Here is a 115,343-nt window from a genome sequence, read left to right as displayed (position 1 = left end):
GTGTACAACGCCGTCAGTGCAATACCGGCAACCGCCGTGGGCAATGCGAACGGCAGGTCGATCATGGCATCGATCACTTTTCGTCCAGGGAAGGTATAGCGCACTAATACCCAGGCCAGCAGCGTGCCGATGATGCCGTTGATGATCGCGGCACACAGGGCGGTGCCGAAACTGAGCTTCAATGCGGCCAGCACCCGTGGCGCCGAGATGATTGCCCAGAACTGATCCCAGGTGAGTTGAGCGGCATGCACGAACATCGCCGCCAGTGGTATGAGCACAATCAGGCTGAGGTACACCAAGGTGTAGCCCAGCGTCAGCCCGAAGCCGGGTATGACGGGGGAGATACGACGCGACATAAAAGTCCTTGGTTAAAAAGCGTTCCGCTAAAACCATCCCTGTGGGAGCGAGCCTGCTCGCGAAAGGGGAGTACCCGTCAACATCCCTGTCGACTGAAACACCGCCTTCGCGAGCAGGCTCGCTCCCACAGGTTAAGCACCCATGCATGGGTGCTCGTTGATGGCTATTTAAGATTACTGCGCCTGGTAGATCTGGTCGAACACGCCCCCGTCATTGAAGAATTTCGGCTGTGCGGTTTTCCAGCCGCCGAAGTCCTTGTCGATGCTCACCAGTTCCAGTTTTGGGAACTGCTGGGCGTACTTGGCGGCCACATCCTTGTCACGTGGACGATAGAAGTTCTTCGCCGCGATTTCCTGGCCGGCCGGGCTGTACAGGTGCTTGAGGTAGGCTTCGGCGATCTGCTCGTTGCCCTTTTTCTCGGCGTTCTTGTCGACCACCGCCACCGGTGGCTCGGCGAGAATCGACAGCGAAGGCACGACGATGTCGAACTTGTCGGCGCCGCCCTCTTCCTTCAGGGCCAGGAAGGCTTCGTTTTCCCAGGCCAGCAATACGTCGCCCTGACCGTTGTTGACGAAGGTAATGGTCGAGCCGCGAGCGCCGGTGTCCAGCACTGGCACGTGCTTGAACAGGGTCTGTACGTATTCCTTGGCCTTGGCTTCGTCGCCGCCATTGGCTTTCAGGCCATAGGCCCACGCCGCGAGGAAGTTCCAGCGCGCACCGCCGGAGGTTTTCGGGTTCGGCGTGATCACCGAGACGTCATTCTTGACCAGGTCGCCCCAGTCCTTGATGCCTTTAGGGTTGCCCTTGCGCACCAGGAACACGATGGTCGAGGTGTAAGGCGTGCTGGCGTCCGGCAGGCGTTTTTGCCAGTCGGCCGGCAGGGATTTGCCGAGCTTGGCGATTTCGTCGATATCACCGGCCAGGGCCAGGGTCACGACGTCGGCACGCAGGCCATCGATCACCGCCCGGCCTTGCTTGCCCGAACCGCCGTGGGATTGCTGGATTTTCACGGAGTCACCAGCGTGGTCCTTTTGCCAGAACTTGATGAACTCGGCGTTGTAGTCCTGATACAGCTCGCGGGTCGGGTCGTACGACACGTTGAGCAGCTCGTAGTCCTTGGCAACGGCGGAACCGGCAAAAAGGGCGCTGGCCAGGGCGGCCAAAGCAAAATGACGAATCGACGACATGGTGAAAGCTCCTGGAATTCTTGGTTTGTTGGCTTTTTCTTATGGGATATCGCGTTGCCTGATTCGCCTCAGCCCGGCTTGTTGCCCGGCTGCTGCAAACGGAATTTTTCCTTGCGTTCGATCTGCACCACCTGGGCGTTGTGCACGGTGATTTCCACGGCACCAAAGCGCAGATCGCGCAGGGCACTCTGGATTTCACGCAGGATGGTGGCTTCGTCTTGACCGTCGACGCTACGCAGGGATGCGCTCATATTGCTGCTCCTTCAACTGAGAGGTTGCCTCGCAGTGTCGGCACTGCTTGCGGCTTGAGAGCAATACTAGAGAGACACAGATATTCTTAAAAAGACTATTTAAGAATGTTTATATAACCATAAGAGATTAACTGGAGGGACAAGGGTTTGAGGTGAATCACCCTTTTTCAGACACACAAAAAAACCTGTGGGAGCGGGCTTGCTCGCGAAGAGGGAGTGTCAGTCACCAGAAATGTCGACTGATATTCCGCTATCGCGAGCAAGCTCGCTCCCACAGGGTTTGCGCCTATCCAATCACCGGCGCATGCATCCAATCGAGCTGCACCGCCGGCACCGGCCGTCCGAACCAATAGCCCTGCCCCAGATCACACCCCTGCCCGAGGAGGAAAGCAGCCTGTTCGACCTGCTCGATCCCCTCGGCATGCACCTGCATGCCCATGCTCTGGGCCAGAGCGATGATCACCCGTGAAATCGCCGCATCGTCCTCATCCCACGGTAATCCGGCGACGAAGCCCTGGTCGATTTTCAACTTTTGCACCGGCAGGCGCTTGAGCCGCAGCAGCGATGAATAACCCGTGCCGAAGTCGTCGATGGCCAGGCGCACACCCAGCTCGCGCAGGCGATGCATTTGTTCCAGTGCGACTTCCGGGTCCTCCATCACCGCGCTTTCGGTGACTTCCAGCTCCAGAAACGCCGACTCCAGCCCGGTTTCGCGCAGGATTTGCGCCACCTGCTGATACAGCTCTCGACGGGCGAACAGACGCGAAGACACGTTGACCGCGACGAACGACAGCACCACCCCGCCCTGCTGCCACTGGCACATCTGCCGACATGCCTGCGTCATGACCCAGGCATCGATTTCAGCAATCAGACCGGTTCGTTCGGCGACCGGAATGAATTCCGCTGGCGACACCAGCCCCCGCTGCGGGTGCTGCCAACGCACCAGCGCCTCGACGCCAATCAGGCGGCTGGTCTTGAGGTCGTGAACCGGCTGGTAATGGACCCGCAGCTCTTGCCGGTCCAGGGCACGGCGCAATTCGAAGGCGATCTCCACCCGTTGCTGGGCGTGGGCCGTCAGCTCTTCGGTGTACAGGGCATAATCATTGCGCCCCGTGCTCTTGGCCTTGAACAGTGCAGAGTCGGCATTGCGCAGCAGTTGCTCGACGCTCAACGCATCGCTGGGGAACAGGCTGATGCCGATGCTGGTGTTGATGGGCAGCTGGTGCCCATCAATAAGGAACGGCTCTTTAAGACCATCGATGATTCGCTGGGCCAACGCAGCGGCCTGAACCAGTTGCGGACAGCTTTCGGCGAGTATGGCGAACTCATCCCCGCCCAACCGCGCCAGGGTGATGCCCGGACCGAACATGGCGCCCAGGCGCCCGGCCACAGCCTTGAGCAACTGATCACCGATGGTATGCCCGAGGCTGTCGTTGATCATCTTGAAGTGATCGAGATCGATCATCAGCAGCGCACAGCCACGTTTGTGCACCTGTGCCGAGGCCAGGGCCTGTTCGGCGCGGTCGGTGAACAGCAGGCGGTTCGGCAGGTCGGTCAGCGGATCGTGGTGCGCCAGGTGCTTCAGTTCGTGTTCGGAGTTCTTGATTGCACTGATGTCGGAAAACACCGCCACATATTGGCTCGGCCGGCCGTAGTCGTCATGGATCAGGCGGATCGTTTGCCATTGCGGGTAAATCTCGCCGCTTTTGCGCCGGTTCCAGATTTCCCCACTCCATTCCCCGACACTGGCGAGCGTGGCAAACATCACCTGATAGAACTCAGGAGAATGTCGCCCGGACTTGAACAGATTGGGCCGCTGCCCCAGCACGTCCCCACACCCGTAACCGGTAATTTCCATGAATGCCCGGTTTACATGGACGATCACGCCTTCCCGGTTGGTGACAAGCACGCCTTCGCGGGTGCAGTCGAACACGGCCGCCGCCTGGCGCAAGCGCATGCGGTCGGCATCGCGCTCACGCAGTTGGGCGCCGATACCCAGACACCGCAGCAACCGCGCCCGGGCAATGAAGATCAACCCGGCGCTGAACAGCACCCAAACATAACCGTTGATCAGTTGCCATCGCAGTCGCTCGGCAGAGCTATCGAAGAAACTGTTTAATAAATAGCCACTGATCTGCATCCAAACCACAGAAAGCAACAGATAGAGCAGCGCTGCGCGCAAGGCATCGCGATAGGTGGCAGACATCCGGCGATCCATGTCCCTACAAAAAGGTTGGAATGATGGTTTAAAGACACATCCAGCCACTCTTATCTGAAAGGGCGACTGGTTTTCTGTGTGGGCTTAGTGATAATGCAACGGCTGTTTTTTTCTTTATCGAGGGCCCTACAGCCTATGTGGTACGAAGGTTTTCTTGGCTTGTCGCCCTGGTCGCTGGTAGCAGTCACCCTGCTGATGACCCACGTCACGATCATCGCCGTCACGGTCTATCTGCATCGTTACTCGGCCCATCGCTCCCTGGAGCTGAATGGGGGCCTTAAGCATTTCTTCCGTTTCTGGCTGTGGCTGACCACGGCGCAGAACACCCGCGAGTGGACCGCCATCCACCGCAAGCATCACGCCAAATGCGAAACCGTCGATGACCCGCACAGCCCGGTCATCAAGGGGTTGTCCACGGTGCTGCGCAAAGGCGCCGAGCTGTACCGCGCCGAAGCGGAAAACCCCGAGACGCTGCGCATCTACGGCAAGAACTGCCCCGAAGACTGGATCGAGCGCAATCTCTACAGCCGCTTCCCGCTGCTGGGCATTGCGATCATGGGCGTTATCGACCTGCTGCTGTTCGGCACCATCGGCATCACCATCTGGGCCATCCAGATGATGTGGATCCCGGTGTGGGCCGCCGGCGTGGTCAATGGCCTGGGCCATGCCATCGGCTACCGCAATTTCGAATGCCGCGATGCGGCGACCAACCTGGTGCCTTGGGGCATCCTGATTGGCGGCGAAGAACTGCATAACAACCATCACACCTACCCTAACTCGGCAAAACTGTCGGTGAAGAAGTGGGAATTCGACCTGGGCTGGGCGTGGATTCAAGTCTTCAGCTTCCTGCGCCTGGCCAAGGTCCAGCGGGTTGCGCCGATTGCCCATCGCGTCGAAGGCAAGGGCAACCTGGACATGGATACCGCCATGGCGATCCTCAACAACCGCTTCCAGATCATGGCCCAGTACCGCAAATTGGTGATCGGCCCGCTGGTCAAACAAGAGCTGGAAAAGGTCGATCACTCGGTACGTCACCAGTTCCACCGGGCCAAACGCCTGCTTTCGCGAGAAACCAGTCTGCTGGATGACAAACACCATGTACGCATCCAGAACATGCTCGAGCATAGTCAGGCACTGAAGGTAATTTACGAGAAACGCCTGGCCTTGCAGCAGATCTGGGTCAAGACCAGCTCAAATGGTCACGACATGCTGGCGGCCATCAAGGATTGGGTACACGAAGCCGAAGCCAGCGGGATTCAGTCCCTGCGCGACTTCGCCGGTCAGTTGAAGACCTACTCCCTGCGTCCTGCCGCCGTCTGACCTGTGGGAGCGAGCCTGCTCGCGAAGGCGGCGTGTCAGTCAATATTGATTTGACTGGCACCCCCCTTTCGCGAGCAGGCTCGCTCCCACATTGATTTGTGGCCGCAAAAAGGCATCGCCAGTACCGCCCGGCGGGAGCCAGTTCCCTCGCCGCAAAAGGCGGGAACTTCATCTGAAAAGCCCTATCTCAAAGACACTTCGCCATCCCCGGCGGGCTTGATGTTGGCCGCGATCGCGCGCGGCATGCCCTTTGAGATTTGTGTCGATGGCCGAAAAAAACCTGCAAGACTCATCTCCGTCCCATTGGCCCGAGGCCGCGCAGACCCTGATGGCGCTGATGCACGCCCAAAGTGAAGTCGCACGCCTGAGCGAACGCGAACAGTTGCTCAACACCTTGCTGATGAGCGTCAACGCGGTGCTGTGGGCATTCGATTGGGAAACCCGCCAGGTGCTTTACGTCAGCCCCGCCTACGAACGGATCTTTGACCGTTCGGCCGATCTACTGCTGGCCGACTGCAACCAATGGCGCGACAGCATTTACCCTGACGACCTGGACTACGCCGAACGCAGTCTGGCCGAAGTGCTGGACAAAGGCGCCGTCGAAGACCGCGAGTATCGAATCATTGCCGCCGATGGCCAGGTGCGCTGGCTCAGCGACAAATGCTACGTCAACCGCCAGGCCGAGCCGGGGCAACCGGTGATCATCGTCGGCATCGCCGAAGACATCACCGACAAGAAGCAGATGGAAACCGAGCTGCACCGCTTGGCCACCACCGACGCGCTGACCCAGAGCAGCAATCGCCGGCATTTCTTCGAATGCGCCCACCGCGAGTTCGCACACGCCCGGCAACAGGGCGAGCCATTGTCGTTCCTGATGCTGGACATCGATGACTTCAAAATCATCAACGACACCTATGGTCACCAGGAAGGCGACAACGTGTTGCAACGCATCGCCGATAGCGGCCGCGCAGCGTTGCGCCGTGGCGACCTGTTCGGGCGCATTGGCGGTGAGGAGTTCGCAGCGGTGTTTCCCGGCTGTACGCCACAGATGGCCCTGCAAGTGGCTGAACGCTTGCAACAGCAGATTCAGCGATTGCGTTTCACCCATGCAGGCCAGACGTTCGGCATCACCGTCAGCCAGGGCCTGACCAGCCTGAGCGCCGCGGACGAAAACGTGGAGAACCTGTTTTCCCGGGCGGATACCGCGATGTATCAGGCCAAGCGCGAGGGCAAGAACCGGATTGTTACTGCCTGACAGGAACACCATAGAACCCTGTGGGAGCGAGCTTGCTCGCGATGGCGGCGGCTCATTCAACATCAATGTTGGCAGACAGTCCGCTATCGCGAGCAAGCTCGCTCCCACAGGGTTGAGTGGTGGCTTTACTTCCTGCGCAAACGCATCAACTCCGGCAAGCCAATCTTGAGCAACCGCGCCGTCCGGCTCTTCGCCAGCGCCTCGATGCCCTCATGCTCGGTCAGGCGCGCCATCTGCGCCGCCATGTTCATCACCAGCGCTTCGCGGGAATAAACCCCGCCACCGAGCTGGTAGGCGGCTGCAATCAGCTCCCGCAACTCCAGTGGCAGGCGCCAGCGCGTGCGCAGGGCCGAACCATAGGCCGCGCCAAATTCAACCAGCGCTTCGCCCACGTCCTCCTGCTCGTCCAGTTCACCACCGGCCTGTTTCCACTCCTGCAAACAGCGCAGCAGCGCCAGATCGCCGAGACGATGCAACATACCGGCGCAATAGCAGCGCTCCTGATCCAGATCGAGCAGGCGCGCCAGGGTTCGCGCGTATTCGGCGGTGTGCAGCGACAGATCCCAGAAGCGCTCGGCATAGTCGGCCAATTGCGGATCGCTGAGCCGTGCGCTGCGCTTGAGTGCCAGCCCGAGAATCAGGTTCATGCTCTGCCCGGTGCCCAGGCGATGCAGTGCCTGTGACAGGGTTTGCACAGCGGCGCCGTGGTGCTGGGCCGCGCTGTTGGCAGCGGCGATCAGCACGGCCGTGACCTGCGGATCGGTGCGGATTTCGCCTTCCAGAACCGTCAGGTCGAGGCCATTGGGATTGAGGCTGCGCTTGACCGCCACTTGCACGTCGGTCATCAGCGGCGCGCCGTCGGCCAATTCCCGGCGACGCTCCAGAAACACCGACAACGTCATGCCCTGTGCCAGCGCCGGCACTTCGCACGAAACTTCTTCGCCAGCGTTCAGCAGCAACCCCTGCAACCTATGGGTGAGGCTTTGCATATTCAGGGGCTTGGTCAGGTAGGCGGCCGGCACCAGCGACAAGGCCTCGCGCACGCTGGCACTGTCGTTACGACTGCTCATCAGAATGAACGGCATGGGCGGATTGCGTTTGCGCTGACGGACGTTGCGCAGGACATTCAGGCCATCGACGCCCGGCAACTCCCAGTCGGCGATGACCAGGTCATAGGGGTTGGCAGCCAATAGCTCCAGCGCTTGCTGACCATCGGCGCACAAATCCAGCCGCGCATCGCAGCGTACGTTCAACAACACTTCCTTGAGCAAATCCCGGGACCAGGGGTCGGCCTCGGCAATCAGGACTCTTGGAACCGCGGGTAAAATGACGGTTGTCATACAGCTCTCCCTGGCAATGCGGAAACCTTAGCCAATGCTGGCCATTCGATACAGCGCTAATGCGCGGGATGTGTTTCCAGGGGCATGAAAAAACCCGCCGAAGCGGGTTTTTTGTGGATCAGGTCACACTGGGTGATCAGAGCTCGGAGAAGCACTCTTCGATGATCGCCAGGCCTTTGTCCAGTTGCTCGTCCGGCGAGGTCAGCGGTACCAGGACGCGCAGAACGTTGCCGTAGGTGCCGCAGGACAGCAGGATCAGACCCTTGTCGCGAGCCTTGGCCACAACGGACGCCACGGCTGCAGCGTTCGGCTTGTGGCTGTCGCCGTTTTCGAACAGCTCGACAGCGATCATCGCGCCCAGGGCACGGACTTCACCGATCACCGGGTACTTGGCCTGGATGGCCTTCAGGCCGGTTACCAGACGCTCGCCAACAGCCTTGCAACGATCCAGCAGGTGTTCTTCTTCGAACACTTCCATCACGGCCAGGGCCGCGGCGCAAGCGATCGGGCTGCCGGCGTAGGTGCCGCCCAGGCCGCCTGGAGCGATGGCGTCCATGTATTCGGCCTTGCCGCACACACCGGCCAGCGGGAAGCCGCCAGCGATGGATTTGGCGAAGGTGGTCAGGTCGGCAGCGACGCCCATCTGTTCCATGGCGAAGAAGGTGCCGGTACGGCCAGCGCCAGTCTGTACTTCGTCAGCGATCAGCAGGATGCCGTGCTGGTCGCACAAGGCACGCAGACGCTTCATGAACTCTTTAGGCGCGACGTAGAAACCGCCTTCGCCCTGAACCGGTTCGATGATGATCGCGGCGATGTCTTTCGGCTCGGCGTCGTTCTTGAAGATGCGTTCGATGGAAGCGATCGAGTCGTCGATGCTCACACCGTGCAGTTCATTCGGGTACAGCGCACGGAAGATGCCGCCTGGCATCAGGCCCATGCCGGCCGAGTAAGGCACGACTTTACCGGTCAGGCCCAGGGTCATCATGGTGCGACCGTGGTAAGCGCCGGTGAAGGCGATCACGCCGGCACGGCCAGTGGCAGCACGGGCGATCTTGATCGAGTTTTCCACGGCTTCGGAGCCGGTGGTCACCAGCAGGGTTTTCTTGTCGAAATCACCTGGGACCTTGGCGTTGATTTTTTCGCACACTTCCACGTACGGCTCGTAGGCCAGTACCTGGAAGCAGGTGTGGGTCAGCTTGTTCAGCTGCTCGGTCACGGCGGCGATGACTTTCGGGTGCAGGTGGCCGGTGTTCAGTACGGCGATACCGCCGGCGAAGTCGATGAATTCACGACCTTCAACGTCGGTTACCGTCGCGTTCTTCGCGGAATCGGCGAAGATCGGGTGAATCTGGCCAACACCACGTGGAACAGCAGCGGTACGGCGGGCCATCAAAGAAGCGTTAGTCTTGCTCATACATTCCTCATTCACCGCTCATCGGGCGGCGTGGTTCAAGGATAAAGCGACGGGGAGCAACGGCGGCAGCATGCGATGATCGACTGCCACGGTGTTCCCGGCCACCGAGAAAATTCCGGTTTGAAGCGGCGCAAAAGGACAGCGCTCTCGTGCCCTTTGCGCTTGAAGCAATGCTCTTACTGGCTTAGATGCCCAGGCAGAGGTATTTGATTTCCAGGTAATCTTCGATGCCGTACTTGGAGCCTTCACGGCCCAGGCCCGAGGCCTTGATGCCGCCGAACGGCGCGACTTCGTTGGAGATCAACCCGGTGTTGACGCCGACCATGCCGTATTCCAGGGCTTCAGCCACACGGAACACGCGACCCAGGTCGCGAGCATAGAAGTACGAGGCCAGACCGAACTCGGTGTCGTTGGACATCGCGATCACATCGGCTTCGTCTTTGAAGCGGAACAGCGGAGCCAGTGGACCGAAGGTTTCTTCCTTGGCCACGGCAGCGTTGTTCGGCACGTTGGTCAGGATGGTCGGTTCGAAGAAGTTACCTTCCATCGGCTTGCCGCCGGACAACACGGTGGCGCCTTTGGAAATGGCGTCAGCGATGTGCTCTTGCACCTTGGCCACGGCTTTTTCGTCGATCAGCGGGCCAGTGGTGGTGCCGTCTTCCAGACCGTTACCGATCTTGAGCTTGGCCACAGCCACTTTCAGCTTCTCGGCGAACGCGTCGTAGACCGAATCCTGAATGTACAGGCGGTTGGCGCAGACGCAGGTCTGACCGTTGTTGCGATACTTGGAAATGATCGCGCCTTCGACGGCCTTATCCAGATCCGCGTCGTCGAACACGATGAACGGAGCGTTGCCGCCCAGTTCCAGGGACACTTTCTTGATGTCCTTGGCGCATTCCGACATCAGTTGACGACCGATCTCGGTCGAACCGGTGAAGGATAGCTTGCGCACGATCGGGTTGCTGGTCAGCTCGCTGCCGATGTCGCCGGCGCTGCCGGAAACCACGCTGAACACGCCAGCCGGGATGCCCGCACGCTGGGCTAGTTCGGCCAGGGCGAAGGCGGAAAATGGAGTTTGCGAAGCAGGCTTGAGCACCATGGTGCAACCGGCGGCCAGGGCCGGGCCGGCTTTACGGGTGATCATTGCAGCCGGGAAGTTCCACGGGGTGATTGCAGCGGTCACGCCGATTGGCTGCTTGATCACGATCAGGCGCTTGTCTGGCTGGTGGCCCGGAATCACGTCACCGTAGATGCGCTTGGCTTCTTCGGCGAACCATTCGATGAAGGAAGCGGCGTAAACGATTTCGCCCTTGGCTTCAGCCAATGGCTTGCCTTGCTCCAGGGTCATCAGGCGAGCCAGGTCGTCCTGGTTCTCGATGATCAGCTCGAACCAGCGACGCAGTTTGGTCGCACGTTCTTTGGCGGTCAGTGCACGCCAGGCCGGCAGCGCTTTGTCAGCGGCTTCGATCGCACGGCGGGTTTCGGCAGCGCCCATTTTCGGCACGGTGCCCAGAATTTCGCCCGTTGCCGGGTTGTTGACCTTGATCGTCTGACCATTGTCCGCATCAACCCACGCGCCATCGATGAAGGCTTGCTGGCGGAACAACTGGGTGTCTTTAAGCTGCATGTCGGCTTTCCTTAACAGCACCGCAACGAATGCGGAGCAAATTATGATTGTAGAAAGGCGCCTCGATAGGCTGCCGTCAGGGAAATCATTCACCGGGCTGAAGCACATAAATAGCGCACTGATTCAAATCGTGCGGTTCAGCACCCAGACAAGAGCGTTTGAAATCTCAAACGAATCCTAGGATCAAAGGGGGTAAAGGACAATAGCCTGTTCGAAAAAAAGAACGAAAACGACGCTTTTGCCTATTTTTTCTGATCAACGTAGCAAACGCGCGTTACAGCTTTAAAAAAACGCAGGCGATTCAGCAGCATGGACGCCCGCAGTGCATATGAGTATCATGGCGCCCGCTGCACCAGTAGCTCAGCTGGATAGAGTACTGCCCTCCGAAGGCAGGGGTCGTGGGTTCGAATCCCGCCTGGTGCACCATACGTTGTAGCGAGAAAGCCTCAGGCCTTATGGGTCTGGGGCTTTTTTGTGGGTGTTTGAAGGCTTGGCGCCTAATGGTCAATGCTGTTTTTTTCAAACAGCCGGGCGATGTCTCTCGCACTGTGCAGTATGCGTTCGACCTTGATCTCGTCATCCACCCAACAGTAGAAAATCAGATATCGGCCATGGGCAAGCATTCGCAATCCCTTGGCGCAATCGTCTCTTGAAACACCCAGGTTCGGTTGATCGATCAATCGTGTGCACTGCATGCGTAGTTCGCGCACAAACGTCCGGGCCCGTTCAGGATTGTCTCGAGCGATAAAACGAGCGACTTGCAGCAGATCGTCCCGTGCCAATGCAGAGAAAAGCAATTGCCTCATGGACGGCTTTGCTCGGCTGCTACTTCATCAATCAGCGCATCAAGCTCGGCGAACACGGTATCGGCAGCAATGGCCGGGCGCGGATCGTTGCGGCTGGCCGCAATGGCTTCACGAAGTTCGGCAGCCTGTAGCCGATCCAGCAGCTGTTTATAGGCCGCGTGCGGTAGAAGATAGGCGGCAGGACGATTGTGGTTGAGCACGGCAACAGGCTCGGAACCCGCTTGCTCGATCACCGTGCTCGGGCTGCGCTTGAGCTCGGTGATGCTGACCGAACGGCTTGCAAGTAGCTGCTCCATGACGGCTCCAAAGGCACGAAAAAAAGTACCTTATAGTGTTCCATTCTCTGCATGTGGGTCAACGAATCTCCGACCGGTGCTGCCCTGACCCACAAAAAAACCGCCGAAGCGGTTTTTTTTTTATTCTGTCGTCCAGTCGAACTCGTCGTACTCATCATCGTCCTCGTCGTCCTCGAAAAACTCCTCTTCAAGGTCGTCGTCTTCAACAACGTCTTCTTCCGGCTGATTCAGCAGAAAATCCTTGCGACTCTCGGTAATCGCTCGCCGCAGTTCCTCGCCCTTTTGCGGGCAGTTGAGCATTTGGGCGATGCGGTCGATTTTTTTTGCCACGGCATCCTCCAACGCATCGGCTATGGCCTGATAGTGCGCGCTTTCGGGTCGGGATGCCAAATTCCCCGAGCGCTGCGCACTTCAGTTTATTCCTGAAGATGGTTAGCGATGATAGCGCCGCACCACGCTGCTGTTTTTCAGGACGTGGCCTTTGACTTTTTCCAGCAACTGCGCACGGGTCAGGCCGGCGGGCAAGGCGTCCGGGGGCAGGTCCAGGGCATAGATCTGGATGATGTAGTGGTGCGAGCTGTCGCCAACGGGCGGGCAAGGGCCGATGTAGCCGGTGGTTGTCTTGCTGTTGGTACCGCCGACACCCTCGAGGCCGGGTTTGCTCCCGGCACCGGCCGGGATCTGGTGGGTGCCGGCCTTGATGCCGTAATGCACCCACTGATCGATGCCCTGGCCCTTCTGGCCGTCTGGGTCGTGCATGACGATGGCGTAGCTTTGGGTCGCTTCCGGGCCGGCGTTCCAGTTCAATGCCGGGGAAATGTTATGCCCGCCACAACCCGCGGAATCGCTCGCTGCGGCCGACGTGAACAGACGGTCATCGGAGACACCGGGAATGTTCAGGGTGAAGCGCTCCTGGGCCTGCGCCGGGAACTGCACGCAAAGGGCGACTGCCAAGGCCGCGAGCCAAGGGTTCATTGAGGTCAATCGGGGCATACCGGAGTACCTTGTGCGTGTTGGGCCGTCGTCGGCGCGCAAACTATAGCCGGACCGTTCACGCCGTGGCAGGGGCAATTGGCTGAACCTCGCGATAAGTACCAGACTCATAATTGAAACGTCTGTCTGGAGAGCGATCATGACTCTGCATCGCGTTGCGCGTGTCGCCAATGTGCCCGAAGACCGGGGTCTGGAAGTGCAGGTCCAGGACAGCAAGGTTCTGCTGTTGCGGGCCGGCGAACAACTGCGCGCTTATCAGGCCGAATGCCCGCACGCCGGAGCCCCGCTGGCTGACGGTGCGGTATGCAATGGGCGCCTGACCTGTCCGTGGCACAAGGCGCAGTTTCGGATCGAGGATGGCGGGCTGTGTGAGCCGCCAGCCCTGGACAGCCTCAAGCGCTATCCCCTTGAAGTGCGTGACGGCGACATCTGGGTCGGCGACCAGCCGATGCCGGGTGCCCACACGCCACCGGCCGACGATCCACGCACCTTCATCATTGTCGGCGCTGGCGCGGCAGGCACGGCGGCGGCAGCGTGTTTGCGCGAGAAGGGTTTCGGCGGCCGGTTACTGTTGATCGACCGCGAAACCGATGCCGGATACGACCGCACCGCGCTGAGCAAATACGTGATCGCCGGAGAGATGCCGCTGGACGAAGTCCCGCCGCTGCGCGACGAGGATTTTTACCGCGAGCAGCGGATCGAGCGCCTGCGAGGCGAAGTGGCAAGCCTGGATGCGCCAAACCGGACGCTGCGGCTGACTGACGGCCAATTACTGACATACGACGCCGCGCTGCTGGCCACCGGCGGTGTACCCAATCCGCTGACGCTGCCCGGTGCCGAGCTGCCGCAAGTGTTCGTCTTGCGCTCCAAAGCCCATGCGCAGCAGATTCTGGACAGCGCCAGCGCCGGCCAGCGGGTGGTGATCATCGGTGACAGTTTCATTGCCATGGAGTCCGCCTCGTCCCTGCGCCAGCTTGGCCTGCACGTGACCGTGCTGGCCCGCCACGAAGTGCCGTTTGCCAAACAGTTCGGCGACACGGTCGGCAAGGCCATTCGCGCACGACATGAAGCCCATGGCGTCGTGTTTCATACCCAGGGCAATGCGGTACAGATCGAAGGGACGGACAAGGTCGAAGCCGTGCGCCTGGACAACGGCCAACGCTTGGCGGCCGATCTGGTGCTGGTCGGCATCGGCGTCACGCCAGCCACTGCTGCCTTTACCGGGTTGCCGAAGGAGCAGGACCACTCGCTGCGTGTCGATGGCGCAATGCGCGTGGCCGACGGCCTCTGGGCGGCTGGCGATATCGCCACGTTCCCGCTGAACAACCAACACCTGCGCATCGAACACTGGCGACTGGCCCAACAGCAGGCGCGGATCGCCGCGGCCAATATGCTGGGCGGTGACGAGCATTACCTCGACGTGCCGTATTTCTGGACCTGGCATTTCGGTAAAACCTACGACTACCTCGGCCACGCCGAGGCCTGGGACGAAGTCGAGTTCAAGGGCGATCCCTACGATCCGCCGTTCATCGGCCTGTTCGGCAAAAACGGTGTGGTGTCGGCGGCGGTAGCCTGCGAGATGGACCGGACAATGGCGATGCTCGCCGAGCGGATGAAACAACCGCTGCCATGGGAAGAGGCATGGCGCCTGATCCGTGACGTCCCCTAGGGGGCGGACAGCAAAACGCCCGGCGCCTGCGCGATGCAGAGGCCGGGCGTTGCAGAGTTAACAGCCGCCGTTACTCGGTGGCACCAGCATCTGCGAACTTGCTCATCACAAAACTGGCAAACTCTTCGACGGTCATTTTCTGGCCGTTGAAGTCCACCTGATTGTTGGCGTAACGCAAGTTGGTGACGATGTTATTGCCGTCCAGTTTTGCCAGTTGGCTGCCGACCGCCATGCTGCTGAACATGTCTGCGGTGGCAGTGGCCTGGTCGGCAATCAGTTTGGCGTCGGTCTGACCATCGATTTGCGATTGCACGGTGAGCACATCGACCAGCATGGCTTTGGACACTTGCAGTTTGAAGTCCAGCAGCGCGATCAGCTGTCTGACCAACTGATCGGTCGGCAGATCGATGGCTTGTGGCTTGGTCAGGTCGAGCACCATGTTGGCGCGGCTCTCACCGTTGGCGGTGTTGAACGACAAGTTTTCCAGGGCCACTTGTGGTCCGGCCGCCAGCAGTTTTTCCAGACTGGACTTGAGCAGCGCCTCTTCGGCTTCGGTCAGTTTCAGCTCTGGCGCCGGCAGGCCGGCCGCCGCTGCTTCGGCCGCAGCCCTTTCATACGGCTGCAGTTTGCTCTGGTAAACCTGCATCAATGACAGGGTGGCCGGAATGTCGAGGTTCTTCAGGCTCATGGCCAGCGCCCCGGAACCGATGGTCTTGCCGTTCAGGGACACGTCGCCGACCTTGTAGTCGGCACGCCCGGAGACGTTGCTACCCTTTTCTTCAGTCAGGTTTTTCATTTCGAATTTCTTGAAGTCCAGTACCGACTGCTTGACGCCAAAAGTCGACTTGCCGCTGGCCAGTTCAACAACGTTCTCACCGGTGTAGAAACCGTAGGTACTTTTTGTCAGGTTGCTGGCCAGGGTCAGGCCGTTCAATTCAACCTGCACCGGTGCCTGATCCTCGGACACTGTGGTCACCTTCAGGCTGTCCATGTAGCCGCTGGCCTTGACCTTCTGCGCCTTGGCGCTGGCGTCGACGTCCATGCTCAGGCCGGAGAACTTCAAGCTCGACTTGTCATCCAGGGCCATTTCCAGCGGCTGCAACTCGAGGGTGCCATTGGTAGAGTTGTCATAACCGATGTTGACCACACCGGTCAGCGGGGATTTGTCCTTGGCGGCGGCAAACCACTTCTCGGTGGACGGGGTCTTTTCCAGTTCGTAGTGACTGGTCGCCAGGACCGGCAGCCACTTCAGCGACATCAGGCGCGAGAACGGCAACGGGCCGTGTTCGATGTGATCGACAAACAGCAACTCGACCGGCGCTTCGCCGAACATTTCGCCTTCGCCCTTGAGACGGTAGTGCGCGGTGCTGCTGAATACATGACGCTCCAGCGACACCAGTTCCAGCGACGCCGTGCCGTTTGAACCGACCATCGCCGCCTGCAATTCCTTGTTGGTATCGGCAATCGAGGTGTTCAACACACCTTCGATTTTGGTGCCGGTGAACCAGGCTCCGCCTGCGCTGATGGCACCGATTGCGACAACAATTCCCAGTAGCACGCCTGCTGATTTATTCATGTATGCCCCGTTCATGTCCGTTGTAGAAAGTGAGGTCGTCTTCCCTGAACCCATGACGGGTTGCGGCTCGACTGTGCTGAAAGTGAATTGCAGATTAGCACCGGGCGCGACGAACGGCTCAATGATTAAAGGTGAAAGAGTGTCTTGGGGGTGTTCACTGGGCTGGAGATATTCGCAGTCAATGCAATCGCCATCGCGAGCAGGCTCGCTCCTACAGGGGGAATGCATTCCAATGTAGGAGCGAGCCTGCTCGCGATGGCGATCGAATAGCCAATATCAACTCAAGAGTATTGGACCTCGATCTCATCCAGCTGATGATCAAAACTTTTGAGCCGCGCAGTCCAGGTGTACACCAGCACTTCGAAGTCCCGGTTGATCACCGCCCCGCCCGTCACTTCCTCGCGCGGGTCGCAGAAGTCCAGTTGATAGCGTTCGCGGGCCATGGCCGTGGCGACATCGGCCAGTTCCCGGGCATTGCTGAGCCAGTGCCGACCGTCGTCAGCCACTTGCCGGTCCAGCGCCAGGCATTGTTTTTTCAGGGTCTCGAGGCTTTTTTCCAGCGGCGTGCCGGTCAATTCGCCCATGACTTCCTGAAAGGTGCGCCCCGGTTGCCAGTAACTGCCCCAGAAATAGCGGTCGAACACGGTTTCGACACGACGCAACGCCACCTTGGTGTCCCAGATCAGGACCAGGGTCTTGCCTTGTTCGAGTTGTCTTTTCTTGATGCGTTGATTCTGGACCGAGGCCCAGGCCACCACCGCAATGGACATCACGGCAATCAGCGCGGCGGCACTGTCGAGGAACACCAGAGCCTTGTCGATCTGGTGGGCCAGCATGATGCCGTAGAAATAGGTGGCCGACAGCAGCACCAACGCCACGATGGCGCACCAGAAGCCGAGAGCGTAAGGGTTTTTCATTATTGGTTTCCCCCTGACCTGCGCGAGCCTTGTGTGAAGAAAGGGCGCTTTGCACGAGGCGCCCCTCCAACACTTCAAAGCATAGCAACGGCCTCAGGGTTTGCCGGAGTTCGACGCTTGCGTTCGTCCGCTTTCCCATCCGCCGCCCAAGGCGAGGAACAAATCGATCTGACTGGCGGCAACCTGGGTGTTCGCGGCCGCCAGTTGCGCCGTGACGTCGATGTAGGTGCGGGTGGCTTGCAGGTCCGCCAGGAACGAGGCGCGGCCGGCCTGGAAGAAGCGATGGGTCTGGTCGGCCGCCAGTTTTGCCGATTGCTCGGCATCGGCCAGTGCATCGCGGCGTTGCAGCAATGCCGTGTACTGGGCCAGGCCGGTCTGGGTCTCGCGAATGGCGTTGAGCACCACCCCATCGAAATGCGCCAAGGTCGCCTGGGTCACCGCTTCGGCTTCGCGGATGCGCGCCCGGGCGCCGTTGGTCGGCACGTTCCAGGTCAGCGACGGACCGAAGCCCCAGCGGTTGGTAGACGGATCGCCCAGATCGTCGAGGATACCGACGGTACCGATGGTCGCGCCGATGCTGATATTCGGGTACAGCTCGCCCGTGGCGACGCCAATACCGGCCGTCGCGGCCGCCAGTCGCCGCTCGGCCTGCCGTACATCGGGACGACGCTTGAGCAATGCGGCGCCATCGCCCACCGGGATCAATTGCGCGATTTTTGGCAGCTCGTCGCAGGTGGCGGTGCCGGCCGGCAGTTGGTCCACCGGCTTGGCCAGCAACATCGACAAGCGATACAGCCCGGCCTGACGAGCGGCTTCATAGCGCGGCATGTCGGCGCGCAGGGATTTGAATTGGGTCTGCGAGCGGGTGACCTGGGTTTCGTCGCCACGCCCAGCATCGCGCAAGCGCTGGATCAGCGTGGTGCTCTGGGCTTGCAGATCGAGGGAATGCTGGGCGATTTCCCGCTCTTCATTGGCCGCACACACTTGGGTGTAGGCGCGAACCACGTCGGCCACCACGGTAATGCGTGCAGTATCGGCGGCGGCCTGCGTCGCATCGGCATTGGCCTTGGCCGCTTCGATGCCGCGTTGCAAGGTGCCGAACAGGTCGAACTGGTACGACGCGCTGATGCCGATATCGCCGATGTTGGCCACCGGCACTTTTTCCGGCAGCAGGAAGGCCTGGCCGGACTCCTGCAAGCGCTGGGCGCCCATCTGCACGCCGCCGCTCCAGCCGCCCGCCGCTTGCGCCTCATCGACCTGAGCGCGAGACCGCGACAGACTGGCCGCCGCCACACGCAAATCGGTGTTGGAAGCCATGGCCTGTTGTACCAACTGGTCGAGTCGCGGGTCCTTGTACAGGCGCCACCAATCGGCCGGCACCGGCGCGGACACCACGGTTTTACCGTCGACCGCCAGATCACCCTGGAAGTCTTGACGATGGACGGCCGCTTCTTCGGGCAAGTGATAATCCGGCCCGACCATCTGACACGCCGACAGCAGCAAGCTTAACCCGGCGACCGCCAAACCCGAGGCCTTGCTCATTGCGCCGGCTCCCGCTTCTGATCGTCGATGATCGATACCGTGGCGGTACGCCCGGCGATCATGCGGAAATCTTCCGGCACGTCATCGAAGGCAATCCGCACCGGAATCCGCTGGGCCAGCCGCACCCAGCTGAACGCCGGGTTGACGTTGGGCAGCAGGTTGTTGCCGCTGGTGCGGTCGCGGTCTTCGATACCGGCGACGATGCTCTCCACATGCCCGCGCAGGCGCGCATTGTCGCCGATCACCCGGATGTCGACGCTTTGCCCGATATGAATGCCGTTCAGTTTGGTTTCTTCGAAATAGCCATCGATGTGGAACGAGTTGCTGTCGACCACCGACAACACCGGACGCCCGGCGCTGACGAACTCCTGGGCCCGTGGCGCGCGATCGTTGACGTAGCCGTCCACCGGGCTGCGGATCACCGAGCGGTCGAGGTTGAGCTGCGCGCTGTCCACCGCCACCTGGGCTTCCATCAAGGCCACTTGGGCGCGGGCCACTTTCGACTGGCTTTCTTCCAGCTGCTCACCCGGCACCAGGTTGCCAAGACCCTTGTTCCGCTTGGCCTCGCGCTGGGCCTGGGCCAGGGTTTCTTCGCGGTCGGCGACGGCCGCTTTCGCCTGGCGCAGGGCCAGCCTGAAGCGGTCAGGATCGATGCTGAACAACACCTGGCCGCGCTTGACCAGCTGGTTGTCGCGCACCTCCACTTGCTGGATCAGCCCGGACACGTCCGGCGCGATTTGCACGATGTCGGCACGGATGTGCCCGTCGCGGGTCCAGGGCGCGAACATGTAATACATCACCATGCGCCAGACCACGACAACGGCGAAGCTCACGATCAGCAGGGTCAGCACCACGCGACCGAGGGTTAGAAACGGTTTTTTCATGTCATCAGGTATCGACTGAGTGAGTCCACGGCGCCAAGCAGCAAGGCGTAGAGGGCCACGTTGAACAATGCCCGGTGCCAGACCAGACGGTAAAAGTGCAGGCGCGTCAGCACCCCGTGCACCAACAGGTACAACACATACGTAATGCCCATCAGCACCAGCAGCGTGGGCAGGAACACCCCGCTCAGATCCAGGTCACCGATCATAAAGGCGCTCCATCAATGCCATGGGGAAGCGGCTCTTCGGCCTCGGCGGAACCGACGAACTCGACGCCGGGCAACAGTGCCAGGCGCAGGCCGCTCAGGGCGTGCAGCAGATGCCGACGGGTTTCATCGTCGCCGGCACCGCTGAGGGCGCGACGCGTGCGGTCGAGGGTCATCAGCAACGGGCTCGGTGCCTGCAAGCGTTCACCGGCCTTGAGACAGGCCTTGAAGTACTCGCCCACCTCGGCCACCACCTGACGCAGCAACACCTGCGGCACACCAAGGACCCGCGGCGTATAAGCGAGCAGGTCCAACAGATTCAGCGCCACCCGTACCTCCCGCAGCGCCACGCCGGAGTCCTGGCCGGTCATGGCCAGGCGCGGCAGATGCTGCATCAGCCGATCGAGCATCCGTATGCCCAGAAGCCGATGCTCAGACAACGCGGCCGGCTCGGAGAGGCTGACGATGTCACGCCAGCTGAAACGGGTCAGGCGCTTGGCCGCCAGCTCGGCACCGAACGGCCGGGCAATCAGGGTCCAGATGAACGCGAACAGCAACCCCATGGGACCGGCCAGGTTGGAGTTGGCGAAACTGAGGAAGTCCGCGTCGTAAGCGCCCTGAATGCTGATGAAGGACGAGGTGTTGACCAGGGTCAGCAACATGCCCAGGTAAAACTGCGGCTTGACCGTCAGGGTGCCGACGCAAATGAACGGCACGGCAAACGCCAGCACCAGCATCGGAAAGTCATGCAGGTTGGGCAGCACCAGAAACAGATAAAGGCTGGCGAACACCACCGACATCGCTGTCCAGAAAAAGAACCGGTAAATCTGCGGCGCCGGGTCGTCCATCGAGGCAAAGAAACTGCACGCCACCGCCGCCAGGATCACGGCGCTGCCGCCATCGGTCCAGCCGAGCAGAATCCACAGCACCGAAGCGACGATAATCGCGGTGACGGTGGACGCCGCGGAATAAAACATCAGGCCTCGATCCAGGAACGGGGATAACCGTCCCAGCCGCCAGTGCCGATACACCGCGCGCCAGCTGTCCTGGCTTTCGCACTGGATGGCGTATTGCAGGCTGCGGCAGTCCTGCCACAAATCAATCCACTCGCCGAGACGGTAAATGGCGTTGGAGAACAGCAGTTGCTTGCGGTCATCCAGCGCTTCGGGAGCCGGTTGCAGGGCCTCAAGTTGATCCTTCAGGGCTTGCCAACGGTCGAGATCGGCATCCTTGTGCTCGAGCCACTCGGTGGTGGCGGCCAGCAAGGGTGCGAACTTGTCCACAAGCTCAGGGGTGCGCCGTTCCAGGGCGTAAAGCGCATCGTCGAGGGCATCGATCACTGGCAGCAGATGAATCATCCGTCCGCGCAATTCCTTGGTGTTGCGCACCGTCTGCGGACGCGAGCCTTCGTGGGGCAACTGGCCGATCATCAATTCCAGTGAGTTGAACGTGGCGACCATCGATGCCCGCAACGCGCTGACTTCTTCAGGCTGCACGTTGCGGCTGATGAAGCGCAGGCTGTAGGTCGATGCATCGGTAAACCATTTGCTCACCGAATCATTGAACACCGGCGCCAGGCGCCGGGGCCAGAACATGGCACCGACCACCGCCGCCACGGCAATGCCGAGAAAGATTTCTTCGGTCCGCGCTTCGGCCACGTCCCACACCCCCAGCGGGTTGTTCACCACCGGCAGGGCGATCAACGGCAAGGTGTAGCCGGCGAGCATCAGGGCGTAGTTGTTCGCGGTGCGCAAATGCAGGGACAGAAACAGCAGCGTCCCGGTCCACAGCGCAATCACCACCACCAGCACGTAGGGGCTCTGCACGAACATCGGCACGAACAGAACCGCCGCCGCAGCGCCGATAAAGGTGCCGACCGCCCGGTACAGCGCCTTGGAACTGGTAGGGCCGAGAAACGGACTGGAAACGATGTACACCGTAGCCATCGCCCAGTACGGACGCGGCATTTGCATGAGCAGAGCGATGTACAGCGCGATCATCGATGCGGCGAAGGTGCGGACTCCGTAGAACCAGTCCCGCGCCGGGGGCATGCCAGAGAAAAATCCGTTCAAGAGTTGGCCACCGATGGTGGCGTGGCCGCTTCAAAAGCTCTCAGTACCCGCAGCGTAGCCTCCAGATCACTCTGGTCAATGCCTTCAAGGACTTCGTGGCGCAAGCGCACCAGTTCAACTTCGACCGCCTGCACCAGCTCCCGACCGGTTTCGGTCAGGCTCAGGCATTTGGCGCGGCGGTCCTGTGCATCTTCTGTGCGGCAGACGTAGCCGCCATGGCACAACTGATCGAGCAAGCGCACCAGCGACGGGCTCTCCATCCCGGCTGCCTGGGCCACCGTCACCTGCCGCACACCCTCGCCCAGACGCCCGATCATCAACAGCGGAACGGCGCAGGCTTCGGAGATTCCATAGTTGGCCAGCGTGGTCTGGCAGATTTTGCGCCAATGCCTGGCGGCCACCACCATGGCACTGCTGATGTTCATCTGGAGAACGTCGAGGTTATTCGGCACGAAGGAAAATACACACTGTTAGTTTGCTAACTATCAATATTGCATTGGAGGGGATTTTCCGTCAAGTTTTGAAACAAATACGTAACAGCGACCTGCCGAGAGCCCTCAACGTTTCCTTGCACGCTCATACACTTCACTGCGTTCGCGCTTTCCTACTGCAACGACAGAAACGACGACACGCTCATCTATCACCTCATAGACGAGTCGATATCCCGATGACTTCAACTTGATTTTGTAGCAGTCGGGCATGCCATGGAGTGAGTCGGAAGGGATTCGAGGCATTTCGAGCCGCTCTGCCAACTTCTTTTTGAATTGTTCACGCAGCGTGTGCCCCAGCTTGTCCCATTCTTTGCGTGCAGACGGCAGAAATTCGAGCTTATAAGTCATCCAGCGTTACCGAAATCGGCGTTTCATGACGACGAGAACGCACAATTTCCGCCAACTCCAGATCATCCAGGCGTTCCATCATGGCTTCGAACACATCGGCAGGGACCATGTAACCCATGACGCGATTGTGATTGAGCACTGCGACGGGCCCTCCATGGGCGCCATTCAAAACGGCAGAGGGGTTTTTCTTTAGTTCAGACACGCTGACAGCCATATCAGCCAATACACTTTGCATAATTAAGACCTCAAATAAGGTCTTAATTCTGGTCAGTTATTGTGATCAGAGCAACCTCGGTGGACCACCGCCTATCAGTTTTTTACACCCCCCGCCCCTTCCTCAACAGCACATCCAGCTGATCCACCACCTCCGCCCAATCCGCGTCATCGAGTATCTCTTCACGCAGAAGATCCGCCTGACTCGGGCTCCAGAAAAATGCATCCGCAAGGTGCAGCTCCGGTTTGAGCGGTGAATGGGTGGCGATGAATTTATCGATGCTTTCGGCGTCGTCCGGCAGGCCGAGTTGCTTGAACAGGGATGGAAGGTTGTGGGTCGGGCTTTCCATGACGAACTCCTGATGACCAATTTAGGGACCGCTGCGCGGTCATCGCGAGCAGGCTCGCTCCCACAGGAAAATGCGTTCTCCCTGTGGGAGCGAGCCTGCTCGCGATGACGGCAGCGAAGACACTGCAGACCTAATGACTCAACTCCCGCACCTCGGCATGCGGCACCATTTTCAGAAACTCGGGCATGTCCATACGCACCAGGTTGACGTGGTTGCCGGCCTCCAGATAGATGTCTTTCTGCCGGGTCAGCAGCGGATCGATCACCACCTCCAACCCATAGGACTCACCCAGCGCCGGTACGGCACCGCGTTCGCAATCATCGAACAGGTGCGCCAGGTTGCTTTCGCGGGAAACCTGCCACTCACCGCTGCTGCGGACTTTGCTCAGGTCAAGGTGACGGCTGGCGGGCAGCACAGCCATCAGGTAATGCCCATGGTGATCGTCGAGGATCACCGATTTGGCCACCCGTTCGGCAGGAATACCTGCGACCCGTGCCGTTTCGAGGCTGCTGGCCGAGTGTGGGTGGCTGACGATGTCATATTCGCATTGAGCCTTTTCCAGGCTTCGCTGCACGGTTCTTGCCATACGCATGATGCACCTCGGTGCCCGCCATGACCGCTGGCGGACGATGGTTAAAGTTTTGCTTGCGTAGTAAAAGTCTAGGCCCGTCAGCGCGATCCGGCGGGAAATCCGCCCATCGGATGTCGATGGCAGTTGAGCAAAATTCATACCGGCCAAGGCTCAACTAAACTGAATGCAGAGCCACTCCACGACTCTCCCGGAGGGTCAAGTGAACACGCGTTGCTGTGCAGTTGCGTTGCTGTTGGCGTTGAGCGGATCGGCCTGCGCCGCCGACACGGTGGTGGTGCTGTTGCCCAACCCCGTCGGGATCTGGCTTATCACCTTCGGCATCGCGTTCCTGATCGCTGAGGCGGCCCTGCCCAATTACGGCGTGATCGGCTTGGGCGGCATCGTGATGTTCGTGATCGGCGCGGTGATCCTGACCAATACCGATGTGCCCGTGCCGTTGATGATCGGCCTGGGACTGATCAGCGCACTGTTGCTGATCTACCTGGTGTTTCACGCCCTGAAGACCCGACCGCGCCACACGGTCAGCGGTGATGCCGGGCTGGTCGGCAGCGAAACGCCGGTCACTTCAGTACAGCTCGGCAACGCCTATGGCGGCTGGGTTCATCTGCAAGGAGAACGATGGCAAGTGCTCAGCGCGACGCCGCTGCAACCCGGGCAACAGGTACGGGTGGTGGGGCGCAAGGGCTTGCTGCTGCAAGTGGCCGCGGCTGACGCGGCGCCGGGCGGAGAATAGTCATGGGTTTGCAATTGGGTCTTGTCGCGCTGCTACTGTTGATCATCGCACTGGCGGGGTCGACGTTCCGCATCCTGCGCGAATACGAGCGCGGCGTGGTGTTCCAGCTCGGGCGCTTCTGGCAGGTCAAGGGCCCTGGCCTGATCCTGCTGATTCCGGTGGTCCAGCAAATGGTCAGGGTCGATTTGCGCACCGTGGTGCTGGACGTGCCGCCGCAAGACGTGATCACCCGCGACAACGTGTCGGTCAAGGTCAACGCGGTGCTGTATTTCCGCGTACTCGATCCGCAGAAGGCAATCATCCAGGTCGAGGATTTCCTGGCCGCCACCAGCCAATTGGCGCAAACCACGCTACGGGCGGTGCTGGGTAAACACGAACTGGACGAACTGCTGGCCGAACGCGAACGCTTGAATCTGGACATCCAGCAAGTACTCGACGCCCAGACCGACGCCTGGGGCATCAAGGTTGCCAACGTCGAGATCAAACACGTGGACCTCAACGAATCGATGATCCGCGCCATCGCCAAGCAGGCCGAAGCCGAACGGGAACGGCGAGCCAAGGTGATCCACGCCGAAGGCGAATTGCAAGCCTCGGAAAAACTCATGCAGGCCGCCGAAATGCTTGGCCGCCAACCGGGGGCCATGCAGTTGCGCTACATGCAGACCCTGAGTTCGATTGCCGGCGACAAGAGCTCGACCATTGTCTTTCCGCTGCCGATCGAGTTGCTCAAGGGCATGGCGGACTTGTCGTCGAAAGCCTGAAGGTTTGCGATGACGCCACTCATTGCCCGGTATTGCCGGACAAGTACAACCCATAGTCATTCGGCCGGCTCGAAGTACGCCGTCTCTGCCACGGGATACACTGACTGCCATCCACCACCCAACGCCTTGTACAACCCGACGGCCGCCAGCGACACGCCGGTCGAGCTCTCGACCCACTGCTCCTGCGTCGCCAGCAACGCCCCCTGCACGGTGAGTACGGTGACGAAATCCACCACGCCCTCGACGTACTGCTGTTGCGCGGTTTCCAACGCGATGCGGTTCTGGCGCACGGCTTCGGCCAGGCTGTCGCGGCGTAACTGGCTGGCGTTGTAGGCGGTCAGTTGATCATCGATTTCATGCCAGGCGCGCAGCACGGTTTGCTGATAGGCGATAGCGGCTTCCAGTTGTTGCGCTTCACGCAACTCGAGCACGCCACGCAAGCGGCCTCCGTCGAACAGCGGCAAGCTGAATTGCGGGCCGATGCCGAACGAACGCGATCCCCAGGAGCCGAAATCGCTCAGTTGCATGGCCTGGGAACCGATGTTCCCCGACAGGGTGATTCGCGGATAGAAATCGCCCTTGGCCACGCCGATGCTGGCAGTGGCGGCATGCAGTCGCGCTTCGGCCTGGCGAATGTCCGGCCGACGTGCAGCCAGTTGCGAGGGTACGCCGATGGCGACCTGACGCGGTGTTTGTGGCACCGGTGCGTCTGTGGATAGCTCCGCCGCCAATGCCTGGGGCGGTTCGCCCATCAACAGGCTCAAGGCGTTGATCAGTTGCCACTGGCGCTGCTCCAGTGCGGGCAGGCGTGATTCGATGGCCGCCACTTGTGCGGCGGCTTCGGCGACATCCAGGTCCGTCGCGACGCCGTCGGCCAGGCGCAGTTGCGAAAGTTTCAGGCTATGGCGGGCGACGTCGAGATTCTGCTCGGTGACGAGCCGGGTGTTCTGCACACCGCGCAGCTGGATATAGTCCTGGGCGGTTTCGGCCAGCACCGACAGCAGCACACCGCGTCGGTCGTTCTCGGCGACTTCCAGGTTAGCGTCGGCGGCTTCGGTTTCCCGACGCACGCGGCCCCAGAAATCCAGCTCCCAGGAGGCGGAAAAGCCGGCATCCCACAGGTTGAAGGCGGATTGGCCGTTATGTCCTGACGGGTCGTTCAGGCCTTCACCACTGTTGCGGTTGCGTCCGTAACGTCCGCTGGCGGCCGTGTTGGGGTAGCGCTCGGCGGTGATGACCTGACGCACCGCACGACTTTGCTGCAAGCGGCTGCTGGCCAGCTTCAGGTCGAGGTTGTCGGTCAGGGCGCGCTGGCTCAGGGCTGAAAGTTTGGGGTCGTGGAACACCTCCCACCAGCGCTCGGCCATCGATTCGGCGACAGCCTGGCTGGCGGCGGCCCTTGATGGTTTCGACCATTCGGTGATTTCGGTGGCTTCGGGCGTCTGGAAGTCCGGACCGACGGTGCAGGCGCTGAGACTCATGACGAGCAAGGCACTAAAGGTGAATGGCTGCCACAGGCCTCTTCGCGAGCAGGCTCGCTCCCACAGTAAACCTGCGATGGAGCCAGAATTGTCAGCACTGCGCGGGTCCCTTGTGGGAGCGAGCCTGCTCGCGAAGGCGCCTGACCAGCCAACACAGTCCTTCATCGCTGAGTCACCTCACGCACAGGCGCCGCATCGCTGCCGGTATCAATACTCGCCTCCACCGACATCCCCACCCGCAAGCGCTCGGCCAGCGACTGCCCCGGCTCCAGCACGATCTTCACCGGTATCCGCTGCACCACTTTGGTGAAGTTGCCGGTGGCGTTGTCCGGTTTGACCGCGGCAAACGTCACCCCGGTGGCCGGGGCAATGCTTTCGACACGACCGTTCAATGCCGCACCACCCAGGCTGTCGACGCGCACTTGCACAGCCTGCCCCGGCTGCACATCTGTCAGTTGGGTTTCCTGGAAATTGGCCATCACGTATGCCTGCGCCAGCGGCACCACCGCGAGGATTTTGCTGCCCGGAGTGACGTAGGCGCCGACCCGCACCGCGCGTTCGCCGACCATGCCGTCCTGTGGCGCGACGATCCGCGTATAGGACAACTCGTAGCTGGCCATTTCCAGCTGCGCTTGCGCCCGTTTCAGCCCCCCTTCGGCTGCGTCGCGCTGGGCTGTGAGGATCTCCACTTGCTTGCGCTCCGCCGCCAATACCGCCGTGGCATTGGCCAATCGTGCCGAGGCCTGGTCGATACGCGTTTGCGCCTGTTGCGCATTTTGCACCGTGCCGGCGCCCACCCCGGCGAGGTGTTTGTAGCGGTTCAATTCATGCTCGGCAAAGGCCATTTCCGCCTTGGCCGAAACCACCGAGGATTGCGCCTGGGCAATCACCGACGCCTGACGCTCGAGGGTCGCCCGGGCGTTTTGCAGTTGCGCCCTGGCCACCAGCGTTTCGGCATCGGCGGCCTGGGCGGCTGCGCGCAAATCCCGGTCATCGATCAGCGCCAGCAACTGCCCGGCCTTGACCTGCTGGTTGTCCTCGACCAGCACTTGCTTGATAAACCCGGCAACGCGCGGCACGACCAGGGTGAAATCCGCCGAGACATAAGCATCGTTGGTGTTCTGCTGGGTACGCTTGCCGAACAGGCCGGGCATCGCCAGGTACATCAACACGCCGACGGCCAATGCGGCGGCCACGGCAACCGCGACTTTCTGCTTTGCTTGAGTGTTCATAAAAACCTTCTGTATCAGTGGAGCATTCAGGTCGGTGCGCGCGGCGGAAAGATCCGCGTCGGCAGCCAGAAAATCAGCAGGATCAAGGTCACGGCGATACCGGCCATGCACAGGTAAAGATCAGAGGAAGTGAGCACCACCGCTTGCTCATGCAGACGATGAGCGAGGCTTGCGCTGTCGCGCTCGGCCAGCGGCGAATTGCCGAGGCGGTCGACCAGCATGGTCGAGTGAAAATGCAGGCGAGCCGTGGTCAACGCCTCGATCACCCCGGTGGCGATGACCGCCGACAGGCCTTTGACGGTGTTGAACCAGGCCGATGCGAACGGCCCTTCCATCGGGCTGATGCTGCCGGTGGACAGCATCAGCAACGGCAACACCGCCATGGGCTGACCGAAAATCTGCAGCCATTGCAGCACATAGAAATCATCGCGAATCCACGCGGACGTCAGTTGCGAGCCGCCGACGCACGACAGCGCCAGCATGCTCAGGCCGATGCCCAACACCCAGCGGCAATCAACCCAGCGAAAGTTGCACAGCGCCGCCACCAACGGCAGCGCAATCAATTGCGGCAGCGCCGCCAGTAGCATGATCGGCGCGGTCTGCACCGGGCGATAACCCTGGACCTGCGCCAGGTAGCTGGACGGAATGATGATCACCGCCTGCAACACCACCAGCACGCCCGCCAGGGTCAGCAGGGCGAAAGACAGGTTACGGATGCCGAGCATCTGCATCTTGAAAAACGGCATCGGCTGCGACCACTCGCCGACCAAAAACAGCACCAGCAGCGACAGCCCGCCACCGAGCAATCCGCAGATCAGGTTCGACTCGAACCAGTCCAGGCGATTGCCCTGCAGGATGCCGATCACCAACATGCAGATGGCGGGAAAACCCAGTAGCACACCGCGCCAGTTGAAGGACTTGAAGCGCTCCAGACGCAGGGGGTCCCGGGGTAAGCCATACGCCACTGCGGCCATGGCAATCAGGCACGGCGCGATGATTTGCCAGAAGGTCCATTGCCAGCCGACATACTCGGTCCACAACCCGGCCAATGGCGTGCCCAGGCCTGGGCCGAACGTCGCCGTCAGGGCATAACCGGCCAGGCCATACAACTTCACGTTGGCGGGCAAAAACCGCAGGGCCACGGTCATCAGCATCGGCGGCAAAGCACCGCCAGCCAGACCTTGCAACGTCCTCAGCAGCAACAAGCTTTCGTAATTCGGGGCGAAGGGGCACAACACGCCCAGCAGGGTGAACAGGCTGATGGCCCACAGGGTGAAACGCCGCAACGAGAACGTCACCGCACACCACGGCGCGAAGGCCATGGCCGCCACGGAGGTCGCGGTGTAACAGGCGACCAGCCAGGTGCCTTCGTCGTAGCCGATTGCCAACGCGCCACGGATGTCGGCCAGGGCGACTTTGGTCACCATCTCGTTCAGGCCCGACACCAGCACCGCCAGCAATACGCCCACCAGGCCGATGATGATTCGAGGGCCGAAGACGGGTGGAGCGGCTGCCGTGCTGGCCGCAGCAACAGGTGCCGTGACCGTGAGGGAAGTCATGTACTGCGAGCTCCGGAGTGAAAATACCGAAGCATTTTAGGAAGCGTGATGCTTGACGAAAATCAACTTATCGGCAGGTTATAAGTGCGCTAAACGCAACGATAGTCCCGCCATCCCTTGTGGGAGCGAGCTTGCTCGCGATAGCGGCAGGTCAGCCAATAAAGATGTCGAGGCTGCCGGCCTCATCGCGAGCAAGCTCGCTCCCACAGGGGTTCAGCGGTGACTTTCAGGTTGCGCGGCCAACCACGTTTCATCGCAACACGTCTTGAGCGTTTCACGCAACCAGCGGTGGGCCGGATCCTTGTCGAAGCGCGGGTGCCAGGCTTGGGTCAACATCAAGGTTGGCAACGGGATCGGCAAATCGAACGAGCGCAGCTTCAGTCCGAGCCGTCGCACACTCAGCAGCGCCTCTTTGGGCACCGGCAGAATCAGGTCGGAATCGGGCAAGGCAAACATCGCCGCATGAAAGCTTGGAGCGATCACCGCCACCCGCCGCTCCAGCCCCAGGGCATTGAGTGCGGTATCGATCGGCCCCCGGGCAATGCCACGCCGGGACATGCTGATATGGGAATAACCCGCATAGCGCTCTGCCGTGATCTCACCTTCCAACAGCGGATGATCCTCGCGCACCAGACCAACGAAGTGGGTGGAAAACAGGTTCTGAATCTTCACTTCCGGGGTCAACGGCCGGGTGTTACTGATGCTCAAATCGATCCGCCCTTCGCGCAACGCCTCATCATCGCCATCGCCTTCCGGGACGAAACGCAATTCGCAGTGCGGCGCCTGCCGGTCGAGAGTGTCGAACAGCTTGCCGCCGTAGACGCCGACAAAAAAGTCGTTGGCCCGAATACTGAAACGCCGCCGCAGCGAACTCAGCTCCACCGCATCGGCCGAACGAAACAGCAACCCGGCCTGCTCCACCACACTGCGCACCTGTTCGCGCAATTCCAGCGCCTTGGGGGTCGGCACCAAGCCACGGCCGGCGCGCACCAGGATCGGGTCGCCAATGGCTTCACGGATGCGCGTCAACGTCCGGCTCATGGCTGCCGGGCTAAGGTTCATCCGCCGCGCCGCGCCCACCACACTGCCCTCATCGAGCAAGGCATCGAGGGCGACCAACAGGTTCATGTCTGGGAGTTGCATGGTGAGCACTCATCGTCGATCTGGATTAACTCGGGAGCAATGCTAACAAGGAAGGGGGATGGTTGAGCGACGAGATGACACTTTTCGTCGCTTATTGACCTGATACAGCGCTCACCTCGATTCGGACGGTAGAGTTTTGGCGCCTTGGCGGACGCCTTCGCGGGCAAGCCCGCTCCCACAAGTATCTCTGGTGTTCACAAACTCTGTGCTCAATGAGGTACCTGTGGGAGCGGGCTTGCTCGCGAAGAGGTCGTCAACCACGCTGCAGGACTAGCGCTCGTGCAGCGCCTCGGCCCGCGCGCGGATGATCGGCTTTAGCAGGTAACTCAGCACGGTCTTCTTGCCGGTGATGATGTCCACGGAAGCCACCATCCCCGGAATGATCAGCAACGGCTTTTCATCGGTGCCCAAGTGGCTGCGGTCGGTGCGCAGTTTGATGATGTAGTAGGTGGTTTTCTTGTCTTCATCGGTGATGGTGTCGGCGCCGATCTGCTCGAGCCTGGCCTTCAACCCGCCGTAGATGGTGTAGTCATAGGCGGTGAATTTCACCGTCGCTTCCTGCCCCGGATGCAGGAACGCGATGTCCTGCGGGCGGATCTTCGCCTCGACCAGCAAGGTGTCGTCCAGTGGCACGATTTCCACCAGGTCGCTGCCTGGCTGGATAACCCCGCCGATGGTATTGACCAGCAACTTGTTGACGATGCCCCGCACTGGCGAGGTGACCAGCGTCCGGCTGACCCGGTCCTCCAGGGCCTTGCCGGTGGCCTGGGCCTTGTTCAGGTCGGTGCGTGCTTCGTTGAGTTGGGTCAGGGCTTCGCTACGGAACTTGCCGCGGGTTTCATCGACCTTGCGCTGCACTTCTTTGATCGCCGATTCGGCACGCGGAATAGCCAGGGTGGTGGCGTCGAGCTGACCACGGGTCTCCGCTTCGGCACGCCTGAGTCGCAGGACTTCCACCGGCGATACCGCGCCCTGGGCCACCAACGGCTCGGACATGCTGATTTCCTGACGCTGGAAACCCAATTGCTGGCGATACTGCGCCTGCTTGGACGTGAACTCGCGCAGCTCTTGCTGGCGCTGGATCAGCTGCTCCTGCAAGCCGCCAATCTCATCGTGCAACTGTTGGCGGCGGCTTATATAGAGCGATTCTTCGCTCTTGGCCTGACCCGGCACGGCCTTGAGCACATCCTCGGGGAAGTTCAGCGGGCGATCTTCGACTTCGGCGCTCAGGCGTTCGACCCGCAGCAGCATCGACAACCGATCGGCCTCGGTTTCACCAACGTTCGAAGCAAATCGCGTGTCGTCCAGACGAATCAGCGGTGCGCCGGCTTCGACGATCTGGCCTTCCTTGACGAACAGCTCGGCAACGATACCGCCTTCAAGATTCTGGATTTTCTGAATCTTCGACGATGGGATCGCCTTGCCGTCGCCCTTGGTCACTTCGTCGATCACCGCGAAGTTGGCCCAGAGCATCAGGAACACGAAGAACGCGATGATCGCCCAGATCGTCAGCCGCACCACTCGCGGCGCATCCTCGATCAGCGCCTTGTTGACCTCAGGCAGCGGCTGGCCCTGAAGTGAAGCAGAGCCTTTGAAGTAGCGACGGATCGAATCCTTACCCGACTTAAGCAACACTGATCTGCCCCTTCTTCAACGCTTCCATCACCGCGGCTTTCGGGCCGTCGGCGAGTATCTGCCCGCGGTCGATCACGATCAGCCGATCCACCAGCGACAACAGCGATGCCCGGTGCGTCACCAGCACCATGGTCTTGTTTTCGATCACCGCTGCCAGGCGCTGCTTCAAGCGCTCTTCACCGGTGTTGTCCATGGCGCTGGTCGGCTCGTCGAGCAGCAGGATCGGCGGGTTGAGCAACAATGCACGGGCCAGGGCGACGTTTTGCCGCTGACCGCCGGAGAGGTTCTGCCCGCGCTCGCCGACTTGCAGTTCATAGCCCTGCGGATGCAGGCGCGCGTACTCGTGGACGCCGGCCAGTTCTGCGGCTTGCAGCACCAGCTCGTCCTCGACATACCGCGCGCCGGAAACCAGGTTGTCGCGCAAGGTGCCGGCGAGCAACTGGATGTCCTGGGGCACGTAGCCGATGTTGTAGCGCAGCTCGCTGACGTCGATCTGGCGGATATCCACACCATCGACCAACAACGCACCGTCATCCGGCTGGTACAACCCCACCAGCAGTTTCGCCAGCGAGCTCTTGCCCGAGCCGCTTCGGCCAATGATGCCGACCTTCTCGCCGGGACGAATCGACAGGTTGATGTTCTTCAGCGCCAGGTTCTGCTGTTGCGGGTAGGTGAAGTTGAGCTGGCGGCACTCAATGCCGCCCTGCAGCACCTTGCGGCTGAGCGGACGCTCTTCGAAATTGCGCTCCTGGGGCAGCTCCATCATCTGGTCGACCGAGGTCATGGTCACCCGCGCCTGCTGATAGCGGGTCAACAACCCGGACAGTGACGCCAGCGGGCTGAGCGCACGGCCACTGAGCATGTAGCAGGCAATCAGGCCGCCCATGCTGAGGTGACCGTCGATGATCTGGTACACGCCGAAGACGATCATGATCACCCCGGCCAGTTGCTGGATCAGCAAGGTGATGTTCATCGCCAGGCCGGAGAGCATTTTCACCCGCAACTCAAGGCGGCTGAGGGTGCCAATGGTCTGCTCCCACTGATACTGGCGTTCGCTTTCGGCGTTGTTGACCTTCACCGCATCCAGGCCGGCCAGGGTTTCGATCAGGCTCGACTGACGCTCGGCCCCGAGCGCCATGGTCCGCTCCATGGTCGCCACCAGGGGTTTCTGCAAGGCATAGCCGATGGCCAGGGCAATCGGGAATGCCAGCACCGGTATCCACACCAGATGCCCGCCGAGGATCGCGATGACGATGAAAATCAGGAGGGTGAACGGCAAGTCGATCAGGCTGGTGAGGGTCAGCGAGGCGAGGAAGTCGCGCAGGTTCTGGAACTCATGGATGTTCTGGGCAAAGCTGCCGACCCGCGCGGGCCGGTATTTCATGGCCATGCCGACGATGCGCTCGAACAGCGTGGCCGAGATAATCAGGTCGGTTTTCTTGCCGGCCAGATCCAGGCACAAGCTGCGCAGGCTTTTCAGGATCAGGTCGAAGAGGTAGGCGCCCGTGATGCCGAGTGCCAGCACCCAGAGCGTCGCTTCAGCCTGGTTCGGCACGACGCGGTCGTAGACGTTCATCACGAACAACGGCGCGGCCATGGCAATGATGTTGATCAGAAAGCTGGCGGCAATGGCGTCGACATACAACCAGCGCGAACGCTTGAGGGTGTCGCGGAACCACGAGCGCGCACGCGGAATCAGCGTGCCGTGGTTGACGTCGAATTTGTGCTGCGGCTGGGCAAAAAAGACCCTGCCGGTGTAGTCGTCGGCCAGCAGCTCACGGCTGACCAGGGACTCGCCGCCATCGCTTTCGCTGAGCAGCACCCGTACCTGATCTTCGCCTTGCCAGCCAAGCAGGACGGCACTGCGACCGCCCTTGAGCAGCAGCAATGCCGGCATGGCAATCGCCGGAATATCCTCCAGCTTGCGTTGCAGCACCCGACCTTGCAGCCCCGCGCGAGCTGCCGCACGTGGCAGCAACTCGACACTCAAGCGTTGCTCGGGCAGCGGCAGGCCGGTGGTCAGCATTGCCGCGCTGGCAGGCTTCTGGTGCAGCATGCAAAGAGCGAGCAGACCATCCAGCAGCGGATCGTCATGCAACGCGCGCGGATCATGAATGAGTTGAACCCGACTGACTTCTGATTCCACGCTCGGCACTCTTGGCTAACAATTGAATAATGAAGGTCCTGCTCAATTCATACCGGGCAATTGGACCTTGGGCTTCACATCGTTTTGCACAACGGATGCCAATGGTGCGACTACTCCCTGGCTCTTGAGCAACTCGCCCATGGTCGCTTTGATTCGGTACTGCGTAAATAACTGAGTATTCCTGATCTCCGCCAGACGGCGAGAGGAGGTAAACAGTTCGTTCTCACTGTCGAGCAAATCGAGCAGGGTGCGCTCGCCGAGGCTGAACTGACGCTGATAAGCGGTACGCACGGCGGTGCTGTGATCGACGTATTGCTGGGCGATCGGCACCTGCGCGTTGGCATTGTTCAGGGCGTTCCAGGCCAGGCCCAGCTCCTCATTCAATTGGCGCAGGGCGTTGTTGCGGATGTCCAGCGCCTGGTTCGACAGGTACGCCCTGGATTCCAGATCGGCCTTGTTGCTGCCGCCGGCATACAGGTTGAAGCGCATGCGCAGCATGGCTTGCCATTCGTTGTTGTGGCCGTCCTGACCATCAATGTCGTTGTCCGCGGTACGGCCCAACTCAGCATCGAAGCGTGGGTAGAACGTCGACTTGGCCGTGTCGTACTGCTTCTCGGCAGCGGCGATATCGGATTCGGCCGAGCGCAGGATCGGGCTGTTTTCCAACATCTGCGCACGGGCCTCATTCAGGTTGGCCGGCATCAGCGCCATGAAACTCGCCGGGCGCTCCAGTTGATCGGGCATCTGGCCGACAGCGGAGAGGTAGTTGGTTTCGGCATCAGCCAGGTTGGTCTGCTCGGTGATCAGGTTGTTGCGCGCCTGAGCCATCCGCGCCTCGGCCTGATCGAGGTCGGCGCCACTGCCAACGCCACGCTGGGTACGCAGCTGGATCTGGTCGTAAATGCGTTGGTGGCTCTTTAGGTTGTCCTCGGCCAGACGCACGAATTCGCGACGGGTCAGCACGTCGAGATAAACCTGGGCCACCGTCAGCCCGGTACGCTCGGAAGTACTCAACAGCGAGTAGGCGCGGGAGTTGACGGCGGCTTGTTGACGCCCCACTTCGCTGGACGTCGCAAAACCGTCAAAAACCATTTGGGTCAGTCGCAAACTGGACTCACTGCGATTCAGGGTTTCCCAGTGCTTGTTGCTGCTGCTGTCCGTGCGCGTCGTCACGCTATCGGTGCCTTCACGACCGTAACCACCCAGCAGGTCGACCCGTGGCAGGTATCCACCTTTCGCAGCCTGCAACTGATAGTCCGCAGCCAATCGGCTGTTGACGCCTGCCTGGACCTCCGGATGGACATCCAACGCTTGTTGCATGGCGTCTGGCAAGGATTGCGCCTGGACGAAAGACGCGGCAAGGGCGAAAGGTAGAGCCATGAACAAGGGCGAACGCATGTAGGAATTTCCCAGAACTTCTTGTCTTGAATCACAGCAAAAGAGCTCGCTGCGTCGGAAGATGGCAAGCCGAATGACCGTATGTCGGAAAGTTCAAAAGCGGAACTGGATCACATACCGAGGACAGGTCACCACTGAAATATCAATGTGACATTACAGGGGCGATTGTTTAGGATGACCTGCAGAAGGTCAATAGTTTGGCATAAAGTTAATAGCGAAAAAACATAGCCAAATTATTGACTAAATTATGCGTCAAACTTGTGCATCCATTTTGCATACGTCCTGATTGGTCAGCGCAGACGCCATCAGGTCTATGGACGTCAACTGAACGTGACACCCCGGAGAGTCTTCAATGAGCAGTGTTGTTGCCATCGTCAAAAGCATTGTCGGTCAGGTTTTCGTGGTGTCCCCCGAGGGCATCCGCCGCGTTCTCGTGGAAGGCGACAAACTGTTTGCCGGTGACCAGATCGACACAGGCCTTTCCGGCGCCGTGTCCCTGGAACTGGCCGATGGCCGCACCATCGACCTGGGCCGTGACACCCAATGGAGCGCTGACGCTCCGGACTCCGGCACTGATCTGGCAGTCGCCACCGCGCAGGCCGCGCCGTCCGTTGAAGAGCTGCAACAAGCCATTGCCGCCGGTGCCGACCCGACCAAAGACCTTGAAGCCACGGCGGCGGGTCCGACGGCGGCGGGTTCTGGTGGTGCCGCCGGTGGCGGTCACAGCTTCGTGATGCTCGATGCTACAGCTGGCCGCGTCGACCCGACCATCGGCTTCCCGACTGCGGGTATCAACTCTGCCGGGCAAACGACCCTGGAAATCCCGGGTGGCCAGTCCACCAATGCCAACGTTAACGCCAACACCAACACCAACACCAACACCAACACCAACACCCCGAGTGAATCAGTCCTCAGCCTCAGCGCCACACCAACCATCACCGAAGCCGGTGGCGTGCTGGTGTACACCGCGACCCTGACCCAGGTGCCGCTGAGTGACCTGACTGTTACCTTGTCCAACGGCGCCGTGATCGTGATTCCCGCAGGCTCGGCCACCGGCACCGCCAACGTGCCACTGGCTGCGAACGACACTGTTTATAACGACGCGACCCAGATCGAAGTAACTGTCACCGGAACCAGCGGCGGCAGCGGCATCACCGTGACGCCGCCGACTACCCCGGCCGTGACTCAAGTCACCGACACCGTCGACACCACCACGGTCACCCTGACGGCCGGCAACACCGTCACCGAAGGTGGCCAGATCACCTACACCGCGACCCTGACCAATCCGGCGCAGACGCCAGTAACCGTCACTCTGTCCAACGGTTCGACCATTACCATTGCCGCCGGCCAGACCAGCGGCATCGTGAACGTGCCGACTGCGGCCAACGACGTTTACAACAATGGCAGTACCGTCAGCACCACCATCACTGGTACCACCGGCGGCAACTTCGAAAACCTGGTGCCCAACACCACACCGGCTGTGACCACCATTACCGATTCCGTGGACAACACCGGCCTGACCCTGACGGCTACCGGCAACATCACCGAAGGTGGCCAGATCACCTACACCGCGACCCTGAGCAACCCGGCCGGCACGCCGATGACCGCGACCTTGAGCAACGGCTCGGTCATCACCATCGAAGCGGGCCAGACCAGCGGCAACGTCGTGGTCGAGACCCCGGTCAACGACGTTTATGTCAACGGCAGCACCGTCAGCACCACCATCACCGGTACCACCGGCGGCAACTTCGAAAATCTGGTGCCAAACACCACCCCGGCGGTGACCACCATCTCCGATTCCGTGGACAACACCGGGCTGACCCTGACGGCCACCGGCAACATCACCGAAGGCGGTCAGATCACCTACACCGCGACCCTGAGCAACCCGGCCGGCACGCCGATGACCGTGACCTTGAGCAACGGCTCGGTCATCACCATCGAAGCGGGCAAGACCACCGGCACGGTCGTGGTCGAGACCCCGGCCAATGACGTCTATGTCAACGGCAGCACCGTCAGCACGACCATTACCGGTACCACGGGCGGCAACTTCGAAAGCCTGGTGCCGAGTAAAGAGCCGGCAGTAACGTCCATCACTGACTCGATCGACACCACGACGGTAACGCTAACCGCGACGCCGAGCGTGGACGAGAACGGCACCATCACCTACACCGCGACCCTGACCGATGCCCAAGGCAAGCCGGTCACCGCGCAAAACGGTCCGGTGACCGTGACCCTCGACAGCGGCAAGATCATCACCATCGCCGAAGGTCAGAGTTCCGGTAGCCTGCCGGTGACGGTGGGCAACGACGTCTACACCGGTCCAACCACTATCACCGAATCCATCAAGGAAGCGGCCGGTGGCAACCTGGAGTTGGTGTCGCCAAACACAACGCCAGTGACTACCACAGTCAACGATGTCAACGACACTACCACCGTGACCCTGAGCGCGACGCCGAGCGTGGACGAAAACGGCACCATCACTTACACCGCGACCCTGACCGATGCCCTGGGCAAACCGGTCACCGCGCAAAACGGTCCGGTGACCGTGACGCTGGACAGCGGCAAAGTGATCACCATCGCCGAAGGCCAGAGCTCCGGCAGCCTGCCGGTGACGGTCGGTAACGACGTCTACCAAGGACCGACCACCGTCACTGAGTCGATTAAATCGGCTGACGGCGGCAACCTCGAGTCCATCGAACCGGTGAAAACACCGGTCAGCACCACGGTCAATGACGTCAACGACACCACCACCGTGACCCTGACTGCCACGCCGAGCGTGGACGAGAACGGCACCATCACCTACACCGCGACGCTGACCGATGCCCAGGGCAAACCGGTCACCGCACAAAACGGTCCGGTGACCGTGACGCTGGACAGCGGCAAGGTCATCACCATCGCCGAAGGCCAGAGCTCCGGTAGCCTGCCGGTGACGGTCGGCAACGACGTCTACACCGGTCCAACCACTATCACCGAATCCATCAAGGAAGCGGCCGGTGGCAACCTCGAAGCGATCAACCCGGTGAAAACCCCGGTCAGCACCACGGTCAACGATGTCAACGACACCACCACGGTGACGCTGAGCGCGACGCCGAGCGTGGATGAAAACGGCACCATCACTTACACCGCGACGCTGACCGACGCCCAAGGCAAACCGGTCACCGCACAGAACGGTCCAGTGACCGTGACCCTCGACAGTGGCAAGGTCATCACCATCGCCGAAGGTCAGAGCTCTGGCAGCTTGCCGGTGACGGTGAGCAATGACGTCTACCAGGGTCCGACCACGGTTACCGAATCCATTAAGGAAGCGGCCGGTGGCAACCTCGAAGCGATCAACCCGGTGAAAACCCCGGTCAGCACCACGGTCAACGATGTCAACGACACCACCACGGTGACGCTGAGCGCGACGCCGAGCGTGGATGAAAACGGCACCATCACTTACACCGCGACGCTGACCGACGCCCAAGGCAAACCGGTCACCGCACAGAACGGTCCAGTGACCGTGACCCTCGACAGCGGCAAGGTCATCACCATCGCCGAAGGCCAGAGCTCTGGCAGCTTGCCGGTGACGGTCGGCAATGACGTCTACACCGGTCCAACCACTATCACCGAATCCATCAAGGAAGCGGCCGGTGGCAACCTCGAAGCGATCAACCCGGTGAATACCCCGGTCAGCACCACGGTCAACGATGTCAACGACACCACCACCGCGACCCTGACCGCCACCCCGAGCGTGGACGAGAACGGCACCATCACCTACACCGCGACCTTGACTGATGCCCAGGGCACACCGGTCACCGCGCAGAACGGTCCAGTGACTGTCACGCTGGACAGCGGCAAGGTCATCACCATCGCCGAAGGTCAGAGTTCCGGCAGCCTGCCAGTGACGGTGGGTAATGACGTGTACCAAGGTCCAACCACTATCACCGAATCCATCAAGGAAGCGGCCGGTGGCAACCTGGAAGCGATCAACCCGATCAAGACCCCGGTGAACACCACGGTCAACGATGTCAACGACACCACCACCGTGACCCTGACCGCCACCCCGAGCGTGGACGAGAACGGCACCATCACTTACACCGCGACGCTGACCGACGCCCAGGGCACACCGGTCACCGCGCAGAACGGTCCAGTCACCGTGACGTTGGACAGCGGCAAGGTGATCACCATTGCCGAAGGCCAGAGTTCCGGCACCCTGCCGGTCACCGTGGGCAACGACGTCTACCAAGGCCAGACCACCGTCACCGAGTCGATTAAATCGGCCGACGGCGGCAATCTCGAAGCCATCGTTCCGGTGAAAACCCCGGTCAGCACCACGATCAACGACGTCAACGACACCGCCACGGTGACCTTGACCGCGACGCCGAGCGTGGACGAAAACGGCACGATCACTTACACCGCGACCCTGACCGATGCCCAAGGCAAACCGGTCACCGCGCAGAACGCTCCGGTCACCGTGACCCTCGACAGCGGCAAGGTCATCACCATCGCTGAAGGTCAGAGCTCCGGCACCCTGCCGGTCACGGTGGGCAACGACGTCTACCAAGGACCGACCACCGTGACCGAGTCGATTAAATCGGCCGACGGCGGCAATCTCGAAGCCATCGATCCGGTGAAAACCCCGGTCAGCACCACGATCAACGACGTCAACGACACCGCCACGGTGACCTTGACCGCGACGCCGAGCGTGGACGAAAACGGCACGATCACCTACACCGCGACACTGACCGATGCCCAGGGCAAACCGATCACCGCGCAGAACGGTCCAGTCACCGTGACGTTGGACAGCGGCAAGGTGATCACCATTGCCGAAGGCCAGAGTTCCGGCACCCTGCCGGTCACCGTGGGCAACGACGTCTACCAAGGCCCGACCACCGTCACCGAGTCGATTAAATCGGCCGACGGCGGCAATCTCGAAGCCATCGATCCGGTGAAAACCCCGGTCAGCACCACGATCAACGACGTCAACGACACCGCCACGGTGACCTTGACCGCGACGCCGAGCGTGGACGAAAACGGCACGATCACTTACACCGCGACCCTGACCGATGCCCAAGGCAAACCGGTCACCGCGCAGAACGCTCCGGTCACCGTGACCCTCGACAGCGGCAAGGTCATCACCATCGCTGAAGGTCAGAGCTCCGGCACCCTGCCGGTCACGGTGGGCAACGACGTCTACCAAGGACCGACCACCGTGACCGAGTCGATTAAATCGGCCGACGGCGGCAATCTCGAAGCCATCGATCCGGTGAAAACCCCGGTCAGCACCACGGTCAACGACGTCAACGACACCACCACCGTGACCTTAACCGCCACCTCGAGCGTGGATGAAAACGGCACCATCACTTACACCGCAACCTTGACCGACAAGAACGGCGCCCCGATCACCGCGCACGACACGCCGGTCACCGTCACGCTGGACAGCGGCAAAGTGATCACCATCGCCGTCGGTCAAAGCTCCGGCACCCTGCCGGTCACGGTCGGTAACGACGTCTACCAAGGCCCGACCACCGTCACCGAATCCATCAAGGACGCGGCCGGTGGCAACCTCGAAGCGATCAACCCGATCAAGACTCCAGTGAACACTACGGTTACCGATGTCAACGACGCCACCACCGTGAAGCTGACTGCTACCCCATCGGTGAGCGAGAACGGCACGATCACATATACCGCGACCATCACCGACAAAAATGGCGTCCCTGTCACTGCACACGACACCCCGGTGATCGTGACCCTGGACAGCGGCAAAGTGATCACCATTGCCGTCGGGCAAAGCTCCGGCACCCTGCCAATCACCGTGGGCAACGACGTCTACAACGGCGCGCCAACCGTTACCGAATCAATCAAGACCGCCAGCGGCGGCAACCTGGAAGCCCTCGGCACGGACAAGACGCCAGTGTCGACCAGTGTCAGTGACTTCGCGGACACCACCACTGTCAGCATCAGCGGCAGCACCTCGGTGACCGAAGGCCAGACCGCCAGTTACACCGTCAGCCTGACGCACCCGGCGCAGACAGAAGTGACGCTGAATATTGTCTACAGCGGTACCGCTGCCGACGGTTCGGACTTCACCGGCGTGTACATCGTGAAGATCCCGGCGGGCGCCAGCAGCGCCGACTTCAACGTCGCGACCATCGATGACAAGATCACCGAAGGCACCGAAAACTTCGTGGTCAAGATCGACTCGGCCACCGGCGGCAACTTCGAGAACCTGGCGATCAGCTCGTCCAACGGCAGCGTCAGCACTTCGATCATCGACAACGATGCACCGCCAGTGCTGGATCTCGATGCCAACAACTCCAGCGGCGCGTCCGGGGCCGATTACCAGGTGACGTTCACTGAAAACACGGCCGGTCCTGGCGTGTCGATCGGCGATACCGACCTGAGCATTACCGACCCGGACAGCACCCTGCTGACCGGCGCAACGATCGTGCTGACCAACCGTCAGGACGGCGATGCGCTGAACCTGGGCAACAGCGTCAACGGCATCACCATCAATGCCAACAGCACCAATGGCACCGTCACCCTGACCTTGTCGGGCAACGCGACGCTCGCTGACTACATGCAGCAGATCAAGAACATCACCTTCACCAACAACAGTGAAGATCCGGGCACCGTGCCGCGCATCATCACCGTGACGGTGACCGATGGCAGCAACTACTCCAACACCGCGACCACCACGGTCAACGTGGTGGCGGTCAATGACGCACCGATTGCAGCACCGGTCAATGTCACCGGCACCGAAGACACGCCTCTGATCCTCGGCTGGTCGACCTTCGGCGTCAGCGACGTCGACAGTCCGGCCACCAGCCTGGGCGTGAAAATCACCCAGCTGCCGGGCGAGGGCAAACTGCAGTACCTGGACGGCGAGACCTGGAAAGATGTCGCCACCAACCAGACATTAAGCAAGGCTGATATCGACGCTGGAAAACTGCGCTTCATGCCGGATGCCAACGAGTCGGGCGTGGACGGATACGGCCCCGGCATTGGCGACCAAAAGGCTGACTACGCGCAACTCCAGTTCCAGCCAACCGACGGCCAGGCGCTGGGCAACACCGGCACGATCAAGATCGACATCACCCCAGTGGCGGATGCGCCGACCCTGAGTGTTGCCGACAACAGCGTGAAGTCCACCGGGTTGATCAAGGAAGTCTGGACCGGTCTCTCGGGTCTGGGCACCAACGGCAACGGCGCGGACTCGACCACGCTGAAAAACGTGATCGACGCCGCTGGCACAGCGAACTCCAAAAGCACCGTGACCAACGTGCAGTCCGACGGTGGCGTGACCGCCGGTACGGCGTCGAAAACCTCCGGCCTGATCTACCTCGAAGCCGGCAAGACCTACACCTTCAGCGGTACCGGTGATGACAGCCTGTTGGTGACCATTGGCGGCAAGAATGTGGCCTCGACCACATGGGGCGCGGGCGGCAATCTCAATGGTTCGTTCACCCCGACCAGCAGCGGTTACTACACCCTGGACATCTACCACCACAACCAGAGCGGCCCGGGCAACTATGACGTCAACCTGTCGGTCAACGGCAGCACGCCGATCGACTTGAGCAGTGCCGGCGTACCGATTTACACCGGCGTGTCGGATCTGGTGAATGCCGGTGTGACCGTGTCCGACTTGCACGGCACCCATGGCGAAGGCTACTACGACGGTTACAAACTCAATACCGGCGCCGAAGGCACCAGTGTGAAATTGTCCGCCATCACCACCGCGCCGACCGACACCGACGGCTCGGAAAGCCTGAGCCTGAAGATCAGCGGCATGCCGGTCGGCTCGGTACTCACCGACGGCGCGGGGCATACCTTCACGGTCACCGCAACCAATGGCGAGGCCAATGTGACGGACTGGAGCCTCGGCTCTCTGACCGTCACTCCACCACCGTACTACAACGGCCAGTTCAACCTGAGTGTGACCTCAACCTCCACCGAAGCCCTGGGTGGTTCGGCCAGCAGCACTTCGCAGATTCCCGTGACCGTGTACCCGGCGGTCTACAACGCCGTCACCGCCACCGCGGCCAATGACACCGTCACCGGCACCGACGGCAATGACATCATCGTCGCCGACATCGGTGGCCTGACCGTGGTGCCGGGCACCAACTACAACATCGCATTCATGGTCGACAGCTCCGGCAGTATGAGTACCTCGTCGATCAACTCGGCCAAGGACTCGCTGACGTCGGTGTTCAACACCCTCAAGCAAAGCCTGGGCAGCAATTCGGGCACGGTGAACATCTTCCTGGTGGACTTCGACACCCAGGTCAACAAGTCGGTGTCGGTGAACCTCAATGACCCGAATGCGCTGACTCAGTTGAAGGCGATTCTGGACTCGATGTCGTCCGGCGGCGGCACCAACTACGAGGACGTGTTCAAAACCACGGCCAACTGGTTCCAGAGTGCGGACGCCGTGGCCAACACCGGGGCGAAGAACCTCACGTATTTCATTACCGACGGCAAGCCGACTTACTACCAGAGCGGCGAGTCGACCAACCCGACCCTGTATGGCAGTACAACACTCGATAGCCTGATCACCACCAGCAACTATCAGTTGGGTAAAGCGATCAGCCTGTTCCCCGACAGCACGCACCAGATCGACATTACCGCCTCGGGCTACGTGACGGTCTGGACCAAGAACGGCAATGACAGCGGCAATGGCAACGGCAACGGCAACGGCAACGGCAATGACAGCGGCAATGGCAACGGCAATGGCAATGGCAATGGCAATGGCAATGGCAACGGCAACGGCAACGGCAACGGCAACGGCAACGGAGATGAATGGTCATCCAAGGACTTCGGCTATCTGCATGCCCAGGGCGACGGCACCTACGAGTTCTCGGGTCGTGACGGCGACGGCAACAGCACCGACGGGGACACCACCAGCAACGCCACCGACAGCTTTACACTGCTGAGCAAGCTGTCGAATGTCGAAGCCATTGGCCTCAACAGCGGAGTGAGCCTCAACGACCTGAAGTCGTACGACTCGGATCAAACGCCACAAACCAACATCGATCCGAAGGATCTGGCCAACTCGATCATTGGCCACACCGAAGCGACGATGCCGGGCAACGACACTGTCAGCGGTGGCGACGGCAACGACATCCTGTTCGGCGACCTGGTGAGCTTCAACGGCATTGCCGGTGAGGGTTACCAGGCGATGCAAGCCTTTGTGGCGCAGCAATCCGGTGTGGACGCCAGCAAAGTCACCACCAGCAATGTGCACCAGTACATCACCGAGCATTACACCGCGTTCGATGTGTCCGGTGCCCATGACGGCAACGACACCCTGCTGGGCGGTGCGGGCAATGACATCCTGTTCGGCTCAGGCGGTAACGACACCCTCGACGGTGGCAAGGGCAATGACATCCTGCTCGGCGGTACTGGCTCCGACACCCTGATCGGCGGTTCCGGTGGTGATACCTTCGTCTGGAAAGCCGGCGACACCGGCAACGACGTGATCAAGGACTTCAAGGCCAGCGAAGGCGACCGGATCGACCTGCGCGATCTGTTGCAGGGCGAAACCGGCAGCACCATCGACAACTTCCTGAAGATCACCACGGTCGATGGCGTGTCGTCGCTGCAGGTCAGCTCGGCCGGTCAGTTCAACTCGGGCAACGCCGCAGCCGCCACGCCGGACGTGACGATCAAGCTGGAAGGCAACAACTGGTCGAGCGCCAACCTGCACAACCTGATTGCCGGTAGCGACCCGACCATCAAAGTCGATCACAACAACAGCTGATGCACGAAAACGACCGCCCCTTATGGGGCGGCCGTCACGTTTGCGTCCACTGCCCGGTGACGATTTCGTCGCTGCGCCACATACTGACGTGCAGTTGACCTATGCTGCTGACAGCACGACGCTGGCTCAAATCCGAGGGGTGCTCAATGTTTTACGTGCAACGCGATGCGCAGGGCCTGTTGGTACGCGTGGAACCCGCCGCCTACGCCGAGGCCACGGAAACGCTGGCGGCCGACAATCATGAAATCCAGGCCTGGTTTGCCAACGCGGCTGTGGAGAACAGCCTCAAACAACTCAAGCAAAGTGACCTGGAAATGATCCGGGTACTCGACGACTTGATTCAGGTGCTGACCCAGAAAGGCGTGATCCGCGTCACCGACCTGCCGATGGCGGCCCAGGCCAAACTGATGGACCGGACCCAGGCGCGTGAGGCGTTGGGTGGGTTGAGTCAGTTGATCGATGAGGATGAAAGCGGATTGATCTGATCATTGATCTTCAGTGACTGTTCCAACCTCATCGCGGGCAACCCAGCTCTAAAGAGTTACTTCCAGGGCTTGGGCTCGCCGAACAACTGGCCCTGCACACCGTACAGCCCCATCTCGCGAATCACCGACAACTCGCCTTCAGTCTCGACCCGCTCGGCAATCAACGGCAAATCAATGCTGTGCGCCGCTCGCTGGATCGCCTCGATGAACAGGCGTTTGTCACTCTCCAGATCAATCGACCGAATGTAGCTGCCATCGATCTTCAGGTACGCCAGCCCCAGCCGTGCCAGGTTGCCGATCATGCTGAAGCGGCCACCAAAACGTTGCAGGCTCAGGGAGAAGCCGAGCTCACGCAGGCGCCGGGTCAGTTGCTCCAGCACCGCCTGGTCAGGCAATTGCTCTTCACCAATCTCCAGGGTCAAACGCGGGCCGAGGTTGGAATTTGCGCGCAGTATCTCGAAGATTTTGTTTTGCGCCTGCGGGTCGGCCAGGGTAGCCGACGACAGATTCAGCGCCAGCGACGCCTCATGCCCGCTCATTTGCTCCAACACCCGCTCGAGCATCAGCCGATCCAGACGCGCGGTCCAGCCGAAGCGCTCCAGCCAAGGCAGAAAACGCCCGGCGGGGATGGTCTGACCGTGCTCGTCGAGCAGTCGCGACAACACTTTGTAATGCAGTACCAGTTGCGTGTCCTGGGCGGCGACTACCGGTTGGAAATACAGCTCGAAACGCCGCTGTGTCAGCGCCTGGTCGAGCATCAGATGCCAGGCGTGGTGATCGTCGCCGACACTGGCCGCAAGGCTGTGTTCGATACAGGCCCAGTTCTGCTCGCCCTGGCCTTCGGCCTGCGCCAGCGCCTGGTCACCCAGGCTGAGCACGGTTTGCGGTGAGTCACCATGAGCAAAAGGCGCCAGGCCGATGGACGCCACGGCAGCCACATCGGTGGCGCCGGTAGCGTGAAGACTGGCCAAGGCGCTGTCGAGGTTCTGTGCCAGTTGCAGCGCTTCTGCCCGCACCAGCCCCGGTGCCAGTACGGCAAATTCGCCACCACGGATACGGGTGACCAGGTTCTGGGTTTCCGGGTATTTGGCGCACTCGCGAGACAGTTGCTCACCGACGGCTTTGAGCACTTCATCGGTGCGCTGGCCGCCGAGACGCTGATTGAGACCGGCCAGATCCTTGACCCGTAACAGCAGCAGATAACCGGAACTGGCCTGCTCCGGATTGCTTACCCGCGCATTCAGTTGCATCTCGAAATAACGCCGGTTGGCCAACCCGGTCAACGAGTCCTGATAGGACTCGACCCGTAGTTTTTCACTGCGCTCAGCCTGCTCCTGGAACAGCGCCTTGAGCTTCTCGACCATCTGGTTCATGGCCTGCACGACCCGGCGAAGTTCGGGGGTGCGCGGCAGTTCCGGCAGACTGAGGAATTCCCGTCGGGCGATGGCATGGGATTGCTGGACCATGTAATCCAGCGGTCGCAATTGCTGACGCAGTAACAGTGCGCCGAGTACCGCACTGACCGCGCCACATAGCAGCAACCAGCCCAGGCTGCCCAAAGCGCTTTGCCACAACTTGGCCAGCGCGAACATCGGGTGGCTGACCACCTCGACCCGGGCTGCCTGCTCCCAGCCGCGGCTGACGATCGCGTCACCACCGGCAGGTTCCAGGCCGATCAGTTTGACGAACCAGTCCGGAACGTTGTTGACCGTCGGAATGCCTGTGCGCTCGACCAGGGCCTGGTCGGTCTTCAGATCGACCACGCGGATGCTCGCGTAGTAACCGCTGTCGAAAATCGAGCTGACCAGCAACTCGACCATCGCCGGGTCGTCGATGTTCGGTGTCAGGGAAAGCGCCAGCGCCGTCGCGGCGTCCTGGGCATGGGAGCGCAACTGGTTGACGTACTGAGTGCGCGAGCTCTCCAGACTGACCATGAAACTACCGGTGAAGGCGACCACCAGGAACAGACAGATAGCAATCAACAGCTGTTTGAACAAAGACATCTGAGCGTGTGCTCCTAGTTAGTCGTCTGGACCGGGAATCCTTCGGCCTGCATTTTTTTCAACACATCCTGCCAACGCGAAAGGCGTTTGGTATCGCCGACCTTTTTGTTGCCCTTGGCACCCGGCAACCACAACCCTTCTGCATTGAAAGAGTAGACCGGCAGCAAATCCATTCGCTGGCTGGCCGGCTTGATTGCATCAATCAGGCTGTCGAGCACCAGGGGCTCGACTTCCAGACTCGAGTAGTAGGTCAGCACCATGTGCGCACGGTTCTGGGTCAGTGCCTTGACATAGGTGATACGCAGCTTTTCACTGGCTACACCGAGGTGACGCAGGCTGAAGTACTTGGCAATAGCGTAGTCTTCACAGTCGCCAGCGCCTTTCCAGAGGGCTTCGATCGGGGTTTCCCAGTAGTCGACTTCGTGCCACAGGTCGATGTCTTCGACGTATCGCAGCTGTTTGTTGAAAAAGCGATTGACCACATTGAGTTGTTCCAATTCGCCGAGCTGCTTCTGACTGGCCAGCAAGTATTGCCAATCATTAATGCGCTGCTGACCTTCTCCCAAAGGTCCATACAATGCCTGCGCCCGTCGGCTGATCAGGGAAAAATCCCAATCGGCGCTCAAGCTGCCCAGCATCACGCCAGTCAGCAACAATGCGCTGCACAGCCAGCGTAAAATCCGGGGGATCGTTAAACTTGCCGCCAATGCGAGGCATCCTGGATAGGCAGGAGGGAGTCGTTTGAATGGTGAAGGTTAGACCGGGAAAAGACAATGGCACAGTGAGATCACTGGCGGCGCGCTAAACTGCAAGAAGGGCACTCGTGAGCCTGTTTGACAAGCCGTCAGTCAGTTACTAGGGTCACTTGGATCCAAAAAAATTCCATCAATCAGGGTGCGTTTAGTGACACAAAAGCCCAACCCTCTCAGCAGTATCAAGGTCAACGGGCCGATTCCCGCTCATATGGCACGCTCGGTGATCGAAGAAACCCTGCGCGCGGCCATACTCGACGGGCGCATTCCTTGCGGTGCGGCCCTGCGCCAGCAAGACCTCGCCGACCTGTTCGGCGTCAGCCGCATGCCCGTACGCGAGGCCTTGCGCCAGCTCGAAGCACAATCGTTGCTCAACGTGATTGCCCATAAGGGCGCCGTGGTCGCGCCGCTGGTCCAGGGCGACGCCGTGGAAACCTATGCGCTGCGCATCCTGCTGGAATCCGAAGCCCTGCGTCTCTCGGTGCCACTGCTCCGGGACGAAGATCTCGAACAGGCTGCCCGTTACATCGACGAACTCGAAACGCAAAGCGACTACACCGAAATCGGCCGGCTCAATCGCCTGTTCCACATGGCGCTTTACAGTCGGGCGCCCAATCGCCGGCTGTTGAATCTGGTCGAAGACGGTCTGATCGAAGAGGAGCGGTTCCTGCGTTTCAACCTGGAAGCCATGGGCCTGGGCAAACTGTCCCAGGACGACCACCGGGCACTGTTGCGGGCCGCCGAAGACCGGGACGTCGAACGCACCGTGAAGTTGCTCGAACATCACCTGAACCGAGGGGTCGAGGTCATTACGCGCTACCTCAACAGCCCTGAAGTCCAGGCCAGGAACAGGTCGAAGTAGCCCGCGGCGGCAAGCCCGGGGAACCTATCGAAGGGTTCACCTCGCTTGCCGCGCATCCCCCCAAAAAATGCTCCGCGAATAATTTGATTACAAATCCCCCCGCCCCATACCACACCACCTTTGCGGTGCCATGCCGCGCCCCAACGCCCCGCCGCCTTAAAGCCCGACCATTGCAACGCTTGCGTGATGCCTCAGTAATGGCGGCCACCTCGATTTACGCCCACTCTGGATAACCAGGACAAATAACGGGTGACGCTCCGTGCGAATGGAGCAGTCCCTGCCCCCAGAAGCGAAGGAAGGAGCCTCATCACGGGAACGGAAGGATCGGCATCACTCGCGCCCCACTTCCACCCCCTCAGACATCCCCAACGACACCCGCTAAAGAAGTTACTTCGAGTGAGGCATTCACTCTTTATTCAATTCTGACTCATATAAGCCGGAAGGAGTAACTACGCCAAAATAAAACCAATATAAAAAGTTTTATTGAAACTTATCATCTTCAAAAAAGTTGAATATTAAAATAATACCGAAACAAGTTGATCAACACTTTATATGTGTATTAGTTTTTCTTCGCCGTCAGCCACAAACGGCTACAACGCCTCAGCCACTCGGCATCCATGGCACTGAAAAAGATCAATTAGTTTGAGGTACCCGTTCGCCAGAGGAAAACTTCCAGCGAACTTCAGTGCTTGATTACTTTTCACCCCGGATCATTTACAGGCTCATCCATGAAACCAACTAAAGAACGTCTGATTCAAAAAAAATCCGAACTTAGCGAACACCCGATCTTCTCTGAAATACATTCGCTGCCGATCCTGCGACGCTTCATGGAAACCCACGTGTTTGCCGTATGGGACTTCATGTCGCTGACCAAGCGCCTGCAACAGGAACTGACCTGCATGCGACTGTCCTGGCTGCCGCCGCAGGATCCCCAGGCCGCGCGGTTGATCAACGAGATCGTACTGGGTGAGGAGTCGGATGATCGCCCGGTCCAGGGCCATTACAGCCACTTCGAGTTGTACCTGGATGCAATGCGCGAGGTCGGGGCATGCACCGTTGCCATCGAACGCTTCGTGGCCCTGCAGCAAGAAGGCGTGAACTACGACGTGGCCTTGCAGAGCGTCAACGTCGATCCGGCGGCCGCCAATTTCGTTCGCCATACGCTACACACAGCACTGCATGCGCCGGGTCACAGTGTGGCCGCGGCGTTTCTGCACGGTCGCGAGAGCGTTATTCCGCAGATGTTCCGGCGCATTCTCGACGATTGGGGTATCGGCATCGAACAGGCGCCGACTTTCCGGTACTACCTCGAACGGCACATTGAGGTCGATTCCGAGGACCACGGCCCGGCAGCGGAAAAGCTCCTGTCGCGACTGGTCGATAGCGACCCGCAACGGCAGGAAGACGTGTACGCCAGCGCCATCGCTGCCGTGGAAAGTCGTATCGCCCTGTGGGACGGGTTGCGCCTGAGCATGAACGAATCCGTCGTGGAGATGAGCGCATGAACGCCGCCGACTACCAATCCTTCGCCGATGCCTGGGAGAGCCGCGCGACCATCCGTACGCGCCCGCGCCGCGTGCTGGAAAACGACGACAAACTGATCTACCCCTTGAGCCGCCAACCGCTGGTGCTGAGCGAAACCTTTCTGCGCGCATGCCCGGAACAGCGCGACTTCGCCCTGGTGCAGACGCTCTACAAGTTCATCAACGATGTGGTGATCTTCGAAACCGAGATCGTCGACAAAACCGCCCGCAGCATTGCCAAGAATCGCTTCGCGGTCGAGTTCCCGTTCGCCTGCCGCTACGACGCCATGACTGTCGTGGTGGACGAGGATTACCACGCGTTGGTGGCGATGGATTTCATGCAACAGACCATCGCCATGACCGGCATCGCCCCCATTGAGTTGCCGGATGAGATCGAGCTGAGCCGGGCGATACCGGCGGCCATGGCGCTCGCACCGGAACACCTGCGTAGCGCCGTAGAACTGATCTGCGTGGCCATCGCCGAAAACACGGTGACCGGTGATGTCGCCGCGTTCGCCAAGGACGATACGGTCAAGCACTCGATCAAGGGCCTGATGGCCGATCACTTGCTGGATGAGGGGCGTCACTCCGGTTTTTGGGCGCGGCTGGTACGCATCTACTGGCACACCGCAAGTGCAGAGGACCGCCAGTGCATCGCGCAGATCCTGCCGGTGTTCGTTAGTCACTACCTGACCAACGACATCCAGAAATCCTTCGACTTCCGCTTGATCGACGCACTGCAGATCAAAGATACGGCGCGCCACGCCCTCAAGAACGAAGTGTCGGCACTGGCCTTCCCGATCAATCGCCATCACCCGCTGGTGGCCAACATTGTGCGGTTTTTCCACAGCAGCTCGCTGCTCGATTCGCCGTGCGTACAAACCGCCCTCAGCGACTACCTGGTTTGACGAGGAGCCCATCATGAGACGTCTCGACATTTTGCTCAGCGGACAAAGCCAGGCCCTGACCGACCTGGCATTGGAACTCGAACAACACGGTCACTCATTGACGCGGATATCCCCACTCGACGAAGTGCCGGGGCCTGCGGATCTACTGATCGACGATGGCACGTCGCTTCAGTTCAGCTGTCAGGCGCCACGACTGACATTGCAGTTGGGCCTTGGCCTGCCGCAGGCATCCGGCCTGCCATCGCTGGACGTGTTGTGCTGCCATGGTTCAACGCTGCTGGCCCGTGTACCCATTGCCGATGAACCGTCGGGCAACGGCCAGGCGTTGCGTATGCAGGCCATGACAGCACTGGTTGACCACGTGGCGCTGCTGGTCAGCCGCTACTCGCGCGATGCCGATTATTTTCAACACGCCGAACCCGCCGTACCTGCCCGCTTCGAGCGCATAGAGAGCCTGCGGTTCCTGGACAGCCTCGCGTTCATGCATCGCCTCAATGCCACCGCCGACCGACGACTGCAGCAACTCGCGCAAACGCCGATGATCGAAAGGCTGGAACAGCAATGCATCCAGAGTGCCGACCATCCGGCCTTGAGCATCGACGGCAACACCCTCGACTATCGCCAGTTGCACGCCCACAGCCGCGCCATCCAGCAACGTCTGCGACCGCTGCTGGAGCAGCATCAAGGCTTGGTCGTCATCGGGATCTGCCTGCCCAAATGCAGTGCGCTGTATGCGGGAATCCTGGCGATCCTGGGCAGCGGCGCGGTGTACTTGCCGCTGGAGCCGAGCCATCCGTTGCAACGTCAGCAGTACATCCTGTCGAATGCCGGCGCGGTGTTGTTGCTGCATGACGGCGAGCATCCCCTGGCGAACGAGATGCCAGGGCTGGACATCAGCAATATCGACGCCCATGAAGCAGACCTCTCTCAACCTTTGATGCGCAAACGCCCCGACCTCGATGCGCCCTGCATGGCGCTCTACACCTCGGGTACCACCGGCCATCCGAAGGGCGTGTTGCTCAGCCAGGCTAACCTCGCGCACTTCACCCACTGGTACGCCGACTATGTACAGCTGACCCGCCAGAGCCGGGTGCTGCAGTTTTCTTCGTTGGGTTTCGACTCATCGCTGATCGATATCTTCCCGACCCTGTTGCAGGGCGCCGAGCTGATCGTGCCCGGCGATGACCAACGCCGCGATCCGCTGCAACTGGTGGAACTGATCCGTCATCGGCAATTGAGCCACGCCTTTTTACCGCCGGCGTTGTTGAGCATCCTGCCGCTGGAGCAATTGCAGTGCCTGGATCATGTGATGACCGGCGGCGATGTCTGCGAGCCGTGGGTCATCGAGCAGTTGAGCCGTCAGGGCAAGCTCTACAACCTCTACGGCCCCACTGAAGCCACGGTGCTGATTACCGCGCGCAAACTCCTAGCAGGCGACAACAACCGCTCGCTGGGCGCTCCAATCGCCAACAGCCAGGTGTTGATTCTCGATGACGACTTTCAACCGGTGGCCGAACAGACCGTCGGTGAGCTGTACATCGCTGGCCCGGGTGTGTGCCTGGGTTACCTGAACAACCCGCAGCAAACCGCTGAGCGCTATCTGCACTTGAACTTGCCTGATGGCCGGACCCTGCGCGTCTATCGCACCGGGGACATGGCGAAGTGGACGGCGGAAGGGATCGAGCTGTGCGGTCGGCGTGATAATCAGGTGAAGATTCGCGGCTTCCGGGTCGAACCGGAAGAGATTGAGCGCTGTCTGCGCGACAGTCAGTTGTACCGCCAGGTTGCCGTGGTAATCGATAGCCAGCGGCGGGTTCTGGCTTTCGTTGCCCAACCCCGGGAAGACCTTACCGGCACCGCTCGCCAAGCGTTGAAGGCCCACGCGACACAGCACCTGCCGGACTACATGCGCCCCCTTGCATGGACCGAGCTGACAGCCATGCCCTACGCCAGTAATGGCAAGGTCGACCGCAAAGCGCTTCTGGAGTTGCCGCTCAACGTCACCGAGCACCCTCCACGACGCCTGCCCGCCAGCGCCGATGAGGCCCTACTGCTGGAGATCTGGGCCGAGTTACTGGAGCTGCCGGCGAGCGACATTTCCACCGACGAAAGCTTCTTCAATCTGGGCGGGCATTCGATCCTGCTGTCGCGCATGCTCCTGCGACTGCGCGAGGAGTTCGGGCGCAGCATCTCGATCAACCGTTTCATCGAACTGCCCACTCTCGCGAAACTGGCGACACTGGTACGCGGCTCCGGCAGCGAAGAAGCGCTGAGCGAACAAGCCATGCGCGACGCCTTCCGCGAACTGGATGTTCAGCCGCTGCCCGTCAGCCGCATGGGCGATGTGCACAAGGTAATCGTCACCGGTGCCAACAGCTTTGTCGGTGTACACATCGTCGAGGCGCTGCTGGCCTGGGGTGCCAGCGAAGTCGCTTGCCTGGTTCGCGACAGCAATGGGCAATCGGCGGGCGAGCGCTTTGCCCAGGCGTTGCGGGAGAACCGTCTGGAGCATCTGGATATGAGCCGGGTGCGGGTTTACGCGGCAGACATCACGCGGCCGGAACTCGGTTTGGCGCCCGAGGTTTACCAGCTACTGGATCGAGAGTTTGGCGCACTGGTGCACAACGCGGCCAACGTCAATCACGTCCTCGATTACGAGTCGCTCGCCCCGGACAACGTCGAGCCGATTTTCGAGTGCTTGCGCCTGTGCGAAGGACGCAGCAAAAAAATCTTCAACTTCGTCTCGACGCTCTCGGCCTCCAGCACGATATCCGCCGACGGCCGAGTGCTTGAGTTGCCGGCCGCACCCACACCACCGATCTACATCAAGAACGGCTACAACCTGTCCAAATGGGTCGGCGAGCGCATCCTCGAACGGGCGCGGGAGCTTGGGGTGCGGGTCAATCTGTACCGACCCGGCAACATCAGCTTCAACAGCCTCACGGGCGTGTGCCAGCCGCACAAGAATCGCCTGATGCTGATGCTCAAGGGCTCGATTCAGCTTGGCCAGGTGCCGGAATTCGCCTTGAACTTCGATTTGATGCCGGTGGACTTCCTCGCCCGATTCATCGCCTTCCACGCCAGTCGTTATCAACCGGAACAAGCGGTGTTCAACCTACACAACCCCGAACCCTTGAGCTGGGACAACTACGTGGCGTCCTTCCGCGAAGCGGGCCGCGAATTCGCGATGGTCAGCGTCGCCGACTGGCAACAGCAACTGGGTCGGGTGGACAGCGACAACGCTCTGTTCGGCGTGCTGGGGTTCTACCTCAACGGCTTCGAGGAGGACATCGGCGACATCTCGATGATCGGTCACGACAACGCCCAGGCCGGTGTTCGGCTAATGGGCGCGCACTACCCGCAAAAGTCCCCGGCGCTGCTGCGTCGCGGCTGCGACTACCTCAAAGAAATCAATTTCATCTGACTCAACCCAACGGAGCAAAACCATGAGTACTCTGCAACCCGACACCCTGATCAAAAACCCTCAAGGCTGCCACGTGGTGTCCTCGGTGGACGTGCCCGCCGATGCTGCGCAGGTATGGGCCGTAGTCGGTGACTTTGCCGGCTTCGATCGCTTCATCCCGGCGCTGTCGCACATCGAAATGACCGGTGATGGCGTGTCATCGCTGCGCAAAAAGGTTTTCAAGGACGGCAATCTGGTGGTCGAACAACTCAACTCCCGGGACGACCAGGCACGGCATATGACCTGGACCACTATCTACAACACTCTGGGTGTGGCCAATCTGTGGGCAGCGATGAGCGTTGAACCACTGGATGCGGGCAAGTCCCGAGCCACCTGGACCATCATTGCCGAACCGACGCAGGGTGGCGCCGAGGCACTGCCGGGCTTCAAAGACTTCGTACAGGGTTTTGCCGATGATGCGATGAACAATGTGCTGAAGCTGTTTGCATAAGACGTGAAAAAGCCCGTTGTGGAGAGGTTCCACAACGGGCTTTTCAGTACCCCTGAAACGACAAAACCCCTGTCTGCGTTAGCAGACAGGGGTTTCGGAATTCAATCTTGACGATGACCTACTCTCACATGGGGAAACCCCACACTACCATCGGCGATGCATCGTTTCACTGCTGAGTTCGGGATGGGATCAGGTGGTTCCAACGCTCTATGGTCGTCAAGAAATTCTGTGACCAGCCCGTTAGAAATTTAACGTGCCAGTGAAAACTGGTGACTTCTACTAAAACAAAACCCCTACCTGCATACGCAGATAGGGGTTTCGGAATTTAATCTTGACGATGACCTACTCTCACATGGGGAAACCCCACACTACCATCGGCGATGCATCGTTTCACTGCTGAGTTCGGGATGGGATCAGGTGGTTCCAACGCTCTATGGTCGTCAAGAAATTCGGGTACTGAGTCGTGGCCGGTTGGCCGCGCTTCAGCAAATTGGGTATGTGACAGTTTTCGGTGTTTTGTGAGATTCGAACTTTCGGTTCGTTTCGTCTTCACACACCGCAATCTGGCCTTTCGACGCAAATTGCTTGGGTGTTATATGGTCAAGCCTCACGGGCAATTAGTATTGGTTAGCTCAACGCCTCACAGCGCTTACACACCCAACCTATCAACGTCGTAGTCTTCGACGGCCCTTCAGGGGACTCAAGGTCCCAGTGAGATCTCATCTTGAGGCAAGTTTCCCGCTTAGATGCTTTCAGCGGTTATCTTTTCCGAACATAGCTACCCGGCAATGCCACTGGCGTGACAACCGGAACACCAGAGGTTCGTCCACTCCGGTCCTCTCGTACTAGGAGCAGCCCCTCTCAAATCTCAAACGTCCACGGCAGATAGGGACCGAACTGTCTCACGACGTTCTAAACCCAGCTCGCGTACCACTTTAAATGGCGAACAGCCATACCCTTGGGACCGGCTTCAGCCCCAGGATGTGATGAGCCGACATCGAGGTGCCAAACACCGCCGTCGATATGAACTCTTGGGCGGTATCAGCCTGTTATCCCCGGAGTACCTTTTATCCGTTGAGCGATGGCCCTTCCATACAGAACCACCGGATCACTAAGACCTACTTTCGTACCTGCTCGACGTGTCTGTCTCGCAGTCAAGCGCGCTTTTGCCTTTATACTCTACGACCGATTTCCGACCGGTCTGAGCGCACCTTCGTACTCCTCCGTTACTCTTTAGGAGGAGACCGCCCCAGTCAAACTACCCACCATACACTGTCCTCGATCCGGATAACGGACCTGAGTTAGAACCTCAAAGTTGCCAGGGTGGTATTTCAAGGTTGGCTCCACGCGAACTGGCGTCCACGCTTCAAAGCCTCCCACCTATCCTACACAAGCAAATTCAAAGTCCAGTGCAAAGCTATAGTAAAGGTTCACGGGGTCTTTCCGTCTAGCCGCGGATACACTGCATCTTCACAGCGATTTCAATTTCACTGAGTCTCGGGTGGAGACAGCGCCGCCATCGTTACGCCATTCGTGCAGGTCGGAACTTACCCGACAAGGAATTTCGCTACCTTAGGACCGTTATAGTTACGGCCGCCGTTTACCGGGGCTTCGATCAAGAGCTTCGCGTTAGCTAACCCCATCAATTAACCTTCCGGCACCGGGCAGGCGTCACACCCTATACGTCCACTTTCGTGTTTGCAGAGTGCTGTGTTTTTAATAAACAGTCGCAGCGGCCTGGTATCTTCGACCGGCGTGGGCTTACGGAGCAAGTCCTTCACCCTCACCGGCGCACCTTCTCCCGAAGTTACGGTGCCATTTTGCCTAGTTCCTTCACCCGAGTTCTCTCAAGCGCCTTGGTATTCTCTACCCAACCACCTGTGTCGGTTTGGGGTACGGTTCCTGGTTACCTGAAGCTTAGAAGCTTTTCTTGGAAGCATGGCATCAACCACTTCGTGTTCTAAAAGAACACTCGTCATCAGCTCTCGGCCTTAGAATCCCGGATTTACCTAAGATTCCAGCCTACCACCTTAAACTTGGACAACCAACGCCAAGCTGGCCTAGCCTTCTCCGTCCCTCCATCGCAATAACCAGAAGTACAGGAATATTAACCTGTTTTCCATCGACTACGCTTTTCAGCCTCGCCTTAGGGACCGACTAACCCTGCGTCGATTAACGTTGCGCAGGAAACCTTGGTCTTTCGGCGTGGGTGTTTTTCACACCCATTGTCGTTACTCATGTCAGCATTCGCACTTCTGATACCTCCAGCAAGCTTCTCAACTCACCTTCACAGGCTTACAGAACGCTCCTCTACCGCATCACCCGAAGGTGATACCCGTAGCTTCGGTGTATGGTTTGAGCCCCGTTACATCTTCCGCGCAGGCCGACTCGACTAGTGAGCTATTACGCTTTCTTTAAAGGGTGGCTGCTTCTAAGCCAACCTCCTAGCTGTCTAAGCCTTCCCACATCGTTTCCCACTTAACCATAACTTTGGGACCTTAGCTGACGGTCTGGGTTGTTTCCCTTTTCACGACGGACGTTAGCACCCGCCGTGTGTCTCCCATGCTCGGCACTTGTAGGTATTCGGAGTTTGCATCGGTTTGGTAAGTCGGGATGACCCCCTAGCCGAAACAGTGCTCTACCCCCTACAGTGATACATGAGGCGCTACCTAAATAGCTTTCGAGGAGAACCAGCTATCTCCGAGCTTGATTAGCCTTTCACTCCGATCCACAGGTCATCCGCTAACTTTTCAACGGTAGTCGGTTCGGTCCTCCAGTCAGTGTTACCTAACCTTCAACCTGCCCATGGATAGATCGCCCGGTTTCGGGTCTATTCCCAGCGACTAGACGCCCTATTAAGACTCGCTTTCGCTACGCCTCCCCTATTCGGTTAAGCTCGCCACTGAAAATAAGTCGCTGACCCATTATACAAAAGGTACGCAGTCACCCAACAAAGTGGGCTCCCACTGCTTGTACGCATACGGTTTCAGGATCTATTTCACTCCCCTCTCCGGGGTTCTTTTCGCCTTTCCCTCACGGTACTAGTTCACTATCGGTCAGTCAGTAGTATTTAGCCTTGGAGGATGGTCCCCCCATATTCAGACAAAGTTTCTCGTGCTCCGTCCTACTCGATTTCATGACCAAGAGATTTTCGCGTACAGGGCTATCACCCACTATGGCCGCACTTTCCAGAGCGTTCCGCTAATCTCAAAGCCACTTAAGGGCTAGTCCCCGTTCGCTCGCCACTACTAAGGGAATCTCGGTTGATTTCTTTTCCTCAGGGTACTTAGATGTTTCAGTTCCCCTGGTTCGCCTCTTGCACCTATGTATTCAGTACAAGATAACCATCTTATGATGGCTGGGTTCCCCCATTCAGACATCTCCGGATCAAAGTCTGTTTGCCGACTCCCCGAAGCTTTTCGCAGGCTACCACGTCTTTCATCGCCTCTGACTGCCAAGGCATCCACCGTATGCGCTTCTTCACTTGACCATATAACCCCAAGCAATCTGGTTATACTATGAAGACGACATTCGCCGAAAATTCGATTGAGCTCCTAAGAGCAACTCACAAATTTTACCTTAGCCTGATCCGTTACCAGTGAAAGTAACGTTCAGTCTATCTTTCTATCACATACCCAAATTTTTAAAGAACGAACTAGTCAAAGACTAGAAATCAACATTCACCATCGTCTCGATGGAATGCTCATTTCTAAGCTTTATACAATCAGAAGCAGTTAGTGGTGGAGCCAAACGGGATCGAACCGTTGACCTCCTGCGTGCAAGGCAGGCGCTCTCCCAGCTGAGCTATGGCCCCGTATTTCTACAGGCGTTTCCCACACAAAATTGGTGGGTCTGGGCAGATTCGAACTGCCGACCTCACCCTTATCAGGGGTGCGCTCTAACCAACTGAGCTACAGACCCAATTTCGAGCTGCTAAGGCCGACCTCACCCTGCTCTTTACCACAAAGCACGGGGTGCGCTCTAACCAACTAAGCTACAACCCTTTTGGCTGCTTCTTATCGTCTTCTTCAATGAATCAAGCAATTCGTGTGGGAACTTATGGAGCAGCTGAGTCGTCGATTAAGGAGGTGATCCAGCCGCAGGTTCCCCTACGGCTACCTTGTTACGACTTCACCCCAGTCATGAATCACACCGTGGTAACCGTCCTCCCGAAGGTTAGACTAGCTACTTCTGGTGCAACCCACTCCCATGGTGTGACGGGCGGTGTGTACAAGGCCCGGGAACGTATTCACCGCGACATTCTGATTCGCGATTACTAGCGATTCCGACTTCACGCAGTCGAGTTGCAGACTGCGATCCGGACTACGATCGGTTTTGTGGGATTAGCTCCACCTCGCGGCTTGGCAACCCTCTGTACCGACCATTGTAGCACGTGTGTAGCCCAGGCCGTAAGGGCCATGATGACTTGACGTCATCCCCACCTTCCTCCGGTTTGTCACCGGCAGTCTCCTTAGAGTGCCCACCATGACGTGCTGGTAACTAAGGACAAGGGTTGCGCTCGTTACGGGACTTAACCCAACATCTCACGACACGAGCTGACGACAGCCATGCAGCACCTGTCTCAATGTTCCCGAAGGCACCAATCCATCTCTGGAAAGTTCATTGGATGTCAAGGCCTGGTAAGGTTCTTCGCGTTGCTTCGAATTAAACCACATGCTCCACCGCTTGTGCGGGCCCCCGTCAATTCATTTGAGTTTTAACCTTGCGGCCGTACTCCCCAGGCGGTCAACTTAATGCGTTAGCTGCGCCACTAAGAGCTCAAGGCTCCCAACGGCTAGTTGACATCGTTTACGGCGTGGACTACCAGGGTATCTAATCCTGTTTGCTCCCCACGCTTTCGCACCTCAGTGTCAGTATCAGTCCAGGTGGTCGCCTTCGCCACTGGTGTTCCTTCCTATATCTACGCATTTCACCGCTACACAGGAAATTCCACCACCCTCTACCATACTCTAGCTTGTCAGTTTTGAATGCAGTTCCCAGGTTGAGCCCGGGGCTTTCACATCCAACTTAACAAACCACCTACGCGCGCTTTACGCCCAGTAATTCCGATTAACGCTTGCACCCTCTGTATTACCGCGGCTGCTGGCACAGAGTTAGCCGGTGCTTATTCTGTCGGTAACGTCAAAACACTAACGTATTAGGTTAATGCCCTTCCTCCCAACTTAAAGTGCTTTACAATCCGAAGACCTTCTTCACACACGCGGCATGGCTGGATCAGGCTTTCGCCCATTGTCCAATATTCCCCACTGCTGCCTCCCGTAGGAGTCTGGACCGTGTCTCAGTTCCAGTGTGACTGATCATCCTCTCAGACCAGTTACGGATCGTCGCCTTGGTGAGCCATTACCTCACCAACTAGCTAATCCGACCTAGGCTCATCTGATAGCGCAAGGCCCGAAGGTCCCCTGCTTTCTCCCGTAGGACGTATGCGGTATTAGCGTTCCTTTCGAAACGTTGTCCCCCACTACCAGGCAGATTCCTAGGCATTACTCACCCGTCCGCCGCTGAATTCAGGAGCAAGCTCCTGTCATCCGCTCGACTTGCATGTGTTAGGCCTGCCGCCAGCGTTCAATCTGAGCCATGATCAAACTCTTCAGTTCAAACATCTTTGGGTTTTGAGAAAACCCTAAACTTGGCTCAGCAATCGTTGGTTACATCTTTGATTTCTCGCGGAGTAACTTGTGATGCTGATAATCTGTTGACTAGCAGTCTGACTCCACAAGCACCCACACGAATTGCTTGATTCAGTTGTTAAAGAGCGGTTGGTTAAGATCTTTCGTCTCAACCGAGGCGCGCATTCTACAGCAGCCTCATTTGCTGTCAAGTGATTATTTTCAGAAGTTTTCCAAGTTTCCTTTTCAACTTCAACCACTTGCGCTTCAGATCTCTCATCAGCGGGAGGCGAATTCTACAGCGTTACACGCTGCTGTCAACACCTCTTTTTCAACTTCCTTTTGGCTTCGATGAACTGAAGCAACCTGCTGCCGAAACCTGCCTAACTCGTTGTTTACCAAGGAGTTTTCCGTTTCGACTGCGCCGGAAGTGGGGCGAATTATAGACTTCCAGAATCTGCCGTCAAGCACTGATTTAGGTTTTCTATCAACAAGTTGCAGAAAGCACCAAAACCACTCAAAGGAAGCCTATATAGAGGAGCCGAAACACCCCTCTATATAGAAGAGACCTATCAGAGAACGCCCGAAGCCTTGAATGCGGACACCGCCCCGGCATCCAGGCCCAACACCCGCTGCAAAACTTCCAGCGTGTGCTCACCCAGCAGAGGAGGTGCAAAACGGTACTCCACCGGCGTTTCCGACAGTCGAATCGGGCTCGCCACCTGAGGCACCATCCCGGCCAGCGCATGCGGCAGCTCGATAGCCAACCCACGCGCCTTCACCTGAGGGTCGGCAAACATCTGCGCCACGTCATTGATAGGCCCGCACGGCACGCCAGCCTGTTCCAGCTGCGCCACCCACTCAGCGGTCGTCTTGAACACCGTTGCCTGGCGGATCAGCGGAATCAGTACTGCCCTGTTTGCCACCCGCAGCTTGTTGGTCGCAAAACGCGGATCGTCCGCCCACTGCGGCTGCCCGGCCACTTCCGCGAACTTGCGGAACTGCCCATCGTTGCCGACGGTAAGGATGAAATCGCCATCAGCCGTAGGAAAATCCTGATAGGGCACGATGTTCGGATGAGCATTACCCAGGCGTTTAGGCGCATTGCCTGTCGTCAGATAGTTCATTGCCTGGTTGGCCAGACAAGCCACCTGCACGTCCAGCAGAGCCATATCGATATGCTGACCACCGCCGTCGTGGTCCCGATGCGCAAGCGCAGCCAGGATCGCAACAGTCGAATACAGCCCGGTCAGGATGTCCGTCAGCGCTACGCCAACCTTCACCGGCCCCGCGCCTTCTTCGCCTTCAGGTCGCCCCGTCAGGCTCATGAGGCCGCCCAGCCCCTGGATCATGAAGTCATAACCCGCACGCTTGGCGTAAGGACCAGTTTGGCCGAACCCGGTGATCGAGCAATAGATCAGATCCGGATTGATCGCCTTCAGCGATTCATAGTCCAGGCCATAAGCCGCCAGACCGCCGACCTTGAAGTTCTCGATCAGGATGTCCGACTTGGCCGCCAGATCACGCACCAGCTTCTGCCCTTCAGGGCGAGTGAAGTCGATGGTGACCGATTGCTTGTTGCGATTGGCCGACAAGTAATAGGCGGCCTCGCTGGTATTCTCGCCATAAGCGTCTTTAAGGAACGGCGGTCCCCAGGCGCGCGTGTCATCGCCGTTACCCGGACGCTCGACCTTGATCACTTCGGCGCCAAGGTCGGCCAGGATCTGCCCGGCCCATGGCCCGGCCAGCACCCGCGATAAATCCAGTACCCGTAGATGCGATAGCGCGCCCATGGACGTTCTCCTTAATAGAACGCCTGGAGGCCAGTTTGCGCACGACCGAGGATCAGCGCATGGACGTCATGAGTACCTTCATAGGTGTTCACCACTTCCAGGTTGACCAGGTGACGCGCGACACCGAATTCATCGGAGATGCCGTTGCCGCCCAACATATCGCGAGCCATGCGCGCGATGTCCAGGGACTTGCCGCAAGAGTTGCGCTTCATCATCGAGGTAATTTCGACTGCAGCGGTCCCTTCGTCCTTCATACGACCCAGACGCAGGCAGCCTTGCAGCGCCATGGTGATTTCAGTCTGCATGTCGGCCAGCTTCTTCTGGATCAACTGAGTGGCGGCCAGCGGGCGACCGAACTGTTGACGATCCAGGGTGTACTGGCGAGCGGTGTGCCAGCAGAACTCGGCTGCACCCAGCGCACCCCAGGAGATGCCGTAACGTGCCGAGTTGAGGCAAGTGAAAGGACCTTTCAGGCCACGGACATCCGGGAAAATGTTCTCTTCCGGCACGAACACGTTGTCCATCACGATTTCACCGGTGATCGATGCCCGCAGGCCCACCTTGCCGTGAATCGCCGGAGCACTCAGGCCTTTCCAGCCTTTCTCCAGAACGAAGCCGCGAATGTCGCCGGCATCGTCCTTGGCCCAGACCACGAACACATCGGCAATCGGGCTGTTGGTGATCCACATCTTGCTGCCGGTGAGGCTGTAGCCGCCTTCCACTTTGCGCGCACGACTGATCATCGCGCCCGGGTCGGAGCCGTGGTTAGGCTCGGTCAGGCCGAAGCAGCCGATCCACTCGCCCGACGCCAGTTTCGGCAGGTACTTTTGCTTCTGCGCTTCGGTACCGAATTCATTGATTGGCACCATCACCAGCGAGGACTGCACGCTCATCATCGAGCGATAGCCGGAGTCGATGCGCTCGACTTCACGGGCGATCAGGCCGTAGCTGACATAGTTCAGGCCGCTGCCACCGTACTGCTCGGGGATGGTTGCGCCCAACAGGCCGATCTCGCCCATTTCGCGGAAGATCGCCGGATCGGTCTTCTCATGGCGGAAAGCTTCAAGAATGCGCGGTGCAAGGCTCTGCTGAGCAAACTGCGCAGCCGTGTCGCGAATCATGCGTTCTTCTTCAGTGAGCTGTTGATCCAGCAGCAGGGGATCGATCCAGTTGAAGCTAGCTTTACCGCCCATGAGTGTGTCCTCTCGAATTGGGTCAAATAACGTGGACTGATCCTAGGCCCGGATCGGCGCTACGGCAAACGAGGATTTTGCATACTGTTGTGCTAATTTCTCACTCCGAAACGTCGCGAAAGAGCCTTTATGCGATGTATTAGTGAGGTTGACGTACATGCGCAGAAAGATACCCAGCACCACCGCCCTGATCAGCTTCGAGGCAGCGGCGCGCCACGAGAGCTTCACCAAGGCCGCCCAGGAACTTTCGCTGACTCAAGGGGCGATTTGCCGACAGATCGCCAGCCTTGAAGAGTTCCTCAGCGTGGAACTGTTCCGACGCTCGCGGCGCGGGGTCAAGCTGACGGAAGCTGGTCTCTCCTACAGCCGTCGAGTGGCTACCCAACTCGATGCGGTTGAGCGCGACACCCTGTCCGTGATGGGCCAGCAGGGCACCAACGTGATCGAGTTGGCCGTGGTTCCGACATTCGGCACCCAATGGCTGCTGCCGCGACTCAAGGACTTCCAGCAAAAGCACCCGGAGGTGACGGTCAACCTGACCAACCGCACGCGGCCGTTCCTGTTCGCCGACACTGATTTTGATGCCGCCATCTACTTCGGTGACGCGGATTGGTCGGGTACAGAATCCCACAGGCTGATGGGTGAAAATCCGATGCCCGTTTGCAGCCCCAACCTGCTCGGAAACAAAACCAGTCTGACGCCCGGCGAAATCGCCGACTTACCTCTCCTGCAACAAACCACCCGCCCCTATGCCTGGCGCCAATGGTTCGACTCCCAACACCTGAATGTCCCACGAGACATGACAGGCCCCCGCTACGAGCTATTCTCCATGCTCGCCCAAGCGGCCATGCACGACATGGGCATTGCCCTGATTCCGCCGTTCCTGATTCAAAGGGAGTTGAAAGAGAAACGCCTGGTGATCGCCAACCCGCAAGCACTGTCCAGCATCAAGGCTTACTACCTGATGATTCCTGAGCGGAAGGTCGAATCCGCGTCTTTAAGGGCATTTCGTGACTGGCTGGTAAATCAGGCGCACAGCTACAGCCTAGAGGGGTAGAGGCTCTTCATGATTATTTGACCTCGTAGTCAGCAAAATAAAAGCCCTACAGATATACGTATTTGTCGCATACCAGCAAACTGTATCGAAAAGTCGTACAAACGTCCCACAAGCGCCTGACAACGCGGCTTTGCGCCACTATTTCGAGGCGATGCCGCATCATTCATACGGCCGATGTGTAAATTCTTCAATTTCGGCCAGAATCCTTGAAAAGCACGGTCTGCAAGGGATTGAGCCGGTTGGTTGCGACATTCGGTCACGGGGTGACTTGTAGTTAATTTTCCGTCACCCGTCATAATCCCTTGAAGGGCACAAAGTTCGCCTGCAAAATGCCGCGCCCCGCCCTGATTTGGCGGGATCGTGCTGATCGGCCGCCCCAGCCGCACCATCCGTAGTGCATGGGTTTACTCTATAAGATCACGCAGGAGATTTGACGTGCACATTGGTGTTCCTCTCGAAACCCAGACCGGTGAAACACGGGTTGCTGCAACCCCGGAAACCATCAAGAAGCTGATCGGCCAGGGCCATAAGGTCACTGTACAAAGCGGCGCCGGTATTAATGCCAGCGTTGTCGACAGTGCCTATGAAGCGGCAGGCGCAAGCATTGGCAGCGCCAACGATGCGTTTGGTGCAGAGCTGATTTTGAAGGTGGTCGCTCCCAGCGACAGCGAGCTCGCACTGATCAAGAGCGGCACCATAGTGGTGGGCATGCTCAATCCGTTCAGCAATGAAACCATCGCCAAAATGGCCGAATGCGGGATTACCGCCTTTGCCCTGGAAGCCGCGCCTCGTACCTCCCGTGCTCAGAGCCTGGACGTACTGTCGTCGCAAGCCAACATCGCCGGTTACAAGGCTGTGTTGCTGGCCGCTCACTACTATCCGCGCTTCATGCCGATGTTGATGACCGCTGCGGGCACTGTGAAAGCGGCGCGCGTGCTGATCCTCGGTGCCGGCGTGGCCGGTTTGCAGGCCATCGCTACCGCGAAACGCCTGGGGGCGGTGATCGAAGCGTCTGACGTGCGTCCTGCGGTAAAAGAGCAGATCGAATCCCTCGGCGCCAAGTTCGTCGACGTGCCTTACGAGACCGACGAAGAGCGTGAATGCGCCGTCGGTGTCGGCGGTTACGCCCGTCCGATGCCGGCCAGCTGGATGCAGCGCCAGGCCGCCGCGGTGCACGAACGCGCCAAGCAGGCTGACATCGTTATCACCACCGCGCTGATTCCCGGCCGCAAGGCACCAACCCTGTTGAGCGCGCAAACCGTGGCCCAGATGAAACCGGGTTCGGTGGTCATCGACCTGGCGGCAGCCCAGGGCGGCAACTGCCCGCTGACCGTGGCCGATCAGGTGGTCGTCGAAAATGGCGTGACCATCGTTGGCCCGACCAACCTGGCCAGCGCCGTGGCGGCTGACGCTTCGGCGCTGTACGCCCGCAACCTGCTGGACTTCATGAAACTGTTGTTCGATAAAGAAGGACAACTGGTGATCAACCTTGAAGACGATATCGTCGCCGCGTGCCTGATGTGCCGCGACGGCCAGATCGTGCGCAAGAACGGCTGAGGATAAAAACAATGGAAGACATGCTGATCTCTGACGGTATCTACAACCTGATCATCTTCGTGCTGGCTATCTATGTCGGGTACCACGTGGTCTGGAACGTGACACCTGCACTGCACACGCCACTGATGGCGGTGACCAACGCCATCTCGGCCATCGTGATCGTCGGTGCCATGCTGGCAGCGGCTTTGACCGTGACCCCGCTGGGCAAGACCATGGGCACCCTGGCCGTGGCCCTGGCCGCGGTCAACGTGTTTGGGGGCTTCCTGGTGACCCGGCGCATGCTGGAAATGTTCAAGAAAAAAGCGCCTGCGGCAAAAGCTCCGGCAGCCAAAGCCGCAGCAGCCAAGGCTGAGGTGCAGCAAGCATGAGCATGAACCTGGTTACTTCCCTGTATTTGATCGCCTCGGTCTGCTTCATCCAGGCGCTCAAGGGCCTCTCGCATCCCACCACGTCGCGTCGTGGCAACCTGTTCGGCATGCTCGGCATGGGCCTGGCGATCCTCACCACGGTCGGCCTGATCTACAAGCTCGGCGCCGAGCTTGCACATGACGGGATCGTCTACGTGATCGTCGGCCTGCTGATCGGCGGCACTGCCGGGTCGATCATGGCCAAACGCGTTGAAATGACCAAGATGCCGGAGCTGGTCGCCTTCATGCACAGCATGATCGGCCTGGCGGCGGTGTTCATCGCCGTGGCTGCCGTGGTCGAGCCGCAGTCGCTGGGCATCGTCAAGCAACTCGGTGACGCGATCCCGGCCGGTAACCGCCTGGAACTGTTCCTCGGTGCCGCCATCGGTGCAATCACCTTCTCCGGTTCGGTGATCGCGTTCGGCAAGCTGTCGGGCAAGTACAAGTTCCGCCTGTTCCAGGGTGCACCGGTACAGTTCACTGGCCAGCACAAGCTGAACCTGCTGCTGGGCCTGGCCACACTGGGCCTGGGCGTGACCTTCATGCTCACCGGTGACTACACCGCTTTCGCCGTGATGCTGGCCCTGGCCTTCGTGCTCGGCGTGCTGATCATCATCCCGATCGGCGGCGCGGACATGCCAGTGGTCGTGTCGATGCTCAACAGCTACTCCGGCTGGGCAGCGGCGGGTATCGGCTTCTCGCTGAACAACTCGATGCTGATCATCGCCGGCTCGCTGGTGGGCTCAAGCGGTGCAATCCTCTCGTACATCATGTGCAAGGCGATGAACCGCTCCTTCTTCAATGTGCTGCTCGGTGGCTTCGGCAATACAGCGGATGCGGCCGGCCCGGCAGGTTCGAAAGAAGCCCGTCCGGTGAAATCCGGTTCGGCTGACGACGCGACCTTCCTGCTGACCAACGCCGACACCGTGATCATCGTGCCGGGCTACGGCCTGGCGGTAGCGCGGGCACAGCATGCGCTGAAGGAGCTGACCGAGAAGCTGACCCACCGCGGCGTGACCGTGAAGTATGCGATCCACCCGGTTGCCGGTCGTATGCCCGGCCACATGAACGTGTTGCTGGCCGAGGCCGAAGTGCCTTACGACCAGGTGTTCGAGATGGACGACATCAACTCCGAGTTCGGCCAGGCCGACGTGGTGCTGGTGCTGGGCGCCAATGACGTGGTCAACCCGGCCGCCAAGAACGATCCGAAATCGCCGATTGCCGGCATGCCGATCCTCGAAGCGTTCAAGGCCAAGACCATCATCGTCAACAAGCGCTCGATGGCCAGCGGCTACGCCGGCCTGGACAACGAACTGTTCTACCTGGACAAAACCATGATGGTGTTCGGCGACGCTAAAAAGGTCATCGAAGACATGGTCAAAGCCGTCGACTAACCCTCTGCGGCACACGGAACGCCCCGACTCGTCGGGGCGTTTTTGTTTGCGCAAATCGTCGGACAAACTATCCTTTTGTTACCGATCCGGTAACGGTGTTTTGCTTGAAAGGCCCGAAATAGACGCCTCGATTGCGACCTTGGTAGCGGGACAGAAGCTGGCGCAATTCACTAGACTGCACGTCCTGCTACCTGTTGCCCGAGATAACAATCCATGTACCGTGACCGTATTCGCCTGCCTTCGTTGTTGGACAAAGTGATGAGCGCTGCCGACGCTGCCGCTCTGATTGAGGACGGCATGACTGTCGGCATGAGTGGCTTTACTCGCGCAGGCGAAGCCAAGGCCGTCCCCCAGGCGCTGGCCGAGCGTGCCAAGGTCACGCCGCTGAAGATCAGCCTGATGACCGGCGCAAGCCTGGGCAACGACCTCGACAAGCAGTTGACCGAAGCCGGTGTGTTGTCACGACGCATGCCGTTCCAGGTCGACAGCACCCTGCGCAAGGCGATCAATGCCGGTGAAGTCATGTTCATCGACCAGCACTTGTCGGAAACCGTGGAGCAATTGCGCAACCAGCAATTGAAACTGCCGGACATTGCCGTGATTGAAGCCGTAGCGATCACCGAGCAAGGGCATATCGTGCCAACCACCTCGGTCGGCAACTCGGCCAGCTTCGCGATTTTCGCCAAGCACGTGATCGTCGAGATCAACATGGCGCACAACCCGAATCTCGAAGGCTTGCACGACATCTATATTCCGACCTACCGTCCGACCCGTACGCCGATTCCGCTGGTCAAGGTCGACGATCGCATTGGCAGCACCGCCATCCCGATTCCACCGGAAAAAATCGTCGCCATCGTGGTCACCAACCAGGCTGACTCGCCCTCCACGGTGCTGGCGCCGGACGCCGAGACCCAAGCCATTGCCGATCACCTGATCGACTTCTTCAAACAGGAAGTGGCAGCCGGGCGCATGACCAACAAGCTCGGCCCGCTACAGGCCGGCATCGGCACCATTGCCAACTCGGTGATGTGCGGCCTGATCGACTCGCCGTTCGAAGACCTGACGATGTATTCCGAGGTGCTGCAGGACTCGACCTTCGACCTGATCGATGCGGGCAAGCTGAGTTTTGCTTCGGGCAGTTCGATCACCCTGTCGAGCCGCCGCAATGCCGACGTGTTCGGCAATCTGGAGCGCTACAAAGACAAACTGGTTCTGCGCCCGCAGGAGATTTCCAACCACCCTGAAGTCGTGCGCCGCCTTGGCATCATCGGCATCAACACGGCACTGGAGTTCGACATCTATGGCAACGTCAACTCCACTCACGTCTGCGGCACGCGGATGATGAACGGCATCGGTGGCTCGGGTGACTTCGCGCGCAACGCGCACTTGTCCGTGTTCGTGACCAAGTCGATCGCCAAGGGCGGTGCGATCTCCAGCGTGGTGCCGATGGTCAGCCATGTTGACCACACCGAACATGACGTCGACATCCTCGTGACCGAAGTGGGCCTGGCAGACTTGCGCGGCCTGGCGCCTCGGGAGCGTGCCCGGGTCATCATCGACAAGTGCGTGCACCCGGATTACCGCCAGGCGCTGAATGATTACTTCACCGCCGCGTGCGCCATCGGCGGGCACACCCCGCACATCCTGCGTGACGCCCTGAGCTGGCACATCAACCTGGAAGAAACCGGGCAAATGCTGAAGAAGTAATTGGTACAGATAGCAGCTGGCGCAAACACAGTTTCGTCAGCTTGCTCTTGCCTCCTCGGAATATGAAAAAACTGTACTGCTGTACTGGTCATTTCTGAGGGATAATTCCTACCTTACTGAGCAAAAACAGCATTTTCGCACCTTAATAGTGCGCATAGGTACAGTTGCCTCAATTTCGACCAGTACACCCCCTATAAACAGTTAACTGAGCTCTCACAATACAGATGAACTGTATCTACAGAGACTAGGCAAACGAGAGGATCATGGGCACCAGTTAAACCACTACCTAATCCCGCCATAAGCGGAAGGATGACCACCATGGAACGTACACTCAGTTCCGATCTGTTCTTCGAAGACACTGCTGCAAAAACCCAGGCTTCCCTGCCTCTGCGCGTTATCGCCAACCTGATGCTGTGGCAGCGCCGCATCACCAGCCGCCATCAACTGGCTCGTCTGGATTCGCGTCTGCTGGCTGACGCCGGGATTAGCGAAGCACAACGCTACGAAGAGCTGAGCAAGCCGTTCTGGCGCTAAGTTAGCGTCGCTGGCTCTGACCTGAAGGGTCCACCGCCAGCAACCCGAATTGAAAAAACAAGACCCGTCGTGGGAAACCACGACGGGTTTTGTCGTTTCAGGGGAAGAAAGAAAAAAGCAGTACAGTTTAAATAAAATTAAATTACACCTGAACAGTTAATCCGCCAGATTTGATACAGTCTGGAAACTTCGCCAGATCAACACGATCAGACTGTCGCGGCGTCACGCACAGACAGCTAATATCAATCAGAATCTGGCGGGCTACGAGCGTCTGACTCAGCAGACACTGCGCCATCTTCCAATCGGCTTACCCTAGGAGTTACACCATGTCCCGACTTCGCCTGCTCAGCGCTGCAGCCCTGCTTGCCGTGGCTGCCAATTCCCACGCCACCAGCTTTATCGTGACCACCGACGCAGTCGTTGGGGCACTCAAATCCAGTTCCGATGCGACGTCCAACATCACGTCTTCGTTCAAAGATGACAAGATCGTGCTCGCAGCGCGTGACGACGCCGCCAGCTTCGTTGCCAGCGAAGGCTCCATCCGCGGGGTGAAACTGGAAAGCGCGCTCGACCATATTCGTCATCAGGTACCCCAGTTGAACGCAACCGATACACAACTGGCGCAGGCGATCCTGACGATCTGATCGACTGTTCTGGCCGGGGACACGCTCGACGTGTCCCATTATTTCCGTGCTGGCTCTAGAATGGGCCTTGCGCTAGCCTTGGGACTCACTTTTAACTGTCGAGTCTCATGCGTTTTCTTGCAAATCTGTTGATCACTCCAGTCATGATTACTGCCGCCTGTTCAGGCTCAGCCCACGCTTACGACGCCTTTAACCTGTCAACCCAAGGGATCGTGGCCAGTGGATATGCCACAAGCATGGTGACCTCCGCCCCCTTCGACCATAAACTGCTGCTCGCGGCCCAAGATGACGCCGCGGCATTCATTGCCAGTGACGGCCAACTAAGAGGCGCACGACTGGAGTCGGCCCTGCGCTATCTGCGCCGAACCCAGGCAAAACTTCATGCCAGCGACCTTGAACTGGCACAAGCAATTCTCGTCCAATAGTTATCCCTGTTTTTTCTGGAGTCATTCCATGCGTAACCCGCTGATTGCTGCCACCTTAGGCCTGCTGCTGTTGGCCGATGTGGCCCAGGCACATACTCTGGTTGCCACCAGTAATATTCTGATCCGTGCTACCCAGCGCACCCTCGATTTCACCTCCGACACCACCACGTCCATTCGCGATTCGAAAATCGTGCGCGAAGCCCAGGACGACGCCGCCAGTTTCGTTGCCAGCAATGGCGACATTCGTGGCGCTCACCTGGAATCCGCCTTCGATTTGCTGCGCACCCGCGTGCCGGAAGCTCGTGACGCCAGTGACCAGGATCTCGCCGAAGCCATCCTCGCACTGTGAAGTGTCCAGGTGCCTGGCTGCTGGCCGGGGCCCTGTTGCTGCTCGGCAACACGGCCCACGCTGGCCTTCAATTACAGCTCAAGACCGAAGGTCTGACTCCCGCGCAACAGCAAGCCAGCCAGGCGTTGCTCGATGAAGCCGTGCAGGCACTGCCGCCACGCTTTGTCGAGCAACTCGATCGACGCATCGACGTCGGCTGGACCGATGACATGCCGAGAAATGCCTACGGTCAGGCGACACTGGTGTCCGAACTCGATTTGAACCGCAACCTGCTGGCCGGCCTCACCGATGGCAGCGCCGCGACCAAAAAAACCCAGCGCCCCCATGGCACCGTGCGCCGGGAAATGCTGGCCACGGTGTTGCACGAGCTGACTCACATCTACGATCGCTCACGCCTGTGGCCAAAGGCGGAGCGCACTCTGATTCAACGCTGTACCCGCCAAGACAGCAGCTCAGGGCTGGTCGGCATCCCCGACCAATGCCGCGGCCAGACCGGCCGTCGCTTTACCCTCAGCGATGATCCACGCCTGCTCGACCTCGCCGGCTGGCCGCAATACGTCGGCCGTCGTGGCGAGCGCGAACAGTACAACCGGCAGATCGCGCGCAGCCCGGACATCTACGAGACGAGCAGCCCCAAGGAGTTCGTCGCAGTCAATATGGAGTACTTCCTGCTCGATCCGAGCTACGCCTGCCGTCGTCCCGCACTGTACCGCTACTACAAAGAGCACTTTGGCTGGGCGCCCGCTGCCAAAAACGCTTGCGGCAAAACCGTCGCCTTCCTCAATGCCGGCAGTGATTTCGCCAAAACACCACTGGGACAGGTCGATCCGGAACGGGTTTACGCCATCGACTACCTGCTGGCCGAGGCTAACCAGAACTTGTTCAGCTACTGGGGTCACAGCATGTTGCGCCTGGTCATTTGTGCACCGGGCCGACCTCGCGGACCGGATTGCCGACTGGACCTGGACCAGCATCTGGTGCTGTCGTACCGCGCATTTGTCGGTGATGTGCAGATGTCGAGCTGGAATGGGCTGGTCGGTAAGTACCCATCGCGCCTGTTTGTCCTGCCGCTTTCCCAGGTAATCGACGAATACACCAAGACCGAGTTGCGCAGCCTGGCCTCAGTACCACTGAACCTGTCGCGCCGCGAGATCGAAGATGTGGTGGAGCACGCCGCCGAAATGCACTGGAGCTACGACGGCAACTACTTCTTCCTGTCCAACAACTGTGCGGTAGAAGGACTGAAACTGCTGCGTAGCAGCACTAACAACCCGCAACTGGTTGGTCTGGACAACATCATGCCCAACGGCATGCTCGAAGTGCTCAAGGGTCGTGGTCTGGCCGATACCAGTGTGCTGGATGATCCTCGCGAAGCATTGCGCCTGGGTTATCGCTTCGACTCCTTCCGTGATCGCTACCAAGCGATGTTCGAAGTGTTGAAAAAGCAGATGCCGATCAAACAGGAAACTGTCGAAGAGTGGCTGGATTTGAAAGCCGCAGAGCGGCGGCAATGGTTCGAACAGGCTGATTTGCGTACTAGCGCAGCATTGCTGCTGCTGGAACAGGCGAGTTTCCGTCGACAGATGTTGCTGGCCCAGGACGAAGTGAAGCAACGCTATCTGGGCGCTCGGGAGCTGAAAAACGGCGGTATGGACAAAGCCAACGAGACGCTGAAGCAGATTCTCGCCAACAGCGGCTTCCTCAGCCGCCCGGCAGAGCTGCTGGGGACCGCGGGTTACGGGTTGCCACAACCGAACGAGTGGGAGCATCTGGAAGCGGAAAGCAGCCAGCGCCAGAAGCAGCTCCTGGCGCTGTCCGGGGATCTGGACAAGGAGGTGAGGGCGTTGCTTGAACCGGGCCGCGCCGCCGAAATGGCCGCTAACGAGGCCAACGTGAAGCAGATTGGTGAACACCTGCGCAAACTGCACAAGGCATCAGGCGGGATAGAGTTGCCTTGATACCGCAACCTTGTGGGAGCAAGCTTGCCCCCACAAGGTTTACAGCGTTCAGGTGCTTTACCTTCAGCTGATGCGAGCCTTACGCACGCCTTCGGCCAACGCCGAGCACAGGCTCAGCACGCCATCCACGGCTTGTTCCGGGGAGGTGGCATTGGCGATGTGATCGATCAACGCCGAGCCCACCACAACACCATCGGCCAGACGTGCAATGGACGCCGCCTGTTCCGGAGTCCGGATACCGAAACCGATGCTGATCGGCAGGTCGGTATGGCGACGCAGACGGGCGACCGCTTCCTCGACGTGTTCCAGCGTGGCGGCACCGGCGCCGGTCACACCGGCCACCGAGACGTAGTAGACGAAGCCGGAGCTGCCGTTGAGAACGGTCGGCAGGCGCACATCGTCGGTGGTTGGCGTGGTCAGGCGAATGAAGTCCAGGCCCGCGGCCTGTGCCGGGTCGCACAGCTCGCCGTTATGCTCGGGCGGCAGGTCGACCACGATCAGGCCGTCAACACCGGCCTCCTTGGCTTCGGCGATGAAGCGCGGTACGCCGTACATGTGGATCGGGTTGAAGTAACCCATCAGCACCAGCGGCGTTTCGTTGTTGTCCTGGCGGAACTCGCGAACCATTTGCAGGGTTTTCGCCAGATTCTGCTTGGCACCCAACGCACGGATGTTGGCGAGCTGGATTGCCGGGCCATCAGCCATCGGGTCGGTGAAGGGCATGCCCAACTCGATCACGTCGGCGCCAGCCGCCGGCAAACCCTTGAGGATGGCCAGGGAGGTGTCATAGCCCGGGTCGCCAGCGGTCACGAAGGTCACCAGGGCGGCGCGGTTCTGTTCCTTGAGTTCGGCAAAACGCGTTTGCAGGCGGCTCATCAGTGTTTCTCCTGCTTTGATTGTTCCATGTGGTGCATCACGGTCTGCATGTCTTTGTCGCCACGACCGGACAGGTTGACCACCATCAGGTGATCTTTTGGCAAGGTCGGTGCGCGCTTGAATACTTCAGCCAGGGCGTGGGCGCTTTCCAGGGCAGGGATGATCCCTTCCAGGCGGCAGCACTGGTGGAACGCAGCGAGGGCTTCGTCGTCGGTCACCGAGGTGTACTGAACGCGGCCGATATCATGCAACCATGCGTGTTCCGGACCAATGCCCGGGTAGTCCAGGCCAGCGGAGATCGAGTGGGCGTCGATGATCTGGCCGTCGTCGTCCTGCAGCAGGAAAGTACGATTGCCGTGCAGGACGCCTGGAACGCCACCATTGAGGCTGGCTGCATGCTTGCCGGTCTCGATGCCGTAGCCGGCGGCTTCGACGCCGATGATCTCGACACTCTTGTCGTCGAGGAACGGGTGGAACAGGCCCATGGCGTTGGAACCACCGCCAATGCACGCCACCAGGCTGTCCGGCAGGCGACCTTCCTGGGCTTGCAGCTGTTCGCGGGTTTCCTTGCCGATCACGGCCTGGAAGTCGCGAACCATTGCCGGGTAAGGGTGCGGACCGGCCACGGTGCCGATCAGGTAGAAAGTGCTGTCGACGTTGGTCACCCAGTCACGCAGGGCTTCGTTCATCGCGTCTTTCAGCGTGCCGGTACCGGCTACCACCGGGATCACTTCGGCACCCAGCAGCTTCATGCGGAACACGTTGGCCTGCTGACGCTCAATGTCAGTGGTGCCCATGTAGATCACGCAATCCAGACCGAAACGCGCAGCGACGGTGGCGGTGGCCACACCGTGCATGCCGGCGCCGGTCTCGGCGATGATGCGCTTTTTGCCCATGCGCCGCGCCAGCAGGATCTGGCCGATGCAGTTGTTGATCTTGTGCGCGCCGGTGTGGTTCAGCTCTTCACGCTTGAGGTAGATCTTCGCGCCGCCACAGAACTCGGTCAGACGCTCGGCGAAGTACAGTGGGCTCGGACGCCCGACGTAGTCGCGCTGGAAGTAGGCCAGTTCTTCCTTGAATGCAGGATCTTCCTTGGCCAACTCGTATTCGCGGGCCAGGTCGAGGATCAACGGCATCAGGGTTTCGGCAACATAACGGCCGCCGAACGCGCCAAACAGGCCGTTGGCATCAGGGCCGTTGCGCAGATTAGTCTGGGTCATGGGGCGCTCCAGTTGAATGCGTGAAGTGATGCATAAAGAGATAGTGGGCTTCACTCTACCCCTGACGCCCCGACCTGAAAACCGATAAGATCGCCACAACCTGTCAGGAAAACTCACAGATCAAATGAGCCATGACCTTCCTCCGCTGAACGCGCTTCGAGCCTTCGAAGCCACTGCCCGCCTGAACAGCGTCAGTCAGGCGGCCGAACAGTTGCACGTCACCCACGGTGCGGTCAGCCGGCAACTCAAGGTGCTTGAAGAGCACCTCGGCGTAAGCCTGTTCATCAAGGACGGTCGCGGCCTGAAACTCACAGATGCCGGATTACGCCTGCGTGACGCCAGCAGCGAAGCCTTCGAGCGCCTGCGCAGCGTTTGCGCCGAACTCACACAAAGCACAGCCGATGCGCCATTCGTGCTCGGTTGCTCGGGAAGCCTGCTGGCGCGCTGGTTTATCCCGCGATTGGGGCGGCTCAATGCCGACCTGCCGGACTTGCGCCTGCACCTGTCGGCCGGAGAAGGCGATCTCGATCCGCGAAGACCGGGGCTGGATGCCTTGCTGGTATTTGCCGAGCCACCCTGGCCGGCGGACATGCAGGTTTTTGAGCTCGCCAGCGAACGCATCGGCCCGGTCATGAGCCCGCGGTTCGTCGGCTATGAACGGCTCAAGCAGGCGCCGGAAACCGCGCTGCTGAGCGAACCCTTGCTGCACACCACCTCACGCCCGCAAGCCTGGCCGAACTGGGCGCAACCACGCGGCCTCGACGCCAGGGCGCTGAAGTACGGTCAGGGATTTGAACATTTGTATTATTTGCTGGAAGCCGCCGTCGCAGGTCTGGGCGTGGCGATTGCCCCCGAACCCTTGGTGACGGAGGACTTGAAGGCCGGCCGCCTGGTTGCGCCTTGGGGCTTCAGTGAAACCCCGGCACAACTGGCGTTGTGGCTACTCAAGCGCGCCGCGGACGGGCGCGCCCGACAACTGGCGCAGTGGCTCAAGAACGAACTGCGTCGCGCGGATTAATCACGCTTGCACAACAGATAAGCGGCCAGCAGGCCCAATGCACCCACGGCGACACCGGCTGTTGTCCAGGGGTGTTCCTGGGCGTAGTCCCGGGTGGCAATCCCGGTTTCGCGGGTTTTGACCTTGACCTCCTCATAAGCATCGGCAAGCAGATGGCGCGAGTGCTTCAAGGCATTCTCGGCGTTGCTTTTCAGGGTATTGAGGGTTTTACGCGACTCGTCCGAGGCGTCGCCCTTCAGGCTTTCCAAAGACTTGAGCAGACTCTCGATCTCGGCTTCCATGCTTTGCAATGAGGCTTTGCGTAACGAGGTGTTGGCCATGGTGGCTCTCCTGCATTGGTGATGAGTGGCGTGTGTAGGTTGGGACTTCACGGGTTCGAGAAAGTGCAGAAAATCTGAACTTCACCCTCAGGACGGCCAACAGAAGAAATAGGAAAAATCACTGCTAGTCTGTAATTCACACGCCGAGGAGAACGCCATGTCTGACCATCACACCTACAAGAAAATCGAGCTGATCGGCTCGTCCACCAGCAGTATCGAAGACGCGATCAACAACGCGCTGGCCGAAGCCAGCAAAAGCATCAAGTACATGGAATGGTTTGAAGTGACCGAGACCCGTGGGCATATCAGGGACGGCAAGGCTGCGCACTTTCAGGTGACCTTGAAAGTCGGATTCCGGATTGCCAGCAGCTGACTTTGGGCTAGTCTTCTGAACTTGCACGCCGGTCGAATGCCATAGGGAATGGCAAAGCACTACATGAGTGCGTCCGGCTGACGGCTGGTTACCCCTATGACCCGACCAGGGAATGCAACCGATGAAGAAGTTTATGTTGGCAGTAGGTTTGTTGAGCCTTGCGGGGAGCGCATTGGCGGGCGGCAAGCCATGCGAAGAGCTGAAAGCGGAAATCGCAGCGAAACTTGATGCCAAGGGCGTTTCCGGTTATTCGCTGGAGATTGTCGATAAAGGTGCCGCTGCCGGCGGGAAAGTTGTTGGCAAATGCGAAGCGGGCGCCAAAGTGATCGTCTATAAAAAGTAGACCGATTCCCACTTGAATGAAAAAGCCGACGTCAGGGCGTCGGCTTTTTCATGCCTGCATTTTGAGTATCAGCCTCGCATGACCTGCGCCAGCAACTCGTAGGAATGCACGCGATCAGCATGTTCGTACAGGTCACAGGTGAAAATCAGCTCGTCGGCCTGGGTCTGTTCGATCAGGACTTCGAGTTTGGCGCGGATTTTCTGCGGGCTGCCGATCATGGCCAGGCCAAGGAAATCGTGCACGGCCTCTTTCTCATGGGGCAGCCACAGGCCGTCCATGGTCTTCACCGGCGGACGTTGCACCAGGCTTTGGCCACGCATCAGGGCGAGAATCCGCTGGAATACCGAAGTGGCCAGGTACTCGGCCTGCTCGTCGGTATCGGCTGCCACCAATGGCACGCCGAGCATCACGTAGGGCTTGTCCAATACGGCTGACGGCTTGAAGTGATTGCGGTAGACCCGAATCGCTTCATGCATGTAGCGCGGCGCGAAATGCGATGCGAAGGCGTAGGGCAAACCGCGCTCACCCGCCAGTTGCGCACTGAACAGGCTCGATCCCAACAACCAGACCGGCACATTGGTCCCGGTTCCCGGCATCGCGATGATGCGTTGGTCCGGTGTACGTGGCCCGAGGTAGCGCACCAGTTCCGCCACATCTTCCGGGAAGTCGTCGGCGCTGCCGGAACGCTCACGGCGCAACGCACGTGCGGTCATCTGGTCGGAGCCGGGGGCGCGACCCAGGCCCAGATCGATCCGGCCCGGATAAAGGCTTTCCAGGGTGCCGAACTGTTCGGCGATCACCAACGGTGCGTGGTTGGGCAACATCACCCCGCCAGAGCCGACTCGGATGGTCGACGTACCACCGGCCAGGTAACCGAGCAGCACCGAGGTCGCAGAACTGGCGATGCCATCCATGTTGTGGTGCTCAGCCACCCAGAAGCGGTTGTAACCGAATCTTTCGACGTGCTGCGCCAGGTCCAGCGAATTGCGCAGCGACTGGGCCGCGCTGCCGTTCTCGCGCACCGGCACCAGATCGAGGGTCGAGAACTTGATATCGGACAGTCGTTTCATAAACCTGCTTCTCCAATTGAGGGCGCAGGTTTGTTTTTGCGAACGCAAACCTGCCGAATCCAAAAGCGTGATTCATGCAATGAGGGCATATACCCGAGTTTCAATAGCCCGGTAAAAAATCCCGCGAAAAAGCGGATTGATCGGACAGAACCACCCGGTGTCCAAAGTCCTGAATGCGAACATCAGACTGGAGGCCACACGGGTCAGCTAGATTTTCGTTGAAAACAAAAGATCGCAGCCTTGCGCAACCTGCCGGGATCATTCGGTAGAAGGTGCTCAGTCTGCGATCTTTTTTGCGTGGAGACAGACTTGCCCGCTAAAACTGTGGTCGAATAAATGACAGCAGCGAAAACCCACGACTGTGCGTGCTGCCTCAAAGGAGCTTCAACCATGAAACGTTTTGCCCTGGCGGTTATCTGTTGCGCACTGGCCACCTCGGCCCTCGCGGCGCCGAAACCCTGCGAAGAACTCAAGGCCGAGATCGAAGCCAAGATCCAGGCCAGCGGCGTCACTTCCTACACGCTTGAAATTGTCACTAACGACGAAGTACACGACCAGAACATGGTCGTTGGCTCGTGCGAAAACGGCACCAAGAAAATCATCTACCAGAAAAACGACCGCTGAACCGCTCACATCAGGCAGTAGGATTCCCGGTCTTCAGCAACGATTTCGCGCTTGGCGTTGTACAGCCGGGCGCCCGGGGTAAAGGCGATGGAACGGCCTTCGAGCACATAACGCTGGCCGGCTTCAAAATGATCGTATTTGATGGTCAGGTAGCACAGCCGCTCAGAAGGGCCGCCCATCATGCCCAACCCACCACCGGGTACTTCAAAGTCGAAACGCACGATCAGTTCATGGCTGCCCGGCGTGACCTCGAAAAAACGCCCGTCGCGCAGGCGTTGTTTATCCAGTCGTTCGGCCATCAGCAATTTATCGTTGGGGAAGGGCGTAGAAAATTCGACCCAGGCCATTTGTGGATTAGGTGTCGGCATCGGGCTTTGGCAACCCACGACAACACTGGCGGCGAGTAACAGCATCAACCTGCGCATGATGGATGTCCCAAGGGATATGCATCCAGCATAACGCCGATCAGCTGTGTTGACAGCCTGCCGGCGTGCCTTGGCCAATCACTTTGCGCTGTTGATCGTAGAGTTTCGCCCAAGGCCGAAAGCCGATGTTCCCCGCCTGTAGCTGATAACGCTCGCCCGCGTTGAAGTCGTTGAATTTCACGTTCAACTGGCAATCGCGCCACAACGGCTCGGCGTCGGGGCCGATGTTGGTGGGCTGGACCGTGAATTGGTAGCGGACCGTCAACTCATGGCCGCCGGGTTGAACCTGGAAATAGCGTTTATCGTCGGTGGCCTTGTCATCGACCTCCAGCGCTTGCAGCGTCGTATCTTCTTGCTTCGAGTCCAGGTCGATCCAGGCTTGCGCAGGATCAGGGCGGGGTAGTCCAAAATAAGCACAGCCGGCCAGCATCAGCAGGCCTCCTGTCATTATCAACATGCGCATAGCGGAGCTCCAGTCAGGCGGGATAGTCTTGCGGAAAGACTCTCCAAGGAAGAATTATTGTGATCAGGCCGCTTCCTAGCCTTGGGTTACTTGATCGCGTTTTTCGCGTTTTGTTTCCAGGTGTGTTGTTTTTGTTGCTAAACGGTTGCGCCAGCATCAGCTATTACAACCAACTGGCCAGCGGCCAACTGCAGTTGCTGCGGGCCAGGGAGCCTGTTTCCAGCGTGATTGCCGACCCGGCGCGCGATCAAAAATTGCGCACACACCTGGAGCAATCGCAAAAGGCCCGAACCTTCGCCAGCCAGCAATTGCACCTGCCGGATAACCAGAGTTACCGCCTGTACGCGGACATTGGGCGTCCCTTCGTCGTCTGGAATGTCTTCGCCACACCGGAATTTTCCCTCAAGCCTGTAAACCACTGCTTCCCCATCGCCGGTTGCGTGGCCTATCGCGGTTACTACAGCCAGAGCGCAGCCCGCGGCGAAGCGGCTTTGCAACGCTTGCAGGGCATGGACGTGTCGATTGGCGGTGTCGAAGCTTATTCGACACTCGGCTGGTTCAACGACCCGATCATCAGTTCGATGATGGGCTGGGGGGATGAGCGACTGGCCACGCTGATCTTTCACGAGCTGGCCCATCAGCGCGTCTATGTGAAAGACGACACGGAGTTCAACGAATCCTTCGCCACCTTCGTCGAGCAGGAAGGTACTCGCCAATGGCGCGCCTACCGCCACCTGCCACCGGATAACAATGCGCAGGCACGTCAGCGCGAACAGTTCACTGGGTTGGTGCTCAAGACCCGCGCCCGCCTGGAAAAACTCTACACCTTGCCGTTGCCAACCGAACAAATGCGCCAGCGCAAGGCGGCCGAGTTCGAGCGCTTGCGCCGCGAATACCGGCAATTGCGCGACAGTCAGTGGACCGCAGACAAACGCTACGACGCCTGGATCTATGCTCCCATGAACAACGCCCGGTTATTGCCGTTTGGTTTGTACGACCAATGGGTGCCGGCTTTTGCCGCGCTGTTTCATCAGGAGGATGGCGACTGGCTTAAATTTTACGCCGCCGTGGAAAAGCTTGGCGCCTTGCCGACGGACGAGCGCAAGGCCGCGCTGAAGGTTTTGGCTGACGGAGCCGATCAACCAAAGAACCAGTAGCAAACCCCGATCGCACCCAGCACCCCGGCAAGCTCGGCCAACAATGCACAACCGACGGCATGGCGTGCGCGCTGGATGCCCACGGCGCCGAAGTACACCGCCAGGACATAGAACGTCGTTTCGGTACTGCCCTGGACTGTTGCCGCCACCAGCGCCGGGAAGCTGTCCACGCCCGAGGTTTTCATGGTTTCAATCAGCATCGCCCGGGCGGCGCTACCGGAGAAGGGTTTGACCATCGCCGTCGGCAGGGCGTCAACGAAACGCGTGTCCCAACCGGCCCATTCCACCAGATGACGGATCCCGTCCAGACCGAAGTCCAGTGCCCCGGACGCGCGCAGTACGCCCACCGCGCAGAGCATCGCCACCAGGTAGGGCAGCAGGTTCTTGGCGACGTCAAAACCCTCTTTGGCTCCTTCAACGAAGGCCTCGTAGACCTTCACTTTGCGCAGCGCGCCGATCAGTAAAAACAGCATGATCAGGCCAAACAGCGTCAGGTTGCCGAGGATCGATGACAGGCCGGCCAGCGCAGTCGCCGAAAGGGTCGCCAGCAACGCCATGAAACCACCGAGGGCGAGGGCGCCAGGGATCAGGTAGGCCAGCACCACGGGGTCCCAGATGCGCAACCGCTGCATGAATGCCACCGACAGGAAGCCGACAATGGTCGAGCAACTGGTCGCCAGCAGGATCGGCAGGAACACCAGCGTCGGGTCAGGCGCACCTTGCTGGGCGCGATACATGAAGATCGTCACCGGCAGCAGGGTCAGCGAGGAGGCGTTGAGCACCAGGAACAAGATCTGCGCGTTGCTGGCGACGGTAGCGCTGGGATTGAGTTCTTGCAGCGATTTCATGGCCTTGAGGCCGATCGGTGTGGCGGCGTTGTCCAGCCCCAGGCCATTGGCGGCGAAGTTCAGGGTGATCAGGCCAATGGCCGGATGACCCGGCGGGACTTCAGGCATCAGGCGCAAGAACAGTGGCCCCAGGGCCTTGGCCAGCCATTCGACGATGCCGGCTTTCTCGGCAATGCGCAGAAAACCCAGCCAGAGAGTGAGAGTGCCAAACAGCAGCACCATGACTTCGACCGACAGCTTGGCCATGGCAAAAATGCTTTCCACCATCGCCGCGAATATCCCGGCGTTGCCGCCAATCAGCCACTGCGCCAGCGCCGATACGGCAGCCACGATGAAGAAGCCAAGCCAAAGGCCATTGAGCATCAGTCAAATCCCCCCAAAAGATCCGCGAATGATAGCGGGGTGGCCAGAAACGACAAACCCCGGATTTCTCCGGGGTTTGTCTGGTACTGCTGGCACTGCTCACTGTAGGAGCGAGCCTGCTCGCGATAGCGGTGTATCAGTCGACATCAACGGTGACTGTCAGTCCGTCATCGCGAGCAAGCTCGCTCCCACAGGTTTTGTATCAATTGCTGGAGGTTTCACCCGCCGGCAGTTTTTCCTTGCTGCGCCAGTGCGGCAGGGAGTTCCAGTAACGCTGGCCTTTGGCGTCGTCGTACATGCCTTCCCAACGAGCGATAACCAGAACAGCCAGTGCGTTGCCGATCACGTTCAGGGCGGTACGGGCCATGTCCATGACGCGGTCGACACCGGCAATGAACGCCAGGCCTTCCAGTGGAATACCGACGCTGCCAAGGGTGGCCAGCAGTACCACGAAGGACACGCCCGGTACGCCGGCGATACCCTTGGAGGTGACCATCAAGGTCAGTACCAGCAACAGTTGCTGGCTGATCGACAGGTCGATGCCATACAGCTGGGCAATGAAGATCGCCGCGATGCTCTGGTACAGGGTCGAACCGTCGAGGTTGAACGAGTAACCGGTCGGCACCACGAAGCTGCAAATGGCTTTCGGTGCGCCGTAGGCTTCCATCTTCTCGATCACGCGCGGCAGCACGGTTTCGGAGCTGGCGGTGGAGTAGGCCAGTACCAGTTCATCCTTGAAGATGCGCATCAGCTTGATCACCGAGAAGCCGAACAGGCGAGCGATCAGGCCCAGGATCACGAAAGCGAAGAAGGCGATGGCGACGTAAACCAGGATCACCAGTTTGGCCAGCGGTATCAGCGATGCGAAGCCGAAGTTGGCCACAGTCACCGCGATCAGTGCGAACACGCCGATCGGGGCGTAGTTCATGATCATGTGAGTGACCTTGAACATACTTTCCGATACGCCCTGGAACATCTTCACCAGCGGCTCGCGCAGGTCCGCCTGCAGGCTCGACAAACCGAGACCGAACAATACGGAGAAGAAGATGATCGGCAGCATTTCGCCGCGAACCATGGCCGCGAAGATGTTCGACGGGATCAGGTTGAGGATGGTTTCAATGAACGCGTGTTCATGCTGAACCTCGGCCGCCGTAGCCTGGTACTTGGAAATGTCCACAGTGCCCAGGGTGCTCATGTCGATGCCGGCACCCGGATGGAACAGGTTGGCCAGCAGCAGACCGACCACGATGGCGATGGTGGTGACGATTTCGAAGTAGATGATGGTCTTGAAGCCGATGCGCCCCAGCTTCTTGGCGTCACCGACGCCGGCAATGCCGACGATCAAAGAGGAGATGACGATCGGGATCACGATCATCTTGATCAGACGGATAAAGATATCGCCTGCCGGTTGCAGGACGTTGCTGATCCACCAGGCTTTTTCGGCACTGAAATGGTTGAGCAGCGCACCGATTGCAATCCCCAATACCAGACCGATGAGGATCTGCCAGGCGAGGCTAAGCTTTGCCTTCTTCATATCTTTACCCTTACTTGTTGTTTGACTCAGGGAGATGCGCGAACTGGAACGCTTGTGGCGAAAAAGTCCAGTGCATCTGCCCCCCGTATAAGGTGCCCCGGAGCGCGTGTTTACGGCTCTCTGGCAGGCGAAAAAAGGCGCAACTATTCCGATGCAAGGGAGCGCCGTCTAATGCCGTAAACGCCTACCCTATGCCGAATCGGCATGAGGTTTTTTTAGCGAAACGCGCGTCCCAACCGGTTCGAATACGACATTTCAGCAGGCATAAGTGCCGTGAACCGGCCATCACAGAGCAGATTGAATGTTTTTTGAGCAGTGGCCGAGCGTTGATTTTTCAGCAAAATCTCGCCGGACGAAGCGAAAAATCGCGGCCAAAGAAGGGTGATTTTTCTCGATATACGGTCGCTGGTGAAACACCGGGAAAAGTATTTTCCGACGTAACAAGGACAAGAACGAGAAAACAGTGATGAAATCGGGACGAGCGCTCTATTTCAATGTGTTGCGTGATCAAGCCCTTCGCAAGCCCGTCGAGCCTTGGCGGTCCGGCGAACTTGCGCAGCAGCTTTTCCTGACCCGGCCCTTGCGCAGGTACTCCCTGTACCCGTAGGTCACTCCGCCCCTGAAACAGGCAGAACGTCCCGACCCCTTGGTCATGCGCCGGCCCTCCTCAGGTGGCGCAGGTGGAAAGAGGCGCTGTGGCCTCCTTCGTGTACAAACTCAAATGTTCTATCAACAAGACCTGCATGCGCAGGTCAGGCATGTCGGGGAAACGCCAGCCCGCATGCCATGGCACTACCGCCCAACAGGGCGGCTGCCGGTGTCTTGAACAACCCTCTCATGTCAGCCTCGACCGCGACGGCCAAAGAAGAAGGAGGCAATGAACATCACCAGGAACACGACAAACAGAATCTTGGCGATACCCGTGGCGGTGCCCGCGATACCACCGAAGCCCAATACAGCGGCGATGATGGCGATAATCAGGAATGTGATTGCCCAGCTCAACATAGTGATTCTCCTTACGCTTGTGTTTAGAGGTGCTGCGTTTCCCGGCGCATGGGGTGCGGCGGAAGTTTTGCCTAGAACACCCAACGCTCTTGATGACGCATCTCACCCACAGGCCCGGCCTGGTCGACATCCATCATGCGCATCGGGGTGCTATCGGCCTGACCGCTGCTGACAGCGCTGAAATGGGTTTGGGTCGAATGCGGAATCGACAGGCATGGCGCTTCCGGCTGCAGGCTCTGCTCCCAGCGCAGAAACTGCTGGCTGACGATCAGGGTGATCAACAGCGCCAGAACAGCAAACAGGCCTTGCTGGATATGCACAGGCGAGAGATGCAGGTGAGCGACACGTTGACGATTCATCCTGGAACTCCTACCACTCGGGTCGGTATTCGATAGCGGGCGTTTGTTTTTGAATGCCCTGGTCAACCAGACAATTGCAGAGCGCATGCCAGCTTTGAATCGAATTAATTACCTTTAATATCAATATCTTATGAGCATCAAAGAAATCACTTCGCGCGCATCCTGCACGATGCCACTGGTGCAGTCGTGCGTATTGCACGATTGGTTTGAAGGAAGACGTAATTTTTTTGAATTGAGAGGAGGACGCGGATGTCAGAAATTCACGCTGGCCGCTGTCAGAAACCAGGCATCCATTAAAAGACCCGAAAAATCAGGTGGCTAACCGATACATCGGATGAGAGCTACCCTGCCATGACAGGAATGGCTCAGAATCAATCATGCAACTTGCCCGATTTCTCCGGGACTAAATAAAGATCAGTCATTAAGGAGCGCAGGAAAATGGAATCAGCCACTGAGCATCAAGGCCGCATTCTGCTGGTGGATGATGAGTCCGCCATCCTGCGTACTTTCCGTTATTGCCTCGAAGACGAAGGCTACAGCGTGGCCACCGCCACCAGCGCCGCGCAGGCAGAAGCCCTGTTGCAGCGGCAGGTCTTCGACCTGTGCTTCCTCGATTTGCGTCTGGGTGAAGACAACGGCCTCGATGTGCTGGCCCAGATGCGTATCCAGGCGCCCTGGATGCGGGTGGTGATCGTCACTGCGCACTCAGCCGTCGACACGGCAGTGGATGCGATTCAGGCCGGTGCCGCCGACTATCTGGTCAAACCGTGCAGCCCCGATCAACTGCGGCTGGCAACCGCCAAGCAACTGGAAGTGCGGAAACTGTCGGCGCGACTGGAAGCCCTGGAAGGTGAAGTGCGCAGGCCCAAGGATGGTCTGGACTCCCACAGCCCGGCCATGAAAGTGGTACTCGAAACCGCCCGTCAGGTTGCCACGACCGATGCCAATATCCTGATTCTGGGTGAATCCGGGACCGGTAAAGGCGAGCTGTCCCAAGCCATCCACGGCTGGAGCAAACGCGCGAAGAAATCCTGCGTCACGATCAACTGCCCGTCGCTGTCCACCGAGCTCATGGAAAGCGAACTCTTCGGCCACAGCCGCGGCGCCTTCACCGGTGCCAGCGAAAGCACCTTGGGGCGAGTCAACCAGGCCGACGGCGGAACGCTGTTTCTCGACGAAATCGGCGACTTTCCCCTTACGTTGCAGCCGAAGTTGCTGCGTTTTATTCAGGACAAGGAATATGAGCGCGTCGGTGATCCGGTGACCCGCCGTGCCGATGTGCGCATCCTTGCGGCCACCAACCTCATCCTTGAGGACATGGTCCGCGACGGTCGCTTCCGTGAAGACCTGCTCTATCGCCTGAATGTCATCACCTTGCACCTGCCACCGCTACGCGAACGCCGCGAAGATATTCTCAACCTGGCCGATCGTTTCCTGGCGCGCTTCGTCAAGGAGTACGCCCGTCCCGCGCGCGCCTTCAGCGACGAGGCCCGGGAAGCACTATTGGGTTATCGCTGGCCGGGCAACATCCGTGAGCTGCGCAACGTGATCGAGCGGGCGAGCATCATCTGTCCACAGGAGCGGGTCGAGATCAGTCATCTGGGCATGGCCGAAACCCCGGTCAACAATACACCGCACATCGGCGCGGCACTGAGCCTGGAGGAGCTGGAAAAGGCCCACATCGGCGCGGTCCTCGCCACCGCCGATACGCTGGATCAAGCGGCGAAAACTCTGGGCATCGACGCCTCGACGCTGTACCGCAAACGCAAACAGTACAACTTGTGAGCAATAGCCGATGAAACTGGCGCTGAAATTGCGGACCCGGCTTTTCCTGAGCATCTCCGCACTGATCACCGCCGCCTTGCTCGGACTCTTGCTCGGGCTGGTCAGCGTGATGCAGATGGCCGGCAGCCAGGAAGCCCTGATCCGCAGTAACTTCATCACCCTGGACCTGGGGCTCAAGCTGCGTCAGACCCTGGGTGATCAACTGATCATCATGCTCAGCGAGAAGCCTGACTCCGCCGCTTTCGCCGCCTCGAAGCAGCATTACTTCGAACTGCTGGAGGAAGGCATCGCCCAGGAGCCGGAGGAAACCGCAAGCGAGCACGGCTTCAGAAAAGCCAAGGCCGACTACGAGAGCTTTATCCAGGCTTATGAAACGTCCCCGGACCCGTCGAATGTGCTTAGTAGCCACGATAACCTGACGGAAAAATTCAACGCGCTACGCAATGGCCTGATCGCCGAGCACAAGCGCGCGCTGGATAACATCAGCGATACCGAGCGCCAGGCCCGGGAGCAGGCACTGCTGATTGCCGGGCTGCTTGGCCTGGTGGGGCTGGCGGTGCTGATCATCGGCTTCGTGACCGCACAGGCCATCGCCCGGCGTTTCGGGGAGCCCATCGAGGCGCTGGCCAAGGCGGCGGACAATATCGGCCAGGGCAATTTCGATGTCACCCTGCCGATTTCTTCGGCGATGGAACTGAACCAGCTGACCCGGCGTTTCGGGATCATGGCCCAAGCGCTGCGTGAACATCAGGCCACCAATGTCGATGAGCTGCTGGCCGGTCAGCAGCGTTTGCAGGCCGTGCTCGACAGCATCGACGACGGCCTGCTGATGATCGACCGTCAGGGTCATCTGGAACACCTTAACCCTGTAGCCCAGCGTCAGTTGGGCTGGGAGTCCGATCGTCTGGGTCAAGGATTGGGCACGGCGCTGGAGCGCCCCGAACTCGATGAGCAGCTGCAACTGGTACTGCGCGGCGGCACGCTGGAACGGGCGCCGGAAGACTTGAATGTCGAAGTCGACGGCGAGTCGCGACTGCTGACCTATAGCCTGACCCCGGTCAGCCATACCCAGGGCCATATTCTCGGTGCCGTGATGGTGCTGCATGACGTCACGGAACAGCGTGCCTTCGAACGGGTACGCAGCGAGTTCGTATTGCGCGCCTCCCATGAATTGCGCACACCGGTCACCGGCATGCACATGGCCTTCGGATTGTTCCGTGAGCGCGCGCACTTTGCCCCGGATTCCCGGGAAGCCGACCTGCTCGATACCGTGAATGAAGAGATGCAGCGGCTGATGCAGTTGATCAATGACCTGCTGAATTTCTCCCGTTACCAGAACGGTTTGCAGAAACTCACCCTGGCGCCGTGCTCCATCGAGGCATTGCTGGAACAGGCTCAGTCACGCTTTGCCACATCGGCTGAAGAGAAGGAAATCAATCTGCTGGTGGAAGTACAGGGACCTTTGCCGCGGTTGCAGGCCGACCAGCCACAACTGGAGCGGGTACTCGACAACTTGCTCGACAACGCCTTGCGTCACACCGGCTCCGGCGGGCAGATACGCTTGCAGGCCCGGCGCCACGGTGACCGGGTCATCATCAGTGTCGAGGACAACGGCGAAGGCATTGCCTACGGCCAGCAAGGGCGGATCTTCGAGCCCTTCGTGCAGGTCGGACGCAAGAAGGGCGGGGCCGGGCTCGGCTTGGCGCTGTGCAAGGAAATCGTGCAATTGCATGGCGGGCGGATAGGCGTCTATTCACGGCCGGGGCAGGGTACTCAGTTCTATATGACGCTGACCGTGTAGGTCACCCTCACGCTTCATCATCCAGGCGCCGGCCTCCCCGACGCCGCCCCCGGGTAATCAATTCAGTGAACTGCACTGCGCTCAGCGCGCGGGCGAAAAGCCAGCCCTGGCCGAACTTCACGCCTTCGCTGCACAGAAACGCGGCCTGGGCCTCATGCTCGATGCCCTCGGCAATCACCTTCAGGTGCAGCGACTGGGCCATGTGAATGATGTGCGGAGCCACACCGCTGCTGGCGGCGTCATGACCCAACGCATCAATGAACGCCTTGTCGATTTTCAGGCAATCGACCGGCAGGGTCTGCAAATAGGCGAGGCTGCAATAGCCGGTGCCAAAGTCATCGATCAACACCTGGTGCCCGACATCCCGTAGCGCTTGCAGGTTTTCCCGGGCCACCACCACATCGACCAGCCCGCGCTCGGTGACTTCAAAGGCAATTTGCCGCGCAGCGACGCGATGCAGGGTCAGCAGCCGCGCCATCACCTGGCCAATCCGCGGAACCATCACATCACACGCCGCGAGATTGACCGAGATGTACAGTTGCGGGTTGGCACGCAACAACTGGCCGAGTTGCTCGAGCAGGCGTTGCAGGACGAAGTCCGTCATCTGGCGAATCTGCCCGGTGTTCTCCGCCATCGGAATGAACAGGTCGGGACTGGTCAGGGTGCCGTCCGGCCTGCGCCAGCGAAGCAGTGCTTCAGCCCCGACACAGTTGCGGCTATCAAGGTCGAAGATCGGTTGATACAGCACCTGCAACTCGCCACGGCGAATCGCGCCGGCCAGTTCGGCGTCCAGCGACTGCCGCTGGCGCACCAGCAGAAACACCAGGAACCCAACGCATATGCCCAGCGCGAGGCTGGCCGGCAGCAACCACCACCAGACCGCCGGGATATGCATGCCGGTGCGTGGGCTGATCAACACCAATTGATATTCCGGGTTGTCGGTGGGCATGCGGTATATCAGGCGTGTCTGGGTGATCTGCAGCGCATCACGGTTTTTCGGTGGCCAGGCCTCGGCCGGCGGCCAGACCTGAGAAGCGCCGAGCACCGGAATCGCGCGCGCGCCATGGTCCAGGACCACCAGCAGGCTGCTGCCCGGCGACAGGTCGACCATATCGGTCAAATGCCCGCGAGAGGTCGCCACCCGGAAATTCCCGCGCCCGAGCATCAGCGCGGCGCGGTTTTCATCGGGTTCGGTGGTGGTGTTGAGCCAATAGCTGTAAGTCGGGCCTTTGATGTCTGGCGATCGACTCAGCGACAGCCCTTCCTGGCGAGGACGATTGGAGCAGATTCGCGAGGAGTCCATGTAGGCGGCTTCGTAGACGAAGCGATAATTGAACGAAACCTGTTGCAAGGTTGCGATCATTTCAGCATCGCAACCGCGCAACGGTTGCGCTTCAAGGTCGTCAAGGCTTTCACGCAGTTGCCCGAAGAGCTGCTCCAGGCGGGCGAGGAAGCGTTCGCCCTGAGCATTCATTTCTTCGCTTTCGTTTTGCTCGACCTGGTGTATGGCGACGAACAGGCTGCCGGCCATCAATAACGTTGCGCTCAAGACAGTAGACATCAGCCCCAGGAACCAGGGGCGATGGAACCAACTACGGAGGGTCTCTCGAGCAACAGTCATTGTGTAATATCCGAAGGATTACCAATGAGTTATAGCTGCTGATTGGAAAAAAGCCCTGACCGTCGGGCGGGCGTCATTATTTTGTCTGATTCAACACCAAAAGTAGCGCGGCAGTTTGCGCATCCGGAGTGCCATCGAAGCGCGCCGGACGGAAACGCATCTGAAATGCCGCGATCACATGTCGTGTCGCGACATCGAGCTCACCGGTTTGTGGCGAGGCATAACCCAGGCGGGCCAACTGCGCCTGAAACCAGCTGATGCTCGGCAACTGCTCGGCGAACAGCATTTGCTGGCGCGCCACCGACTGTTCATTCGGCCAGAGGCCCAAGCCTTCGGCGGCCAGACGCTTCCAGGGGAACAGCGGCCCCGGGTCCAGCTTGCGCATTGGTGCAATATCGCTATGGCCAATGATGTCGCGAGGCTTTATGCCGTGGCGTTTGCTGATGTCCTTGAGCAACACGATCAACGACTGGACCTGATCTTCGGTGTAGGGATACCACACCCGTCCGGTCGGGGTGTCCTTGAAACCCGGATTGACGATTTCGATACCGATAGAGCTGGAATTCAGCCAGGTCCGGCCATCCCACTCGCTCTCCCCGGCGTGCCAGGCCCGCACATTTTCATCCATCAACTTGTAGATGGTGGCGCCCTTGTCGTCGCCGATCAGGTAATGGCTGCTGACTTCACCGTGGGTCAGCAATTGCAACGAACGCTCCAGCGAGGCATTGGTGTAATGCACCACCACAAATTGCACGCGGCTGTCGTAATTGGCCGAAGGGTGGCTGGTGTCGAAACGGGGACCGCTGGCGCAGCCGGCCAGCAGAATCAGAGACGCGATCAGAGCAAAATATTTCATGGGAAGACAGTACACACAAGACAATAATGCAACAGTGTAACGTAGTGCCTGGCGGGCTGACGGCAATCAAACAAAATGGAACAATTGACGATCAGCCCGGCTCCACGCGGTTGCGGCCGGCATTTTTTGCGCGATACAGCGCCTGATCGGCTCTTTTAAGCACTTGATCGCCGTGCTCTCCCGGCCTGAACGCTGTCATTCCGATAGACACGGTGATGGTCACCGGCTCTCCCTTGAAGTGGAACGGACAGGCCTCAATGGAGGCACGCAAGCTTTCCAGCAATTTCAGCCCCGCCGCCGGCACCGTGGATGGCATTAACAGCACAAACTCTTCGCCGCCAAACCGGGCAATGAAATCCGTCCCGCGCAGCCGCTTGCGCAACACGCTGGCGATGATTTTCAGCACTTTGTCACCAGCCAGGTGCCCATAGTTATCGTTGATACGCTTGAAATGATCGAGGTCGAGCATGGCCAGCAGCAGCGTGTTGCCATGTTGCTGCCATTGCGTGACTTCATGATCCAGGCGCTCGCTCCAGGCCGCGCGGTTGGGCAGCCCGGTCAACGGGTCGACCAATGCCTTCTGCCGTTGCTCTTCAAGGTGCTCGCGATAGCCCTGGGCCTCCTGCTCCATATGGGCAACCCGCTCGGCCAGACTGTGCAGGCGCACAGCGACCTCTTGCTCGCGCTCATCGCGCTGTTTCTGGTGCTGGTCCATGGTGCCCAGCAAGCCTTCGAGATGGTTTTCCAGAACGTGCTTGAGATCTTCCAGGTCTGCGGCTTCCTGCATGCTGCTTTGCAGGCCATCGACCTGTTCGCGGATCTGCGTGTCCATCTGCCGCGCAGCCGAGCGGTTGTCGGCGTGTCCAGCAGTGGCGGCCTGCAAGTTGCTCTGGAACGATTCGAGGCGCTCGTTCAGTCGTTGCAGATAGGCTTCGAACTCATGCTGGCCGCTGTCGGTAATGGCCAGCATCAACGTGGCGAAGTCGTCGAGGATCGGCAGTAATTCGTACCAGTTCAGACCGTTTTTCAGACGATCGCGCATGGATTCGGCTTGCGGGCGATGACGCTCGGGCAATGTCAGGTCGTCGAGCAGCCCCAGCAGCGTGTCTTCGATGTGACTGGCCACCGAGCTGTAGGAGGGCTCGGGGGAGTCCGGGAGTGCGTAGAGAATGTCGTGTTCGGATGGCGCCTGATCGACGACGACCACGTCCTGCGTCGGAATCGGAGGTAAGGGCAAGCTATCGGGCGATGCTTGCGCGGTCAGCTCGTCGGGGTTTGTTTGCGACTCAGGACGCGTCGCGATGGTTTCCGGGGTCGGTTGCTCGGCCGATCCGATTTCTGCCGCGGTTGCACTGGCTGGTTGAGGCTCCACAGGCGCTGGGGCAAAAGCCACGACTTTCGGAGCAGACGCAGCCACGGCTGGCTCGGTCGGCGCAGACTCGCCTTCAACTCGCGCAGCAGGGGGTACCTCGAAAGTTGCCGCAGGGTTCTCGGCTACAGAGGCCTGGGCAGGAGAAGTAGCCGCTGATGCCACCACCTCCTGCACTTCACGCCCGCCGAACAACCGCAGCAGCAAGCCCGGCCGGCCGTTCTCCGTCGGGGTCTCCAGCTGGCTCAGGGCCTTGCCTTGCAAGCCGCTCAGCTCGCTGAGCAGCAAGGGTATCTCACGCGCCTGACTGACCCGCGCATCCAGCTGCTTGGCGAAACTCTTGAGTGGCCGACTCACATCCCGTGGCAGCGGCAATGTTTGCAGTTGCGTGACCAGCGCAGTCAGGGCGGCACTGGTCTGGTTGACCCGGGTTTCCCGACGCTGTTCGGAGTCGAGCACGGCTTTTTCCAGGCGCGGAATCAGCGCGGCCAGGCCGGCGTCCATGTCATCGGTGCGCACGACCTCGCGCATTTCCTTCATGCATTGGTCAACGGCGCGGTCAGTACCTTCCGCCGCCAGGGTGCTGCGCACCAGACCGCGACGCAGCAAGTCGAGCCGTGCGTCCCAGCGACGCTCGAGTTTTTCCTGTTGTTCGATGCTTTTGAGGTATTTCTCTTTCCAGCGCTGTGCTTCGTCGCTCATTCATGGGTTCCGCGAAGGGCAGGACTCAACGCGGGCAATGCATCGGCCGTGAGCGAACCCGGCAAACGAATCTCTACCGCGACCGGCAGGTGATCGGAAATGGGCTGTGCCAGCACCTCGACCTTTTCCAGGGTCAGGCTCGGGCTCAGCAGGATATGGTCCAGGCAGCGCTGTGGGCGCCAGCTGGGAAACGTTGCTTCCAGTTGCGGCGCGAGTAGACCGAGATCGCGCAACGGGGAATGTTGCAGCAGGTCGCTGGCATGGGTGTTCATGTCGCCCATCAGTACCTGATGCTTGTAGTCGCCAATCAACTCGCGGATGTAGGCCAGTTGCAGGCTGCGCGCCCGGGCGCCCAACGCCAGGTGCATCATGACCACCACCAGCGCTTCCGGGCCTTCGCCGAACCGTACCAGAATGGCTCCGCGACCCTTTGGCCCCGGCAACGGATGATCTTCAATTGCCCACGGGCGCAATCGACTGAGCACGCCGTTGCTGTGCTGGGCCAGGCGACCGAGATTGCGATTGAGTTGTTGATACCAGTAGGGAAAGGCACCGAGATGGGCCAGGTGTTCAACCTGATTGACGTAGCCTGATCGCAGGCTGCCGCCATCGGCCTCTTGCAAGGCGACCAGATCGAAGTCGCCCAGCAGATTGCCGATTTTCTGCAGATTGTCGGCACGCCCGGTGTGCGGCAGCAGGTGCTGCCAGCCCCGGGTCAGGTAATGCCGATAGCGCTCGGTACTGATACCGACCTGGATATTGAAACTGAGCAAGCGCAGACGACTGTCTGCGGGCAGGCCCGTGGACTCCAGATGATGCTCGTTGACCCGCGGATCATGCAGGCCAACGATGCGTTCAGTACCCCATCGGCGCATGGCAGTGACTGCCCTTAGTTGGCGGCAGCCTTGTTAGCCGCTCGCTCTTTGTCGATCAGTTTGTCGGCCAGTTGCAGGGCCTGTTCAGCGCCGCCGGCAGAACCCACGTCGAAGCGATATTTGCCGTTGACGATCAAGGTTGGAACACCGGTGATTTCATATTTTTTGGCCAATTCAGTGGCTTTGTTGATTTGGCCTTTGATGGCGAAAGAATCGAAGGTCGCCAGGAATTTATCCTTGTCGACGCCCTGTGTGGCCAGGAAATCTGCCATGTCATTCTTGTCGGTCAGCTTTTTATGTTCTTTCTGGATCGCTTCGAACACCGCAGTATGGACCTTGTGTTCGACACCCATCGCTTCGAGGGTCAGGAACAACTGGCCATGTGCATTCCAAGGGCCACCGAACATGGCCGGGATACGGACGAAGTTCACGTCGGAAGGCAACTTCTCGGCCCAGGGATTGATCACTGGCTCGAAGGCGTAGCAATGCGGGCAGCCGTACCAGAACAGCTCTACCACTTCGATCTTGCCAGGTACGGCGACCGGAACCGGATTGCTCAGTTCAACATAAGGTGCGGCGGGGGCGTCAGCGGCCTGGGCAGTCATGCCGAACAGGCTGGCAGCGGCAAAAACGGCGCTGATGATCAGATTACGCATGCTTTACTCCTGGACAAATTTTATCGCCTCGCGCGACTTGTTATCAGACAGATCCTGGCGGGCTTGAGTTCTGTAGTGTAGCGGCAGCGGCCACAAAAAAGGGCGGCCAAGGCCACCCTTTTTATACTTGCCGGGACGGATTAATCGAGCGTTAACGTTGCAGGCGATAAGCACCCCGTTCAACGCCCGATCCACCGGCCTTAGTGCAGGCCCTGAATGTAGCTGGACACCGCGGCGATGTCTTCGTCGCTCAGCTTCTTGGCAATGCTCTGCATGGGCTTGGTATCGCCGTCGTTGGTGCGGCCGCCTTCTTCCTTGCGGAAATCGACCAGTTGCTTGCCGACGTATTGAGCGTGCTGGCCACCCAGGTGCGGGAAACCGGCAGCCGCGTTACCTGTGCCATTTGGCGAGTGGCAACCGGTGCAGGCTGGCAGGCCCTTGGCCAGGTCACCACCACGGAACAGGGCTTCACCGCGAGCGACGATCTTCGGATCGGCGGCACCGACGCTGCCTTTCTGGCTGGCGAAGTAGGCGGAGATGTCCGCCAGGTCCTGATCGCTCAGGTTGGTCAGCAGACCGGTCATTTCCAGAACAGTGCGCTTGCCCGACTTGATGTCGTGCAATTGCTTGGTCAGGTAGCGTTCACCCTGACCTGCCAGTTTTGGAAAGTTTGGCGCCATGCTGTTGCCATCCGGGCCGTGGCAGGCGCCACAGACGGCGGCTTTGGCCTGGCCGGCTTTTGCATCACCCGGTTGTACTGCCTCACCTGCAGCATGGGCCATGCCGGAGATGCCCACGGTCAACAGCAGACTCACGATCAATTTCTTCATCAGCTAATCCAACTACGGCTAAGGGTTAAGAGTTATGGACCGGGCTTACTCGCTCATCCAAAGGATGATGGCTTGGTAATCCTCGGCACTGCAGTCCATGCACAAACCACGCGGCGGCATCGCCTTGAAACCCTGGGTCACGTGTTGCACCAGCGTCTCCATACCTTTCGCCAACCTCGGCGTCCAAGCTTCCTGATCGCCTTTTTTCGGCGCCATGGGTAGTTGGCCGGAATGACAGGCACCACAAACACGGTTGTACACAGCTTCCGGATCCTGTGTAGCCTGAGCGCTGTAAAGCGGCATCAAGACACCGGCAGCTAGCAGCCATTTCGTCATAAAACGACCTTTTCAGGGTTGAGAGCGAGCTGCGTTCTAGTGCGCAATCAAGGTCTGTCGCTCTCGTGAACTTCATCCTACGCTGGGACAAAGCGCACACAAAATCTGCGGCATTATATACTGGCGTCACTGAAACGGAAGCGACACTGCTTGCCGCGCCCATTCCTGGCGCCGCCCACATCGGAAATCCCATGCAACTCAAGAATCCCATCCTCGGTCTGTGCCAACAGTCCACCTTCATGCTCAGCGCCGCCAAAGTCGACCAATGTCCGGATGACGAGGGCTTCGAAGTCGCCTTCGCCGGGCGTTCCAACGCCGGCAAGTCGAGTGCCTTGAACACCCTGACCCACGCCAGCCTGGCGCGCACCTCGAAAACCCCGGGGCGCACACAGCTGTTGAACTTCTTCAAGCTAGACGATGAACGCCGTCTGGTCGACCTGCCGGGCTACGGTTATGCAAAAGTACCGATCCCGCTCAAGCAACACTGGCAGCGTCACCTGGAGGCATATCTGGGTGGTCGCGAGAGTTTGAAAGGTCTGATCCTGATGATGGACATCCGCCATCCGATGACCGATTTCGACCTGCTGATGCTCGACTGGGCAGTGGCTGCCGGCATGCCGATGCACATTCTGCTGACCAAAGCGGACAAGCTGACCTATGGCGCGGCCAAGAACACGCTGCTCAAGGTTCAGGCGGAAATCCGCAAGGGCTGGGGCGATCTGGTGACAATCCAGCTGTTTTCGGCCCCGAAACGCATGGGCCTGGAAGATGCCTACACCGTACTGGCTGGCTGGATGGAGCTGGCGGACAAGGGTGCCGAAGCAGAGATTCAATAAATATCAAAAACTGTTTGTGGTGCGCTCAGGCAAGGCAAAAGCGCGGCTCGAAAGCGGAGTTTAGGGTCCTAAATGAGCATTTCGAGCCGCGCTTTTAACGCAGCATGAGCGCATCACGGACAGTTTTTCTCGGGGCAAAAAAAACCCCGGGCTTCATATGGGGAGGGAGAAGTTCCGGGGTTGAAGCTCTAGACCGCTAGGGCGGGGTCCAGATATCTGCCAACACTTAACACAACATAGGAGCATCGAAGGGCTTCACCAGCCATTCAGTATCTCTGAGTGGTGGTGTGCAAGATTAGTTCAGATCTTTTTCAAATAGCTTTGAAATAACTCTGATAGCCCTCCGGACTGAGCTGTTTTGCACCCTTCTGCCGCGGCACTATGCCGCAGCAGAAAAGGTCTGTTCAAAGGCCTCAGTGAGCCTCATCCCAGTTATTTCCAATACCCATTTCGACCAGCAACGGCACATCCAGTTTCGCCGCCTCGCTCATGTGCACGCGAATTTCATCGCGAACCTGGTCGACCAGGTCTTCACGCACCTCGAGTACCAGTTCATCGTGTACCTGCAAGATGACTTTGGCGTCGAGGCCCGACGCGGTCAGCCAGTTATCCACCGCGACCATGGCTTTCTTGATGATGTCTGCTGCGGTGCCTTGCATCGGTGCGTTGATCGCCGTGCGTTCGGCGGCGGCGCGCTCTTGCGGCTTGTTGGAGTTGATGTCCGGTAGGTACAGACGACGGCCGAAGAAGGTCTCGACATAACCTTGCTCGGCGGCCTGGGCACGCGTGCGGTCCATGTACTGGCGAACGCCGGGGTACCGGGCGAAGTAGGTATCGATGTAGGCCTTGGCGGTCTTGGTGTCGACGCCGATGTCCTTGCCGAGCTTCTGCGCACCCATGCCATAGATCAGACCGAAGTTGATCGCCTTGGCGCTGCGACGCTGGTTGGAGGTCACGTCGGCCAGTTCGACCTTGAACACTTCGGCGGCGGTCGCGGTGTGTACGTCCAGATTGTGGCGGAAGGCGTTCATCAGCCCTTCATCCCGGGACAGGTGCGCCATGATACGCAGTTCGATCTGCGAATAGTCCGCCGCCAGCAGCTTGTAACCGGCCGGGGCCACGAAGGCCTGGCGGATGCGTCGCCCTTCGGCGGTGCGCACCGGGATGTTCTGCAGGTTCGGATCGCTGGAGGACAGCCGCCCGGTGGACGCCACCGCCTGGTGATACGAGGTATGGATCCGCCCGGTACGCGGGTTGATCTGCTCCGGTAGACGGTCGGTGTAGGTGCTTTTCAGCTTGCTCATGGAGCGGTATTCCATGAGCACTTTGGGCAATCGATAGTCGTCTTCTGCCAGTTTGGCCAGCACTTCTTCGGCAGTAGACGGCTGGCCCTTGGCGGTTTTCTTCAGTACCGGCAGGCCGAGCTTCTCGTAAAGGATGACGCCAAGTTGCTTGGGTGAACCGAGGTTGAATTCCTCCCCTGCAATCTCGAAGGCTTCACGCTCCAGCGCCACCATCTTGTCGCCCAGTTCGATGCTTTGCACGCCCAGCAAGGCGGCGTCGACGAATGCGCCCTGGCGCTCGATACGCGCCAATACCGGCACCAACGGGATTTCGATGTCGGTCAGCACACTGGCCAGGCTCGGAATGGCCGAGAGCTTTTCGAACAGGGTCTGGTGCAGACGCAAGGTGATATCCGCATCTTCGGCGGCGTAAGGCCCGGCCTGCTCCAGGGCGATCTGATCGAATGTCAGCTGTTTCACGCCTTTGCCGGCGATGTCCTGGAAACTCACCGTGGTGTGGTCCAGATACTTCTGCGCCAGGCTGTCCATGTCATGGCGCGTGGCCGTGGAGTTGAGCACGTAGGACTCAAGCATGGTGTCGAAGGCGATGCCACGCACGGTAATGCCGTTGTCCTGATCGCCGCCGATGGCGCAGTTGGCCAGGATGTTCATGTCGAATTTGGCGTGCTGGCCGACCTTGAGCTTGTTCGGGTCTTCCAGAATCGGCTTGAGCGCGCGCAGGACCGTGTCGCGGTCCAGTTGCTGCGGCACGCCGATGTAGGAATGGGTCAACGGGATGTAAGCCGCTTCGTTAGCCTGAACGGCGAACGAAAGGCCCACCAATTGCGCCTGCTGCGCATCGATGCCGGTGGTTTCGGTGTCGAAGGCAAACAGCTTGGCGTTGTTCAGCTTTTCCAGCCAGGCATCGAACCGCGCTTGATCGAGGATGGTTTCATAGGCGGCTTCAGCAGCGGCGGCCGGTGCTTCGGCCTCTGGTTCGCTGAAAAGATCGGCGGCCGGTGCAGGCTCGGCGGCAGCGCTCAGTTCCAGGCGTTTGGCGTCGCGATCAAGGTCGTTCAGCCAGCTCTTGAACTCCAGCAGGGTGTACAGCTCGTAGAGTTTGGCCGGATCTTCAGGACCCATTTGCAAGTCGTCGAGCCCAACGTCCAGCGGCACGTCGACCTTGATGGTCGCCAGTTGATAGGAGAGGAATGCCATCTCCTTGTGCTCTTCGAGCTTGGCCGGCAGGGTCTTGGCGCCGCGAATCGGCAGGGTCGGCACGATGTCGAGCTGCGCATAGAGCTCGGTCAGGCCGCCGTTCACACCGACCAGCAGGCCGGAAGCCGTCTTCGGACCAATCCCCGGAACACCCGGAATGTTGTCGGAAGAATCGCCCATGAGCGCCAGATAATCGATGATCTGCTCCGGAGCGACGCCAAATTTCTCCTTCACGCCCTCCACGTCCATGCTGCTACCGGTCATGGTGTTGACCAAGGTAATGTGACCGTCGACCAGTTGCGCCATGTCCTTGTCACCGGTAGAGATGATCACCGGACGATCCGCCGCCGCGCTGCTGCGGGCCAGGGTACCGATCACGTCATCGGCCTCGACGCCTTCGACGCACAGCAGCGGGAAGCCCAGGGCGATCACGCTCTGGTGCAGCGGCTCGATCTGCACGCGCATGTCGTCGGGCATGCTCGGACGGTTGGCCTTGTATTCGGCGAACATCTCATCGCGAAAAGTCCCACCCTTGGCGTCGAACACCACGGCGAACGGACTATTCGGATATTGCTTGCGCAGGCTCTTGAGCATGTTCAACACGCCCTTGACCGCGCCGGTCGGCAGGCCTTTGGACGTGGTCAGCGGCGGCAGCGCGTGAAAGGCGCGGTACAGGTAAGAAGAACCGTCCACCAGGACGAGGGGGGCTTGGCTCATGAGCAGGATCAACCTTTTCGGCGGGTCCGGCGCTAGAATAGCGGGACCGTTGACGACAAAGGGACAAGGTTATCATGTGCACACTAAATCGCCTGTTGCTGGCTGGCTTGTTTGCAATCACACCTTTGGCCGTCATGGCGGCGGATGACGCCCCATCGGCAGATCCGGATGTCACGATCCGCACGGAAGGGGACAAGCTCATTCAGGAATACCGCCAAAACGGCTTTTTGTACGCCATCAAGGTCACCCCGAAGGTTGGCAAGCCGTATTTCCTGGTGCGAGCGGATGGCTCGGAGGGTAACTTCGTCCGCTCCGACTACCCGGATATGCTGATTCCGGCGTGGGAAATTTTTAAATGGTAAGTCGTCCTTAACTTTAATCGGCGCTGGCTCACGAGCGGCGCCCGTACTGGCAGTTTAAACATGTCTGTGTTCACCCCCCTGGCTCGGCCCGAGCTGGAAGCTTTTCTCGCCCCTTATGGCCTCGGCCGCCTGCTTGATTTCCAGGGGATTGCCGCCGGTAGCGAAAACACCAATTTCTTCATCAGCCTGGAGCAGGGCGAATTTGTCCTGACCCTGGTCGAGCGCGGCCCGGTTCAGGAAATGCCGTTCTTCATCGAACTGCTCGACGTGCTGCACGGCGCGAACCTGCCTGTGCCTTACGCCTTGCGCACCACCGACGGCGTGGCCTTGCGCGAACTGGCGGGCAAACCTGCACTGCTGCAACCACGCCTGGCCGGCAAGCACATCAAGCAAGCCAACGCGCAACATTGTGCGCAGGTCGGTGAGCTGCTCGGCCATCTGCACCTGGCGACCCAGGCCAACATGATCAAGCGCAAAACCGATCGCGGCCTGGACTGGATGCTGGAAGAGGGCACGCAGTTTTTGTCGCACCTCGGTGCCGAACAGAAAGACTTGCTGCAACGGGCGCTGGAAGAAATCACCCGGCAGAAAGAAAAAATCCTGGCACTGCCACGGGCGAACATTCACGCCGACCTGTTCCGCGACAATGCGATGTTCGAAGGCACGCACCTGACCGGGCTGATCGACTTCTACAACGCCTGCTCCGGGCCGATGCTCTACGACGTGGCGATTGCCTTGAACGACTGGTGCTCGGACGACGATGGCGTGATCGATGGACCGCGAGCGCGGGCCTTGCTCGGCGCTTACGCGGCCCTGCGACCGTTCACCGCTGCCGAAGCCGAGTTGTGGCCGACCCTGCTGCGGGTGGCTTGCGTACGGTTCTGGTTGTCACGCTTGATCGCGGCGGAGTCGTTCGCCGGGCAGGACGTGTTGATTCACGATCCGATGGAGTTCCAGTTGCGCCTGGCGCAGCGGCAGACGGTCAATACGCCGTTGCCTTTCGCCCTTTAAAAGCTTCGCTCCTGCAGGGTCACCGCAACCCTGTGGGAGCGAGCTTGCTCGCGATAGCGGCGGGTCAGTCAACATTGATGTTGAATGTAATGCAGCAATCGCGAGCAAGCTCGCTCCCACATGTCTGGTGCGGTTACAACGACTCCAGACACCCCGCCAGATCATTCCCCAATTTCTCCAACACCTGCTCATAACCCTGGGCAGTCGCCGGCGTGTACCCGCCCAGCGCATCCAGTTCAGCCAGCTTTACCGGCAACCCCGCCACCAGGGTTTCCGCCAGGCGCGGCCGCAGCGGCGGTTCGCTGAACACGCAGGTCTTGCCGACTTCCTGCAAACGCGCGCGCATCGCCGCGACATGCTGGGCACCGGGTTGCACTTCGGCCGCGACGCTGAACACACCCACGTGCTTGAGGCCGTAGGCGTCTTCGAAGTAGTCGAAGGCTTCGTGGAAAACGAAGTAGGGCTTGCCCTGAACATCGGCCAGGCGTTTCTTCAGGCGCGCATCCAACGCATCGAGACGCTCGTCGAAGGCTTTCAGATTGCTCTGATAGCGCGCGGCATTGTCAGGATCGGCGGCACTCAGGTCAGCGGCCATTTTCGTGGCGATGACCCGGGCGTTGACCGGCGATAGCCACAGGTGTGAATCCAGGCTGCCCGGACGGTGATCGTGGTCATGTTCGTCGGCTTCTTCAGCGTGGGAGTGGCTATCTTCGGCAAAGCGGCGCAGTTTCATGCCTGGCAAATCCTGCACGGCGACGTTGGGCAACGTACGACCATTGAGCACCCGTGGCAGGAAGCCTTCCATATCCGGGCCGATCCAGTACAACAGGTCCACCGATTGCACCTTGCGCACGTCGGAAGGGCGCAACGCATAGTTATGCGGCGAAGCACCCGGCGGCAGCAAAACCTCAGGAATCGCCACGCCGTCCTGCACCGCCGCGGCGATCAATTGCAGAGGCTTGATACTGGTAAGGACCTTGACCTCGGCCTGCGCCGAACCGATCAGCAGAAAACTTGCGATAAATGCGACAAAAACAGAAAAAAGTCGGGACACGATGACCACTCGAAGAGGCGAGAACGGGTAACATAATAACGTCTCTCACAAACGTCGTCGCCGCTCATGCTAAAAACACCGATCGCCAGCCGTCCCCACGACCACTCACATTGCGTTCACAGCGCTTTGTCCGAGGCCGATGCCCTGTGCGCACGTCAAGGCCTGCGCCTGACCGCGTTGCGCCGGCGGGTGCTGGAACTGGTGTGGCAAAGCCACAAGCCGCTGGGTGCCTACGACATTCTCGCGGTCCTCAGCGAGCAGGACGGTCGCCGCGCCGCGCCGCCGACGGTGTACCGCGCGCTGGATTTCCTGCTGGAAAACGGCCTGGTCCACCGGATTTCCTCGCTCAACGCCTTCATCGGCTGCAATCACCCGGAACATGCTCACCAGGGTCAGTTCCTGATCTGCCGTGTGTGCCACGCTGCGATCGAACTTGAGCAAAAATCCATCAGCGACGCGATCATCGCCAGCGCCAGGGATGTCGGGTTTGTCGTCGAAGGCCAGACCGTTGAAGTGGTCGGTCTCTGCTCGGGTTGCCAGGGGGCTTGATGAGCAACGCACTGATCCGTCTTGAGCAGGTTGCCGTCACGTTCGCCGGGCAACCGGTGCTGGACAACATCGAGCTGAGCGTCGAGCCGGGGCAGATCGTTACCCTGATCGGCCCCAACGGCGCTGGTAAAACCACCCTGGTGCGTGCCGTGCTCGGCCTGTTGAAACCGGACAGCGGCAGCGTCTGGCGCAAGCCGAAACTGCGGGTCGGTTACATGCCGCAAAAACTTCACGTCGATCCGACCCTCCCGCTGTCGGTCCTGCGTTTCTTGCGCCTGGTGCCGGGCGTGGACCGTGCGATGGCCTTGGCGGCACTCAAGGAAGTCGGCGCCGAACAGGTGATCGACAGCCCGGTGCAAAGCGTTTCCGGTGGCGAAATGCAACGCGTGTTACTGGCCCGGGCCTTATTGCGCGAACCGGAACTGCTGGTACTCGACGAACCGGTACAGGGTGTCGACGTGGCCGGCCAAGCTGAGCTGTACAGCCTGATCACCCGCCTGCGTGACCGTCACGGTTGCGGTGTGCTGATGGTTTCCCATGATTTGCATCTGGTGATGAGCACCACGGACCAGGTGGTTTGCCTCAATCGTCACGTCTGCTGTTCCGGCCATCCCGAGCAGGTCAGCGGCGATCCGGCTTTCGTCGAGCTGTTCGGAAAGAACGCACAAAGCCTGGCGATTTATCACCACCACCACGACCACGCCCACGACTTGCATGGCTCGGTGGTCAAGGCGCCCGCGTCGGGCCAACCCCATGTTCACGGAGATAGCTGCAAGCATGGCTGATTTTCTGCTCTACGCCCTGCTTGCAGGCCTGGCCCTGGCCGTCGTCGCAGGCCCGCTGGGGTCTTTCGTGGTCTGGCGGCGCATGGCCTATTTCGGCGACACCCTGTCCCACGCGGCATTGCTCGGCGTGGCCCTGGGCTTCCTGCTGGATGTCAGCCCGACCGTTGCCGTGACCGTAGGCTGCTTGCTGTTGGCGGTGATGCTGGTGACTTTGCAACAACGCCAGCCGCTGGCATCCGACACGCTTTTGGGAATTCTCGCACCCAGCACGCTCTCTCTGGGCCTGGTGGTACTAAGCTTCATGCACGAAGTGCGGATCGACCTGATGGCTTATCTGTTCGGCGACCTGCTGGCGATCAGCCCGACCGATCTGGCCTGGATCCTTGGCGGTAGCGCTGCGGTACTGCTCTTGCTGGTTGCGTTGTGGCGGCCATTGCTGGCAATCACAGTGCACGAAGAACTGGCCAGGGTCGAAGGCCTGCCGGTGGCGGGATTGCGCCTGGCCCTGATGCTGTTGATCGCCGTGGTGATTGCCGTGGCGATGAAAATCGTCGGCGTATTGCTGATCACTTCGTTGCTGATCATCCCGGCTGCTGCGGCACAACGTCACGCCCGCTCGCCGGAGCAGATGGCACTGGGCGCGAGCCTGCTGGGCATACTCGCCGTGTGTGGCGGGCTGGCGCTGTCCTGGTTCAAGGACACCCCGGCCGGCCCGTCGATTGTGGTGACGGCCGCCGCGCTATTTCTGCTGAGTTTTGTTCTGCCCCGCCGAGGGGTGTAGACTTGCTCGTTTTTTGCGCAAATAGAGAGTCGCAGGAATGAAGTCGTTCGCCTCCCGTTATCTGCTCCTTGTCGCATTTTCTTTGCTGCTGGGCGCCTGCCAAAGCACGCCACCGGCGGCCACCGAGGCCGCCGATGCGCGGGCCACGGCCATCGTACAGCTGGAACAAAACATCGCCAGCGATGAACTGGCCATCGCCGAAGACCAATTGGCAGCCTTGCAGGCCGCATCGCCCAACGATGCGTCCCTTGAGCAATACCAGCGGCAGCTGGCCGAAGCCTATCTGCGCCGCAGCCAGAGCGTGCTGCAAAAGGGTGATGTGGATGCCGCCGCGACCGCCCTGAGCCGTGCCCGCGCGTTGATGCCCAAGGCTCCGGCACTGACCGGCGGAGTCAACGGCTCGATTGCCCAGGCGCGCAAGGCCGAGCTGGAAAAAGCCGAAGCCGCCCTCAAGGCTGCCGAAGCCAAGCCAAAAGCCAAGGTTATCGACCTGACGGCTGAAAGCACCACGGTCGTGCTGAATATCAACGATATGGGCAAACTGCGTCGCCAACTGGATGCCATCGCCGCCGATGTGGTGAATTTTCAATGCGACGTGAGCATTCAGGCTCCACGCACCAACGATTACCCTTGGCTGGCTAACTTGTTGACCAAACGGGTGAAGAAACTCGATCCTGAGTTTGATCTGAAGCTGGAGCGGCAGATTTTGCGCAGTGTTCCGGCGCAGATGGTTCTGACTCCGCGCAAACCGTAAAGCATCGTCGGAACGCCGCCCGGAGCAAGCTCGCTCCCACAGGGTTCACGATTGATCACAGCTTTTGTGATCAACGCTTATCCCTTGTGGGAGCGAGCCTGCTCGCGATGGCGTCCTTTCTGGCAAAAACAATTTCAGATCGAAATTGCCTTCCAAGTTGGGCCAGCTTCTTCAGCCGTTCCTTTTTCCTGACCTTTGATCGCGTTATTGCCAAATGACAGGACAAATGCGAAATAAATGCTAAGAACCTCTATACGGACAGGCTAAAATGCGCGCCCGGCTAACCGCTGATCCTTTTCTAACGCGCCCCACAAGGTTCGCTACGTGATCGAGTTTCAAAACGTCCATAAAACCTACCGCGTCGCCGGTAAGGAAATCCCCGCCCTGCATCCGACCAATCTAACGATTGAGAACGGGCAGGTTTACGGCTTGATCGGTCATTCCGGCGCAGGAAAAAGTACCCTGCTGCGTCTGATCAATCGCCTGGAAAACGCCAGCGGCGGCAAGATCACCGTCGACGGTGAAGAAGTCACCGCACTCGACGCCAACGGCCTGCGCCGCTTCCGTCAACAGGTCGGGATGATTTTCCAGCACTTCAACCTGCTGGCCTCCAAGACTGTCGCTGACAACGTCGCGCTGCCCCTGACCCTGGCCGGCGAATTGTCGCGCAGCGAGATCGATTCGCGCGTGGCCGAGCTGCTGGCACGGGTCGGTTTGTCCGACCATGCGAAAAAGTACCCGGCGCAATTGTCCGGTGGGCAAAAGCAGCGTGTCGGCATTGCCCGAGCCCTGGCGACCAAGCCAAAAATCCTGCTGTGCGATGAAGCCACCAGCGCCCTGGACCCGCAAACCACCGCATCGGTCTTGCAATTGCTGGCCGAGATCAATCGCGAGCTGAAACTGACCATCGTCTTGATCACCCACGAGATGGACGTGATCCGCCGGGTCTGCGACCAGGTAGCCGTGATGGACGCTGGCGTGATCGTCGAGCAAGGCTCGGTGGCCGAGGTGTTCCTGCATCCAAAGCACCCGACCACCAAGCGCTTCGTGCAGGAAGACGAGCAGATCGACGAAAGCGAACAGCGTGACGACTTCGCTCACGTACCGGGGCGCATCCTGCGTCTGACCTTCCAGGGCGAAGCGACCTACGCGCCGCTGCTGGGTACCGTCGCCCGGGAAACCGGTGTGGACTACAGCATCCTGGCCGGTCGTATCGACCGCATCAAAGACATCCCTTACGGGCAACTGACCCTGGCCGTGACTGGCGGTGACATGGAAGCGGCCTTTGCCCGCTTCACCGCAGCCGACGTCCACATGGAGGTGCTGCGCTAATGGAAGCCCTGACAAGTTTCTTCGCCAATATCGACTGGTTCGAAATCTGGCTGGCCACCGGCGACACCCTGCTGATGCTCGGCGGTTCGCTGTTGTTCACCGTGTTGCTCGGCTTGCCGCTGGGCGTGCTGCTGTTCCTGTGCAGCCCGCGCCAGTTGCTGGAAGCCAAAGGCGTCTACGCGATGTTGTCGCTGGTGGTGAACATCCTGCGTTCGCTGCCGTTCATCATCCTGTTGATCGTGATGATTCCGTTCACCGTGTTGATCACCGGCACGTCCCTGGGTGTCGCCGGTGCGATCCCGCCGCTGGTGGTGGGTGCCACGCCATTCTTCGCGCGCCTGGTGGAAACCGCCCTGCGTGAAGTGGATCGCGGCATCATCGAAGCGACCCAGGCCATGGGTGCGACCACGCGACAGATCATCACCAATGCCTTGCTGCCGGAGGCGCGTCCGGGCATCTTCGCGGCGATTACGGTGACAGCCATTACACTGGTTTCCTACACGGCGATGGCCGGTGTCGTGGGCGCCGGTGGTCTGGGTGACCTGGCGATCCGTTTCGGTTACCAGCGTTTCCAGACCGATGTGATGGTCGTGACGGTGGTATTGCTGCTGGTATTGGTCCAGGTGCTGCAAACCGTCGGCGACAAACTGGTTGTGCATTTCTCCCGTAAATAAGACAAGACATGAGCCGGCCATACGCTGGCAGGCGCCGGAAACGGTGCCGCACAAGGAGTTAGCTGAATGAAAAAACTACTCGTCGCCTTCGCTGCTGTTGCCGCATTCTCGGCCCACGCGGCCGACACCCTGACCGTCGCGGCCACTCCGGTGCCACACGCCGAGATCCTCGAATTCGTGAAGCCGGCCCTGGCCAAAGAAGGCGTGGACCTGAAGGTCAAGGTATTCACCGACTACATCCAGCCGAACGTGCAGGTCGCGGAAAAGCGCCTGAACGCCAACTTCTTCCAGCACCAGCCGTACCTGGATGAGTTCAACAAGGCCAAGGGCACCCACCTGGTTTCCGTGGCCGGCGTGCACCTGGAGCCCCTGGGCGCTTACTCCAACAAGTACAAGACCATTGCCGAACTGCCTGGCGGTGCCACCGTGGTCATCCCGAACGATGCCACCAATGGCGGCCGTGCACTGTTGCTGATGGCCAAGGCGGGTCTGATCAAGTTGAAGGATTCGAACAACATCCTGTCGACCGTGAAGGACATCACCGAGAACACCAAGGACCTGAAAATCCGCGAACTGGAAGCCGCGACCATCCCGCGCGTGCTGACCCAGGTCGACCTGGCGCTGATCAACACCAACTACGCGCTGGAAGCCAAGCTCGATCCGTCCAAGGACGCGCTGTTCATCGAAGGCAGCGACTCGCCTTACGTAAACATCCTGGTGGCTCGCCCGGACGACAAGGACAGCGACGCGATGAAGAAACTGGTCGCTGCCCTGCACAGCCCGGAAGTGAAGGCCTTCATTCTCGAGAAGTACAAAGGCGCGGTGGTGCCGGCGTTCTGATTGGCTGAAAGCAGCAAAAAAAGGGGCGCATCGAATGCGCCCCTTTTTTGTGCCTTGAAATACAGGCCCCCTGTGGGAGCGAGCCTGCTCGCGATGGGGCCGTCACATCCGACATAGATATTGAATGTCAGTCCGTCATCGCGAGCAGGCTCGCTCCCACAGGGTTTAGTGGTGTAGTTACTGACGCTTGAGCATCACCGGCAACTGCGCCACCAGCTTCGCATTGTTCAACGGCGCCCGAATAAACCCGCGCTGGGTGCCGTCCGGCCCGATCACGGCGAGGTTGCCGCTGTGGTCAACGGTGTAGTTCGGCTTGCTGGTGTCCGCCGGAATGAACGGAATGCTCACCGCGTTGGCGATCGTTTGCAATTCATCGGTCGACGCCGGGGTCAGGCCGATGAACTGCGGGTCGAAGTAACCCAGGTACTGCTTCAGTTGCTTGGGTGTATCGCGGTTCGGATCGACGCTGACCAGCACGATCTGCAATTTATCCACAGCCTCGGGCGGCAACTCGCTCTTGATCTGCCGCAACTGGGCGAGGGTGGTCGGGCAGATGTCCGGGCAGAAGGTGTAGCCGAAGAACAGCAGGCTCCACTTGCCTTTCAATTCATTGATCGCGACCGGCTGGCCGTCCTGATTGGTCATCATCACGTCCGGCAGATTACGGCTCTGCGGCAGCAAGATGATGCCGGCGTCGATCAGCGCCGTCGGATCGCCCTGGTTTTTCCCGGACAGCACCTTGTTGACGGTCAGGCCCAGGATCAGTGCGACCAGGGCGACGAGTATGAAGACGGTTTTCTGGGTTCGAGTCATAGGTTCAACAGTAAGTAGTGGTCTACGAGCAGGGCGATAAACAGCAGGAACAAGTAGTAAATAGAGTACTTGAACGTGTTGATCGCCGCGTGCGGCCGAGTGCCACGGTACAGCACCACGGCCCATTGCAGAAACCGCGCGCCCAGCCCGAGCGCGCAGACCAGGTAGAGCGTGCCGCTCATGTGGATCACATAAGGCATCAGGCTGACGGCAAGCAATGCGAAGGTATAAAGCAGGATGTGAATCTTGGTGTAGTGCTCACCATGGGTGACCGGCAGCATCGGGATATCGGCCTTGGCGTATTCCTCCTTGCGGTGGATCGCCAGCGCCCAGAAGTGCGGCGGGGTCCAGGCGAAGATGATCAACACCAGCAGCAGCGGTTCGGCGCTGACGTGGCCGGTGGCGGCGGTCCAGCCGAGCAACGGCGGCGCGGCACCGGCCAGACCACCGATGACGATGTTCTGCGGGGTCGCGCGCTTGAGGAATCCGGTGTAGACCACCGCGTAGCCAAGCAACGAGGCGAGGGTCAGCCACGCTGTCAGCGGGTTGGTGAACGCCAGCAACATGGCTTGTCCGAGAACCGCCAACACCAGCGCGAACGTCAGCGCTGCGGTCGGCGAAACCCGGCCTTCGGCGAGCGGCCGTTTGCGGGTGCGCGCCATCACCGCGTCGATGCGCCGGTCCACCACATGATTGACCGCCGCCGCGCCACCGGCACACAGGGCGATGCCCAGGTTGCCGAAAATCAGCACCGTCCACGGCACTCCGGCACGGGTCGCAAGAAACATCCCCACCAGCGAAGTGATGAGCATCAGCACCACGACTTTGGGTTTGGTCAGTTCCAAGTAGTCACGCCAGATCGCCTGACTGGGACGTTCGCCGATCAGAATCGCCATGGCATCTCTCCTTTTATTGTTATGGGCCCGGCTGAGTGTTTACGCGGGCTGAAGTGCCAGCGCGCTTGCTTGACCCGGACCAGACTGGTTCGGGCGTGGTAATTGACCAGCACCATGGTCAGCAACAGCGCCGCGCCGCCCGCGTTATGTGCGACGGCCACCGGCAGCGGCAGATGGAACAGCACGTTGCTGATGCCCAAGGTGATTTGTGCGCCAAGGGTGATCAGCACCAGGCCTGCCAGGCGCGTCATGCCGACCGCTTTCAGTTGCCAGGCCAGACCGAGCAATACCAGGGTGACCAGCAACGCGCCGATGCGATGGGTCAGGTGAATCGCCGTACGGGCGTCGCTATCCAGTTGTCCGCCAAGATAGTTCGGGCCGATGTGTTGGGTCAGGTGAAAGCCGTTGGCGAAGTCGGCCGGTGGCAACCACTGGCCGTGACAGGTCGGGAAGTCGATGCAGGCCACGGCGGCGTAATTGGAACTGACCCAGCCGCCGAGGGCGATTTGCCCGATCACCAGCAACAGCCCCGCCGTCGCCCAGTGCTGCAAACGTCGTGGCACGGTCAGCGCCGGCAGTACGCCGGACAGGCGCAAGGTCAGCAGAAACAACAGGCTCAAGGTCGCGAAGCCGCCCAGCAAATGCCCGGTGACCACCTGCGGCCAGAGCTTGAGCGTTACCGTCCACATGCCAAACGCGGCCTGGCCAACAACCACCGCCAACAGAAACAACGGCAGCTTCACCGGTTGCCCGGGATGGCGGCGATGCATCCACGCACGACCGGCCAACACCGCGATCAACAGCCCCAGCGTGCCGGCGAAGTAGCGGTGGACCATCTCGTTCCAGCCCTTGTGGGCCTCGACCGGAGCGTCCGGGAAATGCAATTCGGCGTGGGCCAGCTGGGCTTCGCTTTTCGGCACGCTGATGAAACCGTAGCAGCCGGGCCAGTCCGGACAGCCGAGGCCGGCGTGGGTCAGGCGGGTGTAAGCGCCGAGCAACACCACAATCAGTGCCAGCAAGGTGGCAAACAGCGCGAGGCGAAATCCAGGCTTGGCCATGACGATGCCCTTATCCGATGTTCGACAGTTTCAGCAGGTGGCGCAGATCGTTGAGCAGGTCCTTGCCCTTCACCGAGGGGTCGTAGCGCAGCACCAGATTGCCGTGGGGGTCGATGATCCACAGGTGCGGCGCGTCATCGCTCTGAGCGCCTTTAGTGTAGGCAGGCAAATCCAGTGAATAGCGTTGCAACTGCGGGTACTCGCGTTGAAGTTTAGTCTCGTAATCGCTGTTCAGCGTCTGCGCGGCGGCCAATGCATGGCTGGCGCGGGACGCATCACGGCCGAGGCCGATCTGGACTTGCCGCGCCAGATACACCAGTTGCTGGCAGTCCACCGCGCAATCCTTGGGCGCCGTTACCAGTATCTGCCAGCGAGCTTCCTGGGCCTGCACGCCGATGTCCGCGCGGGTCTGACCGTTGCCGATCAGTTCGCCGTGATAACTGCGGCCCTCGGGCACCCAGAAGTTCAGCTTGTACATGCCGGTGGCGAGGATCATCGGACCGATCACCCCGAGCAGGATCAGCAGCAATTGCATACGGCCCTTGCGCCGGTTCACCGAAGGTTTCGCCTCAGACATGCTGGGTGGATTCATGGCCGCTCCCATGGTGTTTCTCCTTTGCGTTGTGCCAGCCGAGATAGAGATAAAGACCGAACAGGGCGATCGCCATGGCGAACCACTGCACGGCATAAGCGATGTGTTTTTCCGGGCCCATGGCGACTACTGGCCAGTCGGCCTGATAGATGGCGGGGCCGGTTTCGGCGCGCAGTTCGTAGGCAAAGCCTTCGCGATTCAGTGCTGTCCAGAGCTTGTCTGGCTCAACGGCCGTAATCAGCTTCGGCCATGTCAATGTTGTGGGATCTGCGTGCAATTGGAACGTCGCGCCGGGGGAGACGTAGACCCACGCGTCGAGGCTGACTGCTTCGGCAGGCGTCTTGAATTGCGGTGGTGTGCGGCGCTCCGGCCAAGGCAACCAGCCGCGATTGACCAGCAGCCAAAGCCCGGAGGCCTGATCGTGAAAGGGTTGCAACAGCTCAACGCCGACCTTGCCGTTGCGTTGACTGTTATCCAGCAGCAGGCTGTGTTCAGCATCGAACTGGCCGTACAGGTGAACCCGACGGAAAGCCGGATCGGTGGTGTGTTGCAGTTCGGTACTGGCCATCGGCTCGGCGGCCCGGCGTTCGGCGTAGGTTTGCAGCAGCGCGCCTTTCTCCGCGCCCCGGCTCAATTGCCAGAACCCCAGGGACACCAGTAGCGGCAGCAACAGCGCCACCACCAGCGTTGGCACGATACCCGGCCGAAAGCGCTTCATGGCATCGCCAGAAAGTCGGTCATCGCGATAGCTATACTCAAGTGCATCGCTTGTCCCCCCGGAGTCTCACCATGCTCAAAGCAGCCATCGTCCTGATGCTGATTGCCACGGTTGTCAGCCTGTTCAGCGGCCTGTTTTTTCTGGTCAAGGACGACAGCCGCTCAAACCGCCTCGTCATTGCCTTGAGTGTGCGAGTGACGCTGGCCGCCCTTACCCTCGGCCTGATCGCCTGGGGGTTTTTCAGCGGCCAGTTGGTGTCCCATGTCCCTTGGTAGCTTGCTCGCCAAGGCGTGTCAGTTACCCTGATTTCGACTGATAAACCTTCGCGAGCAAGCTCGCTCCTACAGCACATAGACGAAAACGAACAGCCCGATCCACACCACATCCACGAAGTGCCAGTACCAGCTCGCTGCTTCGAAGCCGAACTGGTGCTCGCTGTCGAAGTGCCCGCGCATGATCCGCATCAGCATCACGAACAGGATGATGGTGCCGATGGTCACATGGGCGCCGTGGAACCCGGTGAGCATGAAGAATGTCGCGCCGTAGATGCCCGAACCCAGGGTCAGACCCAGCTCGCGGTAGGCGTGCATGTACTCTTCGGCCTGGAAGGTGAGGAACGCACAGCCCAACACTACGGTGAGCGCCAGCCAGAGTTTCAGTGCGCCGCGATGGCCCTTTTTCAAAGCGTGGTGGGCGATGGTCACGGTCACGCTGGAACTCACCAGCAACACGGTATTGAGCAATGGCAGACCCCAGGGGCTGATGACTTCCTTGGGCGGCGGAAACAGTTTCGAGTCGGGGTTGCTCAGCAGCGGCCAGGTGAACTGGAAGTTCGGCCACAGCATGTGCGCCATGCCTTTGGCGCCTTCACCACCGAGCGCCGGCCCGGAGATATGGCGGACATAAAACAGCGCGCCAAAAAAGGCGATGAAGAACATCACTTCCGAGAAAATGAACCAGCTCATACCCCAGCGGAACGAGCGATCCATCTGTGCGCTGTACAAGCCGCCGCGACTTTCCTTGATCACCGTGCCGAACCAGCCGAACAGCATGTAGGCCAGCAACAGGCCACCGACGAAAAAGATCAGCGGCCCGTGGGATTCGGGGCGTGCGGCCTTCAGATCATTGAACCAGGTGGCCAGGCCAAACACCGTGACGAACATGCCGACCGTGGCGATGATCGGCCATTTGCTCTGGGCCGGGACGTAATAATGTTCATGAGTTGCCATTTATTGTTCTCCTTATCGGGCACGCTCAGCCGCCAGTGTTTACAGCTACCGGTGGATGTCGGGCGGTGATATCGAACAGCGTGTAAGACAGCGTCAGGTGCTTCACATCCTTGGGCATGTCGCGGTCAACGATGAAACGCACCGGCATCTCGATCCGTTGACCGGGCTG

99 protein-coding genes, 3 tRNA genes and 4 rRNA genes (2 of these 106 cut by a window edge) are annotated in these 115,343 nt (G+C 59.7%); 41 read left to right on the top strand and 65 right to left on the bottom strand.

All coding sequences use genetic code 11. The features are described 5' to 3' along the window. The 4 genes from cysT to dibA all read right to left on the bottom strand — a co-directional run. Positions 1–356, bottom strand: the 5' end (the start) of a protein-coding gene (gene cysT / locus WHX55_RS00790; RefSeq protein WP_007972956.1) for a sulfate ABC transporter permease subunit CysT. The gene continues 463 nt to the left of window position 1, outside the view; only the first 356 of its 819 coding nucleotides appear in the window; its start codon is at positions 354–356; its stop codon lies off the left edge, out of view. A 174-nt stretch (positions 357–530) separates the two neighbouring features. Continuing rightward, on the bottom strand, positions 531–1,544 hold the full coding sequence (locus WHX55_RS00785; RefSeq protein ID WP_150812072.1) for a sulfate ABC transporter substrate-binding protein: 1,014 nt from the start codon (positions 1,542–1,544) through the stop codon (positions 531–533). A gap of 68 nt (positions 1,545–1,612) precedes the next feature. After that, complete coding sequence (oscA, locus tag WHX55_RS00780) at positions 1,613–1,795, bottom strand: sulfur starvation response protein OscA (RefSeq protein WP_007975618.1); 183 nt, start codon at positions 1,793–1,795, stop codon at positions 1,613–1,615. A 286-nt stretch (positions 1,796–2,081) separates the two neighbouring features. Next, positions 2,082–4,001 (bottom strand): phosphodiesterase DibA, encoded by a 1,920-nt coding sequence (gene dibA, locus WHX55_RS00775; protein WP_353741825.1) that lies wholly within the window; start codon positions 3,999–4,001, stop codon positions 2,082–2,084. Between the two features lie 147 nt (positions 4,002–4,148). On the opposite strand from dibA, the gene desA reads away from it, so the two are divergent. Together desA and WHX55_RS00765 are read left to right on the top strand one after the other, a co-directional pair. Then, complete coding sequence (gene desA / locus WHX55_RS00770; protein ID WP_150755900.1) at positions 4,149–5,333, top strand: delta-9 fatty acid desaturase DesA; 1,185 nt, start codon at positions 4,149–4,151, stop codon at positions 5,331–5,333. Positions 5,334–5,598: 265 nt separating this feature from the next. After that, positions 5,599–6,588 carry a sensor domain-containing diguanylate cyclase gene (locus WHX55_RS00765; RefSeq protein WP_353741824.1) on the top strand — a complete coding sequence of 330 codons (990 nt, stop codon included), beginning with the start codon at positions 5,599–5,601 and terminating at the stop codon, positions 6,586–6,588. Between the two features lie 125 nt (positions 6,589–6,713). On the opposite strand, the gene WHX55_RS00760 is transcribed toward WHX55_RS00765, so the two are convergent. The 3 genes from WHX55_RS00760 to gabD form a co-directional block, all read right to left on the bottom strand. After that, the gene (locus WHX55_RS00760) at positions 6,714–7,928 is read right to left on the bottom strand and encodes a response regulator (RefSeq protein ID WP_353741823.1); all 1,215 of its coding nucleotides are present in this window, start codon (positions 7,926–7,928) and stop codon (positions 6,714–6,716) included. Between the two features lie 136 nt (positions 7,929–8,064). Beyond that, entirely contained in the window at positions 8,065–9,342 is a 1,278-nt protein-coding gene (gene gabT / locus WHX55_RS00755; RefSeq protein ID WP_108219752.1) for a 4-aminobutyrate--2-oxoglutarate transaminase, read from the bottom strand. A 184-nt stretch (positions 9,343–9,526) separates the two neighbouring features. Continuing rightward, positions 9,527–10,969 (bottom strand): NADP-dependent succinate-semialdehyde dehydrogenase, encoded by a 1,443-nt coding sequence (gabD, locus tag WHX55_RS00750; protein ID WP_150755897.1) that lies wholly within the window; start codon positions 10,967–10,969, stop codon positions 9,527–9,529. A gap of 349 nt (positions 10,970–11,318) precedes the next feature. Here gabD and WHX55_RS00745 point away from each other — a divergent pair. Beyond that, positions 11,319–11,395 (top strand) — tRNA-Arg (locus WHX55_RS00745). 71 nt (positions 11,396–11,466) lie between these two features. On the opposite strand, the gene WHX55_RS00740 is transcribed toward WHX55_RS00745, so the two are convergent. From WHX55_RS00740 to WHX55_RS00725, 4 genes are all read right to left on the bottom strand, one after another. After that, on the bottom strand, positions 11,467–11,775 hold the full coding sequence (locus WHX55_RS00740; RefSeq protein WP_150755896.1) for a type II toxin-antitoxin system RelE/ParE family toxin: 309 nt from the start codon (positions 11,773–11,775) through the stop codon (positions 11,467–11,469). Next, positions 11,772–12,071, bottom strand: a complete 300-nt coding sequence (locus tag WHX55_RS00735) for a type II toxin-antitoxin system prevent-host-death family antitoxin (protein WP_150755895.1) — start codon at positions 12,069–12,071, stop codon at positions 11,772–11,774. The genes WHX55_RS00740 and WHX55_RS00735 overlap by 4 nt, the downstream gene beginning before the upstream one ends. Positions 12,072–12,191: 120 nt before the next feature. Next, positions 12,192–12,461 (bottom strand): hypothetical protein, encoded by a 270-nt coding sequence (locus tag WHX55_RS00730; RefSeq protein ID WP_223530029.1) that lies wholly within the window; start codon positions 12,459–12,461, stop codon positions 12,192–12,194. 42 nt (positions 12,462–12,503) lie between these two features. After that, positions 12,504–13,064: a YbhB/YbcL family Raf kinase inhibitor-like protein gene (locus tag WHX55_RS00725; RefSeq protein WP_353741822.1), complete on the bottom strand. Its 561-nt coding sequence runs from the start codon at positions 13,062–13,064 to the stop codon at positions 12,504–12,506. 139 nt (positions 13,065–13,203) lie between these two features. Here WHX55_RS00725 and WHX55_RS00720 point away from each other — a divergent pair, with 139 nt between their 5' ends. Then, positions 13,204–14,733 carry an FAD-dependent oxidoreductase gene (locus tag WHX55_RS00720; protein ID WP_353741821.1) on the top strand — a complete coding sequence of 510 codons (1,530 nt, stop codon included), beginning with the start codon at positions 13,204–13,206 and terminating at the stop codon, positions 14,731–14,733. 70 nt (positions 14,734–14,803) lie between these two features. Here the strand turns inward: WHX55_RS00720 and WHX55_RS00715 are convergent, their stop codons facing one another. The 11 genes from WHX55_RS00715 to WHX55_RS00665 form a co-directional block, all read right to left on the bottom strand. Next, positions 14,804–16,309, bottom strand: a complete 1,506-nt coding sequence (locus WHX55_RS00715) for a YdgA family protein (RefSeq protein ID WP_353741820.1) — start codon at positions 16,307–16,309, stop codon at positions 14,804–14,806. 281 nt (positions 16,310–16,590) lie between these two features. Continuing rightward, positions 16,591–17,226 (bottom strand): NADH:ubiquinone oxidoreductase subunit N, encoded by a 636-nt coding sequence (locus WHX55_RS00710; RefSeq protein ID WP_150726399.1) that lies wholly within the window; start codon positions 17,224–17,226, stop codon positions 16,591–16,593. Between the two features lie 93 nt (positions 17,227–17,319). After that, the gene (locus WHX55_RS00705; protein ID WP_353741819.1) at positions 17,320–18,768 is read right to left on the bottom strand and encodes an efflux transporter outer membrane subunit; all 1,449 of its coding nucleotides are present in this window, start codon (positions 18,766–18,768) and stop codon (positions 17,320–17,322) included. Beyond that, positions 18,765–19,652 carry an HlyD family secretion protein gene (locus WHX55_RS00700; RefSeq protein WP_008049930.1) on the bottom strand — a complete coding sequence of 296 codons (888 nt, stop codon included), beginning with the start codon at positions 19,650–19,652 and terminating at the stop codon, positions 18,765–18,767. The genes WHX55_RS00705 and WHX55_RS00700 overlap by 4 nt, the downstream gene beginning before the upstream one ends. After that, a complete protein-coding gene (locus WHX55_RS00695; RefSeq protein ID WP_007987399.1) occupies positions 19,649–19,858 on the bottom strand; it encodes a DUF1656 domain-containing protein in 210 nt (69 codons plus the stop codon). The genes WHX55_RS00700 and WHX55_RS00695 overlap by 4 nt, the downstream gene beginning before the upstream one ends. Then, positions 19,855–21,927, bottom strand: a complete 2,073-nt coding sequence (locus tag WHX55_RS00690; RefSeq protein ID WP_353741818.1) for an FUSC family protein — start codon at positions 21,925–21,927, stop codon at positions 19,855–19,857. Before WHX55_RS00690 ends, WHX55_RS00695 begins: the two co-directional genes overlap by 4 nt. After that, positions 21,924–22,352: a MarR family transcriptional regulator gene (locus WHX55_RS00685; RefSeq protein WP_046040691.1), complete on the bottom strand. Its 429-nt coding sequence runs from the start codon at positions 22,350–22,352 to the stop codon at positions 21,924–21,926. Before WHX55_RS00685 ends, WHX55_RS00690 begins: the two co-directional genes overlap by 4 nt. A 132-nt stretch (positions 22,353–22,484) precedes the next feature. Beyond that, complete coding sequence (locus tag WHX55_RS00680) at positions 22,485–22,766, bottom strand: type II toxin-antitoxin system RelE/ParE family toxin (protein ID WP_057399135.1); 282 nt, start codon at positions 22,764–22,766, stop codon at positions 22,485–22,487. After that, positions 22,756–23,001 carry a type II toxin-antitoxin system prevent-host-death family antitoxin gene (locus tag WHX55_RS00675; protein WP_150726393.1) on the bottom strand — a complete coding sequence of 82 codons (246 nt, stop codon included), beginning with the start codon at positions 22,999–23,001 and terminating at the stop codon, positions 22,756–22,758. Before WHX55_RS00675 ends, WHX55_RS00680 begins: the two co-directional genes overlap by 11 nt. Positions 23,002–23,083: 82 nt before the next feature. Continuing rightward, positions 23,084–23,329 (bottom strand): DUF2789 domain-containing protein, encoded by a 246-nt coding sequence (locus tag WHX55_RS00670; RefSeq protein WP_150726392.1) that lies wholly within the window; start codon positions 23,327–23,329, stop codon positions 23,084–23,086. Between the two features lie 130 nt (positions 23,330–23,459). Continuing rightward, complete coding sequence (locus tag WHX55_RS00665; protein WP_007975646.1) at positions 23,460–23,921, bottom strand: YbaK/EbsC family protein; 462 nt, start codon at positions 23,919–23,921, stop codon at positions 23,460–23,462. A 199-nt stretch (positions 23,922–24,120) separates the two neighbouring features. On the opposite strand from WHX55_RS00665, the gene WHX55_RS00660 reads away from it, so the two are divergent. Then, a complete protein-coding gene (locus WHX55_RS00660; protein WP_150753285.1) occupies positions 24,121–24,654 on the top strand; it encodes an NfeD family protein in 534 nt (177 codons plus the stop codon). 2 nt (positions 24,655–24,656) lie between these two features. Continuing rightward, the gene (locus WHX55_RS00655; protein ID WP_150726390.1) at positions 24,657–25,415 is read left to right on the top strand and encodes a slipin family protein; all 759 of its coding nucleotides are present in this window, start codon (positions 24,657–24,659) and stop codon (positions 25,413–25,415) included. A gap of 56 nt (positions 25,416–25,471) precedes the next feature. Here WHX55_RS00655 and WHX55_RS00650 read toward each other — a convergent pair whose 3' ends face one another. The 7 genes from WHX55_RS00650 to WHX55_RS00620 form a co-directional block, all read right to left on the bottom strand. Further along, positions 25,472–27,061 carry an efflux transporter outer membrane subunit gene (locus tag WHX55_RS00650; protein ID WP_353741817.1) on the bottom strand — a complete coding sequence of 530 codons (1,590 nt, stop codon included), beginning with the start codon at positions 27,059–27,061 and terminating at the stop codon, positions 25,472–25,474. Then, positions 27,058–28,128, bottom strand: coding sequence for an HlyD family secretion protein (locus WHX55_RS00645; RefSeq protein WP_150753287.1), 1,071 nt, complete (start codon positions 28,126–28,128; stop codon positions 27,058–27,060). The genes WHX55_RS00650 and WHX55_RS00645 overlap by 4 nt, the downstream gene beginning before the upstream one ends. Positions 28,129–28,154: 26 nt before the next feature. After that, positions 28,155–29,687, bottom strand: a complete 1,533-nt coding sequence (locus tag WHX55_RS00640; RefSeq protein WP_150753288.1) for an MFS transporter — start codon at positions 29,685–29,687, stop codon at positions 28,155–28,157. A 213-nt stretch (positions 29,688–29,900) separates the two neighbouring features. Beyond that, positions 29,901–30,830 (bottom strand): LysR family transcriptional regulator, encoded by a 930-nt coding sequence (locus tag WHX55_RS00635; RefSeq protein WP_150753289.1) that lies wholly within the window; start codon positions 30,828–30,830, stop codon positions 29,901–29,903. Between the two features lie 270 nt (positions 30,831–31,100). Beyond that, complete coding sequence (locus WHX55_RS00630) at positions 31,101–32,465, bottom strand: HlyD family type I secretion periplasmic adaptor subunit (protein WP_151215156.1); 1,365 nt, start codon at positions 32,463–32,465, stop codon at positions 31,101–31,103. Continuing rightward, positions 32,455–34,611, bottom strand: coding sequence for a type I secretion system permease/ATPase (locus WHX55_RS00625; RefSeq protein WP_151215157.1), 2,157 nt, complete (start codon positions 34,609–34,611; stop codon positions 32,455–32,457). Before WHX55_RS00625 ends, WHX55_RS00630 begins: the two co-directional genes overlap by 11 nt. Positions 34,612–34,653: 42 nt before the next feature. Continuing rightward, positions 34,654–36,009, bottom strand: a complete 1,356-nt coding sequence (locus WHX55_RS00620; protein ID WP_151215158.1) for a TolC family outer membrane protein — start codon at positions 36,007–36,009, stop codon at positions 34,654–34,656. Between the two features lie 352 nt (positions 36,010–36,361). Here WHX55_RS00620 and WHX55_RS00615 point away from each other — a divergent pair, with 352 nt between their 5' ends. Next, entirely contained in the window at positions 36,362–45,748 is a 9,387-nt protein-coding gene (locus WHX55_RS00615; protein WP_353741816.1) for a retention module-containing protein, read from the top strand. Positions 45,749–45,894: 146 nt separating this feature from the next. Beyond that, on the top strand, positions 45,895–46,233 hold the full coding sequence (locus WHX55_RS00610; RefSeq protein ID WP_150756643.1) for a tryptophan synthase subunit beta: 339 nt from the start codon (positions 45,895–45,897) through the stop codon (positions 46,231–46,233). 56 nt (positions 46,234–46,289) lie between these two features. On the opposite strand, the gene lapD is transcribed toward WHX55_RS00610, so the two are convergent. Together lapD and lapG are read right to left on the bottom strand one after the other, a co-directional pair. Next, complete coding sequence (gene lapD / locus WHX55_RS00605) at positions 46,290–48,236, bottom strand: cyclic di-GMP receptor LapD (RefSeq protein WP_353741815.1); 1,947 nt, start codon at positions 48,234–48,236, stop codon at positions 46,290–46,292. Between the two features lie 14 nt (positions 48,237–48,250). Further along, positions 48,251–48,943 (bottom strand): cysteine protease LapG, encoded by a 693-nt coding sequence (lapG, locus tag WHX55_RS00600; RefSeq protein ID WP_150756641.1) that lies wholly within the window; start codon positions 48,941–48,943, stop codon positions 48,251–48,253. 196 nt (positions 48,944–49,139) lie between these two features. Between lapG and WHX55_RS00595 the strand changes: the two genes are divergently transcribed. The 5 genes from WHX55_RS00595 to WHX55_RS00575 all read left to right on the top strand — a co-directional run bounded on the left by WHX55_RS00595 (position 49,140) and on the right by WHX55_RS00575 (position 56,195). Further along, entirely contained in the window at positions 49,140–49,850 is a 711-nt protein-coding gene (locus tag WHX55_RS00595) for a GntR family transcriptional regulator (protein ID WP_150756640.1), read from the top strand. Between the two features lie 728 nt (positions 49,851–50,578). Continuing rightward, complete coding sequence (locus WHX55_RS00590; RefSeq protein ID WP_353741814.1) at positions 50,579–51,355, top strand: DUF3050 domain-containing protein; 777 nt, start codon at positions 50,579–50,581, stop codon at positions 51,353–51,355. Next, complete coding sequence (locus WHX55_RS00585) at positions 51,352–52,281, top strand: diiron oxygenase (protein ID WP_353741813.1); 930 nt, start codon at positions 51,352–51,354, stop codon at positions 52,279–52,281. The genes WHX55_RS00590 and WHX55_RS00585 overlap by 4 nt, the downstream gene beginning before the upstream one ends. Positions 52,282–52,294: 13 nt before the next feature. Further along, positions 52,295–55,705: a non-ribosomal peptide synthetase gene (locus WHX55_RS00580; RefSeq protein ID WP_353741812.1), complete on the top strand. Its 3,411-nt coding sequence runs from the start codon at positions 52,295–52,297 to the stop codon at positions 55,703–55,705. Between the two features lie 22 nt (positions 55,706–55,727). Then, entirely contained in the window at positions 55,728–56,195 is a 468-nt protein-coding gene (locus WHX55_RS00575) for an SRPBCC family protein (RefSeq protein WP_353741811.1), read from the top strand. Positions 56,196–56,300: 105 nt separating this feature from the next. Here WHX55_RS00575 and rrf (WHX55_RS00570) read toward each other — a convergent pair. The 8 genes from rrf (WHX55_RS00570) to WHX55_RS00535 form a co-directional block, all read right to left on the bottom strand. Next, positions 56,301–56,416 (bottom strand): 5S ribosomal RNA (gene rrf, locus WHX55_RS00570). Positions 56,417–56,524: 108 nt separating this feature from the next. After that, positions 56,525–56,640 (bottom strand): 5S ribosomal RNA (gene rrf, locus WHX55_RS00565). A 151-nt stretch (positions 56,641–56,791) separates the two neighbouring features. Then, positions 56,792–59,685 (bottom strand): 23S ribosomal RNA (locus tag WHX55_RS00560). A 248-nt stretch (positions 59,686–59,933) separates the two neighbouring features. Further along, positions 59,934–60,009, bottom strand: a tRNA-Ala gene (locus tag WHX55_RS00555). A 30-nt stretch (positions 60,010–60,039) separates the two neighbouring features. Next, a tRNA-Ile gene (locus tag WHX55_RS00550) sits at positions 60,040–60,116 on the bottom strand. Between the two features lie 160 nt (positions 60,117–60,276). Further along, positions 60,277–61,813, bottom strand: a 16S ribosomal RNA gene (locus WHX55_RS00545). The 16S, 23S and 5S rRNA genes sit together here with 2 tRNA genes alongside, the layout of an rRNA operon. Before the next feature lie 584 nt (positions 61,814–62,397). Beyond that, the gene (locus WHX55_RS00540) at positions 62,398–63,618 is read right to left on the bottom strand and encodes a CaiB/BaiF CoA-transferase family protein (protein ID WP_353741810.1); all 1,221 of its coding nucleotides are present in this window, start codon (positions 63,616–63,618) and stop codon (positions 62,398–62,400) included. A gap of 11 nt (positions 63,619–63,629) precedes the next feature. Then, positions 63,630–64,811, bottom strand: coding sequence for an acyl-CoA dehydrogenase (locus tag WHX55_RS00535; RefSeq protein WP_046043971.1), 1,182 nt, complete (start codon positions 64,809–64,811; stop codon positions 63,630–63,632). Positions 64,812–64,968: 157 nt separating this feature from the next. Between WHX55_RS00535 and WHX55_RS00530 the strand changes: the two genes are divergently transcribed. From WHX55_RS00530 to WHX55_RS00485, 10 genes are all read left to right on the top strand, one after another. Beyond that, the gene (locus WHX55_RS00530; RefSeq protein ID WP_150753713.1) at positions 64,969–65,868 is read left to right on the top strand and encodes a LysR family transcriptional regulator; all 900 of its coding nucleotides are present in this window, start codon (positions 64,969–64,971) and stop codon (positions 65,866–65,868) included. Positions 65,869–66,303: 435 nt separating this feature from the next. Continuing rightward, the gene (locus WHX55_RS00525; RefSeq protein ID WP_353741809.1) at positions 66,304–67,425 is read left to right on the top strand and encodes a Re/Si-specific NAD(P)(+) transhydrogenase subunit alpha; all 1,122 of its coding nucleotides are present in this window, start codon (positions 66,304–66,306) and stop codon (positions 67,423–67,425) included. A gap of 11 nt (positions 67,426–67,436) precedes the next feature. Beyond that, a complete protein-coding gene (locus tag WHX55_RS00520) occupies positions 67,437–67,793 on the top strand; it encodes an NAD(P) transhydrogenase subunit alpha (protein ID WP_150728424.1) in 357 nt (118 codons plus the stop codon). Continuing rightward, on the top strand, positions 67,790–69,226 hold the full coding sequence (locus WHX55_RS00515) for an NAD(P)(+) transhydrogenase (Re/Si-specific) subunit beta (protein ID WP_353741808.1): 1,437 nt from the start codon (positions 67,790–67,792) through the stop codon (positions 69,224–69,226). The genes WHX55_RS00520 and WHX55_RS00515 overlap by 4 nt, the downstream gene beginning before the upstream one ends. A 213-nt stretch (positions 69,227–69,439) precedes the next feature. Next, positions 69,440–70,933 carry an acetyl-CoA hydrolase/transferase family protein gene (locus tag WHX55_RS00510; RefSeq protein WP_150728198.1) on the top strand — a complete coding sequence of 498 codons (1,494 nt, stop codon included), beginning with the start codon at positions 69,440–69,442 and terminating at the stop codon, positions 70,931–70,933. Between the two features lie 318 nt (positions 70,934–71,251). Next, on the top strand, positions 71,252–71,467 hold the full coding sequence (locus tag WHX55_RS00505; RefSeq protein ID WP_007969750.1) for a DUF1127 domain-containing protein: 216 nt from the start codon (positions 71,252–71,254) through the stop codon (positions 71,465–71,467). A 326-nt stretch (positions 71,468–71,793) separates the two neighbouring features. Then, entirely contained in the window at positions 71,794–72,111 is a 318-nt protein-coding gene (locus tag WHX55_RS00500) for a DUF2388 domain-containing protein (protein ID WP_353741807.1), read from the top strand. Positions 72,112–72,218: 107 nt separating this feature from the next. Beyond that, positions 72,219–72,536, top strand: a complete 318-nt coding sequence (locus WHX55_RS00495; protein ID WP_150728196.1) for a DUF2388 domain-containing protein — start codon at positions 72,219–72,221, stop codon at positions 72,534–72,536. Positions 72,537–72,564: 28 nt separating this feature from the next. Next, positions 72,565–72,885, top strand: coding sequence for a DUF2388 domain-containing protein (locus WHX55_RS00490; RefSeq protein WP_057712574.1), 321 nt, complete (start codon positions 72,565–72,567; stop codon positions 72,883–72,885). Further along, on the top strand, positions 72,882–74,843 hold the full coding sequence (locus tag WHX55_RS00485) for a DUF4105 domain-containing protein (RefSeq protein WP_353741806.1): 1,962 nt from the start codon (positions 72,882–72,884) through the stop codon (positions 74,841–74,843). Before WHX55_RS00490 ends, WHX55_RS00485 begins: the two co-directional genes overlap by 4 nt. A 63-nt stretch (positions 74,844–74,906) precedes the next feature. On the opposite strand, the gene trpA is transcribed toward WHX55_RS00485, so the two are convergent. Both trpA and trpB read right to left on the bottom strand, forming a co-directional pair. Next, positions 74,907–75,719, bottom strand: a complete 813-nt coding sequence (gene trpA / locus WHX55_RS00480) for a tryptophan synthase subunit alpha (protein ID WP_008045880.1) — start codon at positions 75,717–75,719, stop codon at positions 74,907–74,909. After that, positions 75,719–76,939 (bottom strand): tryptophan synthase subunit beta, encoded by a 1,221-nt coding sequence (gene trpB / locus WHX55_RS00475; RefSeq protein WP_008002146.1) that lies wholly within the window; start codon positions 76,937–76,939, stop codon positions 75,719–75,721. The genes trpA and trpB overlap by 1 nt, the downstream gene beginning before the upstream one ends. A gap of 124 nt (positions 76,940–77,063) precedes the next feature. Between trpB and WHX55_RS00470 the strand changes: the two genes are divergently transcribed. Then, positions 77,064–77,957, top strand: coding sequence for a LysR family transcriptional regulator (locus WHX55_RS00470; protein WP_353741805.1), 894 nt, complete (start codon positions 77,064–77,066; stop codon positions 77,955–77,957). Here WHX55_RS00470 and WHX55_RS00465 read toward each other — a convergent pair. Next, positions 77,954–78,277, bottom strand: coding sequence for a DUF883 family protein (locus WHX55_RS00465; RefSeq protein ID WP_150728191.1), 324 nt, complete (start codon positions 78,275–78,277; stop codon positions 77,954–77,956). The two genes, WHX55_RS00470 and WHX55_RS00465, sit on opposite strands and share 4 nt — an antisense overlap. 157 nt (positions 78,278–78,434) lie before the next feature. On the opposite strand from WHX55_RS00465, the gene WHX55_RS00460 reads away from it, so the two are divergent. Next, entirely contained in the window at positions 78,435–78,650 is a 216-nt protein-coding gene (locus WHX55_RS00460; RefSeq protein ID WP_057712579.1) for a dodecin, read from the top strand. Positions 78,651–78,771: 121 nt separating this feature from the next. Next, positions 78,772–78,993: a DUF1161 domain-containing protein gene (locus tag WHX55_RS00455; protein WP_008045869.1), complete on the top strand. Its 222-nt coding sequence runs from the start codon at positions 78,772–78,774 to the stop codon at positions 78,991–78,993. A gap of 68 nt (positions 78,994–79,061) precedes the next feature. On the opposite strand, the gene WHX55_RS00450 is transcribed toward WHX55_RS00455, so the two are convergent. After that, a complete protein-coding gene (locus WHX55_RS00450) occupies positions 79,062–80,063 on the bottom strand; it encodes an LLM class flavin-dependent oxidoreductase (RefSeq protein ID WP_150728190.1) in 1,002 nt (333 codons plus the stop codon). Positions 80,064–80,453: 390 nt separating this feature from the next. Between WHX55_RS00450 and WHX55_RS00445 the strand changes: the two genes are divergently transcribed. After that, positions 80,454–80,687: a DUF1161 domain-containing protein gene (locus tag WHX55_RS00445; protein WP_104450431.1), complete on the top strand. Its 234-nt coding sequence runs from the start codon at positions 80,454–80,456 to the stop codon at positions 80,685–80,687. Positions 80,688–80,692: 5 nt separating this feature from the next. On the opposite strand, the gene WHX55_RS00440 is transcribed toward WHX55_RS00445, so the two are convergent. Continuing rightward, positions 80,693–81,112 carry a hypothetical protein gene (locus WHX55_RS00440; protein ID WP_150728189.1) on the bottom strand — a complete coding sequence of 140 codons (420 nt, stop codon included), beginning with the start codon at positions 81,110–81,112 and terminating at the stop codon, positions 80,693–80,695. 40 nt (positions 81,113–81,152) lie between these two features. Then, on the bottom strand, positions 81,153–81,575 hold the full coding sequence (locus tag WHX55_RS00435) for a hypothetical protein (protein ID WP_353741804.1): 423 nt from the start codon (positions 81,573–81,575) through the stop codon (positions 81,153–81,155). Positions 81,576–81,634: 59 nt separating this feature from the next. Between WHX55_RS00435 and WHX55_RS00430 the strand changes: the two genes are divergently transcribed. Continuing rightward, on the top strand, positions 81,635–82,732 hold the full coding sequence (locus tag WHX55_RS00430; protein WP_150757403.1) for an aminopeptidase: 1,098 nt from the start codon (positions 81,635–81,637) through the stop codon (positions 82,730–82,732). Here the strand turns inward: WHX55_RS00430 and WHX55_RS00425 are convergent. The 4 genes from WHX55_RS00425 to WHX55_RS00410 form a co-directional block, all read right to left on the bottom strand. Next, positions 82,714–83,943, bottom strand: a complete 1,230-nt coding sequence (locus tag WHX55_RS00425) for a spore maturation protein (protein WP_150753721.1) — start codon at positions 83,941–83,943, stop codon at positions 82,714–82,716. The two genes, WHX55_RS00430 and WHX55_RS00425, sit on opposite strands and share 19 nt — an antisense overlap. Positions 83,944–84,145: 202 nt before the next feature. After that, positions 84,146–85,477 carry a glutamate/aspartate:proton symporter GltP gene (gene gltP / locus WHX55_RS00420; protein ID WP_057712586.1) on the bottom strand — a complete coding sequence of 444 codons (1,332 nt, stop codon included), beginning with the start codon at positions 85,475–85,477 and terminating at the stop codon, positions 84,146–84,148. A gap of 840 nt (positions 85,478–86,317) precedes the next feature. Further along, positions 86,318–86,482, bottom strand: coding sequence for a DUF1328 domain-containing protein (locus WHX55_RS00415; protein ID WP_003177151.1), 165 nt, complete (start codon positions 86,480–86,482; stop codon positions 86,318–86,320). A gap of 71 nt (positions 86,483–86,553) precedes the next feature. After that, positions 86,554–86,841, bottom strand: coding sequence for a hypothetical protein (locus WHX55_RS00410; RefSeq protein WP_353741803.1), 288 nt, complete (start codon positions 86,839–86,841; stop codon positions 86,554–86,556). A gap of 438 nt (positions 86,842–87,279) precedes the next feature. On the opposite strand from WHX55_RS00410, the gene algB reads away from it, so the two are divergent. Next, entirely contained in the window at positions 87,280–88,626 is a 1,347-nt protein-coding gene (algB, locus tag WHX55_RS00405) for a sigma-54-dependent response regulator transcription factor AlgB (protein WP_353741802.1), read from the top strand. 10 nt (positions 88,627–88,636) lie between these two features. Next, on the top strand, positions 88,637–90,427 hold the full coding sequence (locus WHX55_RS00400; protein ID WP_353741801.1) for a KinB sensor domain-containing domain: 1,791 nt from the start codon (positions 88,637–88,639) through the stop codon (positions 90,425–90,427). A 7-nt stretch (positions 90,428–90,434) separates the two neighbouring features. Here WHX55_RS00400 and WHX55_RS00395 read toward each other — a convergent pair whose 3' ends face one another. The 7 genes from WHX55_RS00395 to WHX55_RS00365 all read right to left on the bottom strand — a co-directional run bounded on the left by WHX55_RS00395 (position 90,435) and on the right by WHX55_RS00365 (position 97,672). Further along, positions 90,435–92,048, bottom strand: coding sequence for an EAL domain-containing protein (locus tag WHX55_RS00395; RefSeq protein WP_150753725.1), 1,614 nt, complete (start codon positions 92,046–92,048; stop codon positions 90,435–90,437). Positions 92,049–92,124: 76 nt separating this feature from the next. Next, positions 92,125–92,904, bottom strand: a complete 780-nt coding sequence (locus WHX55_RS00390) for an N-acetylmuramoyl-L-alanine amidase (RefSeq protein ID WP_150753726.1) — start codon at positions 92,902–92,904, stop codon at positions 92,125–92,127. A gap of 91 nt (positions 92,905–92,995) precedes the next feature. After that, positions 92,996–94,975 carry a diguanylate cyclase gene (locus WHX55_RS00385; RefSeq protein ID WP_353741800.1) on the bottom strand — a complete coding sequence of 660 codons (1,980 nt, stop codon included), beginning with the start codon at positions 94,973–94,975 and terminating at the stop codon, positions 92,996–92,998. Then, positions 94,972–95,850 carry an endonuclease/exonuclease/phosphatase family protein gene (locus WHX55_RS00380; RefSeq protein WP_150728178.1) on the bottom strand — a complete coding sequence of 293 codons (879 nt, stop codon included), beginning with the start codon at positions 95,848–95,850 and terminating at the stop codon, positions 94,972–94,974. Before WHX55_RS00380 ends, WHX55_RS00385 begins: the two co-directional genes overlap by 4 nt. Before the next feature lie 14 nt (positions 95,851–95,864). Next, positions 95,865–96,506 (bottom strand): thiol:disulfide interchange protein DsbA/DsbL, encoded by a 642-nt coding sequence (locus WHX55_RS00375; protein ID WP_150728177.1) that lies wholly within the window; start codon positions 96,504–96,506, stop codon positions 95,865–95,867. A 200-nt stretch (positions 96,507–96,706) separates the two neighbouring features. Then, a complete protein-coding gene (locus WHX55_RS00370; protein WP_353741799.1) occupies positions 96,707–97,336 on the bottom strand; it encodes a cytochrome c4 in 630 nt (209 codons plus the stop codon). Between the two features lie 45 nt (positions 97,337–97,381). Beyond that, positions 97,382–97,672 (bottom strand): c-type cytochrome, encoded by a 291-nt coding sequence (locus tag WHX55_RS00365; RefSeq protein ID WP_008002190.1) that lies wholly within the window; start codon positions 97,670–97,672, stop codon positions 97,382–97,384. Between the two features lie 191 nt (positions 97,673–97,863). Here WHX55_RS00365 and yihA point away from each other — a divergent pair, with 191 nt between their 5' ends. Further along, positions 97,864–98,508, top strand: coding sequence for a ribosome biogenesis GTP-binding protein YihA/YsxC (yihA, locus tag WHX55_RS00360; RefSeq protein ID WP_057712595.1), 645 nt, complete (start codon positions 97,864–97,866; stop codon positions 98,506–98,508). A gap of 413 nt (positions 98,509–98,921) precedes the next feature. Here yihA and polA read toward each other — a convergent pair whose 3' ends face one another. Next, the gene (gene polA, locus WHX55_RS00355) at positions 98,922–101,726 is read right to left on the bottom strand and encodes a DNA polymerase I (RefSeq protein WP_353741798.1); all 2,805 of its coding nucleotides are present in this window, start codon (positions 101,724–101,726) and stop codon (positions 98,922–98,924) included. Positions 101,727–101,800: 74 nt separating this feature from the next. On the opposite strand from polA, the gene WHX55_RS00350 reads away from it, so the two are divergent. Continuing rightward, positions 101,801–102,088: a DUF2782 domain-containing protein gene (locus WHX55_RS00350; RefSeq protein WP_353741797.1), complete on the top strand. Its 288-nt coding sequence runs from the start codon at positions 101,801–101,803 to the stop codon at positions 102,086–102,088. 60 nt (positions 102,089–102,148) lie between these two features. After that, on the top strand, positions 102,149–103,099 hold the full coding sequence (locus WHX55_RS00345; RefSeq protein WP_353741796.1) for a homoserine kinase: 951 nt from the start codon (positions 102,149–102,151) through the stop codon (positions 103,097–103,099). A gap of 133 nt (positions 103,100–103,232) precedes the next feature. Here the strand turns inward: WHX55_RS00345 and znuA are convergent, their stop codons facing one another. Then, complete coding sequence (znuA, locus tag WHX55_RS00340) at positions 103,233–104,153, bottom strand: zinc ABC transporter substrate-binding protein ZnuA (protein ID WP_150728171.1); 921 nt, start codon at positions 104,151–104,153, stop codon at positions 103,233–103,235. A 66-nt stretch (positions 104,154–104,219) separates the two neighbouring features. Here znuA and zur point away from each other — a divergent pair, with 66 nt between their 5' ends. The 7 genes from zur to WHX55_RS00305 all read left to right on the top strand — a co-directional run bounded on the left by zur (position 104,220) and on the right by WHX55_RS00305 (position 109,868). Next, positions 104,220–104,702, top strand: coding sequence for a zinc uptake transcriptional repressor Zur (gene zur, locus WHX55_RS00335; protein WP_008045818.1), 483 nt, complete (start codon positions 104,220–104,222; stop codon positions 104,700–104,702). Beyond that, a complete protein-coding gene (znuC, locus tag WHX55_RS00330; protein WP_007989407.1) occupies positions 104,702–105,487 on the top strand; it encodes a zinc ABC transporter ATP-binding protein ZnuC in 786 nt (261 codons plus the stop codon). The genes zur and znuC overlap by 1 nt, the downstream gene beginning before the upstream one ends. After that, positions 105,480–106,268, top strand: a complete 789-nt coding sequence (znuB, locus tag WHX55_RS00325; RefSeq protein WP_046042679.1) for a zinc ABC transporter permease subunit ZnuB — start codon at positions 105,480–105,482, stop codon at positions 106,266–106,268. The genes znuC and znuB overlap by 8 nt, the downstream gene beginning before the upstream one ends. A gap of 37 nt (positions 106,269–106,305) precedes the next feature. Beyond that, positions 106,306–107,022, top strand: a complete 717-nt coding sequence (locus tag WHX55_RS00320) for a PA5502 family lipoprotein (RefSeq protein ID WP_353741795.1) — start codon at positions 106,306–106,308, stop codon at positions 107,020–107,022. Positions 107,023–107,346: 324 nt separating this feature from the next. Next, the gene (locus WHX55_RS00315) at positions 107,347–108,354 is read left to right on the top strand and encodes a methionine ABC transporter ATP-binding protein (RefSeq protein ID WP_150728168.1); all 1,008 of its coding nucleotides are present in this window, start codon (positions 107,347–107,349) and stop codon (positions 108,352–108,354) included. Then, positions 108,354–109,028: a methionine ABC transporter permease gene (locus tag WHX55_RS00310; RefSeq protein WP_008002212.1), complete on the top strand. Its 675-nt coding sequence runs from the start codon at positions 108,354–108,356 to the stop codon at positions 109,026–109,028. Before WHX55_RS00315 ends, WHX55_RS00310 begins: the two co-directional genes overlap by 1 nt. A gap of 66 nt (positions 109,029–109,094) precedes the next feature. Further along, positions 109,095–109,868, top strand: a complete 774-nt coding sequence (locus WHX55_RS00305; RefSeq protein WP_353741794.1) for a MetQ/NlpA family ABC transporter substrate-binding protein — start codon at positions 109,095–109,097, stop codon at positions 109,866–109,868. A gap of 177 nt (positions 109,869–110,045) precedes the next feature. Here the strand turns inward: WHX55_RS00305 and WHX55_RS00300 are convergent, their stop codons facing one another. Genes WHX55_RS00300 through WHX55_RS00280 form a run of 5 tightly spaced genes read right to left on the bottom strand, consistent with a single transcriptional unit; the run spans position 110,046 to position 113,945 of the window. Beyond that, entirely contained in the window at positions 110,046–110,681 is a 636-nt protein-coding gene (locus WHX55_RS00300; protein WP_150753735.1) for an SCO family protein, read from the bottom strand. Further along, positions 110,678–111,577 carry a heme o synthase gene (gene cyoE / locus WHX55_RS00295; RefSeq protein WP_095942983.1) on the bottom strand — a complete coding sequence of 300 codons (900 nt, stop codon included), beginning with the start codon at positions 111,575–111,577 and terminating at the stop codon, positions 110,678–110,680. The genes WHX55_RS00300 and cyoE overlap by 4 nt, the downstream gene beginning before the upstream one ends. Beyond that, positions 111,565–112,635: a COX15/CtaA family protein gene (locus tag WHX55_RS00290; RefSeq protein ID WP_150728165.1), complete on the bottom strand. Its 1,071-nt coding sequence runs from the start codon at positions 112,633–112,635 to the stop codon at positions 111,565–111,567. Before WHX55_RS00290 ends, cyoE begins: the two co-directional genes overlap by 13 nt. 10 nt (positions 112,636–112,645) lie before the next feature. Continuing rightward, on the bottom strand, positions 112,646–113,239 hold the full coding sequence (locus WHX55_RS00285; protein ID WP_150753736.1) for a hypothetical protein: 594 nt from the start codon (positions 113,237–113,239) through the stop codon (positions 112,646–112,648). Next, on the bottom strand, positions 113,205–113,945 hold the full coding sequence (locus WHX55_RS00280) for an SURF1 family protein (RefSeq protein WP_150753737.1): 741 nt from the start codon (positions 113,943–113,945) through the stop codon (positions 113,205–113,207). The genes WHX55_RS00285 and WHX55_RS00280 overlap by 35 nt, the downstream gene beginning before the upstream one ends. 71 nt (positions 113,946–114,016) lie before the next feature. Here WHX55_RS00280 and WHX55_RS00275 point away from each other — a divergent pair, with 71 nt between their 5' ends. After that, complete coding sequence (locus WHX55_RS00275) at positions 114,017–114,220, top strand: twin transmembrane helix small protein (RefSeq protein ID WP_223455081.1); 204 nt, start codon at positions 114,017–114,019, stop codon at positions 114,218–114,220. A 66-nt stretch (positions 114,221–114,286) separates the two neighbouring features. On the opposite strand, the gene WHX55_RS00270 is transcribed toward WHX55_RS00275, so the two are convergent. Further along, positions 114,287–115,174, bottom strand: coding sequence for a cytochrome c oxidase subunit 3 (locus WHX55_RS00270; RefSeq protein ID WP_150728162.1), 888 nt, complete (start codon positions 115,172–115,174; stop codon positions 114,287–114,289). A 25-nt stretch (positions 115,175–115,199) separates the two neighbouring features. Then, positions 115,200–115,343, bottom strand: partial view of a cytochrome c oxidase assembly protein gene (locus WHX55_RS00265; RefSeq protein WP_150753738.1) — the 3' end only. Its footprint extends 408 nt past the window's final position; only the last 144 of its 552 coding nucleotides appear in the window; the start codon falls outside the window, past its right edge; its stop codon occupies positions 115,200–115,202.

The organism is Pseudomonas fluorescens (assembly GCF_040448305.1).
GTDB lineage: Bacteria > Pseudomonadota > Gammaproteobacteria > Pseudomonadales > Pseudomonadaceae > Aquipseudomonas > Aquipseudomonas fluorescens_BH.
Note: the sequence above shows the minus strand (reverse complement) of the source record. Positions and strands in the feature narration are given on the sequence as shown.

Coding starts and splice junctions, on each gene's coding strand:
- WHX55_RS00785 (WP_150812072.1), bottom strand. CDS start 1,544: ATGTCGTCGATTCGTCATTTTGCTTTGGCCGCCCTGGCCAGCGCCCTT.
- oscA (WP_007975618.1), bottom strand. CDS start 1,795: ATGAGCGCATCCCTGCGTAGCGTCGACGGTCAAGACGAAGCCACCATC.
- dibA (WP_353741825.1), bottom strand. CDS start 4,001: ATGTCTGCCACCTATCGCGATGCCTTGCGCGCAGCGCTGCTCTATCTG.
- desA (WP_150755900.1), top strand. CDS start 4,149: ATGTGGTACGAAGGTTTTCTTGGCTTGTCGCCCTGGTCGCTGGTAGCA.
- WHX55_RS00765 (WP_353741824.1), top strand. CDS start 5,599: ATGGCCGAAAAAAACCTGCAAGACTCATCTCCGTCCCATTGGCCCGAG.
- WHX55_RS00760 (WP_353741823.1), bottom strand. CDS start 7,928: ATGACAACCGTCATTTTACCCGCGGTTCCAAGAGTCCTGATTGCCGAG.
- gabT (WP_108219752.1), bottom strand. CDS start 9,342: ATGAGCAAGACTAACGCTTCTTTGATGGCCCGCCGTACCGCTGCTGTT.
- gabD (WP_150755897.1), bottom strand. CDS start 10,969: ATGCAGCTTAAAGACACCCAGTTGTTCCGCCAGCAAGCCTTCATCGAT.
- WHX55_RS00740 (WP_150755896.1), bottom strand. CDS start 11,775: ATGAGGCAATTGCTTTTCTCTGCATTGGCACGGGACGATCTGCTGCAA.
- WHX55_RS00735 (WP_150755895.1), bottom strand. CDS start 12,071: ATGGAGCAGCTACTTGCAAGCCGTTCGGTCAGCATCACCGAGCTCAAG.
- WHX55_RS00725 (WP_353741822.1), bottom strand. CDS start 13,064: ATGCCCCGATTGACCTCAATGAACCCTTGGCTCGCGGCCTTGGCAGTC.
- WHX55_RS00720 (WP_353741821.1), top strand. CDS start 13,204: ATGACTCTGCATCGCGTTGCGCGTGTCGCCAATGTGCCCGAAGACCGG.
- WHX55_RS00715 (WP_353741820.1), bottom strand. CDS start 16,309: ATGAATAAATCAGCAGGCGTGCTACTGGGAATTGTTGTCGCAATCGGT.
- WHX55_RS00710 (WP_150726399.1), bottom strand. CDS start 17,226: ATGAAAAACCCTTACGCTCTCGGCTTCTGGTGCGCCATCGTGGCGTTG.
- WHX55_RS00705 (WP_353741819.1), bottom strand. CDS start 18,768: ATGAGCAAGGCCTCGGGTTTGGCGGTCGCCGGGTTAAGCTTGCTGCTG.
- WHX55_RS00700 (WP_008049930.1), bottom strand. CDS start 19,652: ATGAAAAAACCGTTTCTAACCCTCGGTCGCGTGGTGCTGACCCTGCTG.
- WHX55_RS00695 (WP_007987399.1), bottom strand. CDS start 19,858: ATGATCGGTGACCTGGATCTGAGCGGGGTGTTCCTGCCCACGCTGCTG.
- WHX55_RS00685 (WP_046040691.1), bottom strand. CDS start 22,352: ATGAACATCAGCAGTGCCATGGTGGTGGCCGCCAGGCATTGGCGCAAA.
- WHX55_RS00680 (WP_057399135.1), bottom strand. CDS start 22,766: ATGACTTATAAGCTCGAATTTCTGCCGTCTGCACGCAAAGAATGGGAC.
- WHX55_RS00675 (WP_150726393.1), bottom strand. CDS start 23,001: ATGCAAAGTGTATTGGCTGATATGGCTGTCAGCGTGTCTGAACTAAAG.
- WHX55_RS00670 (WP_150726392.1), bottom strand. CDS start 23,329: ATGGAAAGCCCGACCCACAACCTTCCATCCCTGTTCAAGCAACTCGGC.
- WHX55_RS00665 (WP_007975646.1), bottom strand. CDS start 23,921: ATGCGTATGGCAAGAACCGTGCAGCGAAGCCTGGAAAAGGCTCAATGC.
- WHX55_RS00655 (WP_150726390.1), top strand. CDS start 24,657: ATGGGTTTGCAATTGGGTCTTGTCGCGCTGCTACTGTTGATCATCGCA.
- WHX55_RS00650 (WP_353741817.1), bottom strand. CDS start 27,061: ATGAAGGACTGTGTTGGCTGGTCAGGCGCCTTCGCGAGCAGGCTCGCT.
- WHX55_RS00645 (WP_150753287.1), bottom strand. CDS start 28,128: ATGAACACTCAAGCAAAGCAGAAAGTCGCGGTTGCCGTGGCCGCCGCA.
- WHX55_RS00640 (WP_150753288.1), bottom strand. CDS start 29,687: ATGACTTCCCTCACGGTCACGGCACCTGTTGCTGCGGCCAGCACGGCA.
- WHX55_RS00635 (WP_150753289.1), bottom strand. CDS start 30,830: ATGCAACTCCCAGACATGAACCTGTTGGTCGCCCTCGATGCCTTGCTC.
- WHX55_RS00620 (WP_151215158.1), bottom strand. CDS start 36,009: ATGCGTTCGCCCTTGTTCATGGCTCTACCTTTCGCCCTTGCCGCGTCT.
- WHX55_RS00615 (WP_353741816.1), top strand. CDS start 36,362: ATGAGCAGTGTTGTTGCCATCGTCAAAAGCATTGTCGGTCAGGTTTTC.
- WHX55_RS00610 (WP_150756643.1), top strand. CDS start 45,895: ATGTTTTACGTGCAACGCGATGCGCAGGGCCTGTTGGTACGCGTGGAA.
- lapD (WP_353741815.1), bottom strand. CDS start 48,236: ATGTCTTTGTTCAAACAGCTGTTGATTGCTATCTGTCTGTTCCTGGTG.
- WHX55_RS00590 (WP_353741814.1), top strand. CDS start 50,579: ATGAAACCAACTAAAGAACGTCTGATTCAAAAAAAATCCGAACTTAGC.
- WHX55_RS00585 (WP_353741813.1), top strand. CDS start 51,352: ATGAACGCCGCCGACTACCAATCCTTCGCCGATGCCTGGGAGAGCCGC.
- WHX55_RS00580 (WP_353741812.1), top strand. CDS start 52,295: ATGAGACGTCTCGACATTTTGCTCAGCGGACAAAGCCAGGCCCTGACC.
- WHX55_RS00575 (WP_353741811.1), top strand. CDS start 55,728: ATGAGTACTCTGCAACCCGACACCCTGATCAAAAACCCTCAAGGCTGC.
- WHX55_RS00540 (WP_353741810.1), bottom strand. CDS start 63,618: ATGGGCGCGCTATCGCATCTACGGGTACTGGATTTATCGCGGGTGCTG.
- WHX55_RS00535 (WP_046043971.1), bottom strand. CDS start 64,811: ATGGGCGGTAAAGCTAGCTTCAACTGGATCGATCCCCTGCTGCTGGAT.
- WHX55_RS00530 (WP_150753713.1), top strand. CDS start 64,969: ATGCGCAGAAAGATACCCAGCACCACCGCCCTGATCAGCTTCGAGGCA.
- WHX55_RS00520 (WP_150728424.1), top strand. CDS start 67,437: ATGGAAGACATGCTGATCTCTGACGGTATCTACAACCTGATCATCTTC.
- WHX55_RS00515 (WP_353741808.1), top strand. CDS start 67,790: ATGAGCATGAACCTGGTTACTTCCCTGTATTTGATCGCCTCGGTCTGC.
- WHX55_RS00510 (WP_150728198.1), top strand. CDS start 69,440: ATGTACCGTGACCGTATTCGCCTGCCTTCGTTGTTGGACAAAGTGATG.
- WHX55_RS00505 (WP_007969750.1), top strand. CDS start 71,252: ATGGAACGTACACTCAGTTCCGATCTGTTCTTCGAAGACACTGCTGCA.
- WHX55_RS00500 (WP_353741807.1), top strand. CDS start 71,794: ATGTCCCGACTTCGCCTGCTCAGCGCTGCAGCCCTGCTTGCCGTGGCT.
- WHX55_RS00495 (WP_150728196.1), top strand. CDS start 72,219: ATGCGTTTTCTTGCAAATCTGTTGATCACTCCAGTCATGATTACTGCC.
- WHX55_RS00490 (WP_057712574.1), top strand. CDS start 72,565: ATGCGTAACCCGCTGATTGCTGCCACCTTAGGCCTGCTGCTGTTGGCC.
- trpA (WP_008045880.1), bottom strand. CDS start 75,719: ATGAGCCGCCTGCAAACGCGTTTTGCCGAACTCAAGGAACAGAACCGC.
- trpB (WP_008002146.1), bottom strand. CDS start 76,939: ATGACCCAGACTAATCTGCGCAACGGCCCTGATGCCAACGGCCTGTTT.
- WHX55_RS00470 (WP_353741805.1), top strand. CDS start 77,064: ATGAGCCATGACCTTCCTCCGCTGAACGCGCTTCGAGCCTTCGAAGCC.
- WHX55_RS00465 (WP_150728191.1), bottom strand. CDS start 78,277: ATGGCCAACACCTCGTTACGCAAAGCCTCATTGCAAAGCATGGAAGCC.
- WHX55_RS00460 (WP_057712579.1), top strand. CDS start 78,435: ATGTCTGACCATCACACCTACAAGAAAATCGAGCTGATCGGCTCGTCC.
- WHX55_RS00455 (WP_008045869.1), top strand. CDS start 78,772: ATGAAGAAGTTTATGTTGGCAGTAGGTTTGTTGAGCCTTGCGGGGAGC.
- WHX55_RS00450 (WP_150728190.1), bottom strand. CDS start 80,063: ATGAAACGACTGTCCGATATCAAGTTCTCGACCCTCGATCTGGTGCCG.
- WHX55_RS00445 (WP_104450431.1), top strand. CDS start 80,454: ATGAAACGTTTTGCCCTGGCGGTTATCTGTTGCGCACTGGCCACCTCG.
- WHX55_RS00440 (WP_150728189.1), bottom strand. CDS start 81,112: ATGCGCAGGTTGATGCTGTTACTCGCCGCCAGTGTTGTCGTGGGTTGC.
- WHX55_RS00435 (WP_353741804.1), bottom strand. CDS start 81,575: ATGCGCATGTTGATAATGACAGGAGGCCTGCTGATGCTGGCCGGCTGT.
- WHX55_RS00425 (WP_150753721.1), bottom strand. CDS start 83,943: ATGCTCAATGGCCTTTGGCTTGGCTTCTTCATCGTGGCTGCCGTATCG.
- gltP (WP_057712586.1), bottom strand. CDS start 85,477: ATGAAGAAGGCAAAGCTTAGCCTCGCCTGGCAGATCCTCATCGGTCTG.
- WHX55_RS00415 (WP_003177151.1), bottom strand. CDS start 86,482: ATGTTGAGCTGGGCAATCACATTCCTGATTATCGCCATCATCGCCGCT.
- WHX55_RS00410 (WP_353741803.1), bottom strand. CDS start 86,841: ATGAATCGTCAACGTGTCGCTCACCTGCATCTCTCGCCTGTGCATATC.
- algB (WP_353741802.1), top strand. CDS start 87,280: ATGGAATCAGCCACTGAGCATCAAGGCCGCATTCTGCTGGTGGATGAT.
- WHX55_RS00400 (WP_353741801.1), top strand. CDS start 88,637: ATGAAACTGGCGCTGAAATTGCGGACCCGGCTTTTCCTGAGCATCTCC.
- WHX55_RS00395 (WP_150753725.1), bottom strand. CDS start 92,048: ATGACTGTTGCTCGAGAGACCCTCCGTAGTTGGTTCCATCGCCCCTGG.
- WHX55_RS00390 (WP_150753726.1), bottom strand. CDS start 92,904: ATGAAATATTTTGCTCTGATCGCGTCTCTGATTCTGCTGGCCGGCTGC.
- WHX55_RS00385 (WP_353741800.1), bottom strand. CDS start 94,975: ATGAGCGACGAAGCACAGCGCTGGAAAGAGAAATACCTCAAAAGCATC.
- WHX55_RS00380 (WP_150728178.1), bottom strand. CDS start 95,850: ATGCGCCGATGGGGTACTGAACGCATCGTTGGCCTGCATGATCCGCGG.
- WHX55_RS00375 (WP_150728177.1), bottom strand. CDS start 96,506: ATGCGTAATCTGATCATCAGCGCCGTTTTTGCCGCTGCCAGCCTGTTC.
- WHX55_RS00370 (WP_353741799.1), bottom strand. CDS start 97,336: ATGAAGAAATTGATCGTGAGTCTGCTGTTGACCGTGGGCATCTCCGGC.
- WHX55_RS00365 (WP_008002190.1), bottom strand. CDS start 97,672: ATGACGAAATGGCTGCTAGCTGCCGGTGTCTTGATGCCGCTTTACAGC.
- yihA (WP_057712595.1), top strand. CDS start 97,864: ATGCAACTCAAGAATCCCATCCTCGGTCTGTGCCAACAGTCCACCTTC.
- polA (WP_353741798.1), bottom strand. CDS start 101,726: ATGAGCCAAGCCCCCCTCGTCCTGGTGGACGGTTCTTCTTACCTGTAC.
- WHX55_RS00350 (WP_353741797.1), top strand. CDS start 101,801: ATGTGCACACTAAATCGCCTGTTGCTGGCTGGCTTGTTTGCAATCACA.
- WHX55_RS00345 (WP_353741796.1), top strand. CDS start 102,149: ATGTCTGTGTTCACCCCCCTGGCTCGGCCCGAGCTGGAAGCTTTTCTC.
- zur (WP_008045818.1), top strand. CDS start 104,220: ATGCTAAAAACACCGATCGCCAGCCGTCCCCACGACCACTCACATTGC.
- znuC (WP_007989407.1), top strand. CDS start 104,702: ATGAGCAACGCACTGATCCGTCTTGAGCAGGTTGCCGTCACGTTCGCC.
- znuB (WP_046042679.1), top strand. CDS start 105,480: ATGGCTGATTTTCTGCTCTACGCCCTGCTTGCAGGCCTGGCCCTGGCC.
- WHX55_RS00320 (WP_353741795.1), top strand. CDS start 106,306: ATGAAGTCGTTCGCCTCCCGTTATCTGCTCCTTGTCGCATTTTCTTTG.
- WHX55_RS00310 (WP_008002212.1), top strand. CDS start 108,354: ATGGAAGCCCTGACAAGTTTCTTCGCCAATATCGACTGGTTCGAAATC.
- WHX55_RS00305 (WP_353741794.1), top strand. CDS start 109,095: ATGAAAAAACTACTCGTCGCCTTCGCTGCTGTTGCCGCATTCTCGGCC.
- WHX55_RS00300 (WP_150753735.1), bottom strand. CDS start 110,681: ATGACTCGAACCCAGAAAACCGTCTTCATACTCGTCGCCCTGGTCGCA.
- cyoE (WP_095942983.1), bottom strand. CDS start 111,577: ATGGCGATTCTGATCGGCGAACGTCCCAGTCAGGCGATCTGGCGTGAC.
- WHX55_RS00290 (WP_150728165.1), bottom strand. CDS start 112,635: ATGGCCAAGCCTGGATTTCGCCTCGCGCTGTTTGCCACCTTGCTGGCA.
- WHX55_RS00285 (WP_150753736.1), bottom strand. CDS start 113,239: ATGGGAGCGGCCATGAATCCACCCAGCATGTCTGAGGCGAAACCTTCG.
- WHX55_RS00280 (WP_150753737.1), bottom strand. CDS start 113,945: ATGAAGCGCTTTCGGCCGGGTATCGTGCCAACGCTGGTGGTGGCGCTG.
- WHX55_RS00275 (WP_223455081.1), top strand. CDS start 114,017: ATGCTCAAAGCAGCCATCGTCCTGATGCTGATTGCCACGGTTGTCAGC.
- WHX55_RS00270 (WP_150728162.1), bottom strand. CDS start 115,174: ATGGCAACTCATGAACATTATTACGTCCCGGCCCAGAGCAAATGGCCG.